Genomic DNA, 114636 nt, shown 5'->3' with positions numbered 1-114636 from the left:
GCCGGTCGAACAGGTTCTATCGCATCCCAAGACGGCTTACACCGAACGCCTTGTCAGAGCGGCGTTCGAGGTGGCTTCATAGCATTCAGGAGATTTTGACATGACAGGCACTCCCAAGATCACATTCATCGGAGCCGGTTCGACCGTCTTCATGAAGAATATCATCGGCGACGTCTTGCAGCGCCCTGCCCTGGCTGGCGCCAGAATCGCGTTGATGGACATCAATCCGCAGCGGCTGGACGAAAGCGCCATCGTTGCCCGCAAGCTTGCCTCGACACTTGGCGCTCCGGCCACTGTCGAGACCTTCACCGACCAGCGCAAGGCGCTCGACGGCGCGCACTTCGTGGTCGTCGCCTTCCAGATCGGCGGCTACGAGCCCTGCACCGTTACCGATTTCGAGGTGCCGAAGAAGTATGGCCTGCGCCAGACGATCGCCGACACGCTCGGCGTCGGCGGCATCATGCGCGGTCTGCGCACCGTTCCGCATCTCTGGAAGATCTGCGAGGACATGCTCGCCGTCTGCCCGAATGCGATCATGCTGCAATATGTCAACCCCATGGCGATCAACACCTGGGCGATCGGCGAGAAGTACCCTAATATCAAGCAGGTCGGCCTTTGCCATTCCGTGCAGGGCACGGCCATGGAACTGGCCCACGATCTCGATATTCCCTATGACGAGATCCGGTATCGTTCCGCCGGCATCAACCACATGGCCTTCTATCTCGAATTCGAGCATCGTCAGCCGGATGGTTCTTATCGCAATCTCTATCCCGATCTCGTCCGCGCCTATCGCGAAGGACGCGCGCCGAAGCCTGGTTGGAACCCCCGCTGCCCGAACAAGGTGCGCTACGAGATGCTGACCCGTCTCGGCTATTTCGTCACCGAAAGCTCCGAGCACTTCGCCGAATATACGCCCTATTTCATCAAGGAAGGCCGCGAGGACCTGATCGAGAAGTTCGGCATCCCGCTCGACGAATATCCGAAGCGCTGCATCGAGCAGGTGGCGCGCTGGCAGAGCCAGGCGGAGGAATATCGCACGGCGGAAAAGATAGAGGTCAAGCAATCGAAGGAATATGCCTCGTCGATCATCAATTCGGTCTGGACCGGCGAACCTTCGGTCATCTACGGCAATGTCCGCAACAATGGCTGCATCACCTCGCTGCCGTTCAATTGCGCGGCGGAAGTCGCCTGCCTGGTCGACGCCTCCGGCATCCAACCGACCCATGTCGGCGACCTGCCGCCGCAGCTGACGGCCCTGATCCGCACCAACATCAATGTGCAGGAGCTGACGGTCAAAGCCTTGATGACTGAAAATCGCGAGCACATCTATCACGCTGCGATGATGGATCCGCACACGGCAGCCGAGCTCGGTCTCGACCAGATCTGGTCGCTGGTCGACGAGCTGCTGACAGCCCACGGCGACTGGCTGCCGGAATGGGCGCGCGGCAATCGCAAGGTTCAGGCCGCCTGAAGCCTCTCTCTCCCGGCTTGCGGCCCAAAGGCCCCGCGGCGCTGCTGCGGGGCCTTACGTCTTTAACCGAATTGAAGAAAGTGAAAATCCAAAACGTGGGCGAATACCGCATCGATAACGGATGGCAAAGCACATTTGCCTGGGTTAGAAAACACACGCAGTTTGGAGGAGACGAACGACATGACGAGCTCAGACACATTCACCACCGGAACATTCGTCGGCCGCATCTGGCGCCCGGATGTGGAAGGCCCTGCCCTCGTCACCGTTCGGGACGGCACACTATACGACATCACCTCGAAGGACGCGCCGACCATGCGCGACCTTCTGGAAAAAGATGATCCGGTGGCTTTCATTCGTGCACAGAAAGGCGAAGCCATCGCCAAACTCGACGATCTGCTTACCGCCAAGGCCAACCACTTGGTCATCCATCTTCTCGCGCCCATCGATCTGCAGGCGATCAAGGCCTGCGGCGTCACTTTCGCCCGCTCGATGCTGGAGCGCGTCATCGAGGAGCGTGCCGCCGGAAATCCGGATCTTGCCGAAGCGATCCGCGGCAAGGTGACCGCGCTGATCGGCGACAGCCTGCGCAACTTGAAAGCCGGTTCACCGGAAGCCGCCAAGGTCAAGGCCGCACTGATCGAGGAGGGTGTGTGGTCGCAATATCTCGAAGTCGGCATCGGACCGGATGCCGAAGTCTTTTCCAAATCGCAGGTCATGTCCTCCGTCGGGCAAGGCGCGGATGTCGGCCTGCATCCGATCTCCAAATGGAACAATCCAGAGCCGGAAATCGTGCTCGCCGTCGACAGCCAGGGCCGAGTCAAGGGCGCCACCCTCGGCAACGACGTCAACCTGCGCGATGTCGAGGGCCGGTCCGCGCTATTGCTCGGCAAGGCGAAGGACAACAACGCCTCTTGTTCGATCGGCCCCTTCATCCGCCTGTTCGACGAAACCTACGGCCTGGACGACGTGCGCTATGCCGATCTCGACCTGAAGGTCGAAGGCGAGGACGGCTATGTGCTGCATGGGCGCTCCTCGATGAAGGAAATCAGCCGCGATCCGCTGGATCTCGTCTCCCAGACCATCGGTCGCCATCACCAATATCCCGACGGCTTCGTGCTGTTCATGGGAACGCTATTTGCTCCCGTCGAGGATCGCGACACGCCCGGCCAAGGCTTCACCCACAAGGTCGGCGACATCGTTACCATCTCCAACGACAAGCTTGGAGCGCTGCGTAACCGCGTGCTGCTGTCGACCGAATGCGCGCCATGGACGTTCGGAACTTCGCATCTGATGCGCAACCTCGCCAGGCGAGGATTGATCTGAGACCTTGAAAAAGGACGGGAGTTGGCTGTCCGCTTGGAAGACGGCATGGACGAGACGGGGCAAGAGAGTGCGGTTTCATGAGAACCGCGATGTCCGTTCTCAATGGGAATCGAACCGACGGCCCGTCATCTTGATTTCTCAGGGCAACAGATTTGTCGAACCAAAGAGCCGGAGAAAGTCGCTCAAAATCAGTCTAAACACCCCAGCATTTTTCCATGCAGCAATCTCGCCATTGTAATAACAACCAATGCTATTTTATTTTAGCAATGCAATCTGCGCTCGACTGTGTCCTCACGCCAGATCTTCTTACCGCATATTGAGTGGCGATACCCAAGACACCTTTAAACACTCACCATCTAAACTCGTTGCTGCGCGATTTCTTGATTACGACGTCGTATTCGTGATACGTTAGATGTTCTTTCGCACCGGTGAGGTCGTCTTGTTGGACGAGGTTTGCGATGAGGGTCGTCAGCGGATTTATGGCATGCCTTTTACTCTGGACGCCGCTCGTCTATGCAGACCCACTGCATGACGCCGCCCAGACCGGCGATCGAGAGCGCGTCGCGCAATTGATCGCGGCCGGCATCGATATCGGCGTCCCGAACGAGTCCGGTGAACCGCCCCTGCTCATTGCTGCGCTCGCCGGGCATAAGGATATAGTCGCGCTATTGCTGGAAAACGGTGCCGATATCGAATGCCGTAACAAAGGCGGCCTTACCGCGCTGCATGCCGCCGCCTACGGCGGACATCTCGACGTGGTCGAGCTGCTGGTGTCGAAAGGTGCGAAAGTTAATGACGACCAGAACTTCTACCACATGTCACCGCTGCATGCTGCTGCCGAGGAAGGGCAAGCCGATGTGGTAGCCTTCTTGGTGGCGCACAAGGCCGACCTGGAAGCGAAAGAGCGTAACGGCTACACGCCGTTGACCCAGGCCGGATGGCGGTCCCACTGGGATACCGTTGGACTGCTACTGAAGGCTGGAGCGGTCTGCCAAAAGGCTGATCTCGTTGGCGACTGGCTCTTTGCCGAATGCACCAAGCGCCAATAGCACCACTTCAACTGCCCGAAAAGGGAGGACCGATACATGTCTCGCAAACAGGCAGGACCCGCCGCACTGATCTTCGCAGGCTTGGCAATCGCCATTGCCGCGCCGGTCTGCGCCGAGGAGCCGGTCAACACCGGCTATTTCGGTGATGTCGCGATCAAGGGATACGATACGGTGGCATATTTCAGTGAAAACAGGGCCGTACAGGGATCCTCGGCCTATTCGCATCGCTGGCTGGGTGCCGAGTGGCATTTCGCCAGCGCCAAGAATCGTGACCTGTTCATCGCCGATCCCGGAAAATACGCACCGCAATACGGCGGCTATTGCGCAGACGGCGTTTCCTTCGGCACGGTGACCACCAATATCGACCCTAATGCCTGGCGCATCATCGATGGCAAGCTGTACCTGAGCTACGATCCTGGTGCCGCCGACGGCTTCGAGAAAAAGCCGACAAAGGTCATCGACTCCAAGAAACATTGGTCGGAAGTTCAGAACACGTTGATTTCCGAAAAAATGCAAAAGGACTGGCAGCACACGCCGGCAGACTGATTTCATGGTGCCGGTGAAAAGAACATCAGTGCCTGAGGGGTCACGTGGACGTATTGGGCGTCGGGCTGTCCGGCATCCCTGTTCCTATAGACCTGCCCGCAGACCATGCGGTCCAGGAAATAGCCACTAAACCTCTCGCACAGCCTATTTCCCTTCACGTCGACCGTGCCGGTAATATTGGTATTGGCGCTCCTGTAGGCGGTGTTGCCTGCCTTATCAAAATACTGGACGAAGGTCGTTCCATTCTTGTGTTTTCCAGCCCAGGTCTTTCCGTCGATTAGATCGCGCAGCGCCTTCTCGTCGAGCCGATCGGCATCGCTCCCGACAAATCCGAAAGGCCATGCCGGAATACCTGCGGCCTTCAGCCCGGCGAGGTGATGCTCCAGTTCCGGTGGACGCCAGTAGTCGTAGAGATACCCGTAATAGGCGAGATTGCTTTCCGGGAAGAGTTCCAGAAGCTTGGCCTTCTCCGCCGCGCTTCGCACCCGGTCGCCATCAAAGCCATAAGCCGCTGTCAGATATTCGCGCGCCGGTTCGGCGTTCGGCAACGCGTCGCGCGCCGCTTCTATAAGAGGGATGGCACGATTATTGTCTCGCACCGTGTAGAGAACGATGCCCGCCAGCAGCTGGAAGCTCGGCGATGGCGCCGGATCAAGCCTGAGCGCCCTGTCGATTTCGGCAACCGCCTCGTAATGGCTTCCCGTTTGGGACAGGATCAACGCCAGGTTACCTGCAGCTTCAGCGCTGTTCGGCTGGGCCGCCACGGCCCGGTTTGCCGACTCCCGGGCTTCGACTTCCCTCCCATCGACCAGTTGCAACAGGGCGAGCACGGTATGGGCCCGCGCATTGTTCGGGTCAAGCTTCAGCGCCTGTCCCGCCGCATCATAGGCGATCTTGCGCGCCACCGCCGCCGACCAGAGAAAATTGTAATCGTTGCGCCAAACATCGACTGCGACGCGCGCGATCCCGGAGTGCGCGTCGGCAAAATTCGGATCGAGGTCGATCGCCTTCTGGTAATAGGAAAGCGTCCGGCGATAGGTCTCCACATCGCTGTAGAGCAGCCCTTCGTGCTCTGCGCGCATGTAATAGTCGTAGGCTTCGAGGTTATCGCTCGGGATCTTCTCAATCTGCGTGCGCTCGCCTTCGTTGAGCTCCACCTTCAGCGCCGAGATGATCTTGCCGGTCACATCGTCTTGAATTGCAAAGAGATCGGCATATTGCCGGTCGTAGCGTTCCCCCCACATGGAGAGTCCCGTCAGAGCGTCGATCAATTTCACATTGATCCGCAACTGCAGCCCCGCCCGCTGCAGCGTGCCTTCGAGCAGGTAATGCACGCCGAGTTCCGCCGCCACGTCCTTAGTCTTGCTCGTATCGCCCTTCAACGCAAAGACCGAATGCCTCGCAATGACAAAAAGCCCCGACACTTTGGAAAGTTCGGTAATCAGATCGTCCGTCAGCCCTTCGGCCAGGTGATCTTGCTCCGAATCGCCGCTGACATTGATGAAAGGAAGGACGGCGACCGACGGCTTGTCTGGCAGAGGATAGGCGAAGCGGCGGACGAACGCCGGCGTCTCACCAATGTCCAGCCTGTACCAGAGATAAGCGCCACCGCCGACAATCAGAGACAGTGCGATAGCCAGGACCGCGCCGCGGCGCACACGCTTGGGCAATTGCGGAAACCGGCGGGCCGCGGCCGGATCGAAAGCGACTCTGTAGACCCGGATCGGCTCGGCAATGCTCTTGACTTTCTGCCGCCCGAGCGAAATGAAGCCGACATCGATCTTCGTCTTCACCTGATCATAGGTCGTGCCGGAGATTGCGATACCGCCAGGTTCGGCCAGCGTCTGCATGCGATCGGCAATGTTGACTCCATCGCCGTGAATATCCTCGTCCTCGACGATGATGTCGCCGAGATTAACCCCGATGCGGAACCGCAGCGTCATGGCGCCGTCGGTGGCCGAATTCCGCTTCGCCTTCTCCCGCTGAATGGCGATCGCGCATTGCAAGGCGTCGACGACACTATGAAATTCTACGAGCAGCCCGTCGCCCATCGTCTTGACCAGCCGGCCGTGATGTTCGGCTATTCTGGGTTCGATGACATCATCCAGATCTGCCTTGAAGTTGCGGCGCGTCGCTTCCTCGTCGATCTGGCTCAGGCGGCTGTAGCCTGCGACGTCAGCGATCAGAATTGCTGCAAGACGGCGCTCCATGCCCCTCCCCGCCGACCGCGATGGCCCCTGCGGCGTATCTTACCCCAGGTCGACTGGCGAAGCCATTGCGCGAGGGCCATCCCGCATGGGAGACGTCTGTGGTTTTGCTCTTGAGGGATCCGAAGTTGATACCTGCGCCACCATTTACGACCGCTTCGATATGTTGACCCCGAAGCTCTGACGACGTTGAAGCATTCTCAGACTCGATAGACCTGTACGCCCGGGACGAATCGGAAATTCCGGCAGGAGGTTTTTAACCACGCCCCTTAATCGCACTTACACAATCACGTGATAATTCATGTGATGCAGCGCCTTGCGGACATGATGTCTCCTGCAGTCCCCTCTGACATGGTCTTTCCAATTCACATCTCGGACTTCTCATGTCGCTTCATCTCGCGGCTGGGCATGTGCGCGCTCAGACCTCTTCCGTATTTGCCGTAACTGCCTGCTTTCTTGCTGTTGCTCTCTTGCTGACAAGCCTGGTGGCGCATGTTGTTGCCACGATGACGCGCTCGATGAACGATATCGACGATGCCCGGGCGGGCCGCGCGGCCGAGGCCGGAATTGCAGCGCTGGTGTCGCGTCTAGGCGCCACCATCAGAGATAACGCCGTATGGGACGATGCCTACAACGCCATCGGCACCGCGACGGCCGCTGACTGGGCCTATGCAAACTGGGGAAAGGTCAGCGCGAACTATCCGCTATATGATGGCGCGATCGTGATCGGACCGGATGACGCAACACTTTCCGCCTACATCAAGGGCAAACCGGTCCAGCCCCGGGATCTTTTCGGCCACCCGTTCGACCGCCAAATCGTGGCCGCCGCCGGCCCGGGCCAGGATCCGATCGTGAATTTCATGAAGACGGAGAACGGCATTACTCTCGTCGCGTCACAGGCCATCCAACCGTACACGCCCGCCGCCGTGCTTCCGAAGCTAAGTGTGCTGAGCTTCACCAAGGACCTGACGCCTGAGATCCTGGACACGCTATCGGACGAACACGAACTCGAAGGATTGCACCTCACGCTCGCGCCCGAACAAGGCCTCCTCAACTGGCCAATCAAGGATATGAATGGCGCCCCGATCGCTTATCTCGCCTGGCCCGGCAAAGCGCCGGGAACCGCGGCGCTGTCCAAGGTTTCCCCTTATATCGCGACGGCCGTCGTCATTCTTGTCCTCTTCCTCGGCGGCGTTCTTTTGGCCGGCACGTCCGAAGCGCGGCGTCTGCGTCAGCTCGCGCAGACTGCCCACTTTGAAGCCAGTCATGATAGTCTGAGCGGCTTACTCAACAGACATGGGCTTCTGAACGCGCTGGATAGCATGAACGCATCGGCCGCAGCACCGCTGTCGCTCTACCTGATCGATCTCGATGGCTTCAAAGCGGTCAATGATGCCTGGGGGCATGCCGTCGGGGATGATCTGATCCGCATGATCGCGCAGGCGCTACCGACGTGCCATTCCGAAATTCTCGCCGCTGCAAGGCTTGGCGGCGATGAATTCGCGTTGGTGCAGGTCGGGCATGCCACATGCGGTGAGGTCGAGAAATCCATCCTCGCGGTATTTGGGGAACCCTTCAAGATCGACGGGCGGACGATCGAGGCAGACGCCAGTATCGGCGCGGCAATCTGTGCGGGGAACATGGCGCCTCTTGAACTTCTGCGCAGAGCCGACATGGCCCTTTATCGCGCCAAGGAAAACGGCAAGGGGCATGCGGTCGAATACAATCCCGGCCTCGATCAGGATCGTCAGCGGATCGCCGAAATGGAAGGCATGCTGAGACAGGCCATCAACAGTGGCGCAATCGAACCCGTTTTCCAGCCCCTGGTCTCCGCGGCAACGGGCATGACCACCGGTCTCGAAGCTCTGGCGCGCTGGCGTAGTCCGGCGGGAAGCATCAGCCCCGAAATATTCATCCCGCTTGCGGAAAAATCCGGCCTTATCGATGCTCTCGGCATCCATATGCTGCGAACCTCCATCGCTTGCGCGAAGAACTGGAGCGGTCTGACACTATCGGTCAACGTATCGCCCATCCAACTGTGCAATCCGGATTTCGGTGCGCAGGTGATCGCTGTCCTGCAGGAGTTCGCTTTCGATCCGACCCGTCTCACCTTGGAAATTACGGAGGGTGTTCTCATTAGCAATCCGGATCAGGCGCGGCGGTCGATCAATCAGCTCAAGAGCATCGGCATCAGGTTTGCGCTCGACGATTTCGGGTGTGGTTATGCAAGCATCGGCGCATTGCGGCAATTTGGGTTTGACCGCGTGAAGATAGACCGCTCGCTGGTATCCAGCGTGGAAGACGAGGGAAATGGGGTCGACGTTCTTCGCGCAACAATCTCCCTTGCCACGGCGCTCGGAATTCCGGTGACCGCGGAGGGGATCGAAACCGCCAATCAAGCGGCGATATTACGCGCCGCCGGCTGCGATCAGCTTCAAGGATATATGGTCGGCAAGCCCGTTCCAGCGGATGAAATCTCGCGAAGATTGCTTCGCAAAGATCAGTCACGCGAATATGCGGGCGTCGAATCCAGCCTGTCTGCCGCGCGGGGGTGATGATAGGAATTCCGAAGCGCGTGCCCTCCGTCGACGGCACGCGAGACGACGGCGACCACCGTACCGGTCTTTCGCAAAGAGACGGTCGGCAAGATGATGCCGCGGCTGAGTTCGATCGAGACAATGCCCGGCCACTATGGCGCGTAGGCCTGATGGCGGTTCCGGTCAATGCACGGGCGCCGGTTCCGCTTCGGATGCAGCCCGCTTATGGTGATCGGCGGCAAGCAGCATGTAGACGGCAGGCACCACGAAAAGCGTGAACAATGTCCCGATGGCAAGCCCCGCCGCGATCACGAGGCCCATGTTGAAGCGGGCGGATGCGCCGGCTCCGGTCGCCAGGATCAGCGGCACGACGCCCAAAACCATAGCGCCGGTCGTCATGAGGATCGGACGCAGACGAATGCCGCAGGCACCCTCGATCGCCTCCCGTTTGGTCTTTCCGGAGGCCTGCAACGTATTCGCCACCTCGACGATCAGGATACCGTGCTTGCTGATCAGCCCCATCAGCGTCACCAAGCCGACCTGCGTATAGATGTTCATCGTCGCGCCGCCGATGCCGAGGCTGATGAAGGCGAGCGCGCCCGCAATCGACATGGGCACCGACACAAGAATGATCAGCGGGTCGCGGAAACTGTTGAACTGCGCCGACAGCGCCAAGAACACAATGATCAAGGCTAGGGCGAAGGTGGTAGCCATGCCGCTGGATTCCTGCACATATTGGCGTGACTGGCCTCCGTAATCGACCGAGTACCCCTGTGGCAGCGTGCGCGCCGCGATCGACTTGAGGGTTTCCAGCGCATCGCCGACGGCGACGCCCGGGGCCGGCACGCCCGAGATGGTGGCCGAATTCAGCTGCTGGAAATGCGCAACTGAACGCGGCGTCGCCTGAAGCTTCGCCGTCGCGATCGCCGAAAGCGGAATCTTGTCGCCGTTCACGGTTGCGATTGGATAGTTCATGATCTGATCGATGGTCTGGCGCGAGCGCTGCTCCACCTGCGGTATGACCTGATAGGAGCGGTTGTCGATGCTGAAATAGTTGACGTAGCCGCCACCCAGCATGGCTGCGAGCGCCGAACCGACATTGTTCATCGACAGGCCGAGAGCCGATGCCTTGTTGCGGTCGATCTGGATCGAATATTGCGGATTGTCGACGTAGAGATCCTTGGTCAGGAAGATGAATTCACCGGATTTCTGCGCTTCCTGCAGGAACGTATTGGATACTTCGTTGAGCTGGTTGAAATCGCCGGTGCTGCCGATGGCGAACTGCACGGGCAAGCCACTCGCGCCAGGCAGCGGTGGTATCTGGAAGACCACCGCCTGTCCGCCGGCGATTTTTGCGAGGTCAGCCTGTACCAACGGCTGCAACTGGTCCGCCGTTCTGGTGCGCTGATCCCATGGTTTCAACACCATGCCCTCGAACGAGGTGCCGGGCACCTCGACCTGCAGGGTATGATCGGTTTCGGGGAAGCTGGCGAAGATCTTGTTGACCTGATCGGAGTTGAGCAGCTTTTGGTCAAGCGTCGCGTTCGGGGCATTCGTCATCTGCGCGGCGAGGAATCCCTGGTCTTCGTTGGGAGCCAGCTCGGTCTTGGCGCTGGTGTAGAGGAAATAGATGCTGCCGAGGACGATTGCGGCAAAGACCAACGCCACCGGCACAGTGTTCAGGCTGCCGTGCAGCATGCGCACATAGGGCCGGTGGATTTCAGAGAAGCGACGGTCGATGAAATCGGAGATTCGCTCCTCCCAGCCGCTGCGATCGGTCAAATGCGGCTTCAGGATGCGCGAACACATCATCGGCGTCAGCGTCAGCGCGATGATCATCGAAACGGTGACAGCGCCGACCAGCGTAAAGGCAAATTCCGTAAATAGAGCGCCGGTCAGGCCGCCCTGGAAGCCGATCGGCACATAGACGGCGACCAGCACGACGGTCATTGCAAGGATCGGCCCCACCAGTTCGTGCGCCGCGGCCAGCGCCGCTTGCATCGGCGGCGCCCCTTCCTCGATGTGACGGTTGACGTTCTCCACGACGATGATGGCGTCGTCGACCACGAGGCCGATCGCCAGCACCAGGGCAAGCAGCGTCAGAAGGTTGATCGAGAAGCCAAAGATCAGCATCATCGCGAAGGTGCCGACCAACGACAGCGGTATGGCGACGATCGGAATGGCAACCGATCGCGGTGAACCGAGAAAGGCGAACACCACGAAAATGACGATCACCAGAGCCTCGATCAGGCTCTTGACCACCTCATCGATCGACGTGGTGACGAAGGTGCTGGAATCGTAGACGATATAGCCTTGGAGCCCCTGCGGCAGCTGCGCCTGGATACTCGGAAACACGGCACGTACACCGGCGATCACATCGAGCAGGTTTGCCGTCGGCGTAATCTGGATGCCCATGAACACGCCATCCTGTGCATCGAACCGGATCTGAACATCCGGATTTTGCGACCCCAGCACGACGGTAGCGACATCCTTCAGGCGAACGATCGTGCTGCCGATCTGCCTGACCACCATCTCCCTGAATTCATCAGCCGAATGCAGATCGGTCTGTGCCGTCAGCACCGTCTGAGTCATCTGGCCGCGCGTCGTGCCAACGCCGGAAATATAGTTGTTGTTTGCGAGCGCCGTCGCGACATCCCCGGCCGTTAATCCATAGGCAGCGAGCCTATCGGGCTTCAGCCAGGCTCTCAAGGCGAAGGTTCGCGCGCCAAGGATTTCGGCTGTCTGAACGCCATTGACCGCCTGCAGCTTAGGCTGAACCACGCGCGTCAGATAGTCGGTGATCTGGTTGCTGGCCAGAACATCGCTGCGGAAGCCGATATACATCGCATCGATCGACGTGCCGATGGAAACCGTCATGATGGGCTGTTGCGTGCCGTTCGGCAGCTGGTTGAGAACCGAGGATACCTTGGCATTGATTTCCGTCATCGCCGCGTCGGCACTGTAGTTGAGGCGCAGGTTGACGGTGATTGTCGATGTGCCGCTGGTGCTTGAGGATGTCATGTAATCGATGCCGTTCGCCTGGGCGATGGCGTTTTCGAGCGGCGTCGTGATGAAGCCGGCGATGACGTCGGGTGCCGCACCGGGATAGGTGGTTGACACCGTGACGACGGCATTCTGGGTCTGCGGATATTGACGGACGGTCAGCGTACGGAACGACTGGTAGCCGATCACGACAATCAACGCGCTCACCACGAGGGCAAGGACAGGGCGCCGGATGAAGATATCGGTGATATTCATCGCCACACCTCAGTTGGGGTTTGCCGGATTTGCGTTGGGATCGTTCGACGGCTGTACATCATTGTTGATGATGACAGGCGAGCCGTTATTGAGCTTCAATTGGCCGGAGGTCACCACGACTTCGCCCGCGTTTATACCTTTGATCACCGCGATCTGATCGCCGCGCGCCTGCCCGGTGCTGACGAACTTCTGACTGGCGACGAGCTGCGGCTTTCCATCCGGCATCTTGCCTTTATCGGTCACCACATAAACCACGTTGCCATAGGGATTGACGGTGACGGCAGTCTGCGGCAGAGCGATATACTCTCTCGGTTCACCCACCACCACAGAAACACTGCCGAACATGCCGGGCAAGAGCTTACGGTCGGCATTAGGAAACGTTGCACGGATGGTGATGTTACGGCTCTGAGTGTCGACCAACGGGCTGATTGCCGTGATCTTGCCATCGAAGGTCTGGTTGCCATAAGCGTCGACCGTCGCCGTCACCGCTTGGCCGACCTTCAACTGCGATAGGGCTTGCTGCGGCAGCGAGAAATCGAACTGGATCGGATCGAGCGATTGCAATGTGACGACTGCGGTTCCGGGCGCCAGATATTCGCCGAGGCTGACCAGCCGGATACCGAGGTGTCCATCGAAGGGTGCACGGATCGAATATTGATCGATCAGCGCCTGTTGCGAGGCGACCTGCGCCTGCGCAGCCTTCCATGTGGCCAGATCGCTATCCACTTGGCTCTGCGCAATGGTATTTGCCTTGATCAGCTTGGAATCGCGCTCATAGGCGATCTGCGCATTTGTCGCCGATGCCTGGTATTGCTGCAGCGTTGCGATCTGCTGGTCGGCAAGCAGCTGGACGATGAGATCGCCCTTCTTGACATCCTGGCCGTCCTGAAACCCGATCTTCTGAACGATGCCCTGGACCTGCGCCGAGAGATTGGCACCCTCGACGGCATTGAAGCTGCCTATGGATTGCAGCGTGGTCTGCCACGGGCTCGTTGCCGCCGTGATGGTGGAGACCGTCTGCGGTGGCGCCTTGAGATTAGCCAGATACGCCGCGATCATACGGTTCTTGAATGCCTGGAAGCCGAAAATCCCGCCCAGGATCAGGCCTATGACGATCAGCATGATCACCATGCGTTTTATCATGACTGGTAACTCTATTTTTCGGGAACGGGTCGCTGAGAATTCTGCTGACGTCGGCTCTGGCGAGGCTCACGAGAGGCCTTTCCACGCCAAAGTTGTCGCATCCTTGCTGGCGCCTGCGATCGGCGCCAGCTTTGAAAGCGATCTTGATCGGGGTTGGCTGGATCGCGGGATACGGCACATCTATGTCGATAGCCGCCGAACAACATCTTTCGGCCGCCGTATGCAGCATCGACTTCATCATGATTGAAGCTGGTGGCGTCCAAGTCGGCCGTCCTCAGCAAACAGACCAGTCAAACGTCATTCGCACGCCTCTGCTTCTGATTCAGCACGAGTTTTTACGATCCGAATTACGATAGCCAATTTGCTATGTCCGAACCATATTTAGTAGAGTCCTGAATAAAGGCAATAATGGTACCGAAACTATCAACGTCCGGCGGAAACAAACTCGCCCGATCACTATTCCGTGCAGTCTGGCGAAGCCTCCCAGTCAATGTCGCAGAGAGCCGATCCTACCTTATCAGGCCGAGCCGAATGGCGATCGCAATGGCATTGGTTGTATTTTTTGCTTCGAGCTTGTCGCGAACCGAGCGCAGATGCTTTTCGGCGCCGTGATGGGTGATGCCCATCCGCACCGCGATCTCATGATCCCGCAAGCCATCCGCGGCCAATTGCAGCGCACGTCTTTCCCTTGGCGTGACCCCCTTCAGCAACGGAAGCTGATCCAGGTCCCTAAGCTGGAAGGCACGGTCCACTGCAAAGGTCGCCAGCAATTGCAGGCCGCCGCGCTCCTGCTCCTTGATTTCGAGATGTTCACCGCCGATGGAAAAGCCTATCACGGTTCCATCGAAAGTCTGCAGGGCGATGGTGAAACCCTCGCGCAAACCAAACTCTCCGGCTTCCCCCATGACATCGCGCGCCCTCGTATTCTGCAGTCTCCAACCCTCTATATCCCGCCAGAAGAACGGGGCATGCTGCTCCTTGACCATGTCTATCGTCGGATCGTGGCGCAGATAGTCATTACTGAAATAACGAGAGATCCAATCGGTCGGCCACGCATTGAGAAGAATATGGCCGACTTGCTGCCGCTTCGTGTCGCCGATCGGCGGCATTGTGCCCGCCAGCACATTTGTCGCGCCGAAGCGGCTGATATAGACGAGCACCAACCGCAGGATGTCAGCCTCGGTCTGCGCCGCCTCCATCGCGGTTATCAAGGCAGTCGTTTCTTCAAGCAGATGCGCCGGCATCGTTTCCGCGGAAGGTGACGAGGAATGCGTCTTCATACTGATCTCACAGACTAGTCGAAAGCTGGAAGGACTGTTTATATTCAACATTCCTCATTAATTATGAATGCCTCAAGAGAGAGGAAATTGAAAGGACCGGAACCTACCTCCGATACCTCCCAACATGCAGGAATTCACCGCAGGATACCGGTGGATGCGTCAGGCGCTCCAGCACGGAGCTGGGCAACCGTGCTGGAGCGCTGATTTTATGGAGCAATGAAGCTGCATATCTGCACCTGCAGCCAAAACAGTTCACGGCATTCCATCTAAGCCGCGCGACGGCGCAGGTCCGTCTTCAGGGAACGAAGTTTCGTCAATGTACGCTCATCGAACGATGCGGTGACAGCCACGACATCCTCTCCCGAGATCGACTGCGGCAATCCAAGCGCGCTGACCCGGAAATGAAGCTGCAGCAGCCGGAGGATCCAAAGCGGCTGCATTTCGATGATCACGGTATTGATATCGTTTTCCAAGCCCCATTCGACAAAACCCGAAAGCAGCGCGTTGGAGACCGCGCTCAGGGCACGACCATGTTCCCTGTAAGCCGGCTCGACACAATAGCGCGTCCATTCCCAGATATGCCGGCCAATAGGCCTTTCCTGCTCGCAAAGCTGCGGCAGCACCTCGGACAGAAGATGGGGCTTGGTGGAGGGCAGCATTCGCTGATATCCAAGAACCTCGCCTTCATTGATAAACAGCATATGCACGGCGTCGGCCGTATCGAATTGGTCGGTCTCGCGACCATCGGCACGCGTCAGATCATTCCATCCGCGCTCATCGACGAAGACGCGGTGCCGCAGACGAAATGCCTGATCCATCTCGTCCTGATAGTCGTGCATGTTCCGGTCGGTGACAATATGAAGCATCTCTACAGCTCTCCTGTTTGGGCAAGCTGATCATCGAGCCGTTTCACGATCACCACAGGTACGGAAAAGCGTACCTCACGAAATCAGACCCTTTCGCAAAGCAAGGGCAATTGCGTGATTGGTATTACGCGAACCAAGCTTTTCGCGGCAGGAGCGCATGTACTTGTCGATGGCATGATCGGTGATTCCGAGGCGCGAGGCGATCTGCCGCTCCTTCCAGCCTTCGGCGGCCAGCTGAAGCACCTCACGCTCCCGTGCCGTCAATTTAACGACGCTGCTGTTTTGCTGGGTGCGCCGGATCTGCAAGGCGCGATAAACAGCAAAATTCGCGACAAGCGCCAGATTCTTCTTGTTTTCGGGCGCGAGTTCAAGCCGCTCGCCGGCGATCGAAAAGCCGACATGTTCAGGCCCCAGGCTCGGAAGCGTCATGGTGAAACCTTCCGCAAGGCCGAACTCCTTGGCTTCGCCCATGACCCGCATGCCGGACCGAACTCCGACGACTTCGTCCTCATTCCAGAAAAAGCTTTCAAGCCCTTCGCGTACCAGCGTGATCGTCGGATCCTTGAAGACATAGTTTTGAGAAAAATAGCGAGCCGACCAATCATTCGGCCAGGCATTGATCAAGACATGGCCTATCTGCTGGCGTTTGGTCGCGCCGATCTGAGGCATGGTGCCGACCAGAACATTGGTGGCGCCGAACGGCTCCACATATCGAATGACGACCTCGGCCAACTCCTCCTGAGTTGTGCAGGCCTCGAGCTCCGTCAAAAAATACTGTGTTTCCTCAAGGGTGCGAGCCGGAAAAATTGGATTGCCGGGCAATATCCAGTGGTTTGACATAACGACGATCTTCGAAGTTTCACGATGAAGCAAGAAATTTGGCCACGACACAGGCCAGAAACTTCGGGCAGTGCATTGGTGTTATTTGTTCATATATTCAACGATGCGGTCTCATCAACGCGACGATACCAGGACGGCGTCACGCAATGCGCCTGACCCGGCAATGCCGAAGTATTTCACCTTACTATACACGTCGTACAGCCGCTTGACGACCCGCGCCGGAGCAGATGAGACACGCTTTGAAGGCGGAGACCGAGCGTCCGTTCCTTCAGCGTCATCGAGGGTGGTCCGCAGCCTGTTCCGCCTCGCGGACTTGGAACATGACGCGGAAGAGCATTATCGATTTTGGAGCGACATCGGGCTTTCCCCGTTAACCGCGCTAGGCATCCTTCCATTTGGAGAATGTGGCGGCCTGTCCGCGCAGAGTCCCGTCGCGATCCACGAGCTGCCAGACAATGCCGTCTTCGATCCAGAAACGACGTCCAGATTTTGCGATCCGCAGGCCGCGATAGTCGGAAATAAAGCCATTGCGCGTCACTGCGTCCAGCAGTCGTTGGCGCTCCGCACGATCGGGAAGCTCCGCCGAAAGCCGCGAAGGAAGCGTCACGAACTCATCCCACGGATATTCGAAGCACTTCTGCGCAGTCTTGTTGGCGTAGACGAAACGGGGATCGGCGTCCGTATTGTGGGCGACGACCACGAAGGGCGCGTCGCGATAGAGCCAATCCGGCCCGGATCCTCCATCGACGAGAGCAACGCCGACTATGCGACGAAAACTGTCCGTCAGAAGGTCGAAGAACGTATCATCGACCGATAAATCAACTGCCCTGCCTTCAGCTTCGCCTGCCATCAATCCCATCCTGTCACTCGGTGCATCGACGGTGCGATACTTAGCAAAATACCACGAAGATCAAGTGGCGACGGCCGGTCTTTGATGGGCCGGCTTGCGGATTGTCCGCGCAGGTCGCTCAGGGGCAGACGGAGCGCCGACAGAAATCCGTGACGACATCGACCAGTTTCTGCCGGTCGACGGTCGATCCTTCGGCCAGGCAGTCGTCGACGGCGCTGTGCATGGCATTAAAAAGCATGACGGCCGAGAGCCGGGCATCGATGAAGGAGAAGGCTTTGGCTTCCCGTCCTTCGAGCAGGAAGGATGACAGGCGGGTTACCAGCGAATTGGCGCGTTTCATGCTTCGTTTGGGTGGGTGGAATTCATGAAAAACCAGATCGTGCAGCGCGACCTCATCGAGATAGCCGACCACGCATGATCCTATCCAGACATCGAGCCGATGCATCCAGCTGCCGGAGGATGCCGCTGCGGCAGCAGCGTCGATCTTTTCACAAAAGCGCTCGATAAAGCGCGTCTTCAGAGCGGCAAGAACATCTTCCTTCGTTTGGAAATAGAGATAGAAGGTGCCCTTGGCGACATCGGCGGCCTCGACGATTTCCGCAACACTGGTCGCGGCAAAGCCCTTCTCCAGAAACAGCCGCTGCGCAGCATCCATCAGCTCCTCCCGGCGGACTTCCGGAGGCTTGGTGCGCGGGCGCGGGCGTTCTGCGGTGGTCACGGATTTTTCCTCATCTACAGGCTATCAATGGCAAGGCCCGCCGGCGCGAGAATGGAACGGCATAGCCATTCCACAGCAGGCGGAGCCTTGTTGAAGATTTCTAGCGGCATATGAAGCGGAAGACGAGCAAGACTTTGCCGCACGCCGTCAGCCGTCGCCGCCGGAACGACGACGGCAATGCCGAGAAGAAACCGATGGAGGGCTTCGCGGGCAATCCCGATCCGCTGCGCCACCATAGCCAGTATGGCAGCATCGCTCACGAGCGGCTGCTCGTATGCCGAGATCAACAGAAGCGCAAACGGCTTTTCCTGCGCCAGCCAGCGCTCGACTGTGTCGAGGCCCGATCTAACCCCATCGGCGTCCAGCCTTGCTTCCGCGACCAGGATCGCCAGCGGCCAATGCGTCTCGTCGCAATCAGGGAGCAGCGTTTCGAATACCATCATGACGGCCTACACAAATCGGTCAGGCTCCGCAGCACATGCCCCATGTGCACCGGCTTTCCGCGCGCCGCAGAGACCGAGGCGAGCCACATCGTCGCTTCATTGACCTCATCGAAGATCTGCGCGGGGACGTCATACAGCCTTTCGGCGTTCATCCAGCTCATCTCCTTCACGGCAGCGATCGGCACGACGGTCGCCATGCCAATCACGAGCCGCTTGATCCGCCCGCCGTTGGATTGAAACCAGGTCCTTGCTTCCGTTGCACCGCCTTCGGGGTGCTTGGTTGCGCCGAGATCCGTCAGGACGCGCAGGGTCGAAAAGGGTTCGCCACGGTCCAGCCACGACGTCCAGTCGGAGAGGAAAGCAAGCTGTTCTTCGGGCGATATCGAACCACGGGCAGCCGACAGCACAAGCGGCCATTGGCTAAGATCGTGACGGATCATGACGGGTCTCTCCTAAGCGAATGAGAAAGGACAGGCGCCGGTCCGCGCCGGTCCGCGCCGGCGCTTCCAACCCATGAACAAGGACAATCATTCGACCCTCTTTGGATTCCGATAGGAGTAAACATTATGACTGACCGTCGGTCATTTGTAAAGAGCAATACTGGACGATTGCCCACTTCGTAGGACACTTCCCCTGCGCGTCCGGTCATGCAGCCGCGAACGATCACGGCAACCAAGGGCTATTATGCCGTGCAGCTATACGGGAACGTATGTCAACCTGATCACGTCTTCGCCAATGCGATCGCTTGCCACCAGGCGGAGCGGCGGCCGCGGGCCGGCGAAGAATGGCTTGCCGCGACCCAGCACGACGGGATGAAGATATAGCCGATATTCGTCCACAAGACCGAGGTCGGTCAGACTGCGAGCCAGCTCAGGCCCGGAAACCTCAATGTCTCCATCCAGTCGCGCCTTCAGTCCGCGTATCGTCGCCTCGAAATCATCCGCGACAAGAGTGGCGTTCGGTCCGACGGACTTCAGCGAGCGCGACACGACCCATTTCGGCTGGCTTCGCCACGCCGCCGCATAGTCACGTCGCTCCTCATCCCACTCGGAATGATCTTCGTCCCAATAGCGCATGACCTCGTACATGCGGCGACCATAAACGCTGCCGGCGAGACCGCGCACGTCGTCGATGAAATGACGAAAGAGCACCCGGTCGGGCGCAAATTTCATGTGGTCGACATAGCCGTCCAGGGACTGGTTCAAAGCGAACACAAGCTTCGCCATGCCGCAGGATCTCCCCCCCAAGAGTCATCAAAAAGGCACAAGCCGATACTAGGCTGAAATGGAGTTCGTTACAATCTGACCCCCGCTTCGTCGACGAGATCAGGAAGATGCGGAGGGACCAGCCGATTGTCGATGCCGACACTAGCGATCGCTCTTTCGTGCAGGGCGTGACTGTTGGTCTCCTCCAATCGCCACCTTCATAATTGACTGACCGGTCGGTTTATGCAAGAGTTCTTGTCGGTCGCCATGGGAAAGGCGATGGGGAGGAAACATGCCCGATTCCGACACCGTACTGTCGGCACTGGCCGATGGCGTTTTGAGCCTCACGCTCAATCGACCCGACAAACTCAATTCCTTCAACGAGGAAATGCATCTGGCGCTGCGCGCCGGTTTCGAGCGTGCACACAAGGATGCGGAGGTGCGTGCGGTTCTCCTGACGGGAGCCGGCCGCGGCTTCTCCGCCGGCCAGGATCTCAGCGATCGCGACCCGCGCAAGGGCACACCCGATCTCGGCCATACGATCGAGACCTTCTACAATCCGCTGCTGCGCCTCATCCGCAGCCTGGAAAAGCCGGTTGTCTGCGCCGTCAATGGGGTAGCGGCCGGCGCCGGTGCCAATATCGCCTTTGCCTGCGACATCACTCTTGCCGCCCGCTCGGCCCGCTTCATCCAGGCCTTTGCGAAGATCGGCCTGGTGCCGGATTCCGGCGGCACCTGGAACTTGCCTCGGCTTATCGGCGAGGCACGCGCCAAGGCACTGGCGCTGACGGCCGAACCCCTCGATGCCGAAACCGCCGCCGGCTGGGGCCTGATCTGGGGAGTGGTGGACGATGACAAGCTGATGGATGAGGCAACGGCGCTTGCCACCAGGCTCGCTGCCGGTCCGACCAAGGGCCTCGGCCTGACGAAGCGCGCCATTCAGGCGGCAGCGACGAATTCGCTGGACCAGCAGCTCGACCTTGAGCGCGACCTTCAGCGCGAAGCAGGCCGCAGCGCCGACTATGCCGAAGGCGTCAGCGCCTTCCTCGAAAAGCGCAAGCCGGAGTTCAGGGGAAAATGAGCACGGTAGAGAGCCTTTCGCCGCAGGCGCTGGCGGAAGCCTGTGCAAGATCCATGTGGGACGAAGACAACGCCAGCCGTCATCTCGGCATGGAACTGCTTGCTGTAGCCCCCGGCGAAGCGAGCCTTTCGATGACGATCACCGAGGCAATGACGAACGGCCATAGCACCTGCCATGGCGGCTACATCTTCACTTTGGCCGACTCCGCCTTCGCATTCGCCTGCAACACCTACAATCAGCGCACCGTCGCTCAGCATTGTTCCGTGACCTACATCGCGCCGGCATTCAGGGGCGACCGGCTGATGGCGGCGGCGCGGGAGGTGTCGCGGCGCGGACGAGGCGGCATCTACGATATCGCGATTACCAATCAGAAGGGCGAGCAGATTGCGGAATTCCGTGGCCACTCGCGAACGGTCAAGGGCGCACTTTTGCCGGAATAGGTTCCGCGCGCCGGCAGCGCCGGCTTTTTGGAGGAGATATCGATGGAAAACCTTTCGCCGCGTGCAGGTGAGCTTGAAGCAATCGAAACCGCCTCCCGCGACGAGATTTCCGCGCTGCAGCTCGAGCGCACGAAATGGACGCTCACCCATGCCTATGAGAACTCGCCCTTCTATAACAAGCGTTTCGACGAGCTGGGCGTGCATCCCTCCGATCTCAAGACTTTGTCTGATATCACCAAATTTCCTTTCACGACCAAAAAGGATCTTCGCGACACCTATCCTTTCGGCATGTTCGCCGTGCCGCGCGAAAGGCTTGCCCGTATCCACGCGTCCTCCGGTACGACGGGCAAGCCGACGGTCGTCGGCTACACTGCCAGGGACGTCGACACCTGGGCGAGCCTCGTTGCCCGCTCGATCCGCGCCTCCGGTGGACGGGCGGGCGATCTGGTGCATATCGCCTACGGCTATGGCCTGTTCACCGGCGGCCTCGGCGCGCATTACGGCGCGGAGAAACTTGGCTGCACCGTGGTCCCGGTGTCGGGCGGCATGACGGAACGGCAGGTCGCGCTGATACAGGATTTCAAGCCGCGTGTCATCATGGTGACGCCCTCCTACATGCTCTCGATCCTCGACGAATTCCGCCGCCAGGGCCTGGACCCCAGAGAGAGTTCGCTCGCCGTCGGCATCTTCGGGGCCGAGCCGTGGACCAATGCCATGCGCGAGGAAATCGAGCATGCCTTCGACATGCACGCCGTCGACATTTACGGCCTCTCGGAGGTCATGGGTCCGGGTGTTGCCAATGAATGCGTCGAGAGCAAGGATGGGCTGCACATCTGGGAAGATCATTTCTATCCAGAGATCATCGATCCGGTCACCGGCGCGGCATTGCCAGACGGCGAGATCGGCGAGCTGGTCCTCACCACACTGACCAAGGAAGGGCTGCCGATCATCCGCTATCGCACGCGCGACCTGACGCGGCTGCTGCCTGGCGCCGCCCGGTCCATGCGCCGCATGGAAAAGGTAACCGGCCGCTCCGACGACATGATGATCCTGCGCGGCGTCAACGTCTTTCCGACCCAGATCGAAGAGCAGATCCTCAAATGCCGCGGGCTTGCACCGCACTTCCAGATCGAACTGACACGCTCCGGCCGCATGGACGACATGACCGTTCATGTCGAATGCACGCTGGAGGCAGCGGACGAAGCCGCGCGAAGCGTTTCGGCAGGAGAGCTTGCCCACCACATCAAGAGCGTGGTCGGTGTCTCGACGAAGGTCACCGTGCATACGCCGGGCGGAGTCGCGCGCTCGGAGGGCAAGGCCAAACGCATCGTGGACAACCGTCCGAAAGAATGATGGGAATGCTGGTCGGATAGCGTAACAAGCAATTGATTGTATATAGCGAGGATCGGCCGAGAGGTTTGGTTAAGATCAACCGGAAATGAGCAGAGCAGGATCACATGGCACGCACGCGCGCAGTTGATTTCGAGGAAAAGCAGCGCGGCATCCTGGCAAGTGCCGCGGCTGTTTTCGCCGAGGTAGGCATGGAGAAGGCCTCCATGTCGATGATCGCTTCGCACGGTAATGTCTCGAAAGCCCTGCTCTACCACTACTATCCCGGCAAGGACGCGCTGATCTTCGACATCGTGCGAACGCATCTGACGGAGCTGGAAGGCGCGATCGACGCAGCGGACCGGATAGACGTGACGCCACAGGAGCGGCTGCGCCTGCTGGTGAAAGCCGTGCTGAAGAACTATGAGGGCGCCGACAACGAGCACAAGGTGCAGCTCAACGGCACGCATGCTCTATCGCAGGAACAGCTGGCGGAATTGCGGACGATCGAAAGACGCATCGTCAAGCGCTTTTCCAGCGTCATCGAGGACCTCAACCCGGACCTCAACAAGAACAGGCCGTTGCTGATGCCGGTCACCATGTCGCTCTTTGGCATGATGAACTGGGTCTATATGTGGTTCCGGCCGAATGGTCCGATCAGCCGCGACGAATATGCCGAGATTGCCGCTACCCTCATCCTGGAAGGGGTCAAGGCCGTTCGTTGATATCGTGCCTCAGTCGCCGAGCTTCATCCGCTCAAGAATAAGCGGATCATATTCCGGCGCGCGGATGCGGCGGCGATCCGGTTCCGGTGCAGTCAGCGGCTCGACGGCCGCAAGCTTCTCTTTTGCCTCCAGCGCCAGGCGCTGGTAGATGGCGGTGCCCTGGCGCTTCCACGCGATCTCTTCCGCAGTCAGCTCGCGGACGATACGCGCCGGTGAGCCGACCGCCAGGCTGTTTGCCTGAATTTCCGCGCCGGCCTTGACGAAGGCCATGGCGGCGACGATGGCGTTTTCGCCGATGACGGCTTCGTCCATGATAACGGCATTCATGCCGACCATGGCGTTGGCGCCAATGCGGCAGCCATGCAGCACCGCACCGTGGCCGATATGCCCCGCCTCGCCAATCACAACTTCCAGATTCGGGAAGCTATGGATGACGCAGGTCTCCTGCACGTTCGAGCCTCGCCCGAGCACGATGCGTCCGAAATCACCCCGCAGCACGGCGCCCGGCCCGACATAACAGGCCGGGCCGATGATGACATCGCCGATGACGGTTGCGGCCGGATGCACGAAGGCTAAGGGATCAATGACCGGGATCACGCCGTCATAGGAATAGATCTGCGCCATTCAGTCGGCTCCCAAACCTTCCACATCGCGGCCGGTTTCGGCCACCGCTTCCATCCGTTGCGCGAACTCGCGGCGCAAGGTGCGGCGGAGCTGGGCAGCCTTGTGTCGCCTGATATCGACTGATGTCACCGGCACCAGCTCGGGTACTCGAACCGGACGACCGGCCTCGTCGACGGCAACCATGGTGAAATAACAGGAGTTGGTGTGGCGGCGCTGGCCGGAACGAATATTCTCCGCTTCCACCCTTATGCCGACTTCCATGGAAGTACGGCCTGTATCGTTGATCGAGGCGCGGAAGGTGACGAGCTCGCCGACATTGATCGGCTCCTTGAACAGCACCTGATCGACCGACAGCGTCACGGCATATTGCTTGGAATAGCGCGATGCACAGGAGAAGGCGACGCGATCGAGCAGGTTCAGAAGGGCGCCGCCATGCACTTTGCCGCTGAAATTCGCCATATCGGGCGTCATCAGTACGGTCATTTCCAGGCGATGCGGGTCTTGCTCGGTCGTCGTCATGCGCTCACTCTCTCGTTTTCGCCACCATCGTCAGAACGTCATATTGCGCGACGACGGCATCCAGCTGGTTGATTACCTTGCAATCCCAGCGCACCTCGCCATGCTCGGCATTGATGCGGGGATTGATTTCCTTGCAGGTCAACTGCACCTGGAGCGTATCACCCGGATTGACCGGTGTCAGGAAGCGGAGATTGTCGACCCCATAATTTGCAAGAACCGGACCTGGAGCCGGATCGACGAAAAGGCCTGCCGCGAAAGAGACGATAAGATAGCCATGCGCCACACGCCCCTCGAAGAACGGATTGGCCTTGGCCGCCTCCTCGTCCATATGAGCATAGAACGTGTCGCCGGTGAAACGGGCGAAGTGCTCGATATCGTCAAGCGTCACCGTGCGCGTGGTGGTGACGAGCTGATCGCCGATCTTCAGCTCGTCAAGTGATTTGCGGAACGGATGCTCGCTGCCCGAACGCACCTCGGCGCCGGGAACCCATCGCCCGATGACGGCCGAAAGCATTGTCGGCGTGCCCTGCACGGCGGTCCGCTGCATGTAATGCTTGACGCCGCGGATGCCGCCGAGCTCCTCGCCACCGCCGGCACGCCCGGGACCGCCGTGAACGAGGCCCGGCAACGGTGAACCATGACCGGTGGAGCTCTTGGCGCTCAAGCGATTGCCGATCATCACGCGACCGTGGAATGGTGCAAGGCCTAGAACCACTTCCTCGGCGAAATGCGGATCGTTGGTGAAGACGGAGGCGACGAGGCTGCCCTTGCCGCGCCGCGCCAGATCGACGGCCTCTTCCGCCGTATCGTAGGGCATGACGGTGCTGACGGGACCAAAGGCCTCGACATCGTGAATGGCACGCGCCGAGCCCGGCTTGTCACAATAAAGCAGAACCGGATTGAGGAAGGCGCCGGCCTTTGCATCGCCAAACATGACATTCGGATTATCGGGATCGCCGCCAACAATCTCGGCATCGCTGGCGAGATCCCGAATGCGAGCGCGGACTTCCTCGCGCTGACCGAGGCTCGCGAGCGGTCCCATACGAACCGTCTCATCGGCCGGATTGCCGATGGCTGTCTTACCGAGACGATCGTTCAAAGCAACAATGAGGGCTTCACTGTAAGTCCGGGGCGCAATGACGCGGCGGATGGCCGTGCACTTCTGACCGGCCTTGACCGTCATCTCGCGTGCGACTTCCTTGACGAAGAGATCGAACTCCTCGGTGCCTGGGCCGGCATCGAGGCCGAGGACGGCCGCATTGAGGCTGTCTGCCTCCATGGTGAAACGCACGGAATTCGCGATGATCGCCTTGTGCGTCTTCAGGCGCTGGCCGGTCGCGGCGGAACCGGTAAAGGTCACCACATCCTGGCCTTCGACATGATCGAGGAGATCGCCGACCGAGCCGCAGACGAGCTGCAGTGCCCCCTCCGGCAGCAGGCCGGTTTCGATGATGCGGCGAACCATGAGTTCGGTCAGATAGGCCGTCTGGCTTGCCGGCTTCACGATGGCGGGAACGCCGGCAAGCAAGGTCGGCGCGAGTTTTTCCAGCATACCCCAGCAGGGGAAATTGTAGGCATTGATGTGAATCGCGACGCCCTGCAGCGGGCTTAGGATATGCTGGGCTGAAAAGCTCTGGTCTTTGGAGAGCTGCTCCACATCGCCATCGAGCAGTACGCGCGCATTCGGCAGCTCGCGCCGGCCTTTGGAGGCATAGGACAGCAGGGTGCCGATGCCGCCTTCGATATCGATCCAGCTATCCGCACGCGTGGCACCCGTCGCCGTCGAAAGCGCGTAGAACTCTTCCTTCCTCTCAAGCAGGGCCTGCCCAAGCGCCTTCAGCATCGCGGCGCGCTCATGGAAGGACATGCGCCTGAGCGCCGGTCCGCCCTTGTCGCGGCCATAGGCCAAGATCTGCTTGAAATCGATGCCGGAGGAATCGATTGACGCGACGGGAGTACCGGTCGATGCGTCGAGCAGCGGCACGCCTTCCTTCGTGCCGGCGACCCATGTGCCCCCGACATAGCTTTCAAGCCGGCGCGGCTGATTTGCCATGATGTTCATCTCACTATCCTCTCAGTTCAATCCAAGCGCAGACAGCTGCGCGTCGACATCGGCACGCCATTCGGCAAGCAGGGTCTCGTTGGGCTGATGGCGCAGGCCGAAACGCGACAATGTCTCGAAGCGGGCCGAGCCGGCATGGCCAAAGCTTGCGGCAACGCGGGGGTACCAGTAGGCGACCGAAGCCCGCGCCTTGGCCCGACCCTCATCATCGGCGACGATGCGGCCAAGACCGGCGGTGCCGAGTTCGGCATGCCGCCTTTCGCGCGGCAGGATGGCACGGAAGGTTTCGGCCAGCGGCTGGTAGGAAACACGCACCAGCTCCTTCAACTGTACGACGCTGGCAGCACCCATCAGAACGTTCATGACGACCGCATCCACCCAGCCTTCAAGCGGGTAGTGGAACACGGAGAGCCGCATGTCACCACCCTGCCTGACAGCGCCGATATCGGCATCGCGAGCGAGCCGTGCCGCCCATGGATGGTGGACCGCATAGCGCTCGCCATCGACGCCGAAAGTCTCCATGATCTTCAGGACCTGGCCGGCATGATCGGTCTTTTCCAGCACAATGCGTGCCGCAGAAATGCGCTCCTGAATGCCTGGGGCATCGTTGATGATATCGGCAAAGCCGGCGGAACCGGCCAGCTCGCTATCGACGAAGCTCGCCATCAGACGCAGGAGTTCGCCGCGATAGCGCGGAGGCACATTGTCCGGCGAGGAGAGCATCCCACCCTCCTGCAGATATTGCTCGATCGGCATCGTCTCGGACATCACATTCCTCCCTTCGATGCGATCCTATTGGTCGTAACTGACGACGATACGGTCGGTGAGCGGGTAGCACTGGCAGGTCAGCACATAGCCCTGGCGCACCTCGTAATCCTCGAGTGCGTGGTTGACCTCCATCTCGACCTCGCCCTGCAGAACCTTGGCGCGACAGGTGGAGCAAACGCCGGCCTTGCAGGCGTAGGGCACGTCCATCGCGTTTTCGAGCGCGGCATCGAGCAGGCATTGGCCATGCTTGGGAAACTTGAAGATGCGCGTCGCACCGTCGAGCGTGACGGTTGCCTCGCAGCTCTTTTCATGATCAGCGGCAGCTGCGCTCTCCACCTTCAGGCGGGCCTTGCCCGGCTGCGCGGAGGCGAAAAGCTCGAACTTGATCTGGTCGTCGCGCATGCCGTGCTCGCGCAGCGCCGCGGCGATCGCCAGCATCATCGGCTCCGGACCGCAGATGAAGGCTGTCGCGACCGACTTGATGTCGATCCAGCTCTTGAAGAGCGCTTTGCACTTCTCCGCGTCTATCCGGCCGGCGAAAAGGTCGATCTCCTGCGCCTCGCTTTCAAGAATATGCAGCACCGACAGGCGACCGAGATAAAGGTTCTTCAGGTCGTCGAGCTCTTCGCGGAACATGATCGAGCTGATCTGCCGGTTGGCATAGATGAGTGTGAAGACCGAGCGGGGCTCGCGCGCGAGCACGGTCTTGATGATCGAAAGGATCGGCGTGATGCCGCTGCCGCCGGCAAAGCCTAGATAGTGTCTTGCGACATCGGGTTCGATGGCTGTGAAGAAAGCGCCCATCGGCGGCATGGCTTCCAACGTGTCGCCGGCTTTCAGGTTCTCATTGATCCATGTGGAGAAGCAGCCGCCGTCCACGCGCTTGACGCCGACCTTCAGCACGCCCTCGTCCTTACCGGCACAGATCGAATAGGAGCGGCGCAGCTCCTCATCGTCGAACTTGCGACGGAAGGTGAGATATTGGCCCTGCGTGAAATCGAAGATGGCCCGATCCTCCTCGGCTGGCGCAAGCGTGACGACGACCGCATCGCGCGTCTCGCGGCGAACATCGGTGACGATAAGCGGATGGAAACGTGGCATGGATGCGGGCCTCGTCCTCTTGGGGTCAAATGCACTTGAAGTAATCGAACGGTTCCAGACAGTCCGTGCAGCGATAGCTCGCCTTGCAGGGCGTCGAACCGAACTGGCTGATCTTTTCCGTGTTCGTCGATCCGCAGCGCGGGCAGGCAATCGTGAGATTGGAGCGCCCGGAAAGCCGATCGATGCGCTTCATCAAGATGCCATCGGCCGCCGTACCGTCGACCGGTGGGGCAATGCCGTAGGCGCGCAGCTTCTCGCGTCCCTCGGCGCTGATCCAATCCGTCGTCCAGGCCGGCGACAGCCGGCGCTCGAGGCGTATCCGGTCGATTCCCTTTTCAGCCAATGCCCGCTCGATATCGAGATTGATTACCGTGGTGGCGGGACAGCCCGAATAGGTCGGTGTCACCGTGACGACAAGCGTATCGTCTCGCCAGTCGACATGGCGGATGATGCCGAGATCGGTCAGCGAGATCACCGGTATCTCGGGGTCCGGTACTTCCGACAGCCAGTGCCAGACCTCGTCGACCGAAGGATGCAGCGCGGTCGCCATATCAGCCTCCTACCAGGTCGCGCCCGGATAGGCGCGCTGCAGGAATTGCATCTCGGCCAGGAGATAGCCGAGATGCTCGGTGTGAACGCCGCGCCGGCCGCCCTTGTGCATGTAGCCATCTGCAGGGCGCTCAAGCGTCGCCTCGGCAAGCGCATCGGAAACGATCTCGTCCCAACCGGGTTTGAGGCTTTGCGGTTCCGGGATCACCCCGGCCTGTGCCAGTGCCGCATCGGAAGCATCGCCAACGAACATTTCACCGGTGAAGGGCCAGAGTTCGTCCAAGGCTTCCTGCATGCGGCGATGGCTTTCGGCCGTGCCGTCGCCAAGGCGGATGATCAGGTCGCGGCTACGATCGAGGTGATAGGAGACTTCCTTGAAGGCCTTCTCGGCGATTTCAGCAATGCGCCGGTCGGCCGAGCCTTTCAACGCTTTCAGCAGCAGATAGTGCCAGGCGTCGAAGAGAAATTGCCGCATCAGCGTCTTGCCGAAATCGCCATTGGGGCGTTCGACGAGCAGGATATTGCGAAACTCGTAGCCATCGCGCAGATAGGCGAGATCGTCGGCCGAACGGCCCTTGCCTTCCACCTCGCCCGCCAGAGCGAGCCAGAGCTGCGTCTGGCCGATGAGATCGAGCGCCGTGTTGGCGAGCGCGATATCCTCCTCCAGCGCCGGTCCTCGGCCGCACCATTCGGAAACGCGGTGGCCTAAGATCAGCGTGACATCGCCGATACGCAGGAGGAATTCGACGAGGGCGGCCTGATCGACCGCCGGCTCAAGGGTAGCGGTCGCCATCACATGTGCCCCACTTCATCGGGGATGTCGAAGAAGGTCGGGTGACGATAGACCTTCGAATTGGAGGGATCGAAGAGCGGACCCTTTTCCGAAGGCGCGCTGGCGGTGATCTCGGAAGACCGCACCACCCAGATGCTGACGCCCTCGTTGCGGCGCGTATAGACATCGCGTGCGTTGTTGATCGCCATCTCTGCATCGGGCGCGTGCAAGCTGCCGACATGGCGATGGTTGAGGCCGTGCTGACCTCGGATGAAGACCTCCCAAAGCGGCCATTCGCTGGACATGCTTCTCACTCCCTTGTCATCCTGCACGCCTATTCGGCGGCAACCTTTGCGGCAGCGAGGCGTTCGGCCACCTTTTCGGCATGCGCCGTCAGACCATCGCGGAACCAGGCGCCATCCTCCCAAGCCTGCTTGCGGGCATTCAGCCGCTCCGCATTGCAGGGGCCGTTGCCGGCGATCACGTTGAAGAATTCTTCCCAGTCCGGCTCGCCGAAATCGTAGCCGCCCTTTTCCTCGTTCCACTTCAGATCGGGATCGGGGACGGTTAGGCCGAGGTACTCCGCCTGCGGCACAGTCTGGTCGACGAATTTCTGCCGCAGCTCGTCATTGGAATTCTGCTTGATCTTCCAGGCCATCGACTGGGCCGAATGCACGGAGGCATCGTCCGAAGGGCCGAACATCATCAGCGACGGCCACCACCAGCGGTTCAGCGCATCCTGCACCATGGCCTTCTGCGCCGGCGTGCCCTTCACCATTTTCATCAGGATGTCGAAGCCCTGGCGCTGATGAAAGCTTTCCTCCTTGCAGATCCGGATCATGGCCCGCGAATAGGGACCGTAGGAACAGCGCTGCAGCGGAACCTGGTTCATGATGGCCGCGCCATCGACGAGCCAGCCGATCGCGCCGATATCGGCCCAGGTCAGAGTCGGATAGTTGAAGATCGAGGAATATTTGGCCCTGCCGGAGTGCAGCTGCTCATACATCTCGTCGCGGCTGATGCCGAGCGTCTCGGCAGCGCAGTAGAGATAGAGGCCGTGGCCGGCTTCGTCCTGCACCTTGGCAAGCAGGATCGCCTTGCGTTCCAGCGTCGGAGCACGGGTAATCCAGTTGCCCTCCGGAAGCTGGCCGACGATTTCCGAATGCGCGTGCTGGCTGATCTGGCGGATCAGCGTCTTGCGGTAGCCTTCCGGCATCCATTCCTTTGGCTCGATCTTCTGGCCGGCATCGACACGCTCCTGAAAGGCGCGTTCCTGGGGATCCATCTCGTCAAGGGAACGGATGCGGGCGCCATCGGTTTTCACCATCTGTGCATACATTGATCTTCCTCCGTCCTGGCACGTCCGGCGCGCTAAAGAGTGATCGCAGGCCTGCGGACGCCTTGAGGATCTGAGCCAAGCTGACGCTTCATGGCTTCACCAGTATAGGCCTGTTTCACGCTCTCCTCCACGAAACATCGATCCGACAGCGAGCGCATTAGCCGACCGATCGGTCATTGTATTAGCATGCCATATGTCACAGCACAAATGAATTTTTGGATATTTCTGTGACATTCAATGCCGTGAAAGCGTGCTGCGAAGAGAACTCACACGCTATGTGACTGAGTGGATTGATCTTTCAGCGGGACTTGAGGTGATCGAGCCGAGCCTGGCTTACCGGCGTTGTTTCTTGAAGCTTGCCCGACTCGTTCACGAAACGGCGACCGACATAGGCGTCCGCCTTTTTTGACAGACGCAAATAAAGTTCGGCAAATAGGCGCCGAGCCTCCTCGCCGGGCCAATCGGCCGGCAGGGCGGACTTGGGAAGATGCGGCTCGCGCAACATGATTAGGCGATATTGATGGACGAGAAGCAATCGCGCGATCAGACAATCGAACGGTGACAGGGCCACACAATCGCCGACTCCTCGCGAAAATGTGCCGAAGCGGGCAGTGAATTCGCTGTAAGCTTCCGCAAAGTGCCGCAGGTTCCAGGCCTCTTCCGCGAGCTCCTTCAAGGCGCCGTTCTCGGTCGCAAGCTCAGCGTTGAAGACAACGACGCGACCCGGCAGCGGTGGCGCGGGATGCGTACCCATCGCAAGACGGGGGCTCAGCCTAGCGAAGCCGTCCCGCTCCAGTCCCTGCATGATCTCCTCCGGAGCGGGTCCATTGATAAGGACGAATTGCCATCGGACGGCAGGCTCCGGCCCATAGAAAAGACTGGCGGCCTCGGCGAATTCCGCCTGGGCCGCGTCCGTCAGCCGATAGTAGCTACGGCGCCCTTCCCGCTCTCCGGCAAGCTGGCCGGCGGTCACCAGTCGCGACACGGCAGTGCGCACCAGCGTTTCGGTAATGCCGACGCTCCTGCATGTCTCGATGAGATTGCCGATCCACACGACACCGCCCCGCGGCTCGATGACATCGCCATAGATCGTGACGATGAAGCTCGCCGCCTTGATGGGCAGATCGGCGAGAAGCGCCGCGACCGCTTCGCTCAAATCATGGCCGAGTTTGATGTTATCAGCCGACACTCCCAACCCTGCTCCGCATCTGAAATTATCAGGGTTTATTAGCGTGAGACGCTTGCACTGTTCAAGGCGAGTACGGACAGAAGGCTTTATCGTGACACATTCGTCGGCAACGCCGTGGTGTATTTGACGCATTTCAGCGAGAAGTGCGATGACGAGCTCAGCACGGCTTCATGGGTCAGGATACCGCGCATCAAAAGCCCTTCATATTCCCGCACATCGGCAACGACGGCACGGATGAGATAATCCCATTCGCCCGACATGGAATAGCATTCGAGCACTTCGCGATAGCTCGCGATGAACTGTTCGAAATCGCGGCGGGTTGCTGGATCGTGGGTCTTCATCTTGACCTGGCAGAAGACATTAAGGCCCTTGCCGATCTTGTCGGGATCGACAAGGCGGACCGTTCTGCCGAGCACGCCAGCGCTCTCCAGCGCCTTGATCCTTCGCCAGCAGGAGGCAGGCGATGCGCCCACTTTTTCGGCCAGTGCCGCCTGGCTGATGTCGCCCTCTTCCTGCAGCACGCGAAGGATCGCCCTGTCGACGTGATCAAGATTGAAATTTTCCATTCAAAAATCCGCCAATTCTGAAATAAAACAACCAAATACTAGGGTAATTCCTATGAGATTGAAAGGAATAACGCGGCCACTTTGAATTAGAATCATGCGACCATGTGCAGGAGGAGCAAATGGCCCAACTGGCGATAAGAAAGCATGAGCGCAACGCGCCCGACGACCGCATTGACTGGCGCAGGGTTGCCCGCCTCGTCCACCTTTCAAGAGCCCTCGATGAGCTGGAAGAGAAGCGTCTCGTTCCGGAAAAGAAGGTCCTTTATCAATTTTCCGCACGCGGCCACGATGTGGCGCAGATCCTTCTCGGCACGCAACTGACCGGCCTGCACGATGCCACCTGCGGCTATTACCGATCGCGGCCGCTTCTGCTTTCGCTCGGGGTCGACCCGGCCGATGCGCTCGGTTCGGCCATGGGACGCGCCGGCGGTTATTCCGACGGGCGCGACATTGGTGTCGTCTTCAACTATCCGAACCTCTCTGGCGCATCGGCGCTGCCCATGTGCGGCGGTGTCGGCGCCCAATATACGCCGACGGCCGGCTGGGCGCAGGCGATGAAATACTACGCGACCACTTTGGGGCGCGAAGAATATGCGCGGGATATCGGCGTCGTCCTCGGGGGCGACGGCTCGGTCGCCTCGAACGGTTTCTGGGCCGCACTGAGCGCCGCAACGACGCAAGCATTGCCGATGCTGTTCTACATCGAAGACAATGGCTTCGGCATCTCGGTCCCTTCAACCGTGCAGACCCCAGGCGGAAATATCGCAGCCAATCTGGCAAGTTGGAGACATCTCGCAATATTCGATGGCGACGGCTGCGACCCCGTCGAGGCTGCACGTCTCGTACAGGAGGCCGTCTTCTTCGTCCGCGAAGAGCGTAAGCCTGCCCTTTTGCGGCTGACGGTCCCTCGGCTTGAGGGCCACAGTTTTCAGGATACGCAGGCCTACAAGAGCGAGGAAACCGTTCGGCGCGAATGGGAACGCGATCCACTGCCGCGCCTGAAGGAATTCCTCATTCCGGCCGTCATGTCGATCGAGGAATGGAACGCCTGCGAGATCGAGGCTCACGATAGGGCCGAAAGAGCGCGCGCAGCCGCCGAGGAGCGGCCGGTCGCCGATCCCTCCTCCGTGACACGCCATGTATTCTTCGATGGCGACATGCAGACGATGGGTGGGCAGCATCCATCGGGATATGTGCCTCCGGCGACAACGGATAAGCCCGAGACCGCCGGCCCGCGCATCAACATGGTCACCGCCATCCGTAGAACGCTCGAACATGAAATGTCGATCAATGAGCGCGTCCTCATGTTCGGCGAGGATATCGGCCCCAAGGGCGGGGTTCACGCCGTCACCCTTGGAATGCAGGAAAAATTCGGCAACGAACGGGTTTTCGATACCTCCCTATCCGAGGAGGGGATCATCGGCCGTGCCGTGGGCATGGCGCTGGCCGGCCTCGTACCCATCCCCGAAATCCAGTTCCGGAAATATGCCGAACCGGCCACCGAACAGCTCAACGACTGCGGCACGATCCGCTGGCGCACCAATAACCGCTTCGCCGCCCCCATCGTGGTGCGCATGCCCGGCGGCTTCTTCAAGTGCGGCGATCCCTGGCACAGCCAGACCAACGAAGTTGCCTTTGTCCATCAACCAGGCTGGAAGGTTGCTGTTCCCTCGAACGCCGAAGATGCGGTCGGCCTGCTGCGCACCTCGATGCGCGGCAACGACCCGGTCATCTTCTTCGAACACAGGGCCATGCTCGATCACCCGTGGGCACGCCGCCCCTATCCCGGCGACGATTTCGCGCTGCCCTTCGGCAAGGCGAAACGGACACGGACCGGCAACGACATCACCATCGTCACCTGGGGCGCCATGGTTCACCGTTGCGAGGAGGCTGCCGAGGGCATCTCGGCCGATATCATCGATCTTCGCACGCTGATGCCCTGGGATCAGGAGGCCGTACTCACATCGGTCGCCAAGACGCATCGCTGCCTCATCGTCCACGAAGATCTCGAAGCCGCGGGCTTCGGTGCCGAGATTGCTGCGGTCATTGCAGACAAGGCCTTCACGGATCTCGATGCGCCGGTCTCCCGGCTCACCATGCCCGATATTCCGAGCCCGCATAATCCCGTCCTGCTGGAATGGGCCGTGCCCTCGACGGAACGGATTACCAAGCGCATCACCGAGATCCTGGAGTTCTAGGGAATGACGAACACTGTCGAGATCACGGCCCCGATCGAACAGGAAGGCACGAAGGCAGTCGTCCGCAATTGGCTGAAGCAAATTGGCGATCATGTCCGCGAAGGCGACGCCCTCGTCGAATTGGAAACCGACAAGGTAACGCAGGAGATATCGGCGCCCTGCGATGGTATCCTGAGCGAAATCTCCATGACGGATGGCGATGACGCCGCACCCGGGGCGATCCTGGGACGAATGAGCGTCGAAGCGATCGGCATTGCAACAGAAGCGACCGCCGCTCCGCCGCCAATGCATCACGCCTCGACGGTGACCGCCTCCAGCTATTATTCACCTGCCGTTCGTAGCGCCGCCAAGGAATACGCGATCGATCCCGCTTCGCTGAAAGGCAGTGGCAAGGGCGGGCGGGTCACGCGCGCCGATATGGATCATGCGCTGGAAGCCAGCAAATCCCATCCAGCCGTTCCGGTATCGCAGCAGGCCACGACCGAGCAGCCTTTCTCGGCAAATCCGATTGACGTCAAATCCCGGACCGTACCCCATTCAGCCATGCGGCTTGCGATCGCAAGGCACATGGCCGAATCCCTTGCGACCGCACCTCAGGTCACTGCGGTCTTCGAGGCGGATTTCACGGCGATCATGCGCCATCGCGAAAGCCACAAGGACCGTATGAGGGCGGAGGGCATCAACCTCTCCTACACCGCCTATTTCGTGGCGGCGTCCGTCGCCGCCATGAAGATCGTACCGGAGGTCAACAGCCAGTGGCACGACGATAGTCTTGAAATATTCGAGGACGTCAACATTGCGGTCGGCATCGCATTGGGCGACAAAGGCCTGGTCGCACCGGTGCTCCGGCAGGCGCAGGATCTTCCGCTGGAGACCATTGCCGCCCGCCTTCAGGATCTGACGAACAGGGCACGATCCAATACGCTTAAAGCCGACGAGCTGAAGGGCGGAACCTTCACGATCTCCAATCACGGCGTCTCCGGCTCGCTGGTGGCCTCCCCCATTATCATCAACCAACCGCAATCGGCGATACTCGGCATAGGCAAGCTGGAAAAGCGTGTCGTCGTTCGGGAGGTCGATGGGGTCGATACGATCCAGATCCGCCCAATGGCCTATGTCTCCCTGACGATCGACCACCGCTCCCTGGACGGCCACCAGACGAATGCATGGCTGACGGAATTCGTGCGGGTTCTGCAGAATTGGCCTCAATAAGTGGAGGGAGGTGCCCATGAAGAAAACGGCGTTTTTCGATAGTCTGGCGGAGCAGAAGCCCGATCCCCTGCTGGAATTGATCGCCAAGTTCGCCGCCGATCCGAGAGCCGGAAAGATCGATCTTGGCGTCGGCGTCTATCGCGATGAAGCGGGCCGCACCCCTGTCATGAGAGCCGTCAAGGCGGCCGAGCATCATCTCTGGGAAACGCAAAAATCCAAATCCTATATCGGCCCGGAGGGAGATCCCGCCTTCCTGCGGGCGATGGCTCTCGAGGTTTTCGGCGAGCGCCACGGCGGCAGGCGGCTCGCCGGAATTCAGACCCCTGGCGGCACAGGCGCTCTGCGCCTGGCTGCGGAACTGCTTGCCCTCGACAAGCGACGGAAGATCTGGATCGGCACACCGACATGGGTCAATCACCAGCCGATCTTTGCCGCGGTCGGCCTTCAGGTCGGAACCTATCGTTTCTTCGATATCGGCAAGCAGGCCGTTCTGATCGACGACATGCTGACGGCCCTACGGAACGCCGCGCCCGGTGACGCGGTGCTGCTGCAAACGAGCTGCCACAATCCCACGGGCGCAGCTCTCTCATCGCAGAATTGGCGAGATATTGCCGACGTCGTCGCTGCCAAGGAATTGCTCCCTCTCTTCGACAACGCCTATCAGGGCCTCGGGCGCGGCCGGGTCGAAGATGCGGCCGGCATGATTGATGTCATCGAAGCGGTCGGCGAAGCCATGGTCGCTGTCTCCTGCTCCAAGTCTTTCTCGCTCTATCGAGAGCGCACCGGCGCTGTCTATCTGTTTGCGGATCAGCAGGCGTCGTTGAACAAGGGCATTGGTAATCTCGCGGGTTACGCGCGCGCAAGCTACTCCATGCCGCCCGCGCACGGAGCAGCCATCGTTGCGGCAATCCTCCAGGAGCCGTTCCGCCGTCAGCTCTGGGTGGATGAACTGAACGACATGCGCCTCCGCATAACGGAAATCCGCCGTGCGGCCGGAGAAGCCTTTGGTCGATTTCTTCCGGAACTCGCCCATATGAGCACCCAGGAGGGCATGTTCTCCCTGCTGCCGATCTCTTCCGAAAACGTCCTGAAGCTCCGGGCCGAACACGGCATCTACATGCCGGACTCCGGAAGGATCAATGTTGCGGGCATGCGGGTCGAGGACGTCGCGTCCGTGGCCGAATGCATCGGCCCCTACCTGGTTTGAAGATGAGCCTGAGCGGTCCTTGCCGGTGATCGACCGCGATGCTCAAGCCTCACTGAACGAGTACGGGCTGCATGCAGCGCGCATCGGTCACCTTTATGTCGGCCTGGCCGACACCGACGCCAAGGACGCCAAGCAGATTGTAGAGGAGCTGGTCGACCGGAGCGGTGACGGCAGACAGCGTATCGGCGACGGCTCCCAGCACCGCGCTCGGCGTGCCAAGGGTCAGAATGAGCACCTGAATGCTGATATTGGCATTTTTCAGAAGTGACTGGACGGCCGAGGTCAGGATAGTGCTGGTTGAAACGGTCTTGACTGTGCCGGCAGAAATTTCCGAGGGCTGAAAGGTCACGCGTGTCGGGCTCATATTGGCGATATCGACCTGCGCGCTTGCGATCACCTTCAGAAGCAGGGAATCGATGATGGCTGCTGGAGTAACGCGTGGCTTGGAGCCGAAATTCACGAAAGCCGAAGTATCGACGTCCCCAAGCGCAATCTCCGCCACGCCGGGTACGGCGTCGATCCCGACGACGGCGTTCGGCATGCTGCCGCCGACACAGCTTATCGAGGCAAGCTTGGCCTCGGCAGGCGCGATCTCAACATAAAGCGGCACCCTGATCTTCAAGCCTGCAATCAGGGACAGGCCGGTGACCGAAACTTCGATTGCCGCGCGCACTTGCGGCGTGCGAACGATAGTGCCCGGCGCGCCCACGGCGGCCGCCGGTGCTTGTTGTGCGATCTCCCCGATCGCCAGCGTCATCTTCGTCGCTGCAAGACCCGGCACGTTAGCCCCAAGATCGAGCGCGATCTGCCTTTGCTGATTGGCGGCCATCGCGGTTGCGGAGATCAGGTCCATAACGCTGATCGTGGAAGTCAGGTTGGGCGCGGTTCCCACGACATCCGTACCGAGAGGACCGAGGTTCACGATATCCTGCAGCTTGACGGTGAGCTTCGTGGTTCCCAGCGTCTTGCCCAGATTGTTGATGATGGTGACGACTGCCGGGGAAAGATTGGACGATTTGCCAAGCGCGCCAAGAATCTTGTCATAGGTGACATCGGTCGCCAGGAGCTGATCGTAGCTTACCCCTGTCAGCTTGAGATCCGTCGCCAACAGATTGAGGAAGCTTAAAAGGTTTACCTTCGCGCTGATGAGCGCCTGATAGTCGACGAGATTGAGAGAGACCTGCGTCCCAAGAAGAGAGCCCAGAAGCTGGTTTAGAATGCCGCCATTGAGGCTCGCCAACCGGGAGCCGATAGAAAAAGCTGCCAAACGCTCGCTGGAAGCGGTACCCGTGGCGCTCAAGGTCGGCGGGTCGGCAAAGGCGGAGGCAAAAGGCATCACCGCCTTCTGCGTCAGCGTGACCCTTACGGAATCGGAGAGGGAAGTCCCCGGCGTGAAGCGGTTTTGAGGCGCCACGGATGTGTCTGCCTTATAGGACCCTAGAACCATATTGCCCAAGGTTTCATATTGACCCGACGTGGCCGCCGCCGTCGTGATCTGCCCGTTTGCGGTCATGTAGCTGCTGCCCGATGCCACTGCGGCCGTCGTGCCGTTGCTTTGAAGATTGGCCAGGAGCGCGCTCTGCGCATTTGCGATATCGGCGGCAGCCGTGATTGCGCCAATGTCGCTCAATTGCTGCAGGCGCCGCTGCTGCAGCGTCATCATGCCGTAATCGATGCCGAGGCCAAGGCAGTAAAGGATCAAGGGGGAGGCAAGCGCAGTGGTCACCGCGACGTTTCCCCGCCTGTCCGTCAAGGAGGCGAGCCGACCGAGAAGCCTCTTCATCAGAGACCTCCCAGCCGAATGGTCGAATAACGGCGGATGGTCGAATCCGGCATGGCGAAAGTATAGAGATTCCAGATCGGAAGATTGGATGCGTCGTAGGCGGCGCTCACGGTGAACTGGTTGGCATTGGCCGGGTCTGTCGCGACGGTGACCGTCAGCTTGTCCTTGTTGATGAAGGCGTCGTTAATCGTCGAGCGGGAGACGAAATCCTGGACCAGCTGGCTTCGCTCCGTGGCCGACAATCCCGCGATCGCGGTTCGCGCGGCATCGGCGGTCAGCTGCTGTAGGGAATGGGCCGCGGCGAGATAGATGCCGAAGGCAACCAATGTGAGAAGCAATAGGAAAAAAAGCGGCGCGATTAAAGCGAATTCGACCGCTGCAGCTCCCTTCTTGTCCCTGCCGAAATGAGAAACACGATACATGCTCCTGTCTCCTTCAATCGGCCGCCATCTATGCGATGACGGTCGAGGAGACATTAGGCTTTGGGTGTTAATTTTATATTTCTAAATAAGATACTTTCTAATATTATTACATCTTAATTATATTAGATACTTGATAAAGCTCTCATTACTTTCTTGATCATCGCTGCGCGATTAGCCATCGTCATATCGCATTTTCGCAAGCTACGATCACGGCATCCGCCGCAACTGCGATCACGGACAGCTGTCATTTCTCCGACCCTGATCGGGTCGCGAGGACGACGCCAGAACTCGTATGTCGTCGATCTACTTTTTCTTCGGCGCCAATTCCCAGCCGCCCTGCAAGTTTCTTACGAAACGGCGGTTTCCTTTGTAATAGGTCACCGCACCGGTTCGATCCACCTTGATCGACGTCGGCAGCGATTGCGTGACCGCTTTCAGCCGCTCGACCATGTCAAACGCTTCCTGTCTTTTTCCAGCGCGGATCAGCGCCATCAGCTTGGACTCTTGTTTCATCCTCTATATTCCCGTTCATGGAGGATCAGGGGGTGGCGGAGTGTGTGGTCCGTCGGTTGTTTTTTCATATCGATCAACCCGCTCGGCGTTGCATGAGCAGCGAACGCAGTGCCACGACCACCACGCAAACGCTGGAGATTAGAAAGATTGCGCCGGACATGGCGTAAATCGTCGGCGAAGCGCCGGCATTCATCTTGCCGAACAGCACCACCGGCAACGTGTTTTGGCGACCGGCCAGATAGAAGGCGCGCGTAAACTCGTTGAGCGACAGCAGGAGCGAAAAGATGAAGGCGCTGACGAGACCCGGGCGGATCAACGGCAGCGTAATATCCAGGAACTGCCGGAGCCGGCTTGCACCAAGATCGTCTGCCGCCATCAGGTAGGTGCGCTTGACGGCGGCAAAGCTTGTCAGGATGACGATGAAGGCAAAAGGCATCGCCCACAGCAGATGGCCGGCAATGACGGTCAAGGCCGAAGCCTTCACGCCGGCACGGCTGATAACGGTCGATAGCGCCAGTCCCTGGATGACGCCCGGCACGAACATCGGCAGAAGCACCGCCAGGAACCACAGTCCGCGGCCGCGGTGCAGCTCGCGATATGCGAGCGCCGCACCGAGCGACAGCAAGGTCGTGATAACAGCCGTCGCCAGCGCTATCATGATCGACTGGCCGAGCGCGGCGACAAGCGCGCTTTCCGCCCCGAGCGCGACATACCATTTCAGCGTAACATCGGAAAAATGCGGCAGGCCGGGCTGAAGCGCCGGATTGAAGGAGACGCCGAGCAAATAGAGCGGCGGCGCATAGATCACGGCGAGACCGATGATGGTCAGCGTCCAGATGACGATGCGCGGTGTCGTACCCTCCCTGACGATCATTGGCCGCGCTCCTCGAACAGCGAGGAGAGGCCGAATATGGCGTCTCCGATCAGCACCAGTCCGAAGACGATCACGAGCATCAGCGTCGAAATCGCAAAGGCGAGCGGAAAATTGGCGACACGCATGACGTCATTGATCATCACCGATACGATCGATGCGCCGGCGCCGCCGAGCATCTGCACCTCCGTCGACGAGCCCGCGACCATGACGAAGACGAACAGGAACCCGGCAAAAACACCGGAATAGGTCAGCGGCAACAGTACGGTGCGTGCCATCGTCCAGAAGCCGGCGCCGAGATCGCGCGATGCCGCCAGCGCGATAGGATCGACGCGGCGCATGGAGAGCAGGATGGGGAAGGTTGCGAACGGCAGATAGGAGGCGACCAGCCCGACGATGACGGCAAAGTCGCTGAACAGCAGCCAGTCGAGCGGCGCGTCGATAATCCCGGCGTGCTGAAGTAGCGTGTTGATGACGCCGGTACGACCAAGCAGCAGCCGCCAGGAAAAGGAGCGGATGAGATAGGACGTGAAAAACGGGATGGTAAGGAGGGCTGCGAGCAGAACCGACAGCCTGCGCCCGGCCAGGAAATACATCGCATAGGCGGTGGGATAGGCGATGATGAGGCAGATAGCCGATGTCAGAAATGCTTTGCCGAGGGTCGACAGAAACACGCTCCAGCGCCCGGCCTCCAGGACCGCGCCGTAGGCGGCGAGGCTGAACTCCGGCTTGATCCAGTAAGTCGCGGAATCCCAGGCACAGAAGCTCCAGACCACGACCAGGACCAGCGGTGCAAGGCCGAGCACGAGGATCGCCGCAAGCGGAGCGGCCAGCAATAGAACCGGTGTCTTCATGGTCTAACCCTCCTTCTCTCGGTGTTGATCCCATCGGCTCGGGGCCGGCCTGTCCTCGAACAGAAGGGCCAGCCCCGCTCCATCGCCTTACATCAGGCGTTGCGCAGCCTCTGCCACCACTCTTCGTAGAGTTGGAAGTTGTCCGGCCGGCAATTCTGCCAGTAGACTTTCCCGGAGAACTTGGCCTTCACATGGTCGGCGAGCTTGGCGACGTCGTCGGCCTTGTATTCGTCGGGATGGGCCTTGGCATAGGCGAGGTTGTTGTCGGTCGGCACGAGATAGCCGCGCGCCTTGCCCAGTTCGCAGCCATAGAGGCCGGCAAGCAATGCATCGACGAATTTATGGGCCGCCTCGGCCTTGCCACGCTCCGTGGCACCCTTGAGCAACACCGTATTGTTGCCCCAGCCTTCATAGCCTTCGGCGGGTGCGGCATATTCCACCTGAAGCCCGCGCTTGCGGCCTTCATAGACAATCGGTTCCCAGCCGGTCATGGCGTCGACCTCTTCGTTCGCCACCAGCTGCACGCCCTGCTCCCAGCCATTCCAGAAGGTCCGGAATTGCCCGTCCTTCTTGTGCTTGATCAGGAATTCCATCACGAGGCCGAGCTCGGATTCCGTCAGATTGCCCGGATCCTTGATTGGCTTGTTTTCTGCTTCCTTGAGATAGATCGCCGTGAAGATGGCGCTGTTGATCCAGGCGTCCTCCATCGCGACCCGGCCTTTGAGCTTGGGATCGAAGATGACGCCATAGCTGTCGACCTTCCCGAGCTTGTCGGGGCGGTAGATGATGGAGTCGGCGTTGACGACGGTCGGGATACCATATTGCTTGCCTTCATAGGTCAAGGTCGGTATGTCTTTGGCCCATTGCCAGATGCCTGCGAAATTCGGGATCTTGGACACGTCCCAGGGCGTAATCAGCCCTTGCTTGGCGAGCTCCCTTTCAGCGCCGCCCTGAAAGCCGCCGACATCGAAAAGATCATTGGCATTGCCGGCGGCAAGGCGCGCGACGACCGGGCCGACATCATTGCCGTTATCGGTGAATTCGGGCGAAACGCCGCTCTGGCGCGCAAATTCCTGCCATTTGTCGCCGATGTCGAGCGTCGCCGTGGCCCAGAATGCAACCGTCGCGTCATCGGCCATGGCCCGCGTCGCGGTCAACCCACCAAAGGAAAGCGCGGCCGCACCCGCACCCATCAGTTTGAGCATGTCACGGCGCTGCATGTTGCTCCTCAAGGCGGAGGAGGCAAGATCTCTATCTTTGTTCATCGTGTCATTCCCTTCCCTTATTTTTCGCTTGTTTCAGCCATTCGGGTCCTACTCATCGCCTGAAGCCAGGGCCGGTATTCCGGAACGATCAATCAAGAGCGCAGCACCCGGCTTCAGATGCACACGCACGCTTTCGCCCGGCAAGGGCGGTGTCTCATCCGCGCTGGTCGTTAGCACCACGCGCTGGCTGTCGGCGAAAGCGAGCGTAACGTCATGGCTGAGTCCGCGATAGATACTTTCGACAACCTTAAGTTCAATTGTTTCGGCCGCTATCGCGGCAGCCGGGACAAGCTCAATTCGGTCTGGACGGATTGCAACCAGAGCATCAGACGGCGGCGGCGCTCCGGAAAAACTTGCGCTCAGCCGTTGGCCGGCAATCGTGGCAACGGCCTTTTCGCCGGAAACCGTAATATTTTCGGGCTTCAGAAGCGTATCGATACCGACAAAGCGCGCAACGAAAGCATTGGCCGGCGCCTCGAAAAAGCGGGACGGCACATCGGTCTGCTCGATGCGTCCCTTGTGCATGACCGCCATGCGATCGGAAAGGCTGAGCGCCTCGTCCTGATTGTGGGTAACGAGAATGAACGTCGCGCCGGTACGCTTGTGCAGCCGCCCGAATTCGTCGCGCATCTGCTGGCGCAACCGCTCGTCAAGTCCGGTCAGCGGTTCGTCGAGGAGGAGGATGCCCGGCTCCATGACGAGCGCGCGGGCGAGCGCCACGCGCTGGCGCTGGCCGCCCGAAAGCAGATTGACGTCGCGATCGGCAAAGCCGGAAAGTTCGACGAGATCCAAGGCATTCTCGACCTTGGCCTTCAGCCCGGCACCGGCAAGTCCACGCAACTTCAGCCCATAACCGACATTCTGCGCGACATTCATATGCGGGAAGAGCCCGAGCGACTGAAACACGGTATTGACCGGGCGGCGATTGGCCGGAACGCCGGCCATATCTTTCCCATCGAAAAGAACGCGGCCCGACGTCGGCCTGTCGAAACCGCCGATCAGCTTCAAAAGCGAGCTCTTGCCGCAACCGGACGAGCCGAGCAGCGTAAAGAACTCCCCTGCCCTGATATCGAGCGTCACGTCGTCGACGGCCCGCATCGGCCCGAAACTCCTGACGATATGGTCGAGACCGATCGCAATCGCCATATCAGACGCTTCTCCCATCGCATTCGCGGATGAGCAGCAGCCCCTCCCTGCTCACTTCAAGCTCCTGTCCGGCAGCCACCAGCGAGGTGGCAGTCGCCTCCTCGATGAGAAGCGGGCCGGCGATCTTCTCGGAAGCGGGCAGTTTCGTGCGTTCGTAGACGGGGCAGGATACCCAACCAACCGTGCCGCCGAAGTAGACCTTGCGATGACCCTTGAAGGCCGCATCCAGCGAACGGCCGGCGCGATCGAGTTTCGGGATGGCGATGACCGGACCGTGAAGCACCGCCTCCAGATGGATCATGGTGATTTCGACCGGGGAGCCGGGCAGTCGGAACGTATAGGCGCGCTCATGCGCTGCATGGAAACGTTCCGCAAAGCTTTCGGCGTCGTCGTCCATTTCGAACAGGGCGAAGACGCCGTGTTCCTGGCCGCGATAGCGGGCCTCGACGCGGCAGACGTAGCGGATCTCGGCCGCATCTCCCTTGGAGAAATATCTGACCGCATCCCGTTTCAACTCGTCGAACCGGCGCTTGAGATTGCCGACGGCCTCCGATGCGAGGGGCGCAAACCAGGTGCTGCGGAAATCTGCGCGCGGCTCGGCTGCCAGCATACCCCAGGCGGAAAAGATGCCGGGATGCGGCGGCACGACCGTCACCTTCACACCGAGATCACGCCCGAGACCTGCGGCAAGCGCAGGACCGGCGCCGCCGGAAATGACAAAAGCGGCGTCGCGCGGATCGTGCCCGCGCTGAACCGTCACGAGCTTCAGCGCGTTGATCATCGACGCATGGGCGATCTCGACGATGGCAAGCGCCGCATCCTCGACCGACAGGCCCATCGGCTTGGCAATCGTCGCAATCGCGGCGGCGGCCTTGGACTTGTCGAGCTGCATCTGCCCGCCGGCAAAGCTCGCCGGATCGAAGATGCCGAGCGTCAGCAAGGCGTCGGAAAGAGTCGGTTTGTCTCCGCCTCTTCCATAGCAGGCCGGGCCAGGTATCGAGCCGGCGCTTTCCGGCCCCACGCAGAGCGCGCCGCGCTCGTCGATGCGAGCGATTGATCCGCCGCCGGCGCCGATCTCGACGATATCGACCACCGGCACCTGCACCGGGTAGCCGGGCGCGATGCGGGTATGCTCGAGCTTGTATTCACTGTCGAGCGTCGGCCGGCTGTCGTGAATCAAGGAACATTTTGCAGTCGTGCCGCCGACATCGAGCGACAGCACTTCCGATTCAGCCATTACAGCACCGATGCGTGCGGCACCCGCAACACCACCCGCGGGCCCGGATTCGACAAGCGTCAGCGGGCTCATCTGGGCCTGATCGAAAGTGGAGATGCCGCCATTGGACTGCATCGCATAGTAGGGGCAGGTGAGGTCGCGCTCCATCAGCGCGCTTTCGAGCCGGGCGAAATAGCGCTTGATGATCGGCTGCACATAGGCGTTGAGCACCGCCGTATTGGAGCGCTCATATTCCCGCCATTGACGGGAGACCTCGTGGCTGGCGCAGACAGTCACATCCGGCAACGCCTCGGCAATCGCCTTGGCGCAGGCGATTTCGTGCTCGGGATTGACGTAGCTATGGAGGAAGATCACGGCCACCGCCTCGACCTTGCGGGCGCGGCACTCGCGGATGATCGCCTCGACATCGCCAAGCTCGATGGGTGTCAGCACCTGGCCCTTGGCATCCATGCGCTCGCGCACCTCGAAGCGCAGGCTGCGGGGTACGAAGGGCTCCGGGCTTTTGAACCGGAGATTATAGAGATCGGGGCGATTGCCGCGGCCGATTTCCAATACGTCGCGAAAACCGGCGGTGGTCACCAGCGCCGTCCTGACACCCTTGCGTTCGGTGATCGCGTTGATGACGGTCGTTCCGCCATGGGCGAAGAAGATCACGTCGCGCGTCGAAAGCCCGTCCTTCTTCTCGGCAAGTGCGATCGCCGCAAGGACGCCTTCGGATTGATCGTGAACAGTCGTCAGGCTCTTGGCAGTGAAGATCTCACCCGTGCGCTCATCATAACCGACGAGGTCGGTAAAAGTACCGCCTACATCCGTCGCCAGTCTGATCATCCCGCCACCCTTTCTTCATATCCATATTGGCTGCGGGCCGCCTCGCGGGTGATGTAGCCGTCTTCGATGTCGCGACGGATATATTCCGGCTCGCGTGCGTGAGGCTCGCCCCAGCCGCCGCCGCCGCCGGTGATGATGCGCACGAGATCGCCGCGGTTCAGCCCGATATGCGGCTCGCGGCCGAAATTGCTGACCTTGCCGCCATCCTCCACCTGCAGGAGATTGATGCTGCCGGGCTTGCCTCCCTCGATGCCCCAGGGCGGCGTGTCCGTTCGCCCGAAGCTGCAATAGGCTGATACATCGTCTCCAAGAATCTCGTAATCGCGGATGACGCCGAAACCGCCGCGGCGGCGACCGGCGCCCGATCCTCCCTCGACGTTCAGCGCATAGCGGCGCACGAGCAGGGGAAAGCGCGCTTCGATCACCTCGACGGAATAATTGTAGGTGTCGCCATCGGTGAGCGCGATCAGCGCATTGGCGCCGTCGCCGTCCTTGCTCGCGCCCCAGCCGCCATGCTGCGGCTCGATATGGATGAACGGCTGCCCCGTCCCATCCCTGCCAGCGATATAGACGACGCAAAGGCTCGTATAGGAACCGGCGGAGAAGCGCTCGGGCATGAGTTTGGCGAGCGCCTTCCAGACGAGTTCGGAGGCATGCACCGAGCCTTCGTAATACCAGCCCGTAGGCGAAGGCTTTTCCGCCGTGAAAACCGAACCTTTCGGCGCGATGACGGTGAGCGGCCGGAACCAGCCCTCGTTGGACGGCGCCTCCGGCGCCACCAGCGCCTTGAAGATGGTGCGAACGGCCGATTGCAGCGCACCTGCCGCACAATTGATCGGCCCCGCGACCGCGGGCGGGCAGCCGGTGAAATCCGCCGTCAGCCGATCACCGGCGATCGTGACCGCCACCTGCACCCTGATAGGATCGGTGGTGACGCCGTCGCCATCGATAACGTCAGTCGCTTCGTAGACCCCGTCGGGCAGCGCGGCGATGGCGGCGCGCGCCTGCCTCTCGCTCACGGTCAGTAGGTGATCGAATGCGGTCTTCACGACGTCGGTTCCGTATTTGCCGGCCAATTCGGCCATGCGACGGGCGGCAACGCGAACGGTCGCCACCTGTGCGGTGAGATCGCCGATCGCAACGTCAGGCAAACGGACATTCTCGCGGATGATCCGCAGAACTTCTCCCGAAAAGCGATCGCTGCGCACGACTTTCACACCCGGCAACCGCAATCCTTCCTGAAAGACGGAGACGGCATTCGGCGCAAGCGAGCCGGGAACCGAGCCGCCGACGTCAAGATAATGAGCAACGTTGATGGCATAGGCCAGAATCCGCCCTTCGAAGAAGATCGGCTTGACGATGGCGAAATCGCAGGCATGCGTACCGCCGGAATAGGGATCGTTCGTCAGGAGAATGTCGCCATCTTCCAGATCTTCACCATAGAGAGCGATCAATGACTTGACCTGCGTGCCGAAAGTGCCGGTGAAGAGCGTGATGCCGTTCATCTGCGCCACGAGCTCCCCTTCGGGCGTCAGGAGACCGCAGGCAAAATCAAGCACCTCATAGATGACCGGGCTCATCGAGGTTCTGGCCATGACCACACCCATCTCGTCGACGGTGGCTGCCAGCTTGCCCTCGATAATCTCCTGCGTCACCGGATCGACGACGACCACGAATCTACCTCGCATTATAATATTCGCACGAGTGCAGATTAGGTGTTTTTTCGCCCATCGAAAGCCTTCCCGATGGGTGGGCACACATGCTGAAACCTACCCGTTCGGGTAGGTCACCTATTGAGCATGCCCTTTTGACGCGCTGCGGTGACGGCTGCCGTCCGCGTCGAGACGTTGAGCTTGGCGAAGATGTTGCGCAGATGGAATTTGATCGTGTTGTCGGAAAGCGCCAGCATCCGGCCGATTTCCTTGTTGGAAAGCCCGGAGCTCAGCAACTCCAGCACCATATGTTCCCGGCCGGTAAAGGCGGATCCGACGTCGGCAATGGCCGGCTCCTGCATCGTCTCGGCAGCCACGAGCAGAGACTGGAGACGCTTGCGGGTCACGTTTGCCACTGTCGGATGAGTGGCAAGTGAGCGAAGCTCACCAAGGCCCGCTGCATGATCAAGATGCAGCAAGGCGCGATAGTCGTCGAGCGGCATCGTCAGCACAAGATCGGAAAGGCGGGCGGCGGCGACATCGGCACGGTCCTCAGCGAGCAGAATCCCTATGTCGATGAGAGCAAGCTCGATCGCGCGCGGAATATGCAGGCGCTGGGATTGACGCGTTCTGAACTGATCGAAGACCTCGCGCGCCTTGGAAACTTCGCCGAGCGCCAGATAAGCGCGCGTCCAGAAAATTGCCGGGGTCGCGCCGCGCAGATGAATGGAAAGCAGATTGGCGCGATCCGCAACGATAGCCTGTATGCCGAAACCGTTGGCCTCGGCGTGCCGGATCGCCTGGTCAAGATCACCCGATGCCATGAGAAGCATGGCACGCTCGCCATCGATCAGGCGGCTGAGCCGATCGAAGCCGCGCCGCCGCGCCGCCGCACGGATGCGATCCATGGCGGCGTGAGCCGCCAGGAAATCCTCATGCATGCGCAAGACCCGTTGTTCGGCCATGAAACCCGCTGCGAGAAGATCAAACCATGTATCGTGGCGCTCGAGATGCGGCAGCGCCCATTCCAGCATGCCGGCCGCGGCCTCTGCCTCGCCCCCCATCGATAGCACTTCCGCCTTCAGAACCTGGCCGACCGCGTCGAGATCGCTGCCGGGACCGATATTGGCTTGTGCTTCGCAGATCAATTCGTCGTAAGAGGCAAGCGCGCTCGCGCAATCGCCCGACAGAAAGAAGGCCTGGCCGATATGCGTGTAGAGATGCATCGCACCGAAATCGGCACCGCCGTCGCGAAAGGCGCGAATGGCGAGATGACCGTAATGCAGCGCCCGATCAAGTTCGCCTCGGATCAGGAAATTGTAGGACAGCATATTGAGCGCCAGCGCGCGATGGATGAGTTCCATGCCATCCGGCTGCTGCAAATCATCTTCCAATGCCGAGAGATCGGCCGTGCTCGCCCAGTGATCCGTATAAAGCGCAAGGAGAATGCGCACGACGCGCAGGTCTTTCGCAAGGATCGGATCACCGGAGGCGGCACGCTCGGCCGTGGCGAGATAGTGATTGGCTGCGGCAAGCTGTGCCGCTTTGGCATGAAAAATCGAAAGTCCTAGCGTCGCGAGGGGAAAGCGGACCAGATCGATCTCCGAGGCATGTCCGCTCAAGGCCTGGAAAAGCGTTGCGCCGCCCCGCGTGGTGGCATAGACACGCCTCCATCCGCCGGCGGTTTCGACGATACGCGCTGCAAGATTGGCGTTATCCGCCAAAAGCGCGTGATGGACGGCGCGGTCTATATCGCCATGAGCCTCGAACCAGTGTGCTGCACGGTTCAGCGCACGGTTGGCATCGATACCCCTGCGGCCGGCGGTTCTCTTGAGAAACTCGTTGAAGACCGGGTGGAACCGCATCCAGTTGCCCGGCCCGGCAAGCAGCGTCACCGGAAGGGCGTACTCATTCAGCCGCTCGATCAGGCCCGCGTCCTCGCCGGTTTCCAGCACTGCCTCGAGAAGCGGCCGATTGAAGGCCGGCAAGGCCGCAGTCTCGATCAGAAACAAGCGGATATCCTCGGGCAGATGCTCAAACACCTGCTCCGAGAGATAAGAGCCCATATCCGCGCCGCCTCCGTCGAAGGAGGCGAGAATGGTATCGCTTTCCTCGGATTCCGCAACCAGAAGGCTCACCATCTGCAACGCGACCGCCCAGCCCTCCGTGCGGCGATTGAAGGAGCCGACCTGCTCTTCGGTCAGATGCGCGCCCTTGCCCTCAAATAATTCCCGCGCCTCGGCATCGGAAAAACCGAGTTCGGCCACGCCGAACTGCTTGAATTCGCCACGCAGCCGCAATGCCGACAGAGGAAAGCGCGGCGGACTGCGGCTGACCAGCACCAGCTTGACATGCTCGAGCGAAAGATCGGCAAGGATCTTTGCCATCAGGGCCTCGGTCGCATCCGTCTGAGCAAAGTGATAGTCGTCGAGGAAGATGACGAGCGGCTCTTCGATCTTGCGCAGGCGCGTCCCGAGCACGGAAAGAAGCGCTGTAGCCGGCAGATTGCCGGCATCCGCACCGTCCTCGTTCGAGAGCGTCTGCAGGGCATCGATCAGAGCGAGCAGGAAAGCTTCCTGGCTCGTATGCTCGGCATCGAGCGACACCCAGCACAGCTTGACCCGATCTTCCTTCAACAACTCGTACCATTGGACGGCGAGCGACGTCTTGCCGTAACCGGCCGGCGCGACGATGGTCGTCAAACGACGCAGCCCGGCGCGCCGGAGCTGCCGCAACAGGTCGCTGCGTCTAATAGTTTGCTGCCCGCTGGACGGGGGAGCAAATCGATTCTGTCCACTCATGGGGCCGGATGATGCTGTCTTGGCAAGCAGTTTGCAACCCGCGCGAAAACGTTTGCAAAGCCGGTTAATCTCGATCGTTCAGAAGACTACGCCTACATGCAATAGTTGATTTTTCTCGCCACTGCAACGAAAAGCGTGAGACCCTCGAAGCGGGATCGATCGAGACGAAAGCCGGCCAGCATCCCCTGTCGACATGCCGGAGAGCACAAAATTTTGCCGGTTGCGACTATAAACGGTCCGTTAGGGATTTGTTGACCATAATTGGAGGTATAGCGATGCCGCAGGCGCGGCGCCTCTGAGTTCTGTATCTGTTAGCAAGGCGAAAGTCGTATCCGTGCATCACGCGATCTTTTCCATTCCGGCGACAACTTTCGCCATCGCCTCTTCCTTCGTCGCTTGCCGGCTGGCGCTGATCGCGATGCTGATGCTTGGCGCCTTTGCCGGCTCGGCTGCGGCCGAAGACCGGGCACTCAAACTCTTCTTCACCCATACCGGAGAAAGGGCGACCATCGTCTTCAAGCGCGGTGGTAAATATGATCCGAGGGGCCTTGCTCAGATCAACCGCTTCTTGCGCGACTGGCGAAAGAACGAACCGACCCGGATCGCTCCGGAATTGCTTGATCTGGTCTGGGAAGTCTATCAACGCAGCGGCGCCAGGGAATCCATACACGTCGTCTCGGCCTACCGCTCTCCCTCCACCAACAGCATGTTGCGCAACCGCTCGCGTAGCTCCGGCGTCGCAAAGCACAGCCAGCACACGCTCGGCAAGGCGATGGATTTCTATATTCCCGGCGTCAAGCTTGCGAGCTTGCGCGCCATCGCCATGCAGATGCAGATCGGCGGCGTCGGCTTCTATCCCAACTCCGGCTCGCCCTTCGTGCATCTGGATGTCGGCAGGGTACGAGCCTGGCCGAGAATGTCACGCCAGGAACTGGCACGGCTTTTCCCGAACGGGCAGACGCTGCATGTGCCGGCGGACGGCAGACCGCTGCCGGGCTATGAGGTGGCGGTCGCGCAATCCAGGAAGCGGCCATCCCAGGTGAGCAGCAGGATCGCGACCGCGGTGGAGGACGATGATGATGCCGGATTGTCGGCTGCATCTCGCAGCGGCATGCCCGACAGCAGCCTTATGACCAGCATGCTGCCGACGCCTAGGAATCGAGCCGTGAACGGGCTGGAGGCTCAGCTCGGCAAGCGCGTGGCCGAGGAAAGCAAGGAGCAGCCCTTCGCCGATCTGGCCGCCTATGCCATTCCGCTGCCGGCATGGCGGCCAACCAGCAGTATCGTCGTCATCCCGACGGCCGCGCCTGAAAGACCAGCCGCTCCTGTTGTGCTGGCAAGCCTGGTAGTGGGACGCAACGAGGCTGGAAAACTCGTCATGTCGGACAACACGAAGAATACGGACGACAACGCCATGGCAAAGATGCAGCCAATAGCGCAGCTGCCAAGCTCCGCCGCGCAGCACGTATCCGGCGGCGTCGGAGCCATGTCGACGGGGCCATCGTCGCCTGGGCGTTGCAGCCGCCGGGCACGGCAGTCGACATGACGCTCCCGAGCCTCGTCAGTGCGCCAATACCGATGCATGAGGATATGGCCGACATTCAGGACGGAGCCGCCTATGAGGGTGACGACTTCGATGTCGAGCGGTTCGGCTTCGAAGGCTGAGGCCGCCTTCGCCCCGCTCCATTGGCAAATCAGTTCGATGCATCCGATGGTCGGTCCGCGTGCTCCGACAAGGAAAGATGCGCGAGGCCGCCAAGCGTAAAGCGAACCAGCCGGTCCGCCAGCTCCTCGTCCGTAGTCGCATCCCGCCCAAGCGCAGGAATGATCTCGGAGACGCGTTTTTCGGCCACCAGAAGCATGAAGCAGGGCGCCATCGTCGAAAGCGCTGCCTGAGCGACGAGCGGATGGTCCGGTGGCACGCCAAGGATCTGGGCGATGACACCAAACAGCAAAGCTTTCTTCGGCTCGATCTCCTCGCGGCGGAGCTTGTCGATATGAGGCGTGGGCGCGATCAGTTCGCGCACGACCACCTTGGCCGGCCATGAACTCTCATTTCCTGTCCTGACGACCGTGACCAGCAAACCGATGAACCGGCGCAGCTTCTCCTTCGGGTCGATGTCCGCATTGATCATGCGGGCAAGCACATCGTAACTCATCAGGCGATGATGGGCCTCGGCAAGAACATCTTCGTACAAAGCCTCGATGCCGCCGAAATGATAATTCACCGCGGCCGCATTCGTCCCGGCGCGCAAGGCGATTTCCTTTGCGGTCGCGCGGTCGAAGCCGAATTCGGCGAAAACGGCGCCGCCGGCTTCGAGCAGGCTCGTGCGCGTGGCCGCCCCGTCCTGCCGATCTCGTGACCGCGCCGTTCGTCTTATGCCTCTGGCCATTGTCTTTGCCTTCCATTAATTCAAATATTAATTTGAAATTTGAATTTGACAAGTGTTATAATCTGCTGCGGATCAATCTCGGTCACAATTCGTTTCACCAGAGCCGACCGCTCGTTCGGAGTTCAACAAAGCATGCAGCGTGTCATCGTCATCCTGGTCCTGTTGATTGCAGTCGCGGGCGGTGCCTGGTGGTATCTCCATCGGGATAACGGCGCGAACGATCTCGTTCTCTATGGAAATATCGACTTCAGACAACTCACTCTCGCCTTCAATGGCAGCGAACGTGTGGCTGAAGTCCTTGTCGAAGAGGGAGCGCAAGTCAAGAAAGACCAGATCGTCGCCAGACTGGATACCAGCCGGCTCCGGCCGCAGGTCGCCCAGGCGGAAGCGCAGGCTGCCAGCCAACGCGCCAATCTCACCCGCCTCAAAAACGGCAGCCGCCCCGAAGAGATCGCCCAGTCCCGTGCCAATGTCGAATCCGCCAAGGCAGAGGCCGTCAATGCCCGCGCCCAGTTCGAGCGTCAGAACGCGCTCGCTCCCAAGGCAGCCGTCAGCCAGCAGGCCCTGGATGAAGCCCGTTCGGCCGCCGCCGTCGCCGACGCCAAGGTCATCGCAAACCAGAAGGCGTTGGATCTGCTCGTTGCCGGCTCGCGCGTGGAGGATATCGAGGAGGCCGAAGCGCAGCTGAATGCGGCTGAGGCCAATGTCGCGCTCCTCCATCAACAGCTTGCCGACGCCGAATTGAGAGTGCCCGTCGACGCTATCGTACAGTCCAGGCTGATCGAACCCGGCGAGATGGCGTCTCCCACGCGGGCTGCCTTTTCGCTTGCGACCATCAGCCCGAAATGGGTGCGTGCCTATATCTCGGAAACCCAGCTTGGGATGCTCCGTCCCGGCATGAAAGCCTCCGTCACCGTGGACTCGCTGCCAGGGCGGACGATCGGGGGATGGATCGGCTTCATTTCCTCCGTTGCCGAGTTCACGCCGAAATCGGTGCAGACGGAGGAATTGCGCACGAGCCTCGTCTACGAGGTCAGGGTCTTCGTCGACGATCCCGACAATATGCTGCGGCTCGGCATGCCGGCAACCGTCCGGCCGCTTCCGGGCGAACAGTCGGCTCCGCCAACCGCGCAGCGGCAATAGAACGAGGATGCCATGAGCGCCGGCGATCTCTCGGTGACAGCAAGCAAGCTTTGCAAGTCGTTTCATCGGGACACCGGAGAAACGGTCGACGCGCTTGCCGATGTCTCGCTCGATGTCCGCAAAGGCGCGCTGACGGCGCTCGTCGGCCCCGATGGCGCCGGCAAGACGACGTTGCTGCGCCTGGCATGTGGCCTCATCGCACCCGATAGCGGCAGTCTGCGAGTGATCGGCTTCGATATCGCCACGGAGCCGCAGCATGTTCAGGACCGGATCGGCTATATGCCGCAGAAATTCGGCCTCTATGAGGATCTGAGCGTTCAGGAGAACCTTGATCTCTACGCCGATCTGCATGGCGTGACGCAATCGAAGCGCGACGAAACCTATCCGCGCCTCTTCGAGATGACGCAGCTCGGGCGCTTCAAGGAACGGCCGGCGGGAAAATTGTCTGGCGGTATGAAGCAGAAGCTCGGCCTTGCCTGCACCCTCGTGCGAGCACCCGAACTGCTGCTGCTCGACGAGCCCACCGTCGGCGTCGATCCGCTGTCGCGGCGCGAGCTCTGGGAAATCGTCTTCAAGCTCGTCAAGGAGGACGGGCTCTCGGTGATCGTGGCGACCTCCTATCTCGACGAGGCCGAACGCTGCGAACACGCCGTGCTCATGCATGCAGGCAAGATCCTCGATCAGGGACCGCCTGCCGACATAACGAAGAAGGCTGACGGCTGCTGCTTCATGGTTCCCACACCGGAGAACATGCCGGCAAGATCGCTGCAGGCCCGTCTTTTCGCCCTGCCTGATATTATCGATGCCGTCCCGGAAGCCGGCCGGGTCAGGATCGTGCGCAGGCCGGAGCAGAAGGACGAGCCGCTACGGCTGGATGAAACCAAGCTCGATACCGAAAGCGTCGAGCCCCGGTTCGAAGACGCCTTCATGATGCTATTTTCCGCCGTCGTCGGCAACGCCGAGCGCCAGATGCGCACCGGCCAGCCATCCGACCATAGCGACGGCGATGAAACCGTCGTCGAGGTTCACGACCTCGTCCGGAAGTTCGGAGATTTCACGGCCGTCGACCATGTCAGCTTCAGCGTGCGCAAGGGAGAGGTCTACGGTCTTCTTGGCCCGAACGGAGCAGGAAAAAGCACGACATTCCGCATGCTTTGCGGCCTGCTCCCCGCAAGTGGCGGCACGTTGATGGTCGCCGGCTCCGATCTGCGCAGAGCGGGTGCCAAGGCCCGAGAGCGGCTGGGCTATGTCGCGCAGAAGTTTTCGCTCTACGGCCAGTTGAGTGTCGACGAGAATCTGGAGTTTTTCGCAAGCGCCTATGGGCTGCGCGGCAAACACAGGAGAGACAGGATCGCCGCTTTGAAGAACCAGTTCGAACTCGACCAGTTCTCCAGGCTGCCCAGCGGCCAGCTGCCCGGAGGCTTCAAGCAGCGGCTGGCGCTTGCCGCGGCCCTGCTGCACGAGCCGGATATTCTCTTCCTCGACGAAGCGACCAGCGGTGCCGATCCGCTGGCCCGGCGGCAATTCTGGGGCCGGATCACTGCCCTGTCCGAGCAGGGCGTGACCGTCATCGTGACGACGCATTTCATGGAAGAAGCCGAATATTGCGACCGGATCATCATCCTGGATGCCGGCAAGAACCTGGCTGAGGGAACGCCGGTCGAAATCCGCGCCCATGCCGGGGCACGCGGCGAGACGGCGGCAACGATGGAGGAGGCCTTTATCGCGATCGTCGAGCAGGAGCGTCACAAACAGGCGGAGAAGGCGGCATGAGCGAACCCGCAGACAGGCCTGGCCACGGATTGCGCGCAGCCCTGCGCCGCGTCCGTGCGCTCATCCGCAAGGAGACATGGCAGCTCCTGCGCGACCCGAGCAGCATCGCGATCGGCATTATCATGCCGGTGGCGCTGCTGATCCTGTTCGGATACGGCATCAATCTGGACGTCAAGAACGTTCCCGTTGCGATCGTCATGGAAGAGAACTCGGCCGAGGCGCGCGGGCTGGCCTCGGCCTTCGAGCTTTCCAGCTATTTTTCGCCGAAACCGGTCAAGACGATGGCCGAAGCCGAAAAGATGCTTCTGTCATCGGAGGTAAGGGTAATCCTGCGCATTCCATTGGATTTAGCGCGTAAAATGGCCTTGGGCAACGGCGAAGTACAGGTGGTCGTCAACGGCAGCGATGCCAACACCGCCCGCATTTCGCTGAGCTACGCCGAAGCTGCCGTCGGCGTCTGGAACGCCAAGGAAGTGTCCCGCAAAGGGGCGGCTACCGGCAGCGGTGTGACGATCGAGTCCCGGCTTTGGTTCAACGAAGCCAATGACAGCAGCTATTTCCTCGTCCCAGGCCTCGTCGTCCTCGTCATGACGCTGATCGGCGCGCTCCTGACCGCGCTCGTCATGGCGCGGGAATGGGAACGCGGCACTTTCGAGGCGCTGTTCGTCACACCCGTCCGTTCGAGCGAAATCCTGCTCGGCAAGACAGTCCCTTACTTTCTTCTGGGGCTTGCCGGGCTTGCGCTCTGTGTCGTCGGCAGCCGCCTGCTCTTCGGCGTGCCCCTTCGAGGGTCGCTGTTGATCCTGACCGTCGTCTCCATGCTCTATCTTCTGGTGGCGCTCGGTCTCGGTCTTGCCATATCCTCCGTCACGAAGAACCAGTTCATCGCCAGCCAGGTGACCGTTCTCGCCACCTTCCTGCCGGCAATGATGCTCTCGGGCTTCATGTTCGATCCGCGAAGCATGCCTTGGGCCGTGCAGATCATCACCTATATCTTCCCGGGCCGCTACTTCGTCACCCTGCTGCAGACCTTGTTTCTGGCCGGCAATATCTGGAGCGTCATCCTGCCCAATGCCGCCGTGCTGGCCGGCATGGCCACGGCGCTCCTGGCGCTTGCCGTGCGCATGACCCGCAAAAGGATCGGCTAGCCATGTTCATTGCATCGCTTCTGCGCATCGCTACCCTGATCCGCAAGGAACTCCTCGTCATCCTGAAGGACCCGAGAAGCCGGGCAAGCATCATCGTCCCGCCCATCCTCCAATGTCTGATCTTCGGCTATGCCGCCACCTACGACCTCAACACGGTTCCCTATGCGCTCGTCGACCAGGACAGGACGACGGCATCGAGAAATCTCATCGCAAAGATCGAGGGATCCGGCATCTTCGAAAGGGTGGCGACGTTGGCGCAGGCGGGCCAGGCCGTCAGGCTGCTCGATGCCAAGCAGGCCGTGCTGATCATCGTTGTCGAGCGTGATTTCGAGAGGCAATTGGAAGGCGGCGCCCCCGGCGCGGTACAGGTCATCGCCGACGGCCGGAATTCCAATACGAGCGGCATTGCGCAGGGCTATGCCAACACGATCGTCGGCGACTTCACCTCCGATTGGCTTGCACAGAAGGGCGGTTCCGGCAAAGCCGTTCAGGTAACAACGCGCGCCTGGTACAATCCGCAGCTGGAAACGCGCTGGAGCATGGTCCCATCGCTCATCGGCACGATCACCATGCTGATGACGATGATGCTGACCGCCATGTCCGTCGCGCGCGAGCGCGAGGAAGGAACCTTCGACCAGTTGCTCGTGGCGCCCTTCACGCCGACCGAGATCATGATCGGCAAGGCCGTCCCCTCGATGATCGTCGGCATCACCCAGGCATCGACGATCCTGCTGGTGGCCTTGTTCTGGTTCCGCATCCCGTTTGCCGGCTCATTCCTGACGCTTTACCTTGGGCTCAGCCTCTTCCTCGCGGCGGCCATCGGCTTCGGACTGTTTCTGTCCTCGGTTGCCGGCAATATGCAGCAGGCAATGATCCTCGGCTTCGTCTTCCTGATGCCTTTCATGCTGCTGTCCGGCCTGATGTCGCCGACCGACAACATGCCGAAGGTTCTGCAATATGCGACGATGATCAATCCGCTGAAATATGCGATCAGCATCACGCGCGGCGTCTATCTAGAAGGTGCCGGGCTCGACGCGCTTTTTCCCGACATGCTGGCGCTGGTCGTGATCGCCGCGGTGACCATGCCGATTGCCGCCTGGATGTTTCGTCACCGGTTGAACTAGCGCAACTCCAGGAAGGCACACCGTGTGGTGCGTCGACCTCGGCGTGGACGATATCCGCCGTTATTCGACCCGCAACCCCGCCTTCTTCAGGAGTGGCGTGACCCGGTCGCAGAAGAAGGGCAGCTCATAGGTGTAGTTGACGAAGGACATGGCAATCCCGGAATAGCCCCGTTCGGCAATGGCTATCATGTCTTCGACAATTCTTTCCGGCGTACCGACCAGCGGATAGCCACCCGCGCCGCCTGCAAACCGCTTGCGATAGCGATCGTAGGCTTGCGTGTCATGCGACTGCGAGAATTCCTTCTTGCCGGCCATATGGGCGTCGACCGCCTCATGGTCGGCAAGCGTCACGGCATAGCGTTCGTAATAGTCCTCTGCCTCCTGCTGGCTTTCGCGGCAGACGACATGGCAGACGGTATAGGCGCCGATATCGCGGCCGAGCTTCTCGGCCCGCCCCTTGATATCCTCGACATGCTTGCCGGCTTCGGAAAGCTCGGTGAAGGTGGTGAAGAGGTAATCGCACTTCTTCGCCGCGAAATCCCGACCAGGCGCGCCGAAAGCCGCGTTCATGGTGACCGGCCGCGGCGATTGCAGGCTGGTCGGTCGGCTCACCACATCCTTCAGTCTGTAATAGGTGCCATCGTAGTCGAACGGTGCATCCGACGTATAGGCCCGTTCCATGATATCAAGCCATTCATCCGCCTGGTCATACCCTTTCTCGACCAGCGGCACCCCGAACATGCCGAACTCCTTCGGGTTCCAGCCGCAAACGATATTCAGGCCCGCGCGGCCGCCGCTGATATGATCGACGGTCGCGAGCGCCTTCGCCGCATAGAGCGGATGCACGAGTGGCACGTGAACGGTCATAAAAAGGCCGATCCGTTCCGTGACGGAGGCAAGGCCGGCCGCCCAGGTAAAGGTTTCGAAGGACCATTCGCGTACTCGATTCTTGCCGCCGAAGCCCTTCCAGCGCGCGATCGGAAGGAAGAAATCCAGCCCGCCACGATCAGCGATCTGTGCGGCGTTCAGATTGTCCTCCCAGCGAGCCTGCCAGCGCTCCGGCACGTCGGTAATGGCAAGCCCCCCGTCCGCATTGGCGGAAAAGACGCCGAGTTTCAATTTGCTGGGACCTTTCAGCGGATGCGGCTTGATCATGCTGTTCCTCCTTCTGCGGGCGGAACGCATTGCCTCCATCTGTTCCAACCGTCGTTGCCGGACGGAGAGATGAGCCTTGTTCCCCTTGGGCCAGCACTGTCGATCCATCGGTCGGAAAAAACAAGTTTAAACCTAAACTATTTTTACGCGCGGATTGAAACGGCTCGATGCGAGCGAGAGATCAATGCTTCCGCTTAAACGAGGTCAACCCGCCATATACTGGATGTTGCAGCGGCCATGGACCGAGGATTTCTGGACATGCGCCCGGACACCGAAAACCCTTTCGATCAATTCCTGCGTCAGCACCTGTTCCGGCGGGCCGGCGGCGACAACCTCGCCATTTTGGAGCACGGCCAGGCTGTCGCAGAACATGGCCGCGAGATTGAGATCGTGCAGCGCGACGATCGAGGTGACGTCGAGCTTGGAGATAAGGCCGAGAATATCGAGCTGATGCTGGATATCGAGATGGTTCGTCGGTTCATCGAGCAGCAGTTCGCTCGGCGTCTGGGCGAGCGCTCTCGCGATATGGACGCGCTGCCGCTCGCCGCCGGAGAGTGTCTGCCACAGCTGACCGGCGCGGCCCTGCATGCCGACGCGCGCAAGCGCATCCACAACCGCCGCATCGTCATGTGCGCTCCAGGACGAGAGAGGCCCGCGATGCGGCGTGCGGCCGAGACGCACGACGTCCATAACCGTCACCTGGGTATCGGTCGTCGCCTGCTGTTCGACGAGCGCGATGCGGCGGGCGATATCGCCGCGTGAAATCGAGGCGATATCGCTGCCGCCGAGCCGGATGACGCCGCTCTTGACCTTCCTCAAGCGGCAGATCAGCCGCAGCAGGCTGGACTTGCCCGAGCCGTTCGGGCCCAGAAGGCCGAGGACCCTGCCCTTTTCCACCGCCAGACTGACGCCGTTGACGATCAACGTATTGCCGGCGGCAAAAGTGACTGTGTCGACCGCGATGCTCATGCCGTCCTCCGGGCGCGATAGAGAATGATGGCGAAGGCGGGCGCCCCGAACAGGGCAGTGACCACGCCGATCGGCAGGATCTGCTGGGGAATGATGATCCTCGAGACGATATCGGCACCGACCATGAAGATGGCGCCGGCAAGTGCTGCTGCCGGCAGCAGCCGATCATGGCTTGGCCCCACCATGAAGCGGGCGGCATGCGGGATGACGAGACCGACGAAACCGATGGAGCCGACGATGCTGACGACGGCTGCCGTCATGAAGGCAGTCACGCCGAGCAGCACGATCTGCGCGCGCCGCACCGCAATCCCCAGCGAAGCGGCCGCATCCGTGCCGAAGATGAACGCGTCGAGCACGCGGACATGCGCCATGCAGATGGCAAAACCGAGAATGGCGACCGGTCCGGAAAGATAGACATCCGGCCAGCGCACGCCGCTCAGCGAACCGAGCAGCCAGAACATGACGCCCCTCGCCTGCTCGGCATTGGCCGACGTGGTGACGATATAGGAGGTCAGCGCGTTGAAAAGCTGCGAACCGGCGACGCCGCACAGGATAATGCGCTCGCTCGTGCCGCCAACACCCGTAGCAAGCAGGCCGACGAACAGGAAAGCGACGATCGCACCCAGAAAGGCGCCGCCGGAAAGGCCGAGAATGCCATAGCCGAGCCCGAGGATCATGATGCAGACCGCCCCGGTCGAGGCGCCCGCTGAAATGCCGAGCACATAAGGTTCGGCAAGCGGATTGCGCAACAGGGCCTGCAGGATCACGCCGCTCAATGCCAGCGAGGCGCCGGCGCTGGCGGCGACGAGCGCCCGGCTCAGGCGATAATCCCAGACGATGCCCTGATGGATCCGGCTGAGCTCGAAACCTGTTCCGAACAGCCGGTTCGATACGGCCTTTGCAGTGGTCGACAGCGGGATGGAAATCTCGCCGATCGACACCGCAAGGCTGATCATGAAGGCCAGAAGTATGAAGGCAGCCAGGGCAAGCACCAGCAGCGTCCACCATGGCCGTCGTTCCGCGGTAAGACGCATCGTCACCGCGCCAGACCGAAGGATCTAATGCCTTTGGCCAGGATTTCGATGCCGTCGATGGTCCGGATCGTCGGGTTCATCGACTGAGCATCCATCAGAACGAAATGCTTGTTCCTGACAGCGTCGAGCTGGCTGGTGACCGGATCCTTCTCGAGGAATTCGAGCTTGACCTTCGGGTCGTCAGCCGCATAGCGGCGGCGGTCCATGGTAGCGATGACGATCACGGCCGGATTGGCCTGCGCGATGGTCTCCCATCCGACCAGCGGCCATTCTTCCTCGGTCGTGACGACATTCCTGGCACCGATCGTCTTCAGGATATAGGCCGGAGCGCTGTTCTTGCCCGCGATAAAGGCATCGCCGCCAACCTCCTTGCTGGAGAACCAGAACACGATCGGAAGGTCCTTGGACTTTGCGGCTGAAATCGAGGCGACCGCATCCGCTTCGCGCTTCTTCAGGTCGGCGATCAGGGCATCGCCGCGATCCTCGACATCGAAAATCTCAGCAAGTTCACCGATCTCCTGGTAGATCAGGTCCATCGTGAACAGTTCCTTGCGCACGCCATCGCCGCCATCGGCATTGACCTTGGCGACGCAATCGGTCGGCGCGATATAGGTGTTGATGCCGAGCTCGGAAAACTGCTCGCGCTTGCCGACGGAGCCCTGCGGGCCGACATGCCATTCGAATTCGGCTGCCACCAGATCCGGCTCCTTGCCGACAACGGATTCGAAACTCGGATCATTGTCGGCAAGCCGCGGAATCCTGGCGTTGGCTTCGGCGTATTGCGGCAGGACGGGTCCGACCCAGACCGCCGTTCCGGCGATCTTGTCGGCAAGGCCGAGCGAGAAGAGAATCTCGGTCATGCCCTGCCCGACCGAAACGATCTTGGCCGGAGCCTTCTGGAAGGTGACCTTCTGGCCGCAATTGCTGATGGTGAGAGGATATTGGGTCGCGGCCAAACCAGAAGCAGCAAAACCAGTCAGGCCGAATGCAAAAGTAATCGTCGTCAAAAAATGGCGCATGAGAGATCTCGATAGGAAGGAAACTGGACGGCGTCAGCGCGATCGCGCTCAAGAAGAGCGCCGACGGCTGCGGGGATCCCAATCAAGACCGATGGATGTCTGAAAGTGTCGAAGGCTCAGGTCAATCATTTTCTCTGTCCCTTCCGGGCATCCCCGCCCGGCTGATTGGATCGCGATCGACGGCAGGTCTCCTGGCTTGCGGATATCTGACGATCATCTACCTTCCCGCAAGCATGCTTGCAGTGGCATGGCTCAAGGCCCTGGAAGGAAACCAGCGGGCTGGTCGCTCCCGGATGATCGGCAATCCGCTTACAGTTGCGGGGGCAGCCACGGCCTAGGTCCCTCTTGGGTCGCCCTCACCGTGTTCCCTATTAATCCCCGCGGAGTCTTCCTTGGGGAACCGTCGCGTCCAGTTATGCCGGATGGCACCTTCCCGTCAAGGACGCTTAGATGCGATAAAGCGAGCGCGCAGCTGTCAGATCCGACATCCGTGCGGCAGGATCAGGCGGCGTCAGCCAATTCCACGCGATTTCGCCCGCCCGCCTTGGCGCGATAGAGCGCCTTGTCGGCAGCCTCGAGCACATGCTTGAAGTCGGCGGTCGGTTCGTGGGAGCAGGCAATGCCGATGCTGACCGTGACGCGGATGCTCTCCTGCTCGAACATCAGGATTGTCGCTTCGATATCCTTGCGGATTTTCTCCGCGATAGCGGTAGCGGCCCTGATATCGGTGTTCGGAAGCAGAACGACGATTTCCTCTCCGCCATAGCGGGCGGCAATGTCGGTCCTTCGGACGGTCTGCCGGATCACGTCCGCGACCCGCGCCAGAACCGTGTCGCCGAAGGAATGGCCCCAGCTATCGTTGATCTTCTTGAAGTAATCGATATCAAGCATGATGATCGAAAACGGGATGCGCCTGATGCCGGCTTCCTTGCTGCAGCGGTCCCCTTCCCGCTGCAGGACACGGCGATTGGGAAGTCTCGTCAGCGGATCGAGGCTTGCTTCGCTCTCAAGCGCGCGTTGGATGCCGATGCGATATTGCTCCCGCCCCAGCAGATCCGAGAGGAGAAAGACACCGATTATATTGACGATCGTGACCGGAAGCGTTGCCGAGAGCAGAAGTTCGCGCGCGACCGGCCACGGCAGAAAGACGAGAACCACGAGCGACGTACAGGTCGCCAGGCCGAACAATGCCGATCGCTTCCATCCCGTGCCGATCCAGTGCCGCGGCAGGAGGCTGAGCACATAGCCCGCGATCGCGACGATGAGGATCCCGGCAATGCCGCCGACCGCGCCCAAGCCGCCGATCATGAAGCGGAACAGACCCATCATCATCGCTGCAACAATGGTCCCCAACAGGCCGCCATAGACGGGCGTAAGGACGAGGAGGATGGAGCGGCCATCCTGAATGACGCCGGGCATCCATTGGATCGGATCAGCCATCGACAGGATGCCGACCACGCCGAACAGCAATCCGACCGCAACCGATTTCAAAACGCCGCGATCGATGATCCGGATAACCCAGGAATAGGCATAGACGATGATGGCCACCTGCCCCAGGACGCGTGCCAGGGACGGCAAATGGATTTCAATTCCCATAGCTATCCCCCATCCTTGCGAAGAGCCTCATCAATGGCATGCGCCGGCCATACTCGAAGTCGGCGCGCGATACCATGCGATCTCTATAAAATGGTTTACCGAACCTCTGCGACAGGACGTCGCGTGGGGCGGGACAAGGGATGGGGTCAGGATCGCAAATGATGATCATTGTCGTAACAGAACTTCGAAATTGATGCGTATCGATGCCACGGTGTCCGGCATCGCAATCCGAACAGTGGCGCATTTGCGGATTTTGGTGGATCATTTTTGAAGAACGTATGGATGACACGCGCTATCTGGCACGCAAAGTGAAGCGGTCAAGTGCGACCAGCAATTTTCCGCTTTAAGCTGCAGCCGATCGATGCAAGACCTGCACTGTAACGATGGTGAGCGCGATCCCTGATGCCGATCATGATCATGCCAACGGTCTTTTCGGGAAGGGCCAGGCCGGAGCGACCTGTCGCATCGGCCCATGGTAGTTTGCGCGAACGCTTCGATAGCAGATCGCATATCCCCAATTCACCAGCTTTTCCGATACCTCGTCGCCGAGATTGCTGAGCCGGGTCGGTGCGCCAGAAAGGACCGCGACCTCCTTCGGTGAACATGGCAGCGCCGCTTCGGGCGCAAGTTTCGACGGGTCCGTATCGATTCCCCAATAGGCGCCGAAACGGCCGTATCCCTGTGCGGCGACCAGCGATGCCTCGTCGCTCAGCGGCGCGGCCGCCTTGAAGCGGCCGATGAGATCACGACGACGCAATGCCCTCACCTGGTTGTCGGTGACATCCAGAATCCCGCGAAGCTGGCTGACCCAATTGCGGCAAAGGCCGGAATTTCGGGCAAAGGGCGCACCGCCATCGCTGACAAAAAGAGTTGCGAAGCGCTTTACCAGCGGTTCGACCCCGTGATTGTCGTAGACGCCTCCGTCGGTGAGAATGACGGTCCTGCGAAAATCGCGGATCGCCGGGATCGGCTTGGACGGCGCCGTCGGCCAATCCTGAAAACTGCCGTCCGCGAACTTGAGCACCAGCGGTGACAGAATGGGCGGAAAGGCCGAAGAGGCGGCCACAGCCTGCGCCAACGGAAAATCCGGCCGGTCGAGCCGCCCGACGATGTAGTCGCCGGCATAGGCCTTGCCAAAGCGCCAGAGTACGCCGGTCTGCAAATTCGTCGCACAGAATATGAACTGCGGCTGGTCGGGCAGATCCTGAAGGCTGCGGCCCTGGAACAGATGCTTGTCGTAGGATTTCGCCACTTGCCGCGCGGCGGACGTTCCGGGCAGGAGCCCGATCACTGCATCCATGATGTCGATCCTTGCCCGGGCAAAAGCAAGCATCGGACTGACGAAGACATCGTTCATATTGGCAAAATCAGCCTTGACGAGATCGGGCCAAACGCTGGCGAGCCAGCCGGTGGTGATCGAACCGCCGGAAACGCTGGAGATGCGCTTTGCCCGCTGCAGAAGCCCAAGCTCTGCCAGGCGGAGGAAGGCACCGACGTGAAAGAGCATGGCCCGAAATCCGCCGCCGGACGCGGCAATGCCGATACCCGCCTCGAAACCGTTGCCGTCCCAACGGAAATCGGAGGCCGCTATGACCTCGCTTTCCGTGGATAGAGGTATCGCATCGATCTCACTCATGACCATGCCTCATTGTCGGCACCGGAAATCTCCAAGCCGGTCCTTTGCCGCCTGCGAACCCGTCGCACAGAACCGCTGATCTTCGATCATGACGAGATTGTCGCCATTGCCCGCTTCGCCGCTGGGCGACAGGTTGCGATCTCCCAAGTCGTTCGGCATGACGCGCGACCAATATCTTGACTGGCGCCATTCGCTCCTCCCCTGGCTGCCGTCTTGATCCATCGCTACCTGAAATTGGATCCACGATATTCTTTCCACAATCAAGCGCAATGGCCATTTTCAGCATTAGAGAAACTATAAAGCGTCAAGGTGGCTTGGTTGCCGGCGTGCCAGGAACCGGGGCCGCCTTCTGGAGAGCGGCGGGCTCGGGCCTATTGCTGGCCGCAGGCCCCGGCAGCGGTGATCCGGATGCCGGAGATTGCGACGGCCCCTGCCTGCCGACAGTCCCGCTATTGGCCGGCGGAACTTTCGCGGTTGCCGCGGTGTAGAACTGGTAACCGGCAAAGATGATGAGGATAGCGACCAGTGTGCCATAGACGTTACGAACCGTCTTCCGGACGCGATCATAGTCGGACACGCTGTTGCGGATCGGCGTTTCGCTGAACTCCTCGATCTCGGCCGCGCTCAGTACTTGATTCAATCGCAAGGCCCATATGGCGCGGGCACGGTCCTGGCCGGAAAAATAACCGGCATTGATGAAGGTCTGAACGCGAAAAGACAGGATCAGAAACGCCGCCGCGCCGATGGCGAACAGCCCTGCGATCCATGTATTGGGCGTCTTTGCAGCATCGGAGAGGATCTTGATCACGAAGGGCGTGGTGGCGACAGCCAGATCCTTCCACAAGGCGCCCGTCATATCCTGGGCTCGCTGGGTCGCCTTTTGCGCCTCGTCCACGACCGTCTTGCGCAAATCGGCAAGAGCCTTCAGCGTCTCCTTGCTGCCGGCCTTGACATAGGCGGCATAGGCGGCCTTCGCGGATTCAAGGCTGCCGTCTCCGAATTCCGCGAGGTTTCCCTGGCGATAGCTGCGCGCCCATTCCGCCGCCAGCAGGACGTGACGGGTCTCCGTGTCGCGCTCGCCGCCGGCAAATGCCCAAAACACACCTTCGTTGAGGCGGTCGAATATGGCGAGCAGTTCGAGAAGCGAGAGGCCGACCTTGCGGCTCGGCGGGCCGGAGAACTGATAGATCACATTCGGCGCGGCGCCATAGACCTGATCGGAAAGTGCCGCCATCAACCTGGGAGCCGCCAGTGAGCGCCAAGCCTCGAATGTCTGCGACGATTGCGCCGGATGATGCTGCAGCAGCCATGGCCGTATGTCTGCCGGCACAAGCCCCGCATTGCTGGCGTCATGGCTTATGCTTCGAGGATTGGGAAGTTCCGGCATCCGCTCGAACGGGGCGGGAGGTTGCTGCGTCCAAGGCTGGAATCTGGCGCCATAGGATGTGAATGCCTGATCCGCGGTCAGTTCGGCAACGCAGACAACCAGGCTGCTATCCAGGGCTCTTGACAGGCCTATCAGAGATTTTCCGTAGAAGAGCCGAAGAACGGCCTTCTGCGAGACCTTGTTGAGCGTAATGGCAAAAACCGTGCTCGGTGCCGGCACGTCACCGTCGTCAAGGGCGATGTCGGTGCCGTCACGCCGGATCGTGACGGATTCGAGAAAGGCTGGAATACTGGCGCGCAGGGCCAGCCATTCCGTTCTAAGAGCTGCGTCATCAAGCTTCGCTCTGACGATGATCAGTTCCGCATGTTCTTCGACTGGCTTCGTCGGCTGCGTTCGTGCGATAAGATCGAGGATCTCAGTTGGGGTCATCGGTCTCAATCGCCAGCTTGTCGTGGATGATGATCATGCCGTCTTCGGTCTTTTCGATCAGAGCGCGGAATTCGTTTGGCACGCGGATCTCGATGCCATTTTCGGTCTTGAAATAGAGTGTCTTCGGTCCCTTCACCTGATCGGGAACGAGCGTCATCGGCACTCCGGAGATCCGCTCTGTGGCGAGGCCGCGATTGAACTTGCTCAGCAGAGGGCTATCGTCCGCGAGCTTGTGCCCGATGACTGTCTCGAGAAAGGCGCGATGGTCGTCGCTGTCGATTTCGCCGCCTCCGGAGGCGGCATCGTAGGTCCGCTTGGTGAGTTCGCGCACCACTTCGCCGTCCACCAGGTCAGGATTGTCACCGATCACCTTGCGCGTGACATCGACCAATTTCTTCGTCAATTCGGCATTGCTCAATGTCTGTCGCGCACCCAGAAACGCCTCGAAATATTGTGCGACCTTCTGCTGGTTACGCCTGTCCAGCACGGTCAGCTCACCGCCCTTTTCGGACAGTTTGATAAGGGCTGCCTTTTGCAGCGCCGCCTTGTTCTGGACGAAGGTTCTCTGAAGCGCTTCGAGGCTGACCTTCTTCCGGCCGCCGCCGTCATCCTTCAGGTCGTAGGCGATGACTGTTTCGTCATCATATTTCAGAAGCGCGAACGATCGCGTTGCCTTCGCCTTCAGAGCAAACAACAGGATCGCCCCCTCGGCGGCGGTTCCGCCATGATGGGCTTGGAAATCCTCGGCCAGCTTTTCGCTTTCCTCCTGGAAAACGCTCGCATTCGAGGCGATGCGGCTGAGACGCTCACGCGTCGAAGACGCATCGGAAAAAGCATAGGGCAAGCCGCCATTCACCGACCGGATGCGATCGACGAAGAAGCTTTCGAATTCCCCGGGATCGACTTCCTCCAGCTTGATCAGACCGCTTTTGGGTCCGACAAGGTGGAAGATCATCCTTTCGATCTTGAGTTCGCTCAATTCGCTATCATCGAAAAATGCCAAGTGCCCCTCCCAAAGTGCCAGTGAACACTCAGAACAAGATAGCGTTGAAATGACACAAGGCGATATTCAAGCCTGGATGATGCCGCTGCAGCCTACAAACCGTTGTTACGCTCGCAGTGCTGCAGCCGGGCTGGAGCGCATGGCGCTGAAGGCGGGCACGATGGAGATGAGCGCCGCAACGGCTGCAAAACCGCCGACAAGCCACAGATCGTCGGGAGCAAAGCCGACCGGCAGATGGACGGCGGTCGAAGCGGCAAGTCTGGCGGAGATCACCAATGCTGCGATGTAGCCGAGCGTTATGCCAAGCAGGATACCGGCGGCAAAGAGGGCGAAGAGCTCGCCCCAGACGAGCGCGACGATCGAGCGGACAGGGGTGCCGAGCGCCCGCAAGGCGCCGATCTGCCGGCGCCGCGAACCGACATGCATGATGGTGACCATCACGATCGCGGCAATCACGATCGCCTGCGTGCCAAGCGTGATCGCCAAGAGCAGACTGCGGGCATCGCCGAGCGTTGCATAGAGCTTCGTCAGCACCTCCGCCGGGAAGACACCGAGCGTCGTTCCGGTACGGTATTCCTGCCGCAGCCGGTAGGCATCGGCAATCGTCTTCGGCTTGACGAGAACGGCCGGAACGCCGGGTGTCTGCGCGTCGAAATGTTCATCCAGCGGCGCATCGGCATCGACATGGCCATGCTCGTGTTCATGGCTTTCAGCATGCTCGCGCGGCTCCCCGCCATGCGCATCCGCTTCCTCACCATCATGATCGTGATGGTCTTCCTCGCCATGCATGCCGTGCAATTGCCAGACGGCGCGGATCGGCACGAGGATCGCGCGGTCCCAGGCCGTGCCCGTCGGCGCCATGCGGCCGGTGACTTTATAGGCAATCGCGGTATGGGTTTCGCCGCCGGTCTCGGCCGTGCCATGCATCGGCTTGATCTCGGCACCTGTGGACAAGGCGACATCGGAACCAACCACCGCCTCGCCGAGGCGCGAGAACATCGCGCCCTGTGCAAGCGATGGCGAAAGGGAGGATATAAGGCCGGTCGTCGTGCCGACGATCGGATGTCCATAGGCGGAGTCGCCGAAGCCGACGGGGGCCGCCAGTTCGACACGTGGATCACTGGCTAGGCGGGAAAGGACGGCGCCCTCCATCAGCGGCAGCGGCGCCGGCTGCAGGAAGACGGCCGAAAGTGCCAGCTGCGTCTCACTGCCGGCAGCACCGACAAGCAGATCAAATTTCTCCGCGGCGCGCGCGCTGCCGAGCCGGACGGCCCGCTCCTGCAGCGTCACCGTTACGCTCAAGGCGACCGACAAAGCAATCAGCACCACGACGGCCAACGCCCCACTCCAGAAACGCCTGAGGTCGGCAAGAATGAAAGCGATCATTGCGCGGCGACCTCCTGGCTGTCTTCCTCGATACGGCCGCTTGCCAGGTTGATGCGGCGGCCGAGACGCGCGGCAAGCGCCGCATCATGCGTTACCACGATAAGTGTCGTCCCCTCTTCGGCTGAAAGCTGCATCAGAAGCTCCGCAACCTCCTTGCCCGCCTGCCGGTCGAGGCTGGCGGTCGGCTCGTCGGCGACGACGACACCGGGGCGCGAGAGCAGCGCACGGGCAACGGCAACACGCTGCATCTCGCCGCGCGACAAGGTTTCGATCTTCTGCTGCGGGCGGGCGATGCCTGTCGCAGACAGGAGTTTCAGCGCACGCTCCCGCTCCCCAGGCGTGAGACGCCGCGCCAGCTTGACCGGAAGCACGACGTTGTCGAAGGCGGACAGGCCGGGAAACAGATGGAAGTCCTGCATGACAAGGCCGATATTGCGCGCGCGAAACGCATCGCGCCGGCCGGAGGAAAGATGGGTAATCTCGGTGCCGCTCCAGGAAATGCTGCCGCGCGTGACTTTCTCCAGACCGGTAATGGCGTTGACAAAGGTGCTTTTGCCGGAGCCGGAGGCACCGGTGATCGCGAGCCTGCCGCCTGCCGGCAGATGGAAGCGCTCAATGGCGAGTACCGGCGCAGCCAGGCCCGGAAACTGCATTTCGAGACTGGAGACATCAAGGGCAAGCATGGGATCAGATCGTCCTGAACGAGGCGTCCCGGAGACGCAATTGGCTGATGAAACCTGTTTCCGGATCCGTCCATGAGCCGAATTCCAGCACGCCGCGCGCCATGATCGGCGCATTGTACTGCACGAATGTCTGCTTGGACGAGAGATAGACCACCACGATATTGTCAGGCCAATCGGCATCGGAAGAGCAGAACGGGCAAAGCGACATCGGAATTTCGGTAAGGACGAAAAAGGCTGCTTCCGCCTTCAGGGGCGGCGCCATGAAGCCGTTGATGGCGACATCCTTGCCGCTCAGCTGCTTCACCCTGTCGGAAAATTCGAGACCGAGTGGACCGAAGCTCTTGTAAAGCTGATCAAAGCCGAGCTTTTCCGCAGCGTTCGCGCGCATGGCAACGCCCATCATCGGCAGTGTGGCGGCGGCGGCGAGCAACGCCCGGCGGTTGATGACAATGGTCTGGTTCCGAGGCATGAGAACCCTCATGAAAAATGAAGGGACAGGCGACCAGAAGCCGCCTGTCCCAGCTCACGGATATGAACAGGTTTTACATCTTTTCGGAGCCAAGAGCGAAAGCATCGACCAGCACATGGTAGACGTCGCTTTGTTCCATATAGCCATGGAAACCTTCGGCACCCGGACCAGCCGCCTGCAGCACGACGTCGTCGACGGCGTGAACGCCGCTATCTTCGTCCTTCGGGAGATTGCCCTGTACGAAGACGGCACCGGGCACGTCCTTATAGGCTTCGTTGGCAACATATTCCTTCTTCTCGTTTTGAACAGCCGGAACGAAAGGACCGTCGAGCTTCGGACGGAAGGTCTCGTAGTGGTCCGGGCCGTTGTTGGCTGCCATGAACAGGCGACGCGTAACGTCGACGCGGTCCGGATAGCCGTCGCCATCCTTATCTTCATAGTTCGGGAAGCCGGCGGCCGCATAGGTACCGACCTTCTCGCGCATTTCCGTGCCCGGCTTGTCATCGTCGACCGTACCGATGATCGAAACGCCATGGGTGTGATCGCCGGTGACGACAACAAGCGTATCCGGATTCCTGGCCTGGAATTCGCGGGCAACGGCGACGGCCTTGTCGAACTCGATCGTTTCGATCAGAGCGCGATCCCAGTCCAGCGGATGGCTCATCTTGTCGATGGAGGCACCCTCGACCATCAGGAAGAAGCCTTCCGGATTTTTGGAAAGCTTGTCGAGCGCGACCTTGGTCATGTCGACCAGGCCGGGCTGGTTCGGGAACTTGTCGACCGTGCCCTTCTTGAGGAATTCGCGGTCGAGCGTGACGTCGAGGTTACCGGTGTGGAACAGGCCGAGCAGCTTGTCCTGGTTGAAGCCGGCAGCCGTCGCCAGTTCGTTCTTGTCGGTGGCAACGGCGTAGCCGGCATCCTTGAAGAGCGCGACATAGTCCTTGTCGTCCTTGCGTTTGGAGCCCGGCACGCTTTTCGCCAGGAAATAGGCCGAGCCGCCGCCGAGCAGGACATCCGGCTTGACGTCATACATCATGCCGACGATGTCGGCCTTGTCGCCGCGCTTACGGGTATGGGAGACGAGCGCCGCCGGCGTCGCGTCTTCGACTTCGGCCGTAGTGACGATGCCGAGCGACTTCTTGCCGGTGCGGCGCAGGGCTTCACCCATGGTTTCGACCTTGGGGTCGTCCAGGCTTGCCGGCGTACGGTCGGCATAGACGCCGAGCGCGTTCACGGCCGACTTGTGGCCGGTCATATAGGCCGACATCGTATTGGCGCTGTCGGTCGCAATCGCCGAGGTCGAGGACGTGCCGATGAAAGCAACTGGCGGAACGTCATCCATGGCAAGACGGCCATTGGCCTTGCCTTCGGTCATGCCCTTGGACATGATGCGGGCACCGGTGCGATGTGCAACGGAAAGGCCGTCACCGAGCAGGAAGATGATGTTCTTGGCCTTCGGCGTGGCGGAGGTGCCGTAGACATCCCAATTGACGGACTTCTTCTCGTCGCCGGCCGATACTTCGACCTTGTACTGGCCGGTCTTTGCAAGCTTGACGCCACGCAGGATCAGGGCCGATCCGAGAACTTTGTCCTCGGCACCCTTTTCTTCCGCGACAAAATCGGCGGCCTTGCCGAAGACGGTCTCATAGCTTTCGCCGTTGACCGTCACCTTGACGTCTTCCGGCTTGACGACCTTGCTGAATTCCACCTTGAAATCGAATGGCGAGCCGGCGAGTACCGTCGCCCGGTCCAACGGATAGACCGTCGCCGCGTGAGCCGCACCGGACAATACGGTCGCGGCCATCATGGAGAGAACAAGTTTACGCATTTATACCCCCTGCGTCGTGGTTGCTTCCCTCTTCCCACTTATAAAAACCAGATGACAATCATGTAAAAAGGAGTCGACTTTCTGCAACTGGAAATTCCGAAGCGCAAATCGCTAAGGAAGGCTGATTGTATGCGCCGCATCTAAAAGACCCGCCGAATAGCCTGAATGCCAAGACTATCACCGCGAAGCGCACATGATCCACTACGGCCTTGCACGATCGGGATGCGCCGCCTGAAAGGCCGGCAAATTCGTGCACCTGGCATCGATTTCGACGATGCGCTTGAGATCGGTCAGGTCCACGCCCCAGCGGCGGGCGTTGTAGACCTGCGGCACAAGGCAGATATCCGCCATGGTCGGCGTGTCGCCAAAACTGAAGCTACCTTCAAATTTGCTCAACATCATCTCGAGCTTGCGAAGGCCACCGGCAATGAAATGCCTCATCCATTCCTCGCGGGCATCGGCTCTATCCGTGATGGCCATGACATGGGCGGCAACATGCGTGTTGCAGATCGGATGGATATCCATGGCGATCGCATAGGCAAGCGCCCGCACGTGCTGGCGGCTCGCGCTGTCAGACGGCATCAAGCCGCTCTCAGGCCGAAGTTCGGCCAGATATTCGATGATCGCAAGCGACTGCGTCAGAATTTCTCCGTCGATCGTGAGCGTCGGCACGAATCCTTGCGGATTGAGTGCCAGGTAATCGACGCTATTCTGTTCGCCTTCCAGCAGATCGATGGGCACACGCTTGTAACCGATGCCGAGCATGTTGAGCGCAATGCGAACGCGATAGCTGGCGGACGAGCGCCAGTAATCGTAAAGCACGACGTCGCTCATCACGGTTCTGCCCCCAGGTATTTTTCGACGGTCTGCTCGATCGCCCCGAAGATCGAGTGCCCGGTACGATCCTGCATCTCGATGCGAACCTGATCGCCGAACCGCAGGAACTGCGTCTTCGGCGCTCCGGTTTCGATCGTCTCGATCATGCGAAGCTCGGCAATGCAGGAGTAGCCATTGCCGCCATTCTCGATCGGCTTGCCCGGCCCGCCATCGAGTTTGTTGGACACCGTTCCCGAACCGATGATCGTGCCGGCGACAAGGCTGCGGGTCTTGGCCGCGTGAGCGATCAGCTCGCCGAAGTCGAAGGTCATGTCGATGCCGGCATTTGCCTTGCCGAAAGGCTTGCCGTTCACGGCGACCAGCAGCGGCAGATGCAGCTTGCCGCCGTCCCATGCCTCCCCAAGCTCATCCGGCGTGACGGCGACCGGCGAAAATGCCGATGCCGGTTTGGACTGGAAGAACCCGAAACCCTTTGCCAGCTCCTGCGGGATCAGGCCGCGCAGCGACACGTCGTTGACGAGCATCACCAGCCGGATGGCTTGCAGCGCCGTCTCCGGACTGGCGCCCATGCGAACGTCGTCGACGACGACGGCAACCTCGCCCTCCATATCGACGCCATAGGCTTCATCGGCCGCAAGGATCGGATCGCGCGGCGCCAGAAAGCCGTCTGAGCCGCCTTGATACATCAGCGGATCGACCCAGAAGCTTGCCGGCATTTCGGCGCCCCGCGCCTTTCGCACCAGTTCCACATGGTTGACGTAGGCCGAGCCGTCGGCCCATTGATAGGCGCGCGGCAGCGGCGAGGCGGCATCATGTTCGTGAAACCGCATGGTCGGTTGCGCACCCGTCTCGATACCCTCCGCGATCAGGGCGAGCCTGGGTGCTACATGCTCCCAATCATCGAGAGCCGCCTGCAGGCTGCGGGCAATGTGACCGACTTCGGAACAACGGGTGAGATCACGCGAGACGACGACAAGTCTGCCGTCCCTGGTGGAGTCCTTCAAAGTCGCAAGCTTCATATCGTGGCTCCGATGTCAGAAAATATGCGGCCGGTCATCACTTGATGCCGGGTGTTCCGTCGAACCGGCGCTCTAGGCCATCCCAGCACTCCAGGTAATCATCCTGCAGCGTCTCGAGCTCGGCGGCGTATTTCGTCAGTTGCTGCGGGAAACGGGTTTCGAACATGAAGGCCATGGTGTGATCCAGTTTCACGGGTTTCAGCTCGGAATTCGACGCCTTTTCGAAGCCGGAGGCATCCGGCCCATGCGGCAGCATCATATTGTGCAGGCTGATACCTCCGGGCACGAAGCCCTTTTCCTTCGCATCATACTGGCCGTGGATGAGACCCATGAATTCACTCATGATATTGCGATGATACCAGGGTGGGCGGAACGTATGTTCGGCAACCAGCCAGCGCGGCGGGAAGATGACGAAATCGACGTTTGCGGTACCGGCACTTTCGGTCGGTGCGGTCAGCACCGTGAAGATCGACGGATCGGGATGATCGAACAGGATGGCGCCGACGGGGGAGAACGTCCGCAGATCGTATTTGTAGGGGATGTAGTTGCCATGCCAGGCAACCACATCGAGGGGCGAATGACCGATCTCCGTGACATAGAACTTGCCGCACCATTTGACATGCACGCGGCAAGGGGTTTCCTTGTCTTCGAAGGCGGCAGCGGGCGTCTTGAAATCTCGCGGATTGGCGAGGCAGTTGGCACCGATCGGCCCGCGCTCCGGCAGCGTGAATTTCGCGCCGTAATTCTCGCAGATATAGCCGCGCCAGACCTGTTCGTCGCCCTTGCGCGTCACCTTGAACATCATCCCGCGCGGGATGACGCATATTTCCAGGGGCTCGATATCCATGATGCCCATCTCGGTAAATACCCTGATGGCGCCGACCTGGGGAACGACCAGCAGCTCGCCATCGGCATCGAAGAAGTAATCGTCGACCATATCCTCGTTGAAGACATAGGCGTGGGCGGCCATGCCGGTCTGGGTCAGGACATCGCCACCGGTGGTGATCGTGCGGATTCCTTCGAGAAAATTCAGCCGCTCGGTCGGCGCCGGAAGCGGATCCCAGCGAAGCTGGCCAAGCGGAAGCGAATGATCATCCAGACAGGGCGCTGATTTCCAGAACGGATAGGAGGCGTTGGAAAAGCGGCGAGTGTGGCGCACGCTCGGACGGATGCGATAGAGCCACGACCGTTCGTTCGTTCCGCGCGGCGCCGTGAAGGGCGAGCCCGAAAGCTGCTCGGCATAAAGACCGTAATTGCACTTCTGCGGGCTGTTCTGTCCCTGCGGCAGAGCACCGGGAAGTGCCTCCGTTTCGAAGTCATTGCCGAAGCCCGGCATATATTGCAGCGCTTCCGCTGCCGTCGCCTGATGGTCGGAAGCCTGGGATATCGTCTGGTCCATCGCTCCACTCCTCCCGAGAGCTGAAGGCGGCCTCACGCTTTGTCGGAGGCCGCCCGAAAGAATTACTCGGCGGCCGTGCCGATGACGCCGCGTTTGATCTGATCGGCTTCGATCGACTCGAACAGCGCGCGGAAGTTGCCTTCGCCGAAACCTTCGTCACCCTTGCGCTGGATGAACTCGAAGAAGATCGGCCCGATGACGGTCTTGGAGAAGATCTGCAGCAGGATCTTCGTCACGCCGCCATTCACCACGCCTTCGCCGTCGATGAGGATACCATGTTTCTTCATGCGCTCGATCGGTTCTTCGTGACCGTTCACGCGCGCATAGGACATATCGTAATAGGTTTCCGGCGGGCCGGGCATGAAACGCAGGCCGTTGTCGGCAAGCGTGTCGGTCGCCCGATAGATATCATCCGTTCCGACCGCGATGTGCTGGATGCCCTCGCCCTTGTATTTCTTCAGGAACTCCTCGATCTGGCTGGTATCGTCCTTCGATTCATTCAGCGGAATGCGGATCTTGCCGCAGGGCGAGGTGATGGCCCGGCTCACCAGACCGGTGATGCGCCCGTCGATATCGAAGAAGTGGATCTGCTTGAAATTGAACAGATCGCGGTAGAAGTCCCACCATTTGTCCATGTTGCCGCGGAAGACGTTGTGGGTCAGATGGTCGAGGTAATAAAAGCCGACGCCTTCGGGATTCGGATCGCGCTCGCCGAGCCAATCGAATTCGGCATCGTAGGCCGATCCCTTCTTGCCGTAGGTCTCGACGAAATAGAGCAGCGAGCCGCCGATGCCGACGATTGCGGGAACATCGAGCGCCTTGTCATTCCCCTCATAGGGAACAGCACCCTTGGAGACGGCATGGTCGAAAGCGTGCCTGGCGTCGACAACGCGCCACGCCATGGACGGCGCCGCCGGGCCATGATCGGCGATGAAGCGGGCGGCGTGGCTGCCGGGCTCAGCATTCAGGATGTAGTTGATGTCACCCTGGCGCCAGACGGTGATATCCTTTGTCTTGTGCCTGGCGACCGCGACATAGCCCATGCGCGTGAAGAGCTCGCGCAGTTTCTCCGGCTCGGGGTGAGCGAATTCGACGAATTCGAAGCCGTCAGTGCCGGCCGGATTGTCGGCGCTGATTTCGGACGGCGGCGCATCATGCGGAAAAGGACCCATTTTCTCCTCCTCAGAGACAGTACTTTGACTATGCAAAGTATGGCCCAAAGCGCGCGCAAAGTGCTTGCATTCTCAGTGCGGAATGAAAATATTATACACGATCCGTGAGTATTTTGAAAGCTTTGCGCAATGGATGAGCCCCTCGACAAATTGGACCTCCGCCTTCTCGACGAACTGCAGAAAGACGGTAGATTGACGAACAACGAGCTCGGCGAACGCATCGCACTTTCGCCCTCGCAGTGCTCGCGACGGCGCACGAGATTGGAGGCGGAAGGCTATATTCGCAGCTATCACGCCAACCTCGATCGCCAGAAGCTGGGCCTGGACATGCTGGTGGTGATTTCGGTGACGCTTGCCACGCATAACCGGGACAATGCCCGCCGGTTTTCGCAGCTGATCAACGGGCTGCCGGAAGTGCTGGAAGCCTACGCGCTGACAGGGGAAATGGACTATCACCTGAAGGTCGCGACCCGCGGGCTTGCCGGCCTTTCCCGGTTCGTCAACGACGTGCTCTTGCCGCACGAGTCGGTGCAGCATGTGAAGACCTCCATCGTTCTCGATACGCTCAAGACCTTTGAGGGATTTCCGGTGCCGCTCTCGCAGAACTGGCACGGCGACGGCACGCGATGACGATGAAACCTGTCGTCCTGCCCAAAACGCCAACGGCGCCGTTCGGGCGCTCGTGCATAAAGGCGTCTGTGCATAAAGCTGTGACTAGCGTGGGCTATCAAGAACTGAGGACGAGTGAAGGAATTGCTTTCAGGGTATGCTCTCTTCCAATCATACGAAAGAATACATCCTTAGCGAGGATAAGCTTGCATGGTATATGTGGACGTAAAGGCGCAACATCTCGAAGGTTTTTCCGAAACTCTGCTGAGATGCAACCATCTATATCGTCCAAGCAACGACTCCATTGCCTTGCTCAATGCTGTCAAAAGCAGGCAACAGATCGAGATATTTGACTATAGCCGCTCCGCCGATGCATTCACCCGCGCTTTCGGAATACGAAACTCTCTGAAATGCCTGCGGGCACTCGCCAATCTCGGACCGGCGATACGCGGATATGAAAGGGTATGCGATCTCGGCTGCGGCTCCGGTGCCTTCAGCCTTGCCTTTGCCTATCTCGCCGATAATCCCAACCTCGAGCTTCACGGCTTGGATGCCTCGGAAACCCAGCTTCTGCTTGGCGAGGAGCTCATGTCGGCGGCGGCGCTGCCGGGGCGCTATCGGTTCGAGCGACGAAACCTGCCGGCGCAGATCGGCTATCTTCCCGATCTGACGATCTCCTCCTATTGGTTCTGTGAGAACGAGCATGTGATCACCAATCCGGCACTATTTGACCTCATGGTGGGGCGGGAGATGCTGATCGTTGATTATGAAAAGATTATCGATCGCATTGCGAGCTCCCTTCCAAGAGGATTTCACGTGCTGGCGCGACACAGCGCCCTTGTCGAAATCCCCGCCGCGCTGACCGATTTCGTCGCGCAGGAATGGGCAAGCGTCTACAGCATTCACATCAGCCGTAACGCGGATTAGACGAGCCGGGTCTATTCCGAGCCTCGGCGCGATCGGATCGCAAGCATACCGCAATGCGCCGATACCGGCGGATTGCCTGGCTTGAGACCGACGCCGCATGCTTCCGCAATCATATTGTCAGGTCTTGCGCATTGTCAGGCCTTGCCAATCGCAATGCTCCTGCCATCTATGCCTCGGCGAAGCTGTAACGCGCGCGCTCCGATTGTTGGAATTTGTTAGTCTCATTGTTGGTTTCAAGGATTTTCCTCTCATGTCTTTCCGATCCTCGTCATTGCTTCGCATCCTTGCCCTTGGCGGCTCAGCCGCCATCGCGTTCGGCATACAGACCGCGGCGGCGCAGGAGATGTCCAGCCCGGCTCGATGGCCGGATACGCCGACCTCGCGCCTGGAAGCATTGGCAATCCTTGAGACCTTGAATGCCGATCTCCTCAGCAATGCCAGCGCTACGCTGACGCTCGATCGCTGGTGCGCCGCTCACAAGCTCGCACCGGAGGGTTCCAAGATCGTCGCTCAGCGGGTGCTCGGACAGGACAAGCCAGCCGATGCTCCCATCCGGGAACTGCTTGCCGTCGGTCCCGATGAACCCATCGCCTACCGGCGCGTGCGCCTGGCCTGCGGTGACCGCATCCTGTCCGAGGCAGACAACTGGTATGTGCCGTCGAGACTGACGGCCGAGATGAACAAGGCGCTCAACACGAGCGATATCGCCTTCGGCCGTGCCGTTCAGGCGCTCCATTTCACCCGTACGAACCTGTCCGCGAAATTGCTTTGGTCTCCGCTGCCGGAGGGATGGGAGACGGGTGCCGAGCTGCCGGCCTCCGGAACAGCGCCTCTTGTCCCGCCGCCATTCCTGCTCGAACATCACGCCGTGCTGAAGCTGCCGAACGGGACGCCGTTCAGCGCCCTTGTCGAAAGCTATACCAGCCGCGTATTCGATTTTCCGGCTCCGCATCTGCCTTCGCAATAGGCTTCCTCCGGTCCATTGCCGGAAAAGGACGCCATGCATAGCGCGCCACCGATAGCGCGGAGAGGTTGTTTCAACCGCGCGGCACAGGCAAAAAGCCAGTTTCACACAAGTCATTCTGGTTATCGTACCGGCATCAGCAACGTGCGAGGAACCAATGAGCATCTTTGGTAGCATGAAAACGTCCGTTTCAGGCATGAATGCGCAGGCGAATAAGCTTAGCACCGTGTCGGACAACATCGCGAACGTCAACACGACGGCCTACAAGTCGGCAACGGCCAGCTTTTCGTCGTTGATCCTGCCTTCGGGCGGCGGCAACTACAATTCCGGTAGCGTCGAGACGAATGTCAGCTATTCGGTTTCGCAGCAGGGCGACGCCATTTCGACCTCTTCGGGCACCGACCTGTCGATCCGGGGCGCCGGCTTCTTTGTCGTGCAGGGCGCCGATGGCTCGACGGTTCTGACGCGCGCAGGCGACTTTAAGCCGGATGCCAATGGCAATCTCGTCAATTCCGCCGGCTACACCCTGATGGGTTATTCCTACGCTTCGGGAGCCCCCGCCGTCGTCGTCAACGGTTTCGACGGTCTGGTGCCGATCAACGTCAATCAGAACGGTCTTGCGAACTCCCCCTCAACCTCGGGCAGCTTTACCGGTAACCTCAATTCGGGTGCTACGGTTGTTACGGCCAGCGCGACCGTGGCCTTGCCGAGCACCGGCTACACGGGGACTGGTGGTACCGGCAGTACGCCGCCCGTTACCACCAATACCCAGAAGAGCTCGGTCGTTGCCTATGACAAGCTCGGCAACACCGTCATGTATGATATCTATTATACCAAGACGGCGGATGCCAAGCCTGCCGATCCCACCACCACCCCGCCAACTCCGGCGACGTCAGGGACATGGGAAGTCGCCGTCTACCGCAATGCCGACGCGGCGACGGGTACCGGTTCATCCTTCCCCTACTCATCTGGCCCCGTTGCGACCAGCACGCTGACGTTCGATACAAGCGGAAATATGACATCCGGCGGCACCTTCACCATCACCGATCCAAAGACCGCCGGGTCGATCGCGATGGATCTGAGCAAGATGACCCAGAAAGCCGCGGCCTTCGCCTCCACCGGCTCGACCAACGGACAGGCGGCAGCCGCGGTCACGGGCGTCACCATCGATAAGAACGGCGTCGTCTACGCGAATTACGCAAAAGGCGATCCGAAGGCGATCTATCAGATCCCACTGGCAACCGTTGCAAGCCCCGACAAGCTGACCCTCATGAGCGGCAACGTCTATCAGGCCAATGCCGAATCCGGCGTTACCGTCACGAGCTTCGCCAACAGCAACGGCCTCGGCTACATCCAGTCGAACTCGCTGGAAGCCTCGAACGTCGACCTGGCGGGCCAGCTCACCGACATGATCCAGGCGCAAAAGAGCTATACCGCCAACTCCAAGGTCTTCCAGACGGGCTCCGACCTGCTGGATGTCCTGGTCAATCTCCAGCGCTGATCTTTTCGCTTATCCAGTTATGAGGGCCCTTCGGGGCCCTTTTGTTTTGGGTTCCACGCAGCAAGCCGACGGCTCCTTTTCGGATGCCGGCCCGAGCAGTCCTATTTCGCTCGGCGACCGATTTGCTCGAAGAAAGCGATCAGTTGCTGGGTGAGGAATTCCGGATTCTCGTCGGGCAGCCAATGGCCGGTGTCTGGCGCGACGCCGCCATGCACGTCGGTGCCGAGCTCCTTCGCCATGGAAAGTTCCGTCAAACCGTTGCTCTTGTCGCCAGCAAGCGCCAGGATCGGCATCGGCAGTTTCCGTTTCTCGAATTCGGCGAAACGGCGTTCGTCTTCGGGAAAGGCGCGGTAGAGCTCGAAGCCGGCACGGAGCCCTCCGGGAGCGGCATAGGCCTTGGCGTAAACAGCAATGTCCTCGTCGGCGACCTGCCTGTAGGCACGCTTCAGATAAAAATCCCGGATGAATGCGTATTCATGGCCGGCAACCACCATTTCTGCGATGTCGCGCTGCTGGAAGAGCCCGAAATGCCAAAGCTCCGGGTCGGGCTTGTGCTTCGCTTCATTCCAGGCGGCGGTGGCCGGAATAGGCACGTCGAGCATCGTGATGCTGGCAACCTCGTCCGGCCACTGCGCCGCGTATGCATAGGCGACCATAACGCCGATATCGCGCCCGACCAGATGGACTTTCGTTGCGCCGAGCCCGTCGATCAGAGCGCGAATATCGGCGGCCATAGTCGCCTTATCATAACCGGCGAGCGGTTTTTCGGATTCACCCGCACCACGATAGTCCACAGCGACAACGCGGTAGCCGGCCTTTGCCAGCGACGGCATGATGTTCCGCCATGTATACCAGGTCTGCGGCCAGCCATGCAGCAGTACCACGAGCGGACCATTTGCTGCGCCGCCCATGACATAGTGAAGCCGAACGCCGTTCGCATCGGCATAGTGATGCGAGAACTGCGTTTCGAAGCCCTGCGGCAAACCCACGTGCCGCGTCGTTTCGACAGAGATCGCGGGCTGCTGCTCTTGTGCGAAGGCGGGGACGAAGAGTGCCGCAAGGATAATGGCAGTAGCTGCCAAGGAGGAACGCATCGCATAAGCTCCTGTCGTTTGGCGCCGTCGGGCGCCGCGATCAATATCGTCATGCAAGCCGTCAAACGAATGTGTTGCCGCTTGGCGATCGAGACTCGCCTGAGTTAAATCCCACCGCAGATGGCTCGACGGGGGAGCCTCGCACCGCATGCCAGACCACCTGTCATTACCGCTCTCCTCCTGTCCGCAGGAGAGTTACTCGATGTTTTTATCGCCGACGAGGGCGCCACTACCCACGCTAGAAACCCGGCTCAGATCCCCCAGTTTCGACCTGCTTTAGATGGGAGATGATCGCAGCGGCCACCTTGGCAGGTGCCTCTCGGGTAGGAAAATGCCCCACTCCATTTAGGACGACACGATGGTAGCCGCCGCCGAAGTAGCGGTCCTTGCCTTCGGAGCTTTCCATCAGCACCGTTCCGTCGGCTTCACCCTGGATCATCAGCGTCGGGACGCTCAGTCTCTCCACCTCGGCGATCCGCTTGCGCAGATCGTCGTAGCGCGGATCGCGCGGTTCATCGCGCCAGCGGCTGCGGTAGCTATTCAGGGTGATGGCGAGCCAATCGGGATTGTCGAAGCTTCCTGCCGTCGCTTCGAACTCGGCCTCGTCGAACCATCCCGGCGGGCTCCAGGTCTCCCATTGAAGGCGGGCGAAGCCCTTGGGATCGCGGGCGACCGCCTCGGCGCCTCGATCGACGGCCATGAACCACTGATACCACCAGGCTCGGGATTGCCGGAAAGGCGGTATCGGAAAGGCGCCCTTGGGCGAATAGGGTAGCGACAGCGCGACGAGCGCTTGCAGGCGGTCCGGGACGAGCGCGGCCAATGCGTAGCCGATGCGGGCGCCCCAGTCGTGACCGGCTACAGCGAAGCGATCTGCCCCGAGACGGTCCATCAGATCGAGAGCGTCCTGAGCCATGGCCTCGGCGCTGCCGTCACGAATTGTCTCTGCGATGCGGAAGCAGGTCGGGCCGAAACCCCTGAGCCAGGGTGCAACAGTCCTAAATCCGGCGGCGTTCAGATGCTTCGCTACCCCCGCCCAGCTCAGTGGATCGTCGGGCCAGCCGTGCAGCAGCAAGATCACCGGCCCGCCTTGAGGCCCGCTTTCCCCGAAACCAATTTCGAGGAGATCGGTGGCCACCATACGAATGGGAGGATCTGTCGGCATCGGTCAATCCCGTGCTTGCTTCGAGATGGCGGCACGGCGCCAGATCTCGTAGCCGATGCAGAGATGCTGTGTTTGAATCTTTGGCATGCGTCAGAACTTCACCGCATGCCGAATTGTTCCCGGGCACCAGCCGAGCGTGGCGCGGCCACCGATCACATCACTCGCGCAATTGGGGTGACGTCAGGGCTGGCAGGCTACCAGGTGGTGCCCTGCTTCTGCAATTCGGCGATATCAGGAACCAAACAGGCCAAACAATGTTAAGGCGGGATACGCTCCCAAAAAGATTGGCACCGCCGACCCCGAAAACTCGCTACATCCCGGCCGTGCCCGAGATCCGAAGGAAGGCCACAATGCGCGATCACGACCATGCGGGACATGTCGGGATGAACAGGCATCCCTATGCCATGTTCGCCGTCAATATGCTTCTCAGCCTGATCGTCATGTATTTCGTCATGTTCTCGATGATCGACGGCTGGAACGATTTCCGGAACAATTTCAACATGCTCTACATGGCGCTGACAATGGTGGCTCCAATGGGCATCATCATGCTCGCGACTATGGGAAGCATGTACAAGAACAAGAGGCTGAACATCGGAATTCACGTCCTACTCGTGATCCTGTTCGTAGCCGCCTTCGCCGGCACTCGCACCCAGGCCCTTATAGGCGATCGCCAGTTCATCGCCTCCATGGTACCGCATCATTCCGGTGCGATCCTCATGTGCAGGGAGGCATCTCTCGAAGATTCGGAACTTGTCAGGCTCTGTTCCGAAATCTCGCAAGGCCAGCGCCGGGAAATCGAGCAGATGAATGCCATTGAAGCTCGCCTTGGCGATCACGAATAGCTGGCTTCACCATATGGGCCGGTCACCCCATAATGGAAACCAAGATGAGCCGGTCGCTCCAAGTTGTTGCCTTACCGGGACGCTCGCTGAGGAGCGAGGCCGGAAGATTAGCAATGCCGACAGAAGCCTCGGCTTTTAACATAGTCGCACATGCCCATCCTTCAAAGCGGTTCAGCTTCTGCACAGCACGCAAAAACAGCCCCGGTCATCTGGTCGAAGGCAATGTGGCCGGCGTGTGCCCAAGGTTTCAGGCCGCGCGAACGCGATCGCGGCCGCTGAGCTTGGCCGAATAGAGAGCCTGGTCGGCGCGACGGTACAGATCCGGCGCGCTCTCTGTTTCAAAGCAGGCAGCAATGCCGGCCGAACAGGTGTAGCCGAAATCAGGAGAGTCGATAAGCGGCCGGGAAAACCGGATCGTCGTCAACATCCGCTCTATGCACTCGATTGCATCCTGCAACTCCGTCCCCGGCATGACGAGCGCGAACTCCTCGCCTCCGACCCGCCCGAAACAATCGGTGCGTCGCACATGCTGGTGAAGCCGATGAGCAAAATCCCGCAAAACAAGATCTCCGGCGTGATGACCGAGCCTATCGTTGATCGATTTGAAATTGTCGATATCGAACAAGGCAAGGCATCCGATGCTACCATTCCGCGCACCAATCAGCATGTCGTCTATGCGCGCCATGACGAAACGGCGGTTGGCGATGCCTGTCAGCTCGTCGGTTTGTGAAGCCTTGATCGCTTGGTCGCGATCTTGGCGGACACTCCGGCTTTCGGCGCGCAATGTCGTGATGTCGCTTGCAACGCACAGCATCCAGCCATTCTTCTGCACGGTCTCGGTCATCCAAAGCCAGCGGCCGTCGGCCAAATCGGTCTCGAAAGCTCGATAGCCGATCTTGCCGCGCCGCGACTGCGTCGACCGTAGCCACCCATCGAAATCGGCCGTACGAATGACCGTGCCGCGCCCGAGTTCGAAGTTGCGCCGCATCAGATCCGGCCAAAGCGGCGCCTCACCGGGATCGATGAAATAGGCCGAGCGGAAGGCATGGTTCGCGTAGCGCAGCCGGTCCTCAGCATCATAGGCTGCGATGAGTGTCGAGCTGGTAGCACAAAGGTGCAGAAGCTGTTCGCCCATTTCGTCCATATCGAATCCCGCTGATTGCGCTCTACAATACCTATTGCGGAATTCCCTCGAGGAAAGGGGTACAGCGATATCGGTTTCGGGTGATGGCGAACTTATCCAGCCACTCCTGCGAGAGCTTGAGGTGTCGAACCGGGGTGGAGCGAACTGAGAGCCTCAGGGGCTACGGCATGCAAGCCGGTCGCCAACGATAACAGATCGGCGCGATTTTGGGATTTCTAGTTGAGATTGCAGCTGGATGGTGATCCTATGCCGCCCCGCATATCTGACTTCTTTCTCGCCTTCCTGATTCCATCACGCGAGCGGCGCATGTCTATTTCAGATACGATCTACCGTCCCTTCGAAAGGCTGATCCAGCCGCTCGACATCCCCTATCGGCCCCTGCCGTCGAAAGGGCCTATTGCCGTTCTCTGGCATTTCATCTCGATGTTCCGCGGCGTGCTGATCGCGCTCGTCCTCTGCACCATGGCGATTGAAGTCATGAGCTTGACCATCGTTTGGGGCTTGTCCGTCATTGTTGATGGCGTCACGCAGCAGGGTGCTGCCGCTTTCCTGCAGAACGACCGGATGCTGCTGACCTTCCTCGGTCTAATGCTTTTTCCTTGCATCCCGATCGGCTCTTTCCTCGTCAATACGCTGACCTCGCATACGCTTGGCATCGGCATGCCGGCCGCCATTCAATGGCAGGGCCATAGGGCGGTGGAGCGGCAGGACCTCGCCTTCTTCCACGATCTCTATGCCGGCCAGGTCGCCTCGCGCCTGCAGCAGGTAGCGTCAGCCGTGCAGCAACAGGTCATTTCGGCCTTCCAATCCATCCCGCGCTTTATCATGCAGATGGCCGGCTCCGTCATCCTTCTGGGCGCGCTCTCCTGGCAGCTCGCCCTTCCGTCCATCGTTTGGATCACGCTCAACGTGCTTCTCGCCGTCAGGCTGGCGCCCGTCTTCACCGAGCGCTCACGCCGCTCGGCCAAGCGTCGCAGCCTGATATCCGGCGCCATCACCGATCTCTATGCCAATATGCAAATGGTCAAGCAATTTGCCGCGGAAGACAGCGAGGCCGGTGCGATCAGAGGCATAATCGGCAAGGCGATCGAAGCTCAGCAGAGCGAACAACGCATCTACCGTACCGCTGAGGTCATCGTCGTCGTTCTCAACATGATGCACTGGCTGGCAATCCTGTCGATCGGCTTTACCGGGCTCGTGGATGGCTTCGTCACAATCGGCGAATTCACCGCCGCCGTTTATGTTCTCAACCGCTTCTCCGGACACACATTCACGTTCCTGCAGATGGGCCAGCAGATCTTCCAGGCGATCGGTACCATCAAGGACGCGATGCCGGTCATGACGACGCCTCCGACCATCATCGACCAGCCCGATGCGGCGGAGCTGGTGGTCGATCGGGGCGAGATCCGCTTTGAAAACGTCCGTTTCGCCTACAAGTCCGGCAAACCTGTTATCAACGATCTGTCGCTGACGGTTCGGCCGGGCGAGAAGGTCGGACTGGTCGGTCTATCGGGTGCCGGCAAGACGACGCTCGCCAACCTGCTCCTGCGCTTCTACGATATCAAGGACGGCGCGATCCGGATCGACGGGCAGGATATCCGGGCGGTGACGCAGGCAAGCCTTCGCCGCGCGATCGGAGTCATAGCCCAGGATGTCGCGCTGCTGCATCGTTCCGTCGGTGACAATATCCGCTACGGCCGGCCGGAGGCGGCGCAGGAAGAGGTCGAAAGGGTGACGAAGTTGGCGAGCGCCGATGGCTTCATCGCCGATCTTGCCGATAGCGAAGGCCGCAAGGGCTTCGATGCTTTCGTCGGCGACCGCGGCATCAAGCTATCAGGCGGTCAACGCCAGCGCGTCGCAATCGCGCGCGTCCTGTTGAAGGATGCACCGATCCTGGTGCTGGACGAAGCGACCTCGGCTCTCGATAGCGAATCCGAGGCCGCCATACAGGAAAAGCTCGCCCTGGTAATGGAGGGAAAAACCGTCATCGCCATTGCGCATCGCCTTTCGACCATCGCTAGGATGGACCGGATCGTCGTGCTCGATGGCGGGAGGATTGTGGAAGAAGGCAAACCGGAGGAATTGGTGCAGCAGGATGGCCTGTTTGCGCGGCTATGGAAACAACAGATCGGCGGCTTCATCGCCGACGAAGTCAATTAGCCGGACAGGGACAGGATCATCCTGTCACACGCACCGAATGGCGAACCTCGCTTTTCGAAGCGAGGTCCGCATCGTCTCTTATCAAGCTATCTGGCAAAGCGTTCCGGCCGGAAGGAAGCCAGAAGGGGGTGCCGTCTGCCGGTGGCGATCTCGTCGGCAAGCAGCTCGCCCGCGATCAGGCCGAGCGTGGCGCCGCTATGGCTGAAGGCGACGAAATAGCCCGGTATCGCCTGCAATTCGCCGAAAACGGGCTCGCCATCGCCCGGGATTGGTTTGGGGCCGATGCCGTAGTCGCCGATCTCGAGGGTCGGGTTGCCTTCCAGCACCTTTGAAGCCTCCATCAACAAGCCTTCAAGAGTCGAGGGACTGATCTCATAACTGCCGTCGCCCTTCACGACGACCTCCTCTTCCGACCATGCCGAATCCAGGGCGAAGGCGCCGTCCGGAGTTGGACGAATGGCGACGCGCGGCGTGTTCAGCACCGCCTTCAGCGGGTGCTTGATCGGCTTCGTCCTGACGAGAAGTGCGATCGGCGTATCATCGCCGATATGCTGGCCGGCCTCGGCAACGATCGTCGGCACGTCGCCACCGGTGGCCAGCAGCACGGCATCGGCCGACCAATGGGCGCCGTTCGCTGTCCTGACGCCACGGGCACGGCCTTCGTGTACATCGACCGTCGCCCGGCCGGCATCAGTGACGATTTTGCCGCCCAATGCGCGGAATTCTTCGGCAAGAATCCCGATCAGGGACGGCAGATCGACCCAGCCCTCGCCCGGATTGAAGATCGCTCCCTGTCTGGTCACCGAGCGGGCATCAACGCCGGGCGTAATCCTGGCAACCTGATCCGGCATCAGCAGTTGCGCATGATAGCCAAGGTCACGCTCGTAATCGAAAACCGCGGCAATATCATTGCCGGCATCATCCGCATCCCAGGTCAGGCCGCCATCGAAGCGCAGCCAGGCCGCATCCGGATATTTGGCTGCTAACGTGCGATAGCGGTCGATGCCGGCCAGGCGTAGTCGATGATAGGCGTCGGAACGACGCCGGGCCGAATTGAGCCAGGCGAGCGAGCGGCCGGATGCGCCATTCGCCAACGGGCCATCATTGATAAGTGTTGTTTGAATGCCGAGCCGCGCAAGATGAACGGCCGTGGAGACCCCGAAGATACCGCCGCCGACGACAATAACTTTCGAAGGACGAGTGGGAGCATGCATGTTGGAAAACCTTGTCAGTGGTGGGTGTTGCGATCAAGAAGCCGGCGGAAGCCGCCGCCGACCCTGTTGTCAAAGAACCTCGGCGAGGAAACGCTTCAGCCGTTCGCTTTGCGGAATGTCGAAGATCTGCTCCGGCGGGCCCGCTTCGACGATACGGCCTTCATCCATGAACACGACCTGATCGGCGACCTTGCGGGCAAATCCCATCTCGTGCGTGACGACCGCCATGGTCATCCCCTGGCGCCCGAGATTGGCCATCAGGTCGAGCACCCCCTTCACCAATTCCGGATCGAGCGCGCTCGTGACCTCGTCGAAGAGAACGACCTCCGGATCCATGGCGAGCGCGCGGGCAATGGCAACGCGCTGCTGCTGGCCGCCGGACAGGCCAGCGGGCCGATGATCCTTACGCCCGGCAAGGCCGACTTCCGCAAGGCGGGTCTCGGCAATTCGGCGCGCCTCGCCCTTCGGCATCCTCTTGATCTTCGTCAGCGACAGCATGACGTTTTCGAGCGCGGTATGATCCGGAAAGAGATTGAAGTGCTGGAACACCATGCCGACGCGGCGCCGCAGGTTTTCCGGCTTCATCGCCAGAATGCTTTCGCCATCGAGCGCGATATCGCCGCGCTTCGGCTCAACGAGCCGGTTGAGGCACCGGAGCAGTGTCGACTTGCCGGAGCCGGAAGGCCCGATGATGCAGGTCACCGTGCCTCTCGCAATATCGAGATCGATGCCCTTCAGCACTTCGAGATCGCCATAGGACATGCTGAGATCGCGGATTTGAACGGCGCCACCCTTGAAACGCGGAGCAGCGGCGTCGGAAGGCGCCGTGGTACCCGATGCCGCTTCCAGTTCGCCGACCTCGACGAGGCCGCTGGTGACGCCGGAACTGTGGCCCTGACGCCCGAGACGCAGACGCGCGTCGATATAGTTGACGAGGTGCGTCAGCGGAACGGTGATGACCAGATAGAAGACGCCAGCGAGCAGCAGAGGCGAGAGATTGCCCGTGACGACGGCCTGATCCTGGCCGACGCGAAAAATTTCGCGCTCGGAGGCCAGCAGCCCCAAAAAGTAGACGAGGCTCGAATCCTTGACGTTGCCGATGAACTGGTTGACGAGGGCCGGCAGGACACGCCGCACGCCCTGCGGAATGACGATCAGCCGCATGCCCTGTCCGTAGCTCATGCTGAGCGCGCGGCAGGCTTCCATCTGCCCCCGCTCGACGCTTTGAATGCCGGATCGAAAGATCTCGCCGATATAGGCGCCGGCGATCAGGCTCAGCGCGATGATGCCAAGCGGAAACGGCGACGGACCGAAGATCTCGCGGCCGATGCGGGCGAAGCCTTGGCCGATGATGAGGATCGTCACGATCGCCGGCAGGCCGCGAAAGATATCGGTATAGATGCGCGCCGGCAGGCGCAGCCAACGTGACTGCGAAATGCCCATAACGGCCAGCACCATGCCGATGATGACGCCGAGCACGGTGGAGGCTGCCGCCAGAATCAGTGTGTTCTTCAGTCCGACCGTGATCATACTCGGCAGGACTTCTGCCATCGCATCCCAATCGAGGAAGCTGCGACGGAGATTTTCAAGCCAATCCATTCAATTCCCCATGAAATTCGTCAGGCGGTTCAATGCCGCCGTCCGGCAAGCCGGACGGCGGCACGGCCTTACTTTTTAGGAAGATATTGGTCGGGCATCGGCGAGCCGGGGAACCACTTCTCATAGAACGTCTTCCAGGTGCCGTCCTGCATCGCTTCGTGCAGCGCCTTGTTGAGCGCCAGGCGGAAGGCGTCATTGCCCTTGTGGACGACGAAGCCTGCAGGTGCGTCGAAAGACGGAATGTTTACCGCAATCTTCAATGTGGGATAACGCTCGCCATATTGCTTGGCCGCCTCATAATCGAGGAAATGTGCGTCGATGGTACCGTTGTTCAATGCCGCCACGGCCGAATTGTTGTCCGGGAATTTGACGAGATCCGTGCCAGTGAAGTTCTTCGTGGCATAAACTTCCTGCAGCGTACCCTGTACGACGCCGAGGCGCTTGCCCTTGAGACCGCTCGCATCCTTGATCGAGGCATCGGAGGACAGAACCGAGAGATAGCCGGCGAGGTAACCATCCGAGAAATCGACCGTCTTCTTGCGTGCCTCGGTGGTGCCGATCGCCGCGACGGCGACGTCGAAACGCTGGTTGGCGACCGACGGCAGCAAGGCTGAGAACTCCTGGCCGGTAAACGTCACCTTGTCCTTGGGAAAGCCCATGCGGGAGACGACGTTCAAAAAGAGTTCGATATCGAAACCGGTGAATTGCCCATCGGCCGTCGTGAAGGTGTAGGGCTTGGAATCTCCCATCGTGCCGACGCTGATAACGCCGGGATCGATCAGATGATAGGGGTTGTCGGCAGCGACCGCCGGGCCGACGCTTGCTGCAACGAAATAGGCCAGCACGCCGGCGCGCAAGGGCGCGGCAATGGCTGAGAATATACCGGATATGTTCATGTTCGTTCTCCGCTCTGAAGGATGCTCTTATCGGCACTCATGCATGCGCGTCCTCATCCCCGCCCGGGGTTGGCGAGAGATTATCTGGACAAGAGACCGGTCTCATATATAAAGAGACCGGTCTCAGTGATATTTGTTAACTTGAGATTGACCGCCCGTCAACAACTCTTGTAGTCGTCATTGAATGGAAGAGCCCCTTACCTCGAAACGCTCCGTGACCGTCGCCGACGTTGCCAGGGCAGCGAATGTCTCGAAGGCCACCGCCGCGCGCGTGCTCGGCGGCTATGGCATCGTCAGCGACAAGGTTCGCGAGCAGGTGCTTGCCGCTGCCGCCGCACTCGAATACCGGCCGAACGAACTTGCCCGCAGCATGACGACAGGCAAATCCGGCATCATCGGCGTTTTGGTGGGCGATATCGAGAATGCCTTCTTCAGCCTGGCTGTCAGGGGTATTAGCGACGTCGCGCGCATGGCCGGCTTCAATGTGATCATTGCCAATTCCGGCGAGGAGCTCGATGCGGAAAAGTCGGCGGTGGATCTGCTCATCGGCAAGCGCGTCGATGGGTTAATCGTGACCCCGGCGCGCTGCGACCGGATGGAGCATCTTCGGGACATACATCGCGTCGGCGTGCCGCTCGTTCTCTTTGACCGAAGCATTCCGGAACTCGGCGTGGATGCCGTCACGGGCGATGATTTCGACGCCGCCATGATGGCCACCCGCCATCTTCTCGATATGGGACATCGTCGGATCGCCTATATCTCCGCCATGGATGCGGAGAATGAATTCCTTGGCGATATCAGCAGCATTTCCAATTCGGCGGTGCGCGAACGGGTGGAAGGCGTGCTGAAGGAACAAGCCGACGCCGGCATAAAGAAGGCTCGGTATTACGTGCGGCTCGGCGCCACCGACCAGCCAAGGACGGATGGTGTCGTCGAGCGCCTGCTGCGGGACGCGGCACCGCCAACCGCCCTCATCACTTCGGACAGCCTCGTCGGTCTTCGCGTTTTCAAGTCTCTGCAGACCTTCGGGCTGTCCATACCACGCGACATCTCGATGATTTCCTTTCTGGATGCCGACTGGACGACCGTCACGACACCGCCGATTACCGTTATCGACCAGCCTGTCTACGAGATGGGCAAGAAGGCGGCCGAACGGCTGATTTCGCGGTTGAACGGCAAGGGCATGCCCGCGGAGCGCACCGCCATAAAAACTAGCCTTATCCGGCGCGGATCGGTCGCCTCGCTGCCTCTCAGCGATCAGTAACGCGCCATATCGTGAGCGGGTGGGAACGTCCTAGACCAACTTCGCCTTCATCGATAGGGCCGAGATGATCGGGCACGCGCAGGACAAACCATGACAATGAACACGACCCAACTTCGAACCGCGTTCTGCCCGTCGTGATTAAGGCCCGGCAAGCTGCGGCGGCGGGCGCGATGAAACAAATTGATTTCAGACATGTTTGACTCCGATAAGAAAGGAGATCGACATGACAGCGCCGCGTAAACCAAATCCGTCATCCCGCGAAGAAGACTATCGCGACTATGAAGACCGGGACCTGCGTGAGGGGTGGCCATATTCCGATGCCGATGGCGATCCTCTAAAACCCAGGCCCGACGACACGGGCTATGGCGACACCCCGGCCAATTTCGACGAAGATCCGAGCGCCGGGTTTACAAAGGATACCGCCGATGCGTCTGGACGCGAGGACCGGATCGATACAACCGCCCCTTTGCCGCCAAACAGAATTGACGACGACCAGTTGGAAGCGCAGATCACGGATCGACTGGAAGAGATCGGCAAGGTCGACGTCGACAGCATCGAAGTGCGTGCCACCGATGGTGTTGTCACACTGGAAGGCCGCGTCGAGACGATTTCGCTGCTGCGCCACCTGGAAACTATCGTTTTGTCCATACCTGGCGTCGTGAGCGTACGAAACAATCTCGAGACGATCGCCATCGATTCTCATATTCCCGATGAGGAGTAAATCGAGTCGGCTCAATCTTGGCGAGACTTGAACTGCGTACAACCGCGTGAAAGCACGGCCCCATGTCTCCTCGATACTTTGATCATTGCATCGCTCCCGAGAACAAGGCAGCATATTCTTTCCCGACACAGCAGCAGAACAATAGATTTTTGCATTTCTCCGAAGTGCTACTATTGCCGGGAAATACGGGGCAAAGGGACCGACGCCGCAATGGTGACGCGTGCGCAGCAAATTGGCGTCGTTATCGGCCTGACCATCGTCACGGCGCTGACGATCCTTCGGGCAAGCGATCCTCAGTTACTAAGGCTTGCCCGCGATTTGACCTTTGACCAGTATCAGCGCCTGGTGCCCAGGACCTTCGAGAACCAGCCCGTCCGCGTCGTCGACATAGACGAGGCGTCCTTGCGCGAGTTCGGTCAATGGCCTTGGCCGCGAAACCGGATTGCCGCTCTTGTGGACAGGCTTTCCGATATGGGCGCGTCCGCCATCGCCTTCGATGTCCTTTTCGCTGAGCCCGATCGCCTGTCGCCGCGCAATGTCGTTCGCGATGTCACCGGGATCGACCCTTCGCTGCTCGGCAAGCTGCCGGACAATGATGAGATTTTTTCCCAGTCGCTATCGGGAAGACCGGTGGTTCTGGGCTTCGGCCTCTCCAACGAAGGGAACTATCTGCCGCCGATCAAGGCGGGATTTGCCTATACCGGCGAAAGCCCCTTCAGTGCGCCGCCGGCGATCAAGGCCGCGACGCCGCTGCAGCCGCAATTGCAGGCCAATGCCGCAGGCCTCGGCCATATCAGCCTCAATCCGGGCGCATCATCGGCGGTGGTGCGCGCGGTTCCGCTGTTCCTCAGCGACGGCAAACAGCTTTACCCCAGCCTTGCGCTCGAAGCGCTCCGCGTCGCACAAGGGGCCTCCACCTACGTGCTCGACGCAGCGCCGAACACGCCCAACACGCTAGCTCGTGTGAAAATCGGGGATTTCGTCGTGCCGGTAACGGCAGCGGGAGAGCTCTGGCTCTATGTCAGCCCCGACACTACGGAGCGGTATATTTCGGCAGCAAAGGTACTTTCGCCCGGAAACGTCTCTACCGATATCAAAACTGCCATCGAAGGCAGCATCGTTTTCGTCGGAACCTCTGCCTCAGGTCTCCAGGATGTCCGCACGACGGCCCTTGGCGAGAACGTGCCCGGCGTCTCCATCCATGCTCAGATCGTTGAGCAGGTTCTTTCGGGCCGCTTCTTGTCCCGGCCGGATTGGGCGGACGGTCTGGAAATCCTGTCCATCGCCATCTTGGGCAGCCTTCTGGTAATCCTCACCACTTTCGTCAATCCGGCCGTCGCGCTTGCCTGCGGCCTGCTGATTACCTTCCTTGCTCTTGTGGCCTCCTGGCTTGCCTTCTTGTATGGGGGCTTCCTCTTCGACCCGCTGGCACCGATCGTCGCCGGATCGATCACGCATTTCGCCGCGACGGCATTCCGCTTTCTCGTGACCGATCGGGAACGTCGCGACGTGCGGCGGGCTTTCGGCCACTATCTCTCGCCGTCCCTGCTCCATCGCATCGAGCATACGCGCAATGCCCTGCGCCTCGGAGGAGATGAACGCGAGCTGACGGTCATGTTCGTCGATGTGCGAAACTTCACCCAGATCAGCGAGGAGATGACCCCGAGCGCCGTCGTTGCGTTTCTGAACACGCTGCTCGATGCACTGAGCTACCATGTCATCGCCAATGACGGCACGCTCGACAAGTTCATCGGCGACTCGATCATGGCCTTCTGGAACGCTCCCGTCGATGTCTCCGATCATGCCGGCAAGGCGATCCGCGCGGCTCTCGGCATGCGGGAAACGCTCGCCCGCCTCAACAAGATCGATGCATTCGGTTTCGGAGACGAGCGGCGGGTCGGGATAGGGATCGGCATACATACGGGGCTCGCATGCGTCGGCAATATGGGGGCCGAGACACGGTTCAATTACTCCGCGGTCGGGGACGCCGTGAACATTGCCGCACGTATCGAATCCGCCTGCAAGGACATCAATTTCGACATTCTGGTATCCGAACCGACCGCAAGCCTGCTGCCCGATTGCGCTCTGCTCGAGGCCGGCGCGCTGACGCTGAAGGGTAAGAGTATGAGAACCAAACTCTTTGCTGTGGTCGGCGATGCGCGCCTGAAAAGATCCACCGAATTTGCCGAACTTCAGTCCACGCACAGGCAGCTTGTCGCCGCTCTCCGAACACGGTCGACGAGCAGCCGCAAACTCATCAGCACGACGAAACTCAAGGCGCGGGCCGTAGCAGCAGGACTATTGCAGGGTTTTTACGGCCAGATTTCGCGCCGAGCCGGACATTTCGCCGATGAAACCGCAGACAAGGCGGCCGACATCTAGCTGACTGATAGCCATCCTCCGCCACGTACAGCACTATCGATGGTGATGCCCGTTACCGTGACCGCCATGATGGCCGTCATCTCCTTGGCTGTCCTGATCGTCTCCGTCGTGATCACCCCATCCGTGGTCACCTCTGCCATGATGGTTGTGATGTTCATGGTGATCGTGATGCTCGCCTTCGTCGTCATCGTGCTCATGCGGTTTGCCTGATTTATCGGGCGGGCTTGGCGGATTTGAGATATCCGGCGTGCTGGGAGTTTCGTGCGGTGCTGCGGGCGCCTCGGCGTGCGGCGATTCCTGGGGGCTGGGTGGGCTAGGCGTATCGTGCGGTGCCGGTGCAGGATTATTCGCCGGAGCGCTGCGTGGAGATATGCCATTAGGCCGATCTCTCATCGCCGTCGACAGACCGCAGCCGCCGCCGGCAAAGCCCATTCGTCCCGAAAGTTGCTGATCGCCGGACAGGAACGGCAAAGCTTTCTGGTTGCCCAGGGTTTTGAGGATATCGCGGTTGACCCGGCGCGGATCGCTGATCTGACCGTTGCGTTTTGCAACGACGCAGTCGCATTGCTGCTTCAACTGCCTGCATCCGCCGGCACCGCAGAATTGCGCGGCGCCGCTCAACAGAACGACCGCCGTGGTGCCATTGGCCCCGACATAGAAATCGAATACCGTGCCGCGCACGCCGATCGTCCCGGCCGGAGTTACGATCTGGTAGGCCGCGTGGTTCGAATTTCCACTCATCCAGCGAAAAGTGCCCTTGGCCGCATTGACGGTCAGCTTTTTGACGGAGCCTGAGTCGTCGTAGACGAATTTATCGATGACAACAGAGGAGCCGGCTCCCACAGCCAGCTTCGTGCCATCTTGAAAGGTGAACTGTCCAAGACCCGAAAGGGAGGTGCGAATTCGCTCATCCCGATGCACGGGATCGTCGACCGCAAGCGGACCGCCTTCGCCCGTAACTTCGGTTTTAATCAGCACCGCCTGACCGACCTTCTCGGCGCCTCTCGAAGACAATGGCGCGAGCAGCATGACGCTCAACGCGATGGTTGCGGCGTGACGTAGATACGACATCGCACCCTCCAGGCATATCTATGTTTTACCATAGAATACCTTCAAATGTCGCATCATCCTTTTTGAGTATAAACGGCGCAGGCCGATTTATTATCGGGTTGAATCCCACCGAAACAGACAGGTTCTACCACCGTCATCATCGGTGAAGCTTCCATGCCGGTTGTATCTTCCATCTTGTTTGACGGAAAACCTACTTTCTGGCCAATGCGCGATATTTCGGCGAAGTTACCAGGGTCGAAAACGGAGGGTGGAACAATTTCGGAGACGTTACGTTTGAGGCAAATGAAAACGCAGCACGCCATTGTTCGTACTGGTAAAATTCTTCAATTCGACTCCGCTCAAGTCCACATCTTGGAAAGTGGCGATGTCGCGGGGCGTCCCGTCGTCGTTTTGCACGGATGCGGCAGTCTCGCCCAGGAAGTTCTTCTTCCCTTTGAGAACAGCGCATATCGGCTGATTGCGGTCGACCGCCCTGGTTATGGCCATAGCACTCCCTTGCCGGAGGGCGAGCGCGGAGGGTTCGGGCAATCGGTCTGGCTCGAGCGTCTCCTCGAGTTCCTCGACATTAGAAACGTCATCATAGTGGCGCATTCGATAGGATGCGCGCCTGCTCTCCATCTTGCCGCGCGAAGGCGAGACCTAGTGAGTGGCCTGCTGCTGATCTCTCCCTGCTGCCGGCCGGTTCCGTTCAAGCCGCTGATCACGCTCAGAGCCGCCTCAGCTCCGATGATCGGCGCTTTATTTTACCAGCAGGTGATCAGCCGCTGGCCCGGATATTTTGTCGAACGGGGACTTCAAGCCTCGTCCTATCCGAACCCCGTCCCTGCCACGCTTGCAAATTTGCCTGCACATCATCTGCTCAACCCGATTTCGATCCGGTCCATGGCGGACGAGCTTCGGGCATTCAATAGCGATATGCAGCGTCTGACGATGCTCCCCGCGGACTTGCCGATATCGGTCCTGTTCGGGCTCGCCGATAGGATTATCGATCCCGCCTGGCACCTGGAATGGATCCGGAGAAAACATCCCGCCCCTATCATCAAGCTGCTGAACGATGTCGGCCACATGCCGCATCACATTGCGCCCGACATCGCGCGGACGATGCTGAGCGGCTTGGTCACTGTTGCAGACACGGGTTCCGGCATCAGGCCGCCCGACATCGCTTCAATCGACAGGAAGCCTGCTCATGCCGGCTTTCGTCGGCAGCTCACGGCCAGCTGAACCTTGTTGCATCCGACCCGCTTGATCTGGCGCCGACTGACCGCTAGGTTGCCGTCGCAATCAAACTGTACAGACACGGGGGAATGGCATGCCGACTGGTAAAGTTAAGTTTTTCAACACCGACAAGGGCTTCGGCTTCATCGCGCCGGAATCGGGAGGAGCTGACGTATTCGTGCATGTCTCCGCCCTGCAATATGGCGATGTGCTCAAAGAGGGCCAATCCGTTTCCTATGATCTCGGCCAGGATCGTAAGACCGGCAAGTCGAAGGCGGAAAACGTCAGACCGCTCTGACAAAGTGATACACAGCACTATTCAACACATCAGGATAGTGCTGTGACGTTCCAAGCCGCTTATTGTGCGCGCTTGCCGGATGCCGCCTTTATGCGGCTTCCTCACCGATTTCCATGTAGCGCGCCAATGCCAAAGCCGCATTCAGCATGTGCTCGCGCATGATCAAGGCCGCTTCCGCCGCATCGCCGCGCATCATCGCGCGCAGGATCGCCTCGTGCTCATGAAATGAAGCTGACAATCGCTGCGGTTGACGCAGCTGCGTTCTGCGGAATGGCAGGAGCCTTGCACGAAGCCGCATCAGTTCATCGAACAGAAACTCGTTATGCGCACTGCGATACAAAGCTTCGTGGAAGGACAAATTGAGCTTGTCATATTGCTCGAAGTCGTCCGCCTTCGCTGCGAGTTCGGAGCGCTCGTGAATGTCCGCCAGAACCGCGCGTTCCATACCCGTTATCCGATGCGTTGCCAGACGGACGCACATGCATTCCATCTCGGCGGTTACTTCGAACATCTCCATCAGCCGCGGCAAGGTCAATGGCAGAACCGTTGCGCCGCGTCGCGGGCGAATCTCAACCAGGCCGATCGCCTCCAGCTGGCGCAGAGCCTCCCTCACCGGCGTGCGGGAAGCGCCAAAGCGGCTGCTCAGCGTTGCTTCGTCCAAACTCGTGCCAGGCCTTATGGCACCGGAGGAAATCTCATCCATCAGCACGAGTTTAATGCGCTGACCGATCGATCCAGCGTCGTCAAATTCCGTCATTTCAAACCTTGCTTCCGATTTGGCGGGAAACCATTCAGTTTTACACCATCCAATTCGACAGATAGCAATCACCATGCAATATCAAGCCGCGTGCTGCATGTTCATCGCACCCTCAGCCCCCTGCAATCGCCCTGACGGCGAGATAAAGGATCGAAGGTGCAACAAGGCAGCCCAGCCCCGTATGAAACGTCGCCGTCAATGCGCCATAGGGAACGAGCCGACGATCGGTCGCCGCCAGGCCGCCCGACACGCCGCTGACGGTTCCCATCAGGCCGCCGAACACCATGGCGCTGCGGGGATTGTCGAGACCGATCGCCTTGGCGACAATCGGTGTTCCGACCATGACAAGGACAGCCTTGAAAACACCGGTGGCGATGGACAGCGCGATCACGGCCGAGCTTGCGCCCAAAGCGGCTCCCGTCACTGGTCCCACGATGTAGGTAACGGCACCGGCGCCGATCGTCGTTATGGATACAGCATCCGTATAGCCGAAGGCGACGGCGAGTAACGAGCCGACAATGAACGGAAGAACCGTGCCGAGGCCAAGGGCAAGCGCACCGACAGCGCCGGCCTTGCGTGCCTGGCTGACATCAACCTCGAAGGCCGTGGCGACGATGGCGAAATCGCGCAGCATGGCTCCGCCCATCAGGCCGATGCCGCTGAGGATGGGAATATCCACCACTCCTTTCTCGCCTCCGGTCCACAGACCAGCCGCAAAGGCGGCGGCAAGCCCCAGGACGATTGCGATGGCCGAGCCGTGGACGCGGCCGAACAGGACATGTTTCGAGATGGCATTCGACAGCCACATCACCAATCCAACGATCGCAAACGCGGTGAGCAGGCTGTTGGCGGTCAGGCTGTGTTTCAGGATCTCCATGGAAGCCTCCCTCAGGCCGCGTTGCCGGAGGTGGCAAGCTCGCCCCTGGCCTTCGCTTCGATTTCATCCATCGTTTCGCCTCTCTCGCCGATACGGCTCATCAGCGCGACGGTCGCGAAGCAAACGAAAACCGTCACGATCCCGGCAATCAACACCAGCGGACCGCTGCGTGCAGCCACCAGCACGTTCTGCTGAGCCGCCATGGCAACGACGATCGGAATATAGAGAGCGCCCCAGAACTCGACGCCGAGTTTGAGCGGAAGCGTCAGCAAGCCCCGTCTGCTCAGCCACAGCCGCGTGGCAATGAGCAGGATCATGGCAATGCCGACACCGCCGACATTCGCCTTCACGCCAAGCGCCACCCCCAGGAGATCCCCGAGGACGCTCCCCAAGAGGGTGCAAAGGGCAAGCATAGCGACACCGGAGATCATCATGAGCGATCCTCCCCGCACGCGCTTCGATAGAAATACAAGGCCACCATTTTTCCTCCTCCAATGCATACAGATAAACCGCATGACGATTTTAAAATACACGTTGTTGCGGTTTTTCGCAATTGTGTGTACATTATATTTCTAGAAACACGCTCTTGCGCATACAAAGGGCAATCAAATGCTTGATTGGAATACAAAGGGCCGCGACAGGCTGGCACGTCTGGAAGCCGGCCAGCGCCTCGCTGCCGGCAAGCTTGTCGACCCGCAGCGCCTCGTCGCTTTCCTGGAAGCGATCCTGAAGCCCGGGGATCGTGTTTGCCTTGAGGGCGACAACCAGAAGCAGGCCGACCTGCTGGCCAAGGCGCTGTCTGAAGTCGATGTTGCCAAAATACACGACCTGCATATGGTGCAGTCGGGTGTGGTCCTGCCGGAGCATCTCGATATTTTCGAAAGCGGCATCGCCCGGCGGCTCGATTTTTCCTATTCCGGCCCGCAATCGGCCCGCATCGCTCGCATGATGTTCGGGGGCCAGATCGAAGTGGGTGCCGTTCACACCTATCTGGAGCTCTTCGCCCGCTATTTTATCGATCTGACGCCACAGGTGGCGCTTATCGCCGCGGTCAGCGCGGACAGAGAGGGAAACCTCTACACCGGGCCGAATACGGAAGACACGCCAACGGTCGTGGAGGCGACGAGCTTCGGTAAGGGGCTGGTCGTCGCGCAGGTGGGCGAGATCGTCGATCGCGTGCCGCGCGTCGACATTCCTGCCGACCAGGTTCATTTCGTCGTGGATGCCAAGCGACCCTTTTATGTGGAGCCGCTGTTCACGCGCGATCCGGCGGCGATTACCGAAACGCAAATCCTGACGGCAATGCTGGCGATCAAGGGGCTCTATATGCCCTATGGCGTGCGCCGCCTGAACCATGGCATCGGCTTCAATACCGCGGCCATAGAGCTGCTGCTGCCGACTTACGGTGAACGGCTGGGATTGAAGGGCAAGGTCTGCACGCATTGGGCGCTGAACCCTCATCCCACCCTGATCCCCGCCATCGAGGCCGGATGGGTGGAGCAGATCCATTCCTTCGGCTCCGAAGTGGGCATGGAAGACTATATGCGGGCTCGCCCCGACATTTTTTTCACCGGACCTGACGGCTCGTTGCGTTCCAACCGCGCCTTCTGCCAGACCGCCGGACTGTATGCCTGCGACATGTTCATCGGCTCGACCTTGCAGATCGACCTTGCCGGCAACAGTTCGACCGTGACCGGCAACAGGGTCGCCGGTTTCGGCGGCGCCCCCAATATGGGATCGGACGCGCGGGGTCGGCGCCATCCGAGCGACGCCTGGCTGCGCGCCGGCCGGGAAGCCGACCCCTCTGCCGCCACCCCCGCCCTGCGCCGAGGACGCAAGCTGGTCGTCCAGATCGGCGAAACCTTCGGCGATGGCATGGTGCCGATGTTCGTCGAGCGTCTGGGCGCCCTGGATCTGGCCGACAAGCTACGGCTCGATCTGGCTCCCGTGATGGTTTACGGTGACGACGTGACCCATATCGTGACGGAAGAGGGGATCGCCAATCTGCTGTTGTGCCGGGACAGGGACGAGCGGGAACAGGCGATCCGCGGCGTGGCCGGTTACACCGAAGTCGGTCGCGCCCGAGACCGCAAGATGGTGGAGCACCTACGTCAGCGCAAGGTCATCCAGCGTCCCGAAGACCTTGGAATTGATCCCCTGGATGCCGATCGCAGTCTGCTGGCTGCGCATTCCATCAAGGATCTGATGCTCGCCTCTGGCGGCCTCTACAGGCCGCCTTCCCGGTTTCGCAATTGGTAGGCCACCGCCATGGAAAATCTGCTTTACAAATTGAAATCGGCACAGACCGGCGGGACCCGCGCCCTCGCCCTGGTGGGCGTCGTCGCGTCGGGCAACCTCGAAATATTGCTTGAACGGCGGGAGGCGCCGGACCGTTGCGTTATCGAGATCGCAACGCCGGCCCATGGTTTCGCCGAGCTGTGGGCAGCGGTTACCGAAGATTTCGCGGCACGCTCTGCCGCCGGCGGTCTGCGCATCACGATTAATGACGGCGGCGCCCGGCCGGATATGGTGGCGCTGCGCCTGGCCCAGGGTGTGCGGCTGATGGAGAAGCCAGAATGACCGATCCTCGCACGCCGCGCCGAAGCTGGTATGAAGAGTCCACCCGCGGTCGGCTGCTGCATCTGCTCGACGCCGACAGCTTCACCGAATTCCTGGGCCCGGAACGGCGGGAGACGAGCCCTCACCTTGCACTTTTCGATTTACCCCGGCAGTTCGACGATGGCATCATCGTCGGAGCCGGCCGCATTGACGGCCGTCCCGTGCTGGTGGCCGCCCAGGAAGGGCGCTTCATGGGCGGTGCCATCGGCGAGGTGCACGGCGCCAAGCTGACGGGCCTGCTGCATGCCGCGGCTAAGATGCGGCGGGATATCGTCATTCTCTTCGACACAGGCGGCGTGCGCCTCCAGGAAGCCAATGCCGGTGAGCTGGCGATTTCCGAGATCATGCGCGCCGTGCTGGAGGCGCGATCCGAGGGTGCGCGCGTCATCGGTCTTCTTGGCGGCCGGGCGGGCTGCTACGGTGGCGGCAGCCTGATTGCCGGCTGCTGTTCGGCACTCGTCATTTCCGAGCAGGGTCGCCTATCCGTCTCCGGTCCGGAGGTCATCGAAACGAACAAAGGCGTGGAAGAATTCGACTCCCGCGATCGGGCGCTCGTCTGGCGAACCATGGGCGGCAAGCATCGCTACCTGATTGGCGGAGCCGATATCTTCGTCGAGGACGATATCGCCGCCTTCCGCACCGGCGCGATTGCCGCGCTGCAACGGCCGGCCACTTTAGACCCGACGGTGCTGCAAGCAGAACAGACGCGGCTCGAACATAGATTGCGCCATTTTGGCGATGCCCGTGATGCCACCGAGATATGGGCGCGGCTGCATATTGAGGACCCCGGGCAAATACCGGAGCGGGACATCGGGACTTTCCTCACCACCGCCAATATCCATCGGGAGAGCGCCGATGCAGCTCGCTGATATCCTGTCCTCACTCTTTCCGGCCGGCCATGAAGTGGCGCAGGCGGGCGGGCTCGTTACCGGCTGGGGCCGGTTGGACCAGCAGAACCGGATCGATCTGATCGGCATTGCCGACAAGACCTATCCCGGCGTCGACGAGGCGATAGCGCTGGCCGGGCATATCCTTTCCGTCGCGCGACGGCCGGACAGCTCGCCCCTGTTGTTCCTGGTCGATTCCGGCAGCCAGCGGATGAGCCGGCGTGACGAACTGCTGGGGCTTAGCGAGGCACTGGCGCATTTGGCAAAGGCGCTGTGGCAGGCGGAGCATGCGGGACACCGCACGGTCGGCCTCCTCTACGGGGGCAGCGCTGCCGGCGCCTTCATTGCCACCGCGCTGGCCTGCGGATCGCTGGCAGCCTTGCCCACCGCCTGGCCCGAAGTCATGGACCTGCCATCCATGGCTCGAGTAACCAAGCTGCCGCTTGCCATCCTGAAGGAAAAGGCCGAGACAACGCCCGTCTTCGCGCCCGGCCTCGATAATCTTCTTGCCACCGGCGCCGTAGCGGAAGTCTGGGATCCGGCGGCCTCGTTGAACGCCCAGCTTGCCGCACTTCTTGCCCGGCCTGTTTCGCGTGATCTGCGCGCGCAATTGGGCGCCGATCGCGGCGGCCGGCCGAAGGCTGCGATGATCGCGGCCGAGGTAGAGCGGCTGGCTTTGCTCCATGACTGATGTCGCCGCCCTCCGCCGCCACGATCTTGTCTATGTGCGCTCCGAAGCGTGGCCGGGCTTGCTGCGTGGGCAAGTCCAGGGCGAAATGGAGCCCGATGTGCTGGCATGGGCGGCGTTGGGACGACCGGCAATCTTCCGTCGTCGGACATGCAGCGACGCGGCGGATATCATATCCTTGGGGCTTCCCCTTCCTCCAAATATGGGACGCAAACGGCTTGCTCTCGCCTGCCCGCCCGCTGCCGTGATACGGACGACACCTCCTCCTCTATTAAGGGATGCGCTGGCCGCGGCGCCGGCGCGATGGTGTCAGGCCATTGGCACCCTTCTGGAGTCAGCCCCCTCTTGTCGCTGTTTCGGAAGTCTGGCTTGGCAATACCTGACCGGCCTTTCCTATCTGGCCGATACTTCCGATCTCGATCTTCTGGTCGAGTGTGGCTCGGACGCAGATGCAAGGCGAGTGACGGCTTTACTGACCGATGTTGCCGAACGCGCGCCGATGCGTATCGACGCCGAATTGATCACGCCGTGCGGTACAGCCGTGCAATGGCGGGAATGGCTGTCGGGAAATCCGGAGCTCCTGGTTAAATCCCATACCGGATCGGCCCTTATTGCGCGGGAGGCGCTGTTCGCATGACGTTTCCGTTGCTGGCCAAACCACACCCCGTCGCCGTCAAGCATTGCGATCCCGCGCTGATCGGGCGGCATGCCGCCCGAGCGCTCATCCTGGAGGTGGAAACCTGGCCCAAGCCAGGATTGGTCAGCCACATCGACAACGGCGCTCACGCCGACATGGACGCAGATCTTCTGCGCCTGAGCGCTCGGACACTGGAGCCGTTCTTCATCGCGCTTGCCAAGACGGGCGCGATGAACGCCGGCATGGATCGCCTGCGGCAAATCGGCATGGAAGCGGAAAAGGCAATGCGGGATGCGACCGGCGGAGTGAATACCCATCGCGGCGCCATCTTCGGCCTTGGCCTTCTTGCGGCGGCGGCCGGCCTGGCGGCGACCTGCGATTGGCGGGCGCCGCTCGGCACCCTTGTCGCACAGCGTTGGGGACGCGACATCCTCGACAAGGCGCCGGAGCATGACAGTCACGGCAGCGTGGTGGCGCGGCGCTACCAGGTCGGAGGCGCGCGGGCCGAGGCTGCCGCCGGCATGCCATCCGTCTACGATATCGCCCGTCCGGCGCTTGCCGAAGGACGGCGCCTGGCCATGGGCAATGAGGAAGCCGCAAGGGTCCATGCCTGCATGGCGCTCATCGCCGTGGTCGACGACAGCAATCTGCTTTATCGTGCCGGCCCGGAAGGGTTGAATTTCGCGCGTGAGAAGGCCCGCGCCTTTCTGGCGGATGGTGGGGTCGGACGGGCGAACTGGCGGTGGGATGCCAAAGCCATTCACGAGGCATTCGTCGCGCGCAACCTCAGCCCCGGCGGCTGTGCCGATCTGCTTGCGATGGCGCTGTTTACAGAGGTGATGGAATTGTGACCCTCGCGCTGCTCTGCTCGGGCCAAGGTCATCAGAATCGGGAGATGTTCGGGCTCTTCGCGACGGAACCCGCGGCACAACCCGTTTTCGAGGCCGCGACCGCCGTGCTTGGCACCAACCCGACGGACTTCTGCCGGACTGCACCCGAAGCCGCCTTGCATGCAAACCGCGAGGGCCAGATCCTGTGCGTGGCGCGTGCGCTTGCGATTGCCCGCGCCCTTTTCCCGGTGGGCGCACCAAGCGAAACGATGGTGGCCGGTTACAGCGTCGGTGAAATGGCGGCATGGGGGGTGGCCGGCGTCTGGTCGCTCATGGATAGTTTGAAACTGGTCGATCAGCGGGCACGGGCAATGGATGCCGCAGGCGGACCGGATGATGGGCTCGGCTATGTGCGCGGCTTGCCGCAGGCGGCCGTGGAACAGCTCGCCAGCCGGTTCGGCTGCGCAATTGCCATTGTGAACCCGGATCTTCTGTTCATCGTCGGCGGCGATCGACCTTCAATCGATGCGCTCTGCGCGGCTGCGCTGGAGGAAGGTGCAGCGCGTGCCGCCCCGATGACGGTGCGCGTCGCCTCCCATACGCCGCGGCTCGCCGGTGCGGTCGCACCGTTTGACAGTGCGCTCGCCTCGGTGGCCATGAGCCGCCCGACCCTGCGTCTCATGACCGCCAGTGGTGCCACTCTCGTTGCCGACCCGCTTCGCGCTCGGATGGGTCTGGCACGGCAAGTGGCCGAGAGGATCGATTGGGCTGATGTGCTTGAAGCCTTGGGTGAACGTGGCGTGACCGCGATCCTCGAACTTGGGCCTGGCCGTGCTCTGGCGGAAATGGCTGCCACCGCCCTGCCAGCAGTCAAGGTGCGCGCAGTCGATGATTTCCACAGCCTCTCAGGCGTCAAGGCCTGGCTGGCGGCCCTCTGAAATCAAAGCCTTATCGCAGCCGGCGGTATGACTTTCATCGATCTCGGATGACTGTGCACGGCGCTCGGCTGCCAATCTCAGGCTTCAAGGGGATCTTTCGCGTCTTCAACGAGTGAGCGCGTTCGCCAGCCAATTCGCCGCATGCTCCGCCGCAGGTTTGCGGCGTGCTCTGGCTGGGAGCAGAACATGATACCGGTCCTCGGTGGGCATCTCGGCTACGTCCAGGGCGACGAGCGTGCCGTCATCCAGAAAGGTCTGGACAAGAAGGCGCCAACCCAGTGCGATCCCCTGTCCGGCGCGCGCGGCCGCGATCGCCTCGGTATAATGGTTGAAGCGAAGATGCGGCTTGATCCGCAAAGCACGACCCGTCTCCTGCGCCCATTGCGGCCATGACAGCCATGATCTGTCATGCACGTCCGTCTCGATGAATTCGTCGATTTCGCTGAGCTCACCGGGCGGACGCCGCCGGAGGTAGTCGGGCGAACATACGGGGACGACAAAGTCCTCCTGAGAGGCAACCACCTTCGCGTCGGCGAATGGCGGTCTTCCATAACGAATGGCTATATCGATGCCGCCTGCATCGAGATCGATCCTGGCATCCTGCGAAACGACCCTGATCTGGACGCCCGAATTCTCGCGCCGGAACTCCGCCAGCCGGGGAAGAAGCCAGAACGAGGAGAAGGCGACCGTCGCGCCGATGGTCACGACGTCCTGCTGGGAGGATCTGACCGCGTCGACGGTGTCCGCGATGTTCGCAAAGCTCTGAGCGAGCGTCGTTCCGAGGGTGAGGCATTCCGCGGTCGGTTCGATGGCGCGGTGTTTGCGCACGAACATCGGCAATCCCAGTTCCTCTTCCAATGCCGCGATCTGGCGGCTGACTGCTGCCTGAGTGACGCCCAACTCAATCGCGGCCGCGGTGAAGCTTCGGTGCCGCAGAACGGCTTCAAGCGTCATCAATGCCGTCAGAGATGGGATACGACGCCGAAAGTTCATTCAAGCATCCCCAGCATTACATAAGGTTATGGATTGCTGAAAATTATTGCCGTTGAAGCCTATGGGATGCAAGAGCAAACTGCCGGCCATCGAACCATGAGGAGTTATCATGCTAAACAGGCTTCCATCCGATATCTCCGCCCTTCTTGAAGCTCGCGCCGATGGTCATTCCCTGCCGGCCGGCCTTTATACGCGCGAGGACGTCTTCGAGGCCGACATCGATGTCTTCTTCCATAAGCACTGGATCTGCATCGGCCTTGACTGCGACGTTCCGGAGCCGGGCGATGCGACCGTCGTCGATATCGGCAAGACCAGCCTGATCCTCCTTCGCGACGATGACGGCGAGCTCCGCGTGCTTCACAACGTCTGTCGCCATCGCGGGTCGCGCCTGCTCGATGCCGGAAAGACCATCGTCTCGAAACTTGTCTGTCCCTACCATACCTGGACCTACGAGCTGACCGGCGAACTCGCCTACGCGCCCCATATGGGCCAGGACTTCGACAAGCAGTGTCACAGCCTGAAACCGGTCAATTTCAAATCGATCGCCGGCCTCGTCTACGTCTGCCTTTCCGACAATCCTCCGGAGGACATTGCGAACCTCGAGCAGACCATGATCGAGCGCCTCGCGCCATATGACATCCGCAACGCCAAGGTCGCGCATCAGACCGATGTCATCGAGGACGGCAACTGGAAGCTCACGATGGAGAACAATCGCGAGTGCTATCACTGTTCCGCCAACCATCCGGAACTCTGCGTCTCTTTCGTCGATCTCGACTTCGGCTTCGACCCGGAGACGTTGAGCCCGGAGGATCGCGAACAGGCGGAGGAGCACTTCCGCCTCTACGACGAGCGGACGAGGGCCTGGGAAGCCGATGGCTTTCCGTCGGCCGCCGTCGAGCAGCTCGTCGACTGCGCGACAAACTTCCGGACCCAGCGCCTGATCATCGCCGGTGCCGGCGAATCTCAGACGCATGATGCCACGGCGGCATCGTCGAAGCTCCTCGGTCAAATGACCCGTAAGGACCTCGGCGATACGCATCTTTGGGGTCACAATAGCTGGAACCACTTCATGGGCGACCATGCCGTCGTCGCGATCGTCATTCCACTCTCCGCCGGCAAGACACTGGTCAGAACCAAGTGGCTCGTGCACAAGGACGCCGTCGAAGGCAGGGACTATGATTTCGACAAGCTGACCGATGTCTGGATCGCAACGACCGACCAGGACGCGGATCTCGTCGCCCGCTCGCACGCCGGCGCACTCGACCCGGCCTATCAACCAGGCCCCTATTCCCGGTTCTCGGAAACCAATCTCGACAAATTCGCGACCTGGTACATCGATCGGATGCGCGCTCATGGGTATTGAGTTCCAACAAATTTCGCGCAGCGAGGCCGCCATCTGGAATCCCGAGCGGGACGAGACGCTCGTCTGCCTCGACGTTCATCAGGAGACGCATGATGTGAAAAGCTTCACGTTCGCATCTCCGGAAGGCAAGCGCTTCAACTTCGAGGCCGGACAGTACTTCCTGTTCGATTTCCCGACAGGTTCGGAAGGCGAGGCTCGCTGTTACAGCATCTCGTCGTCACCCTATCGCGGTAATGCGTTCACCGTGACGGTCAAACGTGTGCCCGGCGGCAAGGTCTCGAACTGGCTCCACGATCACATGGCTCCGGGCATGACGGTCAAAGGCCAAGGGCCACTCGGTCACTTCATTCGTCCAAAAGGCGAGAAAACGAAGCTCCTGCTGCTATCCGGCGGCTCGGGCATCACCCCTGTCATGTCGATCACCCGCGATCTGGCGGATCGATACGAACCTTCGGACATCGTTTTCCTTCACGCAGCGCGCACGCCTTGCGACCTCATCTTCCGCCAGGATCTGTCCGGCCTCGCGACACGGATGAAAGGTCTGCGGCTCCACTTCCTGCCGGAAACGGTGACCGGCGAGCCAGCCTGGTCCGGACTGACCGGTCGGATATCGCCCGAATACCTGAAGCTTGCGGTTCCTGACATCGCCGAGCGGGTCGTCATGTGTTGCGGTCCGGCGCCATTCATGGCGGCGGCCCGCTCGATCACGGCAGCGCTTGGCGTTCCGGCGTCGAACTACATCGAGGAGAGCTTCGATGCCGCTGTCATCGACGAACCCGGCCTCGACGTCGAGGCACAGCCTGCGGGCAAGATCTATCAGGTAGAATTCTCGAAGCAGAAGCGGATGCTCGAAGTCTCCGCCGATCAGACCGTGCTGGCAGCCGCGAAGAAAGGCAGCATCAGGCTCCCATCATCCTGCTCCAATGGCATGTGCGGAACCTGTAAATCCAAGCTCGTCTCGGGCTCGGTTGAGATGAACCACAATGGCGGCATCAGGCAGCGGGAAATCGACGCCGGGATGTTCCTGCCCTGCTGTTCGAAACCTCTGAGCAATCTGGTCATCGATCGCTGACCAGGAGATGTGTCGGCGATGCCGCGATCGGTGCAGAGGCTTTCAAGGCGCGAAGCGGCAGGAGCCCCAATACCGTATTAATCGCCTGGCCGCCCGGGAAGATCCCCTATGGTGTCGATCCAAGGCAGCCGAGAGGAGCACCAGCCCTGCGATCTGGGCCGGAGCTTGTATCGCTGGTTTATCGTCCCCAGGCGAATGCCGACCTCGTCAGCATCTTCAAGCTCTCCAGTTGTGTAGATCGGTGACCCACAATTCGGGCAGAAGTACTGCAGCCGGCGACGGCCATTATCGCCGAATTTCACGTAGAGTTTCGGCTCTCCACCCGTGATCTCAAATGCCTCGCGTCGCGCAGACACGGTAACCCTATAGGCCGTTCCCGTCAGCCGCTGGCAGTCTGTGCAGTGGCAGATTGACACCTGCTCGGGGTCGATTTCCGCCTTGTACGAAACAAACCCGCAATGACATCTTCCATCTATGTGCATCGGCTCCCCGCTGTCTCGCTGCATACACCCCTTAAACTAGAGCGGCGTCAGGACGGTTTCCATCGAATGGCGTCGCCTTCGCATTTTCATGGGCAGGACACCGCTTTTCTCCGCCGCAAGGTCGCGATGTAGGGACTCGTCCTTATATGAAGATCGGCCGACCGATTTGGCCGGCCGAGACGTTAAAGGTCCTTCGCGATCCTGAGGCCGTCGTAGATCGCGGCGTGGGTATTGCGCGCGGCGACCGCATCGCCGATCCGGAAGAGTTGGAACTGGCCGTCCTTGTTGCGGACGACGGACTGCGGCTCTCCCGCAAGAAGCTGATCGTACGAGATCTCACCCAGGTTCCGGGAGTGCGGCTTGAGTTCGAAGTACAGTTCATCGAGCGGGATCGTGCCATGATTGACCACGATCTGGTCAACGACCCTTTCCTTGGCGACGCCACCATAGTCGCTCCCGACCGTCGCGATGATCTGGTTGCCGCTCTTTTCCGCCGATTCCAGCCGGAACGTCACCGTGAACGTGACGTCCAGCGTCTGCAGCGAGCGCATGTAGGGAACAAGGTTCATCGCCATCACCTCCGGAGCAAAGGATCGGTCCGGCGTCATGATCTCTACCTTTGCACCTGCTTTCGCGAGGAATTCGGCTGCCTGCAGACCGGCATGGTCGCCGGCGTCGTCGAAGACGAGAACGTGACTGCCCGGCTTCACGTCGCCCGAGATGATGTCCCAGGACGATACCACGAGTTCGTTGCCCTTCGTGAGAACGTCGGTATGCGGCAGACCACCGGTCGCGATGATGACGACATCAGGTTTTTCGGCGGTGATGGTCTCGGCTTCCGCCCAGGTGTTGAAGTGGAAGGTGACGCCAAGCTTCTCGCATTGGCTCATCCGCCAGTCGATGATGCTGATCATCTCGCGGCGCCGCTCGCTCTGCGCCGTCAGACGGATCTGACCGCCGGCGTTATTCGCGGCCTCGAAGACGACGACATCGTGACCGCGCTCGGCGGACACGCGCGCCGCCTCGAGCCCCGCCGGTCCCGCCCCTACGATAACGACCTTCTTGCGGAGTTCGGCCTTCTCCACGATGTGCGGCATCGTCTGCTCGCGCCCGGTCGCCGCGTTGTGAATACAGAAGGCAAGGCCGCCCTGGTAGATGCGGTCAAGACAGTAGTTGGCGCCGACGCAGGGACGAATATCCTCTTCGCGCTTCTCGATGATCTTGCGAACGATATGCGGGTCCGTCATGTGGGCGCGCGTCATGCCCACCATGTCGACCTTGCCTGCCGCGATGGCATGGCGGGCGGTCGCCACGTCCGGGATCTTGGCCGCGTGGAATGTCGGAAAGTTCGTCGCGGCGCGGATATCGCCGGCGAAATCGAGATGCGGAGAGTTTGCCATGCCCTGGATGGGAATGACATCGGTGAGACCCGGATCGGTGTCGATATGGCCGCGAATGACGTTGAGATAGTCAATCAGGCCGCTGTCGCGCAGCCGCTTCGAAATCTCGATGCCTTCCTCTTTCCCGGTACCGCCGGGAAGGCGTTCGTCCGCAGTGTATCGGACGCCGAGAATAAAATCGTCCCCTACCCGCTTTCGCATCGCCTTGAAGACGTCAAGACAGAAGCGCATGCGGTTCTCGAGCGAGCCGCCATACGGCCCATCGAGTTCGTTGGTCAGCGGCGAAACGAACTGGTCTATGAGATGTCCGTAGGCCTCCAATTCGATGCCGTCCATGCCACCGGCCTTCATGCGTTCGGCAGCGTCGGCGAAATCCTTGATGATGCGCTCGATATCCCAGTCTTCGATCTTCTTCGGAAAGGCCCTGTGCGAGGCTTCGCGATGGTGGGACGGCGATACGATGGGCAGCCAATCGCCCTTGTCCCAGCGCGTGCGGCGGCCGAGATGTGTAAGCTGGATCATGATCGCCGAGCCGTGTTCGTGAACCGCGTCGGTCATCTCGCGTATCCACGGAACAATCTCGTCCTTATAGGCGAGCAGGTTGTTGAAAACCGGAGGACTGTCTCGCGAGACGGCGGCCGAGCCGGCCGTCATCGTCAGCGCGACACCTCCCTTGGCCCGTTCAACCGTGTAGGCGCGATACCGCTCCTTCGGCATGCCGTCTTCGGGGTAGGCCGGTTCGTGAGAGGTCACGATGATGCGGTTGCGCAGCGTCAGATGCTTTAATTTATAAGGCTGAAGAAGAGGATCGTTCGACATGCGTCGTGCTCCGGGCTGGAAACATCGCATGACGCTAAATGAAAATGTACACCTATGTCAACGAAGAAAACATAAGCGTCTTTTTCTGAGACACTAATGTACATTTTCATTGTCGAGACCACAGTAATTTGATAGGAGAAGAGCCATGGACCAGAGTGTAAGCGACAGCGGATGGCGGGGGTCTCAGGAGGGTTGGTTGGAGGCGGCCTATTCGTCCCTGATCGATTCCGGAGTGGATTCCGTAAAGATCCAGCCGCTGGCGAAGAAGCTCAAGCTCTCGCGCACGAGCTTCTATTGGTTTTTCAAGGATCGCGAAGAGCTTCTGAGCGCCCTGGTCGGCAGATGGCGGGACAAGAATACCGGGAATTTGGTCAAGCAGTCAGAGGCTTATGCGGAGTCGGTTGCGGAGGCGATGCTCAATGTCTTCGACTGCTGGCTCGATAAGGACTTGTTCGATTCTCAGTTCGAGTTCGCCGTGCGCAGCTGGGCCTTGCAGTCCCCGGATATTCTCGAGGAGGTTCGCCGCGCCGACCACTTGCGCATGGAGGCGCTCTCGCGAATGTTCACCCGCTTCGGCTATGACGCCGTTTCCGCCGATGTCCGCGCGCGGACGACCTACCTTGTGCAGATCGGCTATATCTCGATGCAGTCCAAGGAAGACATTGCCGTGCGCATGAAGCGAATTCCGGAATATATCGCGATCTATACCGGACAGACTCCGCAGCAGCGGGAGCTTGACCGCTTCTTTTCGCGTCACAGCTACAAACCAAGCTAGAGCAGGTCCTGCGATCGATGAATCGATTGTGAAGTGACGCGGCGCGGCGAAGCTGATTCAACATCCACAGCAAAGAGGTGGATGATGGCACAAGCGCTGAGCGATGATCTTCGATTACGGGTTTTGAAAGCGTCTGCGGCGGGCATGTCAGCACGACAAGCCGCAGCCCGGTTCGGAGTTGGAATTTCGACGGCGATCCGGTGGATCGCACGAGCAAAAGAGGGCGAGCCGACCTCCCGGCCACAAGGTTGGAGACGACCGTCGGCGCTCGATGCACACGAGGCGTTCGTTGTCGAACTGATCGAGGACCGTAGGGACATCACGCTCAATGAAATGGTCGAGCGTTTGTCCGTTGATCAACAGGTGAGGATCAGCCGGAGTGCGCTTGGTGCCTGGCTGCGAGGCCGCGGATGGACGTTTAAAAAAACCGCACATGCACTGGAGCAAGACCGGTCGGATGTCCTGAAGCGTCGGCGCGTTTGGTTTGATGGTCAGCTCGATCTCGATCCTGAACGACTGATATTTATAGATGAAACCGGCCTCTCGACGAAGATGGCCCGTCTACGCGGGCGTGCACTTCGAGGCGAGCGTTGCCGAGCCGGTGTTCCGCACGGCCATTGGAAAACAACGACCTTTACCGGAGCATTGCGCCTCACGGGAATGACCGCACCGTTTGTCTACGATGGCGCCATGAACGGTAACGTCTTCCTGGCCTACGTCGAGCAGGTGCTGGTTCCGACCCTTCAGGTCGGTGATGTCGTCGTCATGGACAACTTGCCGGCACACAAGACATCCGGCGTGCGCGACGCCATTGAGCGTGCCGGTGCCAAACTCATGTTTCTCCCTCCCTATAGCCCTGACTTTAACCCCATCGAGAACGCATTCTCCAAACTGAAAGCCATGTTGCGAGGTCGGGCAGAGCGAAAGATCGACGCCCTGTGGGACGCAGTTGGCGCCCTGCTACCCCGCTTCACTCCTGCAGAATGCGCGAATTACTTCAAGGCTGCTGGATATGACCCGGATTGAACAGGATCTGCTCTAG

Annotated in this window: 103 protein-coding genes, 1 pseudogene and 1 riboswitch (1 of these 105 only partly in view); of the genes and pseudogenes, 41 read left to right on the top strand and 63 right to left on the bottom strand. The window is 60.4% G+C overall.

Going from position 1 to position 114636, the window contains the following annotated elements; genetic code table 11:
* The 5 genes from DQ393_RS25855 to DQ393_RS25835 form a co-directional block, all read left to right on the top strand.
* A protein-coding gene (locus tag DQ393_RS25855; protein WP_112344557.1) for an ABC transporter ATP-binding protein crosses the window boundary here: on the top strand, window positions 1–82 show its 3' end. The gene continues 1589 nt to the left of window position 1, outside the view; the window shows 82 of its 1671 coding nt (coding positions 1590–1671); the start codon falls outside the window, past its left edge; its stop codon occupies window positions 80–82.
* An 18-nt stretch (window positions 83–100) separates the two neighbouring features.
* Entirely contained in the window at window positions 101–1471 is a 1371-nt protein-coding gene (locus tag DQ393_RS25850) for an alpha-glucosidase/alpha-galactosidase (protein ID WP_112344556.1), read from the top strand.
* A 180-nt stretch (window positions 1472–1651) separates the two neighbouring features.
* Window positions 1652–2794 carry a fumarylacetoacetate hydrolase family protein gene (locus DQ393_RS25845; RefSeq protein ID WP_112344555.1) on the top strand — a complete coding sequence of 381 codons (1143 nt, stop codon included), beginning with the start codon at window positions 1652–1654 and terminating at the stop codon, window positions 2792–2794.
* 458 nt (window positions 2795–3252) lie between these two features.
* Window positions 3253–3843, top strand: a complete 591-nt coding sequence (locus DQ393_RS25840) for an ankyrin repeat domain-containing protein (RefSeq protein WP_112344554.1) — start codon at window positions 3253–3255, stop codon at window positions 3841–3843.
* A gap of 36 nt (window positions 3844–3879) precedes the next feature.
* Entirely contained in the window at window positions 3880–4389 is a 510-nt protein-coding gene (locus DQ393_RS25835) for a YHS domain-containing (seleno)protein (RefSeq protein WP_112344553.1), read from the top strand.
* 2 nt (window positions 4390–4391) lie between these two features.
* Here DQ393_RS25835 and DQ393_RS25830 read toward each other — a convergent pair whose 3' ends face one another.
* The gene (locus tag DQ393_RS25830) at window positions 4392–6599 is read right to left on the bottom strand and encodes an adenylate/guanylate cyclase domain-containing protein (protein WP_112344552.1); all 2208 of its coding nucleotides are present in this window, start codon (window positions 6597–6599) and stop codon (window positions 4392–4394) included.
* A gap of 380 nt (window positions 6600–6979) precedes the next feature.
* Between DQ393_RS25830 and DQ393_RS25825 the strand changes: the two genes are divergently transcribed.
* Window positions 6980–9151, top strand: a complete 2172-nt coding sequence (locus tag DQ393_RS25825) for a bifunctional diguanylate cyclase/phosphodiesterase (RefSeq protein ID WP_112344551.1) — start codon at window positions 6980–6982, stop codon at window positions 9149–9151.
* A 165-nt stretch (window positions 9152–9316) separates the two neighbouring features.
* On the opposite strand, the gene DQ393_RS25820 is transcribed toward DQ393_RS25825, so the two are convergent.
* Together DQ393_RS25820 and DQ393_RS25815 are read right to left on the bottom strand one after the other, a co-directional pair.
* Entirely contained in the window at window positions 9317–12391 is a 3075-nt protein-coding gene (locus DQ393_RS25820) for an efflux RND transporter permease subunit (protein ID WP_112344550.1), read from the bottom strand.
* A gap of 9 nt (window positions 12392–12400) precedes the next feature.
* Window positions 12401–13522 (bottom strand): efflux RND transporter periplasmic adaptor subunit, encoded by a 1122-nt coding sequence (locus DQ393_RS25815; RefSeq protein WP_245430458.1) that lies wholly within the window; start codon window positions 13520–13522, stop codon window positions 12401–12403.
* Between DQ393_RS25815 and DQ393_RS33235 the strand changes: the two genes are divergently transcribed.
* Window positions 13500–13781: a hypothetical protein gene (locus DQ393_RS33235; RefSeq protein ID WP_145644310.1), complete on the top strand. Its 282-nt coding sequence runs from the start codon at window positions 13500–13502 to the stop codon at window positions 13779–13781. The genes DQ393_RS25815 and DQ393_RS33235 overlap by 23 nt on opposite strands.
* A gap of 262 nt (window positions 13782–14043) precedes the next feature.
* Here DQ393_RS33235 and DQ393_RS25810 read toward each other — a convergent pair whose 3' ends face one another.
* From DQ393_RS25810 to DQ393_RS25775, 8 genes are all read right to left on the bottom strand, one after another.
* Complete coding sequence (locus DQ393_RS25810) at window positions 14044–14814, bottom strand: helix-turn-helix transcriptional regulator (protein WP_162737003.1); 771 nt, start codon at window positions 14812–14814, stop codon at window positions 14044–14046.
* A 266-nt stretch (window positions 14815–15080) separates the two neighbouring features.
* On the bottom strand, window positions 15081–15680 hold the full coding sequence (locus DQ393_RS25805; RefSeq protein WP_112344547.1) for an acyl-homoserine-lactone synthase: 600 nt from the start codon (window positions 15678–15680) through the stop codon (window positions 15081–15083).
* Window positions 15681–15755: 75 nt separating this feature from the next.
* Window positions 15756–16448, bottom strand: a complete 693-nt coding sequence (locus DQ393_RS25800; RefSeq protein WP_162737002.1) for a helix-turn-helix transcriptional regulator — start codon at window positions 16446–16448, stop codon at window positions 15756–15758.
* A 451-nt stretch (window positions 16449–16899) separates the two neighbouring features.
* Window positions 16900–17379 carry an MEKHLA domain-containing protein gene (locus DQ393_RS25795; protein ID WP_432422030.1) on the bottom strand — a complete coding sequence of 160 codons (480 nt, stop codon included), beginning with the start codon at window positions 17377–17379 and terminating at the stop codon, window positions 16900–16902.
* Window positions 17380–17488: 109 nt separating this feature from the next.
* On the bottom strand, window positions 17489–18088 hold the full coding sequence (locus DQ393_RS25790) for a TetR/AcrR family transcriptional regulator (protein WP_245430457.1): 600 nt from the start codon (window positions 18086–18088) through the stop codon (window positions 17489–17491).
* A gap of 14 nt (window positions 18089–18102) precedes the next feature.
* Window positions 18103–18531, bottom strand: coding sequence for a hypothetical protein (locus tag DQ393_RS25785; protein ID WP_112344544.1), 429 nt, complete (start codon window positions 18529–18531; stop codon window positions 18103–18105).
* Entirely contained in the window at window positions 18528–18971 is a 444-nt protein-coding gene (locus DQ393_RS25780; protein WP_112344543.1) for a hypothetical protein, read from the bottom strand. Before DQ393_RS25780 ends, DQ393_RS25785 begins: the two co-directional genes overlap by 4 nt.
* 255 nt (window positions 18972–19226) lie before the next feature.
* Window positions 19227–19757, bottom strand: a complete 531-nt coding sequence (locus DQ393_RS25775; protein WP_112344542.1) for a dihydrofolate reductase family protein — start codon at window positions 19755–19757, stop codon at window positions 19227–19229.
* Window positions 19758–20028: 271 nt separating this feature from the next.
* Here DQ393_RS25775 and paaG point away from each other — a divergent pair, with 271 nt between their 5' ends.
* From paaG to DQ393_RS25755, 4 genes are all read left to right on the top strand, one after another.
* Window positions 20029–20817: a 2-(1,2-epoxy-1,2-dihydrophenyl)acetyl-CoA isomerase PaaG gene (gene paaG, locus DQ393_RS25770; RefSeq protein WP_112344541.1), complete on the top strand. Its 789-nt coding sequence runs from the start codon at window positions 20029–20031 to the stop codon at window positions 20815–20817.
* Window positions 20814–21257 (top strand): hydroxyphenylacetyl-CoA thioesterase PaaI, encoded by a 444-nt coding sequence (paaI, locus tag DQ393_RS25765; protein ID WP_112344540.1) that lies wholly within the window; start codon window positions 20814–20816, stop codon window positions 21255–21257. The genes paaG and paaI overlap by 4 nt, the downstream gene beginning before the upstream one ends.
* Before the next feature lie 42 nt (window positions 21258–21299).
* Window positions 21300–22610 carry a phenylacetate--CoA ligase PaaK gene (gene paaK, locus DQ393_RS25760; RefSeq protein ID WP_112344539.1) on the top strand — a complete coding sequence of 437 codons (1311 nt, stop codon included), beginning with the start codon at window positions 21300–21302 and terminating at the stop codon, window positions 22608–22610.
* 104 nt (window positions 22611–22714) lie between these two features.
* The gene (locus DQ393_RS25755; RefSeq protein ID WP_112344538.1) at window positions 22715–23311 is read left to right on the top strand and encodes a TetR/AcrR family transcriptional regulator; all 597 of its coding nucleotides are present in this window, start codon (window positions 22715–22717) and stop codon (window positions 23309–23311) included.
* A gap of 9 nt (window positions 23312–23320) precedes the next feature.
* On the opposite strand, the gene DQ393_RS25750 is transcribed toward DQ393_RS25755, so the two are convergent.
* From DQ393_RS25750 to DQ393_RS25700, 11 genes are all read right to left on the bottom strand, one after another.
* Complete coding sequence (locus tag DQ393_RS25750) at window positions 23321–23935, bottom strand: transferase hexapeptide repeat family protein (RefSeq protein WP_112344537.1); 615 nt, start codon at window positions 23933–23935, stop codon at window positions 23321–23323.
* Complete coding sequence (locus DQ393_RS25745; RefSeq protein ID WP_112344536.1) at window positions 23936–24454, bottom strand: acyl-CoA thioesterase; 519 nt, start codon at window positions 24452–24454, stop codon at window positions 23936–23938.
* 4 nt (window positions 24455–24458) lie between these two features.
* Window positions 24459–26516 (bottom strand): phenylacetic acid degradation bifunctional protein PaaZ, encoded by a 2058-nt coding sequence (gene paaZ, locus DQ393_RS25740; protein ID WP_112344535.1) that lies wholly within the window; start codon window positions 26514–26516, stop codon window positions 24459–24461.
* Window positions 26517–26528: 12 nt separating this feature from the next.
* Window positions 26529–27284 carry a Phenylacetic acid catabolic protein gene (locus tag DQ393_RS25735; protein WP_112344534.1) on the bottom strand — a complete coding sequence of 252 codons (756 nt, stop codon included), beginning with the start codon at window positions 27282–27284 and terminating at the stop codon, window positions 26529–26531.
* A 24-nt stretch (window positions 27285–27308) separates the two neighbouring features.
* A complete protein-coding gene (gene paaE, locus DQ393_RS25730) occupies window positions 27309–28385 on the bottom strand; it encodes a 1,2-phenylacetyl-CoA epoxidase subunit PaaE (RefSeq protein WP_112344533.1) in 1077 nt (358 codons plus the stop codon).
* 25 nt (window positions 28386–28410) lie between these two features.
* A complete protein-coding gene (gene paaD / locus DQ393_RS25725) occupies window positions 28411–28935 on the bottom strand; it encodes a 1,2-phenylacetyl-CoA epoxidase subunit PaaD (protein ID WP_112344532.1) in 525 nt (174 codons plus the stop codon).
* A gap of 9 nt (window positions 28936–28944) precedes the next feature.
* Window positions 28945–29727, bottom strand: coding sequence for a 1,2-phenylacetyl-CoA epoxidase subunit PaaC (gene paaC / locus DQ393_RS25720; protein WP_112344531.1), 783 nt, complete (start codon window positions 29725–29727; stop codon window positions 28945–28947).
* Complete coding sequence (gene paaB / locus DQ393_RS25715) at window positions 29727–30011, bottom strand: 1,2-phenylacetyl-CoA epoxidase subunit PaaB (protein ID WP_069061017.1); 285 nt, start codon at window positions 30009–30011, stop codon at window positions 29727–29729. Before paaB ends, paaC begins: the two co-directional genes overlap by 1 nt.
* Window positions 30012–30040: 29 nt before the next feature.
* Window positions 30041–31045: a 1,2-phenylacetyl-CoA epoxidase subunit PaaA gene (paaA, locus tag DQ393_RS25710; protein WP_112344530.1), complete on the bottom strand. Its 1005-nt coding sequence runs from the start codon at window positions 31043–31045 to the stop codon at window positions 30041–30043.
* Between the two features lie 298 nt (window positions 31046–31343).
* Window positions 31344–32234, bottom strand: coding sequence for a phenylacetic acid degradation operon negative regulatory protein PaaX (gene paaX, locus DQ393_RS25705; RefSeq protein ID WP_112344529.1), 891 nt, complete (start codon window positions 32232–32234; stop codon window positions 31344–31346).
* Between the two features lie 86 nt (window positions 32235–32320).
* A complete protein-coding gene (locus tag DQ393_RS25700) occupies window positions 32321–32800 on the bottom strand; it encodes an Lrp/AsnC family transcriptional regulator (protein WP_112344528.1) in 480 nt (159 codons plus the stop codon).
* A gap of 119 nt (window positions 32801–32919) precedes the next feature.
* Between DQ393_RS25700 and DQ393_RS25695 the strand changes: the two genes are divergently transcribed.
* From DQ393_RS25695 to DQ393_RS25685, 3 genes are read left to right on the top strand one after another with little or no spacing between them, the layout of a single operon-like run.
* Window positions 32920–34998, top strand: a complete 2079-nt coding sequence (locus DQ393_RS25695; RefSeq protein WP_112344527.1) for a transketolase C-terminal domain-containing protein — start codon at window positions 32920–32922, stop codon at window positions 34996–34998.
* Between the two features lie 3 nt (window positions 34999–35001).
* On the top strand, window positions 35002–36210 hold the full coding sequence (locus DQ393_RS25690; protein WP_112344526.1) for a dihydrolipoamide acetyltransferase family protein: 1209 nt from the start codon (window positions 35002–35004) through the stop codon (window positions 36208–36210).
* Between the two features lie 16 nt (window positions 36211–36226).
* A complete protein-coding gene (locus tag DQ393_RS25685) occupies window positions 36227–37417 on the top strand; it encodes an aromatic amino acid transaminase (RefSeq protein WP_112344525.1) in 1191 nt (396 codons plus the stop codon).
* Window positions 37418–37466: 49 nt separating this feature from the next.
* Here the strand turns inward: DQ393_RS25685 and DQ393_RS25680 are convergent, their stop codons facing one another.
* The 10 genes from DQ393_RS25680 to DQ393_RS25635 all read right to left on the bottom strand — a co-directional run bounded on the left by DQ393_RS25680 (window position 37467) and on the right by DQ393_RS25635 (window position 50690).
* Entirely contained in the window at window positions 37467–39200 is a 1734-nt protein-coding gene (locus DQ393_RS25680) for a pilus assembly protein TadG-related protein (RefSeq protein WP_112344524.1), read from the bottom strand.
* Window positions 39200–39622 carry a TadE/TadG family type IV pilus assembly protein gene (locus DQ393_RS25675; protein ID WP_112344523.1) on the bottom strand — a complete coding sequence of 141 codons (423 nt, stop codon included), beginning with the start codon at window positions 39620–39622 and terminating at the stop codon, window positions 39200–39202. Before DQ393_RS25675 ends, DQ393_RS25680 begins: the two co-directional genes overlap by 1 nt.
* Before the next feature lie 303 nt (window positions 39623–39925).
* On the bottom strand, window positions 39926–40114 hold the full coding sequence (locus DQ393_RS25670) for a hypothetical protein (protein WP_245430456.1): 189 nt from the start codon (window positions 40112–40114) through the stop codon (window positions 39926–39928).
* Window positions 40115–40208: 94 nt separating this feature from the next.
* A complete protein-coding gene (locus tag DQ393_RS25665) occupies window positions 40209–41009 on the bottom strand; it encodes an ABC transporter permease (protein WP_112344521.1) in 801 nt (266 codons plus the stop codon).
* On the bottom strand, window positions 41006–41860 hold the full coding sequence (locus DQ393_RS25660; protein ID WP_112344520.1) for an ABC transporter permease: 855 nt from the start codon (window positions 41858–41860) through the stop codon (window positions 41006–41008). The genes DQ393_RS25665 and DQ393_RS25660 overlap by 4 nt, the downstream gene beginning before the upstream one ends.
* Window positions 41861–41952: 92 nt before the next feature.
* Window positions 41953–43125: an ABC transporter substrate-binding protein gene (locus tag DQ393_RS25655; protein ID WP_112344519.1), complete on the bottom strand. Its 1173-nt coding sequence runs from the start codon at window positions 43123–43125 to the stop codon at window positions 41953–41955.
* A 48-nt stretch (window positions 43126–43173) separates the two neighbouring features.
* Window positions 43174–44271 carry an ABC transporter ATP-binding protein gene (locus DQ393_RS25650; RefSeq protein ID WP_112344518.1) on the bottom strand — a complete coding sequence of 366 codons (1098 nt, stop codon included), beginning with the start codon at window positions 44269–44271 and terminating at the stop codon, window positions 43174–43176.
* A gap of 1 nt (window position 44272) precedes the next feature.
* A complete protein-coding gene (locus DQ393_RS25645; protein ID WP_112344517.1) occupies window positions 44273–46336 on the bottom strand; it encodes a hydantoinase/oxoprolinase family protein in 2064 nt (687 codons plus the stop codon).
* Entirely contained in the window at window positions 46333–48024 is a 1692-nt protein-coding gene (locus DQ393_RS25640) for a hydantoinase B/oxoprolinase family protein (protein ID WP_112344516.1), read from the bottom strand. The genes DQ393_RS25645 and DQ393_RS25640 overlap by 4 nt, the downstream gene beginning before the upstream one ends.
* Before the next feature lie 98 nt (window positions 48025–48122).
* A complete protein-coding gene (locus tag DQ393_RS25635; protein WP_245430455.1) occupies window positions 48123–50690 on the bottom strand; it encodes a LuxR C-terminal-related transcriptional regulator in 2568 nt (855 codons plus the stop codon).
* 517 nt (window positions 50691–51207) lie between these two features.
* On the opposite strand from DQ393_RS25635, the pseudogene DQ393_RS25630 reads away from it, so the two are divergent.
* Window positions 51208–52454, top strand: a pseudogene (locus DQ393_RS25630) (DUF882 domain-containing protein).
* 29 nt (window positions 52455–52483) lie between these two features.
* On the opposite strand, the gene DQ393_RS25625 reads toward DQ393_RS25630, so the two are convergent.
* On the bottom strand, window positions 52484–53182 hold the full coding sequence (locus DQ393_RS25625) for a CerR family C-terminal domain-containing protein (RefSeq protein WP_112344514.1): 699 nt from the start codon (window positions 53180–53182) through the stop codon (window positions 52484–52486).
* Between the two features lie 132 nt (window positions 53183–53314).
* On the opposite strand from DQ393_RS25625, the gene DQ393_RS25620 reads away from it, so the two are divergent.
* Genes DQ393_RS25620 through DQ393_RS25605 form a run of 4 tightly spaced genes read left to right on the top strand, consistent with a single transcriptional unit; the run spans window position 53315 to window position 58370 of the window.
* Window positions 53315–54325 (top strand): efflux RND transporter periplasmic adaptor subunit, encoded by a 1011-nt coding sequence (locus DQ393_RS25620; protein WP_112344513.1) that lies wholly within the window; start codon window positions 53315–53317, stop codon window positions 54323–54325.
* Between the two features lie 12 nt (window positions 54326–54337).
* Entirely contained in the window at window positions 54338–56098 is a 1761-nt protein-coding gene (locus tag DQ393_RS25615; RefSeq protein ID WP_112344512.1) for an ATP-binding cassette domain-containing protein, read from the top strand.
* Complete coding sequence (locus tag DQ393_RS25610; RefSeq protein ID WP_112344511.1) at window positions 56095–57246, top strand: ABC transporter permease; 1152 nt, start codon at window positions 56095–56097, stop codon at window positions 57244–57246. The genes DQ393_RS25615 and DQ393_RS25610 overlap by 4 nt, the downstream gene beginning before the upstream one ends.
* 2 nt (window positions 57247–57248) lie before the next feature.
* Window positions 57249–58370: an ABC transporter permease gene (locus DQ393_RS25605; RefSeq protein ID WP_112344510.1), complete on the top strand. Its 1122-nt coding sequence runs from the start codon at window positions 57249–57251 to the stop codon at window positions 58368–58370.
* 60 nt (window positions 58371–58430) lie between these two features.
* Here the strand turns inward: DQ393_RS25605 and DQ393_RS25595 are convergent, their stop codons facing one another.
* The 17 genes from DQ393_RS25595 to hppD form a co-directional block, all read right to left on the bottom strand.
* On the bottom strand, window positions 58431–59525 hold the full coding sequence (locus DQ393_RS25595) for an LLM class flavin-dependent oxidoreductase (RefSeq protein ID WP_112344508.1): 1095 nt from the start codon (window positions 59523–59525) through the stop codon (window positions 58431–58433).
* A gap of 204 nt (window positions 59526–59729) precedes the next feature.
* Window positions 59730–60494, bottom strand: a complete 765-nt coding sequence (locus tag DQ393_RS25590) for an ABC transporter ATP-binding protein (protein ID WP_112344507.1) — start codon at window positions 60492–60494, stop codon at window positions 59730–59732.
* Window positions 60491–61528, bottom strand: a complete 1038-nt coding sequence (locus DQ393_RS25585) for a FecCD family ABC transporter permease (RefSeq protein WP_112344506.1) — start codon at window positions 61526–61528, stop codon at window positions 60491–60493. Before DQ393_RS25585 ends, DQ393_RS25590 begins: the two co-directional genes overlap by 4 nt.
* A 2-nt stretch (window positions 61529–61530) precedes the next feature.
* Entirely contained in the window at window positions 61531–62547 is a 1017-nt protein-coding gene (locus tag DQ393_RS25580) for an ABC transporter substrate-binding protein (protein WP_112344505.1), read from the bottom strand.
* A 164-nt stretch (window positions 62548–62711) separates the two neighbouring features.
* A riboswitch (cobalamin riboswitch) is annotated at window positions 62712–62967 on the bottom strand.
* An 81-nt stretch (window positions 62968–63048) separates the two neighbouring features.
* Window positions 63049–64143, bottom strand: coding sequence for a GGDEF domain-containing protein (locus tag DQ393_RS25575; RefSeq protein ID WP_112344504.1), 1095 nt, complete (start codon window positions 64141–64143; stop codon window positions 63049–63051).
* A 415-nt stretch (window positions 64144–64558) separates the two neighbouring features.
* Window positions 64559–65779: a patatin-like phospholipase family protein gene (locus DQ393_RS25570; RefSeq protein WP_181592421.1), complete on the bottom strand. Its 1221-nt coding sequence runs from the start codon at window positions 65777–65779 to the stop codon at window positions 64559–64561.
* A gap of 9 nt (window positions 65780–65788) precedes the next feature.
* On the bottom strand, window positions 65789–65938 hold the full coding sequence (locus DQ393_RS33535; RefSeq protein WP_181592420.1) for a hypothetical protein: 150 nt from the start codon (window positions 65936–65938) through the stop codon (window positions 65789–65791).
* Window positions 65939–66083: 145 nt separating this feature from the next.
* Complete coding sequence (locus tag DQ393_RS25560) at window positions 66084–67595, bottom strand: hypothetical protein (protein ID WP_112344501.1); 1512 nt, start codon at window positions 67593–67595, stop codon at window positions 66084–66086.
* Window positions 67582–68598, bottom strand: a complete 1017-nt coding sequence (locus DQ393_RS25555; protein WP_112344500.1) for a nucleoid-associated protein — start codon at window positions 68596–68598, stop codon at window positions 67582–67584. The genes DQ393_RS25560 and DQ393_RS25555 overlap by 14 nt, the downstream gene beginning before the upstream one ends.
* Window positions 68599–68703: 105 nt before the next feature.
* Window positions 68704–69984 (bottom strand): ABC transporter permease, encoded by a 1281-nt coding sequence (locus tag DQ393_RS25550; RefSeq protein ID WP_112344499.1) that lies wholly within the window; start codon window positions 69982–69984, stop codon window positions 68704–68706.
* Complete coding sequence (locus DQ393_RS25545; RefSeq protein ID WP_112344498.1) at window positions 69981–70667, bottom strand: ABC transporter ATP-binding protein; 687 nt, start codon at window positions 70665–70667, stop codon at window positions 69981–69983. Before DQ393_RS25545 ends, DQ393_RS25550 begins: the two co-directional genes overlap by 4 nt.
* Before the next feature lie 4 nt (window positions 70668–70671).
* Window positions 70672–71136, bottom strand: a complete 465-nt coding sequence (locus DQ393_RS25540; RefSeq protein ID WP_112344497.1) for a hypothetical protein — start codon at window positions 71134–71136, stop codon at window positions 70672–70674.
* 73 nt (window positions 71137–71209) lie between these two features.
* Window positions 71210–72964, bottom strand: coding sequence for an alkaline phosphatase (locus tag DQ393_RS25535; RefSeq protein ID WP_112344496.1), 1755 nt, complete (start codon window positions 72962–72964; stop codon window positions 71210–71212).
* 201 nt (window positions 72965–73165) lie between these two features.
* On the bottom strand, window positions 73166–73798 hold the full coding sequence (maiA, locus tag DQ393_RS25530) for a maleylacetoacetate isomerase (RefSeq protein WP_112344495.1): 633 nt from the start codon (window positions 73796–73798) through the stop codon (window positions 73166–73168).
* Complete coding sequence (locus tag DQ393_RS25525; protein WP_112344494.1) at window positions 73798–74820, bottom strand: fumarylacetoacetate hydrolase family protein; 1023 nt, start codon at window positions 74818–74820, stop codon at window positions 73798–73800. Before DQ393_RS25525 ends, maiA begins: the two co-directional genes overlap by 1 nt.
* A gap of 37 nt (window positions 74821–74857) precedes the next feature.
* Complete coding sequence (gene hmgA / locus DQ393_RS25520) at window positions 74858–76219, bottom strand: homogentisate 1,2-dioxygenase (RefSeq protein ID WP_112344493.1); 1362 nt, start codon at window positions 76217–76219, stop codon at window positions 74858–74860.
* 62 nt (window positions 76220–76281) lie between these two features.
* Window positions 76282–77391: a 4-hydroxyphenylpyruvate dioxygenase gene (hppD, locus tag DQ393_RS25515; RefSeq protein WP_112344492.1), complete on the bottom strand. Its 1110-nt coding sequence runs from the start codon at window positions 77389–77391 to the stop codon at window positions 76282–76284.
* Window positions 77392–77520: 129 nt separating this feature from the next.
* On the opposite strand from hppD, the gene DQ393_RS25510 reads away from it, so the two are divergent.
* The 4 genes from DQ393_RS25510 to DQ393_RS25495 all read left to right on the top strand — a co-directional run bounded on the left by DQ393_RS25510 (window position 77521) and on the right by DQ393_RS25495 (window position 81392).
* Window positions 77521–78021: an Lrp/AsnC family transcriptional regulator gene (locus tag DQ393_RS25510; protein WP_112344491.1), complete on the top strand. Its 501-nt coding sequence runs from the start codon at window positions 77521–77523 to the stop codon at window positions 78019–78021.
* Between the two features lie 189 nt (window positions 78022–78210).
* Window positions 78211–78927 (top strand): class I SAM-dependent methyltransferase, encoded by a 717-nt coding sequence (locus DQ393_RS25505; RefSeq protein WP_112344490.1) that lies wholly within the window; start codon window positions 78211–78213, stop codon window positions 78925–78927.
* Between the two features lie 250 nt (window positions 78928–79177).
* Window positions 79178–79894 (top strand): hypothetical protein, encoded by a 717-nt coding sequence (locus DQ393_RS25500; protein WP_112344489.1) that lies wholly within the window; start codon window positions 79178–79180, stop codon window positions 79892–79894.
* 154 nt (window positions 79895–80048) lie between these two features.
* The gene (locus tag DQ393_RS25495) at window positions 80049–81392 is read left to right on the top strand and encodes a flagellar hook protein FlgE (protein WP_112344488.1); all 1344 of its coding nucleotides are present in this window, start codon (window positions 80049–80051) and stop codon (window positions 81390–81392) included.
* A gap of 101 nt (window positions 81393–81493) precedes the next feature.
* Here DQ393_RS25495 and DQ393_RS25490 read toward each other — a convergent pair whose 3' ends face one another.
* Entirely contained in the window at window positions 81494–82486 is a 993-nt protein-coding gene (locus DQ393_RS25490) for an alpha/beta fold hydrolase (RefSeq protein ID WP_112344487.1), read from the bottom strand.
* Between the two features lie 238 nt (window positions 82487–82724).
* Window positions 82725–83651, bottom strand: a complete 927-nt coding sequence (locus tag DQ393_RS25485) for an alpha/beta fold hydrolase (RefSeq protein ID WP_245430454.1) — start codon at window positions 83649–83651, stop codon at window positions 82725–82727.
* A 350-nt stretch (window positions 83652–84001) separates the two neighbouring features.
* Here DQ393_RS25485 and DQ393_RS25480 point away from each other — a divergent pair, with 350 nt between their 5' ends.
* Entirely contained in the window at window positions 84002–84493 is a 492-nt protein-coding gene (locus DQ393_RS25480; RefSeq protein WP_112344485.1) for a DUF305 domain-containing protein, read from the top strand.
* Window positions 84494–84740: 247 nt separating this feature from the next.
* Here the strand turns inward: DQ393_RS25480 and DQ393_RS25475 are convergent, their stop codons facing one another.
* Window positions 84741–85637 carry a GGDEF domain-containing protein gene (locus tag DQ393_RS25475; protein WP_112344484.1) on the bottom strand — a complete coding sequence of 299 codons (897 nt, stop codon included), beginning with the start codon at window positions 85635–85637 and terminating at the stop codon, window positions 84741–84743.
* Between the two features lie 306 nt (window positions 85638–85943).
* Here DQ393_RS25475 and DQ393_RS25470 point away from each other — a divergent pair, with 306 nt between their 5' ends.
* Window positions 85944–87797 carry an ABC transporter ATP-binding protein gene (locus tag DQ393_RS25470; RefSeq protein WP_112345171.1) on the top strand — a complete coding sequence of 618 codons (1854 nt, stop codon included), beginning with the start codon at window positions 85944–85946 and terminating at the stop codon, window positions 87795–87797.
* An 86-nt stretch (window positions 87798–87883) separates the two neighbouring features.
* On the opposite strand, the gene DQ393_RS25465 is transcribed toward DQ393_RS25470, so the two are convergent.
* From DQ393_RS25465 to DQ393_RS25455, 3 genes are all read right to left on the bottom strand, one after another.
* Complete coding sequence (locus tag DQ393_RS25465) at window positions 87884–89011, bottom strand: NAD(P)/FAD-dependent oxidoreductase (RefSeq protein ID WP_112344483.1); 1128 nt, start codon at window positions 89009–89011, stop codon at window positions 87884–87886.
* Between the two features lie 69 nt (window positions 89012–89080).
* A complete protein-coding gene (locus DQ393_RS34145) occupies window positions 89081–90610 on the bottom strand; it encodes an amino acid ABC transporter permease/ATP-binding protein (protein WP_112344482.1) in 1530 nt (509 codons plus the stop codon).
* 68 nt (window positions 90611–90678) lie between these two features.
* On the bottom strand, window positions 90679–91506 hold the full coding sequence (locus DQ393_RS25455) for an ABC transporter substrate-binding protein (RefSeq protein WP_112344481.1): 828 nt from the start codon (window positions 91504–91506) through the stop codon (window positions 90679–90681).
* 184 nt (window positions 91507–91690) lie between these two features.
* Between DQ393_RS25455 and DQ393_RS25450 the strand changes: the two genes are divergently transcribed.
* The 3 genes from DQ393_RS25450 to DQ393_RS25440 all read left to right on the top strand — a co-directional run bounded on the left by DQ393_RS25450 (window position 91691) and on the right by DQ393_RS25440 (window position 95873).
* The gene (locus DQ393_RS25450; protein ID WP_112344480.1) at window positions 91691–92770 is read left to right on the top strand and encodes a LacI family DNA-binding transcriptional regulator; all 1080 of its coding nucleotides are present in this window, start codon (window positions 91691–91693) and stop codon (window positions 92768–92770) included.
* A gap of 223 nt (window positions 92771–92993) precedes the next feature.
* Window positions 92994–93491, top strand: a complete 498-nt coding sequence (locus tag DQ393_RS25445; RefSeq protein WP_112344479.1) for a BON domain-containing protein — start codon at window positions 92994–92996, stop codon at window positions 93489–93491.
* 210 nt (window positions 93492–93701) lie between these two features.
* Entirely contained in the window at window positions 93702–95873 is a 2172-nt protein-coding gene (locus tag DQ393_RS25440) for a CHASE2 domain-containing protein (RefSeq protein ID WP_181592419.1), read from the top strand.
* A gap of 33 nt (window positions 95874–95906) precedes the next feature.
* Here DQ393_RS25440 and DQ393_RS25435 read toward each other — a convergent pair whose 3' ends face one another.
* Window positions 95907–96944 carry a FecR family protein gene (locus tag DQ393_RS25435; RefSeq protein ID WP_112344478.1) on the bottom strand — a complete coding sequence of 346 codons (1038 nt, stop codon included), beginning with the start codon at window positions 96942–96944 and terminating at the stop codon, window positions 95907–95909.
* A 282-nt stretch (window positions 96945–97226) separates the two neighbouring features.
* On the opposite strand from DQ393_RS25435, the gene DQ393_RS25430 reads away from it, so the two are divergent.
* Together DQ393_RS25430 and DQ393_RS25425 are read left to right on the top strand one after the other, a co-directional pair.
* Window positions 97227–98165 (top strand): alpha/beta fold hydrolase, encoded by a 939-nt coding sequence (locus tag DQ393_RS25430; RefSeq protein WP_112344477.1) that lies wholly within the window; start codon window positions 97227–97229, stop codon window positions 98163–98165.
* A gap of 88 nt (window positions 98166–98253) precedes the next feature.
* The gene (locus tag DQ393_RS25425; protein ID WP_112344476.1) at window positions 98254–98457 is read left to right on the top strand and encodes a cold-shock protein; all 204 of its coding nucleotides are present in this window, start codon (window positions 98254–98256) and stop codon (window positions 98455–98457) included.
* An 88-nt stretch (window positions 98458–98545) separates the two neighbouring features.
* On the opposite strand, the gene DQ393_RS25420 is transcribed toward DQ393_RS25425, so the two are convergent.
* From DQ393_RS25420 to madL, 3 genes are all read right to left on the bottom strand, one after another.
* Window positions 98546–99214, bottom strand: coding sequence for a GntR family transcriptional regulator (locus tag DQ393_RS25420; RefSeq protein WP_112344475.1), 669 nt, complete (start codon window positions 99212–99214; stop codon window positions 98546–98548).
* Between the two features lie 112 nt (window positions 99215–99326).
* The gene (gene madM, locus DQ393_RS25415) at window positions 99327–100091 is read right to left on the bottom strand and encodes a malonate transporter subunit MadM (protein WP_112344474.1); all 765 of its coding nucleotides are present in this window, start codon (window positions 100089–100091) and stop codon (window positions 99327–99329) included.
* Between the two features lie 11 nt (window positions 100092–100102).
* Complete coding sequence (gene madL / locus DQ393_RS25410) at window positions 100103–100525, bottom strand: malonate transporter subunit MadL (RefSeq protein WP_112344473.1); 423 nt, start codon at window positions 100523–100525, stop codon at window positions 100103–100105.
* Window positions 100526–100700: 175 nt separating this feature from the next.
* Here madL and mdcA point away from each other — a divergent pair, with 175 nt between their 5' ends.
* Genes mdcA through DQ393_RS25375 form a run of 7 tightly spaced genes read left to right on the top strand, consistent with a single transcriptional unit; the run spans window position 100701 to window position 106690 of the window.
* On the top strand, window positions 100701–102350 hold the full coding sequence (gene mdcA, locus DQ393_RS25405; protein WP_112344472.1) for a malonate decarboxylase subunit alpha: 1650 nt from the start codon (window positions 100701–100703) through the stop codon (window positions 102348–102350).
* Between the two features lie 9 nt (window positions 102351–102359).
* Complete coding sequence (gene mdcC / locus DQ393_RS25400) at window positions 102360–102671, top strand: malonate decarboxylase acyl carrier protein (RefSeq protein WP_112344471.1); 312 nt, start codon at window positions 102360–102362, stop codon at window positions 102669–102671.
* Window positions 102668–103579, top strand: a complete 912-nt coding sequence (locus tag DQ393_RS25395) for a biotin-independent malonate decarboxylase subunit beta (protein ID WP_112344470.1) — start codon at window positions 102668–102670, stop codon at window positions 103577–103579. The genes mdcC and DQ393_RS25395 overlap by 4 nt, the downstream gene beginning before the upstream one ends.
* Window positions 103566–104288 (top strand): biotin-independent malonate decarboxylase subunit gamma, encoded by a 723-nt coding sequence (locus DQ393_RS25390; protein ID WP_112344469.1) that lies wholly within the window; start codon window positions 103566–103568, stop codon window positions 104286–104288. Before DQ393_RS25395 ends, DQ393_RS25390 begins: the two co-directional genes overlap by 14 nt.
* Window positions 104281–104922: a malonate decarboxylase holo-[acyl-carrier-protein] synthase gene (mdcG, locus tag DQ393_RS25385; protein ID WP_112344468.1), complete on the top strand. Its 642-nt coding sequence runs from the start codon at window positions 104281–104283 to the stop codon at window positions 104920–104922. The genes DQ393_RS25390 and mdcG overlap by 8 nt, the downstream gene beginning before the upstream one ends.
* Window positions 104919–105773, top strand: coding sequence for a triphosphoribosyl-dephospho-CoA synthase MdcB (gene mdcB / locus DQ393_RS25380; protein WP_112344467.1), 855 nt, complete (start codon window positions 104919–104921; stop codon window positions 105771–105773). Before mdcG ends, mdcB begins: the two co-directional genes overlap by 4 nt.
* On the top strand, window positions 105770–106690 hold the full coding sequence (locus DQ393_RS25375) for an acyltransferase domain-containing protein (protein ID WP_112344466.1): 921 nt from the start codon (window positions 105770–105772) through the stop codon (window positions 106688–106690). Before mdcB ends, DQ393_RS25375 begins: the two co-directional genes overlap by 4 nt.
* Window positions 106691–106795: 105 nt before the next feature.
* On the opposite strand, the gene DQ393_RS25370 is transcribed toward DQ393_RS25375, so the two are convergent.
* Window positions 106796–107683 carry a LysR substrate-binding domain-containing protein gene (locus DQ393_RS25370; protein WP_112344465.1) on the bottom strand — a complete coding sequence of 296 codons (888 nt, stop codon included), beginning with the start codon at window positions 107681–107683 and terminating at the stop codon, window positions 106796–106798.
* A 109-nt stretch (window positions 107684–107792) separates the two neighbouring features.
* Here DQ393_RS25370 and DQ393_RS25365 point away from each other — a divergent pair, with 109 nt between their 5' ends.
* Together DQ393_RS25365 and DQ393_RS25360 are read left to right on the top strand one after the other, a co-directional pair.
* Window positions 107793–109046 carry an aromatic ring-hydroxylating oxygenase subunit alpha gene (locus DQ393_RS25365; RefSeq protein ID WP_112344464.1) on the top strand — a complete coding sequence of 418 codons (1254 nt, stop codon included), beginning with the start codon at window positions 107793–107795 and terminating at the stop codon, window positions 109044–109046.
* A complete protein-coding gene (locus DQ393_RS25360; protein ID WP_112344463.1) occupies window positions 109036–110118 on the top strand; it encodes an FAD-binding oxidoreductase in 1083 nt (360 codons plus the stop codon). The genes DQ393_RS25365 and DQ393_RS25360 overlap by 11 nt, the downstream gene beginning before the upstream one ends.
* A 77-nt stretch (window positions 110119–110195) precedes the next feature.
* Here DQ393_RS25360 and DQ393_RS25355 read toward each other — a convergent pair whose 3' ends face one another.
* Together DQ393_RS25355 and DQ393_RS25350 are read right to left on the bottom strand one after the other, a co-directional pair.
* Window positions 110196–110600 carry a GFA family protein gene (locus tag DQ393_RS25355; RefSeq protein WP_112345169.1) on the bottom strand — a complete coding sequence of 135 codons (405 nt, stop codon included), beginning with the start codon at window positions 110598–110600 and terminating at the stop codon, window positions 110196–110198.
* A gap of 182 nt (window positions 110601–110782) precedes the next feature.
* Complete coding sequence (locus DQ393_RS25350; RefSeq protein ID WP_112344462.1) at window positions 110783–112819, bottom strand: NADH:flavin oxidoreductase; 2037 nt, start codon at window positions 112817–112819, stop codon at window positions 110783–110785.
* A 145-nt stretch (window positions 112820–112964) separates the two neighbouring features.
* Between DQ393_RS25350 and DQ393_RS25345 the strand changes: the two genes are divergently transcribed.
* On the top strand, window positions 112965–113594 hold the full coding sequence (locus tag DQ393_RS25345) for a TetR/AcrR family transcriptional regulator (protein ID WP_112344461.1): 630 nt from the start codon (window positions 112965–112967) through the stop codon (window positions 113592–113594).
* Between the two features lie 84 nt (window positions 113595–113678).
* A complete protein-coding gene (locus tag DQ393_RS25340; RefSeq protein ID WP_112340577.1) occupies window positions 113679–114620 on the top strand; it encodes an IS630 family transposase in 942 nt (313 codons plus the stop codon).
* Window positions 114621–114636: the final 16 nt, after the last annotated feature.

The sequence above is a fragment of the Martinezella tropici genome (genome assembly GCF_003287875.1).
GTDB classification, from domain to species: Bacteria; Pseudomonadota; Alphaproteobacteria; order Rhizobiales; family Rhizobiaceae; genus Rhizobium; species Rhizobium tropici_C.
This window is presented reverse-complemented; position numbering and strand designations above follow the sequence as displayed.

Bases quoted from the DNA above. Each gene is read 5' to 3' on its own strand.
- DQ393_RS25560 (WP_112344501.1), bottom strand. From the start codon at position 67,595: ATGACCCCAACTGAGATCCTCGATCTTATCGCACGAACGCAGCCGACG.
- DQ393_RS25435 (WP_112344478.1), bottom strand. From the start codon at position 96,944: ATGTCGTATCTACGTCACGCCGCAACCATCGCGTTGAGCGTCATGCTG.
- DQ393_RS25650 (WP_112344518.1), bottom strand. From the start codon at position 44,271: ATGGCGATTGCGATCGGTCTCGACCATATCGTCAGGAGTTTCGGGCCG.
- paaZ (WP_112344535.1), bottom strand. From the start codon at position 26,516: ATGAACATCATGGCAAATCAGCCGCGCCGGCTTGAAAGCTATGTCGGG.
- DQ393_RS25815 (WP_245430458.1), bottom strand. From the start codon at position 13,522: ATGGTGATCATGCTGATCGTCATAGGCCTGATCCTGGGCGGGATTTTC.
- DQ393_RS25500 (WP_112344489.1), top strand. From the start codon at position 79,178: ATGTCTTTCCGATCCTCGTCATTGCTTCGCATCCTTGCCCTTGGCGGC.
- DQ393_RS25785 (WP_112344544.1), bottom strand. From the start codon at position 18,531: ATGATGGTATTCGAAACGCTGCTCCCTGATTGCGACGAGACGCATTGG.
- DQ393_RS25585 (WP_112344506.1), bottom strand. From the start codon at position 61,528: ATGCGTCTTACCGCGGAACGACGGCCATGGTGGACGCTGCTGGTGCTT.
- DQ393_RS25615 (WP_112344512.1), top strand. From the start codon at position 54,338: ATGAGCGCCGGCGATCTCTCGGTGACAGCAAGCAAGCTTTGCAAGTCG.
- DQ393_RS25850 (WP_112344556.1), top strand. From the start codon at position 101: ATGACAGGCACTCCCAAGATCACATTCATCGGAGCCGGTTCGACCGTC.
- DQ393_RS25610 (WP_112344511.1), top strand. From the start codon at position 56,095: ATGAGCGAACCCGCAGACAGGCCTGGCCACGGATTGCGCGCAGCCCTG.
- DQ393_RS25675 (WP_112344523.1), bottom strand. From the start codon at position 39,622: ATGTATCGTGTTTCTCATTTCGGCAGGGACAAGAAGGGAGCTGCAGCG.
- DQ393_RS25700 (WP_112344528.1), bottom strand. From the start codon at position 32,800: ATGGAAAATTTCAATCTTGATCACGTCGACAGGGCGATCCTTCGCGTG.
- DQ393_RS25395 (WP_112344470.1), top strand. From the start codon at position 102,668: ATGACCGATCCTCGCACGCCGCGCCGAAGCTGGTATGAAGAGTCCACC.
- DQ393_RS25605 (WP_112344510.1), top strand. From the start codon at position 57,249: ATGTTCATTGCATCGCTTCTGCGCATCGCTACCCTGATCCGCAAGGAA.
- DQ393_RS25665 (WP_112344521.1), bottom strand. From the start codon at position 41,009: ATGATCGTCAGGGAGGGTACGACACCGCGCATCGTCATCTGGACGCTG.
- DQ393_RS25505 (WP_112344490.1), top strand. From the start codon at position 78,211: ATGGTATATGTGGACGTAAAGGCGCAACATCTCGAAGGTTTTTCCGAA.
- DQ393_RS25575 (WP_112344504.1), bottom strand. From the start codon at position 64,143: ATGGGAATTGAAATCCATTTGCCGTCCCTGGCACGCGTCCTGGGGCAG.
- DQ393_RS25370 (WP_112344465.1), bottom strand. From the start codon at position 107,683: ATGAACTTTCGGCGTCGTATCCCATCTCTGACGGCATTGATGACGCTT.
- DQ393_RS25545 (WP_112344498.1), bottom strand. From the start codon at position 70,667: ATGCTTGCCCTTGATGTCTCCAGTCTCGAAATGCAGTTTCCGGGCCTG.
- paaD (WP_112344532.1), bottom strand. From the start codon at position 28,935: ATGGCGACCGCGCTGCATCCTTCGGTCGACGAGGTCTGGCACTGGCTG.
- DQ393_RS25535 (WP_112344496.1), bottom strand. From the start codon at position 72,964: ATGCGTAAACTTGTTCTCTCCATGATGGCCGCGACCGTATTGTCCGGT.
- DQ393_RS25550 (WP_112344499.1), bottom strand. From the start codon at position 69,984: ATGATCGCTTTCATTCTTGCCGACCTCAGGCGTTTCTGGAGTGGGGCG.
- DQ393_RS25430 (WP_112344477.1), top strand. From the start codon at position 97,227: ATGAAAACGCAGCACGCCATTGTTCGTACTGGTAAAATTCTTCAATTC.
- DQ393_RS25445 (WP_112344479.1), top strand. From the start codon at position 92,994: ATGACAGCGCCGCGTAAACCAAATCCGTCATCCCGCGAAGAAGACTAT.
- DQ393_RS25735 (WP_112344534.1), bottom strand. From the start codon at position 27,284: ATGTCCGAGACGATGCCGATCGAGCAATATCTGCAGGAGGGTGGGATG.
- DQ393_RS25590 (WP_112344507.1), bottom strand. From the start codon at position 60,494: ATGAGCATCGCGGTCGACACAGTCACTTTTGCCGCCGGCAATACGTTG.
- DQ393_RS25355 (WP_112345169.1), bottom strand. From the start codon at position 110,600: ATGCACATAGATGGAAGATGTCATTGCGGGTTTGTTTCGTACAAGGCG.
- DQ393_RS25840 (WP_112344554.1), top strand. From the start codon at position 3,253: ATGAGGGTCGTCAGCGGATTTATGGCATGCCTTTTACTCTGGACGCCG.
- DQ393_RS25685 (WP_112344525.1), top strand. From the start codon at position 36,227: ATGAAGAAAACGGCGTTTTTCGATAGTCTGGCGGAGCAGAAGCCCGAT.
- DQ393_RS34145 (WP_112344482.1), bottom strand. From the start codon at position 90,610: ATGGATTGGCTTGAAAATCTCCGTCGCAGCTTCCTCGATTGGGATGCG.
- DQ393_RS25755 (WP_112344538.1), top strand. From the start codon at position 22,715: ATGGCACGCACGCGCGCAGTTGATTTCGAGGAAAAGCAGCGCGGCATC.
- madM (WP_112344474.1), bottom strand. From the start codon at position 100,091: ATGGAGATCCTGAAACACAGCCTGACCGCCAACAGCCTGCTCACCGCG.
- hppD (WP_112344492.1), bottom strand. From the start codon at position 77,391: ATGGGTCCTTTTCCGCATGATGCGCCGCCGTCCGAAATCAGCGCCGAC.
- madL (WP_112344473.1), bottom strand. From the start codon at position 100,525: ATGATGATCTCCGGTGTCGCTATGCTTGCCCTTTGCACCCTCTTGGGG.
- DQ393_RS25485 (WP_245430454.1), bottom strand. From the start codon at position 83,651: ATGCCGACAGATCCTCCCATTCGTATGGTGGCCACCGATCTCCTCGAA.
- paaB (WP_069061017.1), bottom strand. From the start codon at position 30,011: ATGTCCAGCGAATGGCCGCTTTGGGAGGTCTTCATCCGAGGTCAGCAC.
- DQ393_RS25475 (WP_112344484.1), bottom strand. From the start codon at position 85,637: ATGGACGAAATGGGCGAACAGCTTCTGCACCTTTGTGCTACCAGCTCG.
- DQ393_RS25350 (WP_112344462.1), bottom strand. From the start codon at position 112,819: ATGTCGAACGATCCTCTTCTTCAGCCTTATAAATTAAAGCATCTGACG.
- DQ393_RS25625 (WP_112344514.1), bottom strand. From the start codon at position 53,182: ATGGCCAGAGGCATAAGACGAACGGCGCGGTCACGAGATCGGCAGGAC.
- DQ393_RS25805 (WP_112344547.1), bottom strand. From the start codon at position 15,680: ATGCTTCATATTGTCACCGACCGGAACATGCACGACTATCAGGACGAG.
- paaI (WP_112344540.1), top strand. From the start codon at position 20,814: ATGAGCACGGTAGAGAGCCTTTCGCCGCAGGCGCTGGCGGAAGCCTGT.
- DQ393_RS25455 (WP_112344481.1), bottom strand. From the start codon at position 91,506: ATGAACATATCCGGTATATTCTCAGCCATTGCCGCGCCCTTGCGCGCC.
- DQ393_RS25680 (WP_112344524.1), bottom strand. From the start codon at position 39,200: ATGAAGAGGCTTCTCGGTCGGCTCGCCTCCTTGACGGACAGGCGGGGA.
- DQ393_RS25465 (WP_112344483.1), bottom strand. From the start codon at position 89,011: ATGCATGCTCCCACTCGTCCTTCGAAAGTTATTGTCGTCGGCGGCGGT.
- DQ393_RS25595 (WP_112344508.1), bottom strand. From the start codon at position 59,525: ATGATCAAGCCGCATCCGCTGAAAGGTCCCAGCAAATTGAAACTCGGC.
- DQ393_RS33535 (WP_181592420.1), bottom strand. From the start codon at position 65,938: ATGCCGAACGACTTGGGAGATCGCAACCTGTCGCCCAGCGGCGAAGCG.
- DQ393_RS25440 (WP_181592419.1), top strand. From the start codon at position 93,702: ATGGTGACGCGTGCGCAGCAAATTGGCGTCGTTATCGGCCTGACCATC.
- DQ393_RS25830 (WP_112344552.1), bottom strand. From the start codon at position 6,599: ATGGAGCGCCGTCTTGCAGCAATTCTGATCGCTGACGTCGCAGGCTAC.
- DQ393_RS25775 (WP_112344542.1), bottom strand. From the start codon at position 19,757: ATGGCGAAGCTTGTGTTCGCTTTGAACCAGTCCCTGGACGGCTATGTC.
- DQ393_RS25825 (WP_112344551.1), top strand. From the start codon at position 6,980: ATGTCGCTTCATCTCGCGGCTGGGCATGTGCGCGCTCAGACCTCTTCC.
- DQ393_RS25620 (WP_112344513.1), top strand. From the start codon at position 53,315: ATGCAGCGTGTCATCGTCATCCTGGTCCTGTTGATTGCAGTCGCGGGC.
- DQ393_RS25655 (WP_112344519.1), bottom strand. From the start codon at position 43,125: ATGAACAAAGATAGAGATCTTGCCTCCTCCGCCTTGAGGAGCAACATG.
- DQ393_RS25660 (WP_112344520.1), bottom strand. From the start codon at position 41,860: ATGAAGACACCGGTTCTATTGCTGGCCGCTCCGCTTGCGGCGATCCTC.
- DQ393_RS25780 (WP_112344543.1), bottom strand. From the start codon at position 18,971: ATGATCCGTCACGATCTTAGCCAATGGCCGCTTGTGCTGTCGGCTGCC.
- mdcC (WP_112344471.1), top strand. From the start codon at position 102,360: ATGGAAAATCTGCTTTACAAATTGAAATCGGCACAGACCGGCGGGACC.
- DQ393_RS25570 (WP_181592421.1), bottom strand. From the start codon at position 65,779: ATGAGTGAGATCGATGCGATACCTCTATCCACGGAAAGCGAGGTCATA.
- DQ393_RS25470 (WP_112345171.1), top strand. From the start codon at position 85,944: ATGTCTATTTCAGATACGATCTACCGTCCCTTCGAAAGGCTGATCCAG.
- DQ393_RS25670 (WP_245430456.1), bottom strand. From the start codon at position 40,114: ATGGCGCTGATCCGCGCTGGAAAAAGACAGGAAGCGTTTGACATGGTC.
- DQ393_RS25525 (WP_112344494.1), bottom strand. From the start codon at position 74,820: ATGAAGCTTGCGACTTTGAAGGACTCCACCAGGGACGGCAGACTTGTC.
- DQ393_RS25810 (WP_162737003.1), bottom strand. From the start codon at position 14,814: ATGAAGACGCATTCCTCGTCACCTTCCGCGGAAACGATGCCGGCGCAT.
- DQ393_RS25360 (WP_112344463.1), top strand. From the start codon at position 109,036: ATGGGTATTGAGTTCCAACAAATTTCGCGCAGCGAGGCCGCCATCTGG.
- DQ393_RS25480 (WP_112344485.1), top strand. From the start codon at position 84,002: ATGCGCGATCACGACCATGCGGGACATGTCGGGATGAACAGGCATCCC.
- DQ393_RS25690 (WP_112344526.1), top strand. From the start codon at position 35,002: ATGACGAACACTGTCGAGATCACGGCCCCGATCGAACAGGAAGGCACG.
- DQ393_RS25390 (WP_112344469.1), top strand. From the start codon at position 103,566: ATGCAGCTCGCTGATATCCTGTCCTCACTCTTTCCGGCCGGCCATGAA.
- mdcB (WP_112344467.1), top strand. From the start codon at position 104,919: ATGACGTTTCCGTTGCTGGCCAAACCACACCCCGTCGCCGTCAAGCAT.
- mdcA (WP_112344472.1), top strand. From the start codon at position 100,701: ATGCTTGATTGGAATACAAAGGGCCGCGACAGGCTGGCACGTCTGGAA.
- paaG (WP_112344541.1), top strand. From the start codon at position 20,029: ATGCCCGATTCCGACACCGTACTGTCGGCACTGGCCGATGGCGTTTTG.
- DQ393_RS25640 (WP_112344516.1), bottom strand. From the start codon at position 48,024: ATGCGAGGTAGATTCGTGGTCGTCGTCGATCCGGTGACGCAGGAGATT.
- DQ393_RS25495 (WP_112344488.1), top strand. From the start codon at position 80,049: ATGAGCATCTTTGGTAGCATGAAAACGTCCGTTTCAGGCATGAATGCG.
- DQ393_RS25365 (WP_112344464.1), top strand. From the start codon at position 107,793: ATGCTAAACAGGCTTCCATCCGATATCTCCGCCCTTCTTGAAGCTCGC.
- maiA (WP_112344495.1), bottom strand. From the start codon at position 73,798: ATGAGCGACGTCGTGCTTTACGATTACTGGCGCTCGTCCGCCAGCTAT.
- DQ393_RS25345 (WP_112344461.1), top strand. From the start codon at position 112,965: ATGGACCAGAGTGTAAGCGACAGCGGATGGCGGGGGTCTCAGGAGGGT.
- DQ393_RS25745 (WP_112344536.1), bottom strand. From the start codon at position 24,454: ATGACGACGACCGAGCAAGACCCGCATCGCCTGGAAATGACCGTACTG.
- DQ393_RS25750 (WP_112344537.1), bottom strand. From the start codon at position 23,935: ATGGCGCAGATCTATTCCTATGACGGCGTGATCCCGGTCATTGATCCC.
- DQ393_RS25340 (WP_112340577.1), top strand. From the start codon at position 113,679: ATGGCACAAGCGCTGAGCGATGATCTTCGATTACGGGTTTTGAAAGCG.
- DQ393_RS33235 (WP_145644310.1), top strand. From the start codon at position 13,500: ATGACGATCAGCATGATCACCATGCGTTTTATCATGACTGGTAACTCT.
- DQ393_RS25580 (WP_112344505.1), bottom strand. From the start codon at position 62,547: ATGCGCCATTTTTTGACGACGATTACTTTTGCATTCGGCCTGACTGGT.
- DQ393_RS25425 (WP_112344476.1), top strand. From the start codon at position 98,254: ATGCCGACTGGTAAAGTTAAGTTTTTCAACACCGACAAGGGCTTCGGC.
- paaK (WP_112344539.1), top strand. From the start codon at position 21,300: ATGGAAAACCTTTCGCCGCGTGCAGGTGAGCTTGAAGCAATCGAAACC.
- paaC (WP_112344531.1), bottom strand. From the start codon at position 29,727: ATGGCGACCGCTACCCTTGAGCCGGCGGTCGATCAGGCCGCCCTCGTC.
- DQ393_RS25490 (WP_112344487.1), bottom strand. From the start codon at position 82,486: ATGCGTTCCTCCTTGGCAGCTACTGCCATTATCCTTGCGGCACTCTTC.
- DQ393_RS25645 (WP_112344517.1), bottom strand. From the start codon at position 46,336: ATGATCAGACTGGCGACGGATGTAGGCGGTACTTTTACCGACCTCGTC.
- DQ393_RS25510 (WP_112344491.1), top strand. From the start codon at position 77,521: ATGGATGAGCCCCTCGACAAATTGGACCTCCGCCTTCTCGACGAACTG.
- paaA (WP_112344530.1), bottom strand. From the start codon at position 31,045: ATGTATGCACAGATGGTGAAAACCGATGGCGCCCGCATCCGTTCCCTT.
- DQ393_RS25695 (WP_112344527.1), top strand. From the start codon at position 32,920: ATGGCCCAACTGGCGATAAGAAAGCATGAGCGCAACGCGCCCGACGAC.
- hmgA (WP_112344493.1), bottom strand. From the start codon at position 76,219: ATGGACCAGACGATATCCCAGGCTTCCGACCATCAGGCGACGGCAGCG.
- DQ393_RS25835 (WP_112344553.1), top strand. From the start codon at position 3,880: ATGTCTCGCAAACAGGCAGGACCCGCCGCACTGATCTTCGCAGGCTTG.
- mdcG (WP_112344468.1), top strand. From the start codon at position 104,281: ATGACTGATGTCGCCGCCCTCCGCCGCCACGATCTTGTCTATGTGCGC.
- DQ393_RS25450 (WP_112344480.1), top strand. From the start codon at position 91,691: ATGGAAGAGCCCCTTACCTCGAAACGCTCCGTGACCGTCGCCGACGTT.
- DQ393_RS25420 (WP_112344475.1), bottom strand. From the start codon at position 99,214: ATGACGGAATTTGACGACGCTGGATCGATCGGTCAGCGCATTAAACTC.
- DQ393_RS25795 (WP_432422030.1), bottom strand. From the start codon at position 17,379: ATGGGATTGATGGCAGGCGAAGCTGAAGGCAGGGCAGTTGATTTATCG.
- DQ393_RS25845 (WP_112344555.1), top strand. From the start codon at position 1,652: ATGACGAGCTCAGACACATTCACCACCGGAACATTCGTCGGCCGCATC.
- DQ393_RS25540 (WP_112344497.1), bottom strand. From the start codon at position 71,136: ATGCCTCGGAACCAGACCATTGTCATCAACCGCCGGGCGTTGCTCGCC.
- paaE (WP_112344533.1), bottom strand. From the start codon at position 28,385: ATGCCACGTTTCCATCCGCTTATCGTCACCGATGTTCGCCGCGAGACG.
- DQ393_RS25820 (WP_112344550.1), bottom strand. From the start codon at position 12,391: ATGAATATCACCGATATCTTCATCCGGCGCCCTGTCCTTGCCCTCGTG.